96 protein-coding genes (2 of these 96 only partly in view) are annotated in these 115,343 nt (G+C 64.3%); 49 read left to right on the top strand and 47 right to left on the bottom strand.

What is annotated here, in order from left to right:
* Positions 1 to 1,129, top strand: the 3' portion of a protein-coding gene (locus ABIB90_RS03630; RefSeq protein WP_007598150.1) for a methyl-accepting chemotaxis protein. 548 nt of this gene lie to the left of the window's left edge; 1,129 of the gene's 1,677 nt are visible here — the last part of the coding sequence; its start codon lies beyond the left edge, outside the window; the stop codon is at positions 1,127 to 1,129.
* Between the two features lie 107 nt (positions 1,130 to 1,236).
* Here ABIB90_RS03630 and mutS read toward each other — a convergent pair whose 3' ends face one another.
* Positions 1,237 to 3,975 (bottom strand): DNA mismatch repair protein MutS, encoded by a 2,739-nt coding sequence (mutS, locus tag ABIB90_RS03625; RefSeq protein ID WP_354200220.1) that lies wholly within the window; start codon positions 3,973 to 3,975, stop codon positions 1,237 to 1,239.
* A 216-nt stretch (positions 3,976 to 4,191) separates the two neighbouring features.
* On the opposite strand from mutS, the gene pcaF reads away from it, so the two are divergent.
* From pcaF to ABIB90_RS03595, 6 genes are all read left to right on the top strand, one after another.
* Positions 4,192 to 5,400, top strand: coding sequence for a 3-oxoadipyl-CoA thiolase (pcaF, locus tag ABIB90_RS03620; protein ID WP_007598148.1), 1,209 nt, complete (start codon positions 4,192 to 4,194; stop codon positions 5,398 to 5,400).
* A 115-nt stretch (positions 5,401 to 5,515) separates the two neighbouring features.
* Positions 5,516 to 6,409: a dioxygenase family protein gene (locus ABIB90_RS03615; protein WP_354200219.1), complete on the top strand. Its 894-nt coding sequence runs from the start codon at positions 5,516 to 5,518 to the stop codon at positions 6,407 to 6,409.
* 91 nt (positions 6,410 to 6,500) lie between these two features.
* On the top strand, positions 6,501 to 7,202 hold the full coding sequence (gene pcaH, locus ABIB90_RS03610; protein ID WP_007598144.1) for a protocatechuate 3,4-dioxygenase subunit beta: 702 nt from the start codon (positions 6,501 to 6,503) through the stop codon (positions 7,200 to 7,202).
* Complete coding sequence (gene pcaG / locus ABIB90_RS03605) at positions 7,203 to 7,793, top strand: protocatechuate 3,4-dioxygenase subunit alpha (protein ID WP_007598143.1); 591 nt, start codon at positions 7,203 to 7,205, stop codon at positions 7,791 to 7,793. It abuts the gene before it with no gap.
* Positions 7,794 to 8,000: 207 nt separating this feature from the next.
* The gene (locus ABIB90_RS03600; RefSeq protein ID WP_354200218.1) at positions 8,001 to 9,692 is read left to right on the top strand and encodes a methyl-accepting chemotaxis protein; all 1,692 of its coding nucleotides are present in this window, start codon (positions 8,001 to 8,003) and stop codon (positions 9,690 to 9,692) included.
* A 163-nt stretch (positions 9,693 to 9,855) separates the two neighbouring features.
* Positions 9,856 to 10,830 (top strand): phosphotransferase, encoded by a 975-nt coding sequence (locus ABIB90_RS03595; protein ID WP_354200217.1) that lies wholly within the window; start codon positions 9,856 to 9,858, stop codon positions 10,828 to 10,830.
* 174 nt (positions 10,831 to 11,004) lie between these two features.
* Here ABIB90_RS03595 and ABIB90_RS03590 read toward each other — a convergent pair whose 3' ends face one another.
* From ABIB90_RS03590 to ABIB90_RS03580, 3 genes are read right to left on the bottom strand one after another with little or no spacing between them, the layout of a single operon-like run.
* Positions 11,005 to 12,561, bottom strand: a complete 1,557-nt coding sequence (locus ABIB90_RS03590; protein WP_007598138.1) for an MDR family MFS transporter — start codon at positions 12,559 to 12,561, stop codon at positions 11,005 to 11,007.
* Between the two features lie 16 nt (positions 12,562 to 12,577).
* Positions 12,578 to 13,753, bottom strand: a complete 1,176-nt coding sequence (locus ABIB90_RS03585) for an HlyD family secretion protein (protein ID WP_354200216.1) — start codon at positions 13,751 to 13,753, stop codon at positions 12,578 to 12,580.
* A complete protein-coding gene (locus tag ABIB90_RS03580) occupies positions 13,746 to 14,228 on the bottom strand; it encodes a MarR family winged helix-turn-helix transcriptional regulator (protein ID WP_354200215.1) in 483 nt (160 codons plus the stop codon). The genes ABIB90_RS03585 and ABIB90_RS03580 overlap by 8 nt, the downstream gene beginning before the upstream one ends.
* 157 nt (positions 14,229 to 14,385) lie before the next feature.
* Between ABIB90_RS03580 and ABIB90_RS03575 the strand changes: the two genes are divergently transcribed.
* The 6 genes from ABIB90_RS03575 to ABIB90_RS03550 all read left to right on the top strand — a co-directional run bounded on the left by ABIB90_RS03575 (position 14,386) and on the right by ABIB90_RS03550 (position 20,456).
* Positions 14,386 to 14,880 (top strand): Fur family transcriptional regulator, encoded by a 495-nt coding sequence (locus ABIB90_RS03575; RefSeq protein ID WP_007615963.1) that lies wholly within the window; start codon positions 14,386 to 14,388, stop codon positions 14,878 to 14,880.
* 36 nt (positions 14,881 to 14,916) lie between these two features.
* Complete coding sequence (locus tag ABIB90_RS03570; RefSeq protein ID WP_354200214.1) at positions 14,917 to 15,870, top strand: DMT family transporter; 954 nt, start codon at positions 14,917 to 14,919, stop codon at positions 15,868 to 15,870.
* A 12-nt stretch (positions 15,871 to 15,882) separates the two neighbouring features.
* The gene (ispG, locus tag ABIB90_RS03565; RefSeq protein WP_007598128.1) at positions 15,883 to 17,166 is read left to right on the top strand and encodes a flavodoxin-dependent (E)-4-hydroxy-3-methylbut-2-enyl-diphosphate synthase; all 1,284 of its coding nucleotides are present in this window, start codon (positions 15,883 to 15,885) and stop codon (positions 17,164 to 17,166) included.
* Between the two features lie 147 nt (positions 17,167 to 17,313).
* Positions 17,314 to 18,210 carry a TauD/TfdA dioxygenase family protein gene (locus ABIB90_RS03560; RefSeq protein ID WP_354200213.1) on the top strand — a complete coding sequence of 299 codons (897 nt, stop codon included), beginning with the start codon at positions 17,314 to 17,316 and terminating at the stop codon, positions 18,208 to 18,210.
* An 86-nt stretch (positions 18,211 to 18,296) separates the two neighbouring features.
* Positions 18,297 to 19,634: a Rieske 2Fe-2S domain-containing protein gene (locus tag ABIB90_RS03555; RefSeq protein WP_354200212.1), complete on the top strand. Its 1,338-nt coding sequence runs from the start codon at positions 18,297 to 18,299 to the stop codon at positions 19,632 to 19,634.
* 3 nt (positions 19,635 to 19,637) lie between these two features.
* Positions 19,638 to 20,456: an N-acetylmuramoyl-L-alanine amidase gene (locus ABIB90_RS03550; protein WP_354200211.1), complete on the top strand. Its 819-nt coding sequence runs from the start codon at positions 19,638 to 19,640 to the stop codon at positions 20,454 to 20,456.
* Positions 20,457 to 20,482: 26 nt separating this feature from the next.
* On the opposite strand, the gene ABIB90_RS03545 is transcribed toward ABIB90_RS03550, so the two are convergent.
* From ABIB90_RS03545 to ABIB90_RS03535, 3 genes are all read right to left on the bottom strand, one after another.
* Complete coding sequence (locus tag ABIB90_RS03545) at positions 20,483 to 22,090, bottom strand: Na+/H+ antiporter (protein WP_354200210.1); 1,608 nt, start codon at positions 22,088 to 22,090, stop codon at positions 20,483 to 20,485.
* 48 nt (positions 22,091 to 22,138) lie between these two features.
* Positions 22,139 to 23,008, bottom strand: a complete 870-nt coding sequence (gene bla / locus ABIB90_RS03540) for a class A beta-lactamase (protein WP_354200209.1) — start codon at positions 23,006 to 23,008, stop codon at positions 22,139 to 22,141.
* 191 nt (positions 23,009 to 23,199) lie between these two features.
* Complete coding sequence (locus tag ABIB90_RS03535; protein ID WP_007598116.1) at positions 23,200 to 23,574, bottom strand: nuclear transport factor 2 family protein; 375 nt, start codon at positions 23,572 to 23,574, stop codon at positions 23,200 to 23,202.
* A 94-nt stretch (positions 23,575 to 23,668) separates the two neighbouring features.
* Here ABIB90_RS03535 and ABIB90_RS03530 point away from each other — a divergent pair, with 94 nt between their 5' ends.
* Together ABIB90_RS03530 and ABIB90_RS03525 are read left to right on the top strand one after the other, a co-directional pair.
* On the top strand, positions 23,669 to 24,097 hold the full coding sequence (locus tag ABIB90_RS03530) for a GFA family protein (RefSeq protein WP_007598114.1): 429 nt from the start codon (positions 23,669 to 23,671) through the stop codon (positions 24,095 to 24,097).
* A gap of 180 nt (positions 24,098 to 24,277) precedes the next feature.
* Entirely contained in the window at positions 24,278 to 26,110 is a 1,833-nt protein-coding gene (locus ABIB90_RS03525; protein ID WP_354200208.1) for a caspase family protein, read from the top strand.
* A 132-nt stretch (positions 26,111 to 26,242) separates the two neighbouring features.
* Here the strand turns inward: ABIB90_RS03525 and ABIB90_RS03520 are convergent, their stop codons facing one another.
* Together ABIB90_RS03520 and ABIB90_RS03515 are read right to left on the bottom strand one after the other, a co-directional pair.
* The gene (locus ABIB90_RS03520) at positions 26,243 to 26,935 is read right to left on the bottom strand and encodes a DUF1345 domain-containing protein (protein WP_007598111.1); all 693 of its coding nucleotides are present in this window, start codon (positions 26,933 to 26,935) and stop codon (positions 26,243 to 26,245) included.
* 7 nt (positions 26,936 to 26,942) lie between these two features.
* On the bottom strand, positions 26,943 to 27,866 hold the full coding sequence (locus ABIB90_RS03515) for a polyprenyl synthetase family protein (protein ID WP_219679747.1): 924 nt from the start codon (positions 27,864 to 27,866) through the stop codon (positions 26,943 to 26,945).
* Between the two features lie 160 nt (positions 27,867 to 28,026).
* On the opposite strand from ABIB90_RS03515, the gene mtgA reads away from it, so the two are divergent.
* The 3 genes from mtgA (at position 28,027) to ABIB90_RS03500 (ending at position 29,841) form a co-directional block, all read left to right on the top strand.
* Complete coding sequence (mtgA, locus tag ABIB90_RS03510; protein ID WP_354200207.1) at positions 28,027 to 28,701, top strand: monofunctional biosynthetic peptidoglycan transglycosylase; 675 nt, start codon at positions 28,027 to 28,029, stop codon at positions 28,699 to 28,701.
* A 170-nt stretch (positions 28,702 to 28,871) separates the two neighbouring features.
* The gene (gene rpmF, locus ABIB90_RS03505) at positions 28,872 to 29,054 is read left to right on the top strand and encodes a 50S ribosomal protein L32 (RefSeq protein ID WP_007598106.1); all 183 of its coding nucleotides are present in this window, start codon (positions 28,872 to 28,874) and stop codon (positions 29,052 to 29,054) included.
* A gap of 142 nt (positions 29,055 to 29,196) precedes the next feature.
* On the top strand, positions 29,197 to 29,841 hold the full coding sequence (locus ABIB90_RS03500) for a hypothetical protein (protein WP_007598105.1): 645 nt from the start codon (positions 29,197 to 29,199) through the stop codon (positions 29,839 to 29,841).
* 1 nt (position 29,842) lies between these two features.
* On the opposite strand, the gene ABIB90_RS03495 is transcribed toward ABIB90_RS03500, so the two are convergent.
* Complete coding sequence (locus ABIB90_RS03495; RefSeq protein ID WP_219679742.1) at positions 29,843 to 30,103, bottom strand: hypothetical protein; 261 nt, start codon at positions 30,101 to 30,103, stop codon at positions 29,843 to 29,845.
* Between the two features lie 221 nt (positions 30,104 to 30,324).
* Here ABIB90_RS03495 and ABIB90_RS03490 point away from each other — a divergent pair, with 221 nt between their 5' ends.
* Positions 30,325 to 32,019, top strand: coding sequence for a bifunctional diguanylate cyclase/phosphodiesterase (locus tag ABIB90_RS03490; protein WP_219679739.1), 1,695 nt, complete (start codon positions 30,325 to 30,327; stop codon positions 32,017 to 32,019).
* 17 nt (positions 32,020 to 32,036) lie between these two features.
* On the opposite strand, the gene ABIB90_RS03485 is transcribed toward ABIB90_RS03490, so the two are convergent.
* From ABIB90_RS03485 to ABIB90_RS03470, 4 genes are all read right to left on the bottom strand, one after another.
* Positions 32,037 to 34,904, bottom strand: coding sequence for a PAS-domain containing protein (locus ABIB90_RS03485; RefSeq protein ID WP_354200206.1), 2,868 nt, complete (start codon positions 34,902 to 34,904; stop codon positions 32,037 to 32,039).
* Positions 34,905 to 35,132: 228 nt separating this feature from the next.
* A complete protein-coding gene (locus ABIB90_RS03480; RefSeq protein WP_088941075.1) occupies positions 35,133 to 36,008 on the bottom strand; it encodes a GNAT family N-acetyltransferase in 876 nt (291 codons plus the stop codon).
* Between the two features lie 37 nt (positions 36,009 to 36,045).
* Positions 36,046 to 37,026 (bottom strand): amino acid--[acyl-carrier-protein] ligase, encoded by a 981-nt coding sequence (locus ABIB90_RS03475; protein WP_354200205.1) that lies wholly within the window; start codon positions 37,024 to 37,026, stop codon positions 36,046 to 36,048.
* A gap of 64 nt (positions 37,027 to 37,090) precedes the next feature.
* Entirely contained in the window at positions 37,091 to 38,308 is a 1,218-nt protein-coding gene (locus ABIB90_RS03470) for an acyl-CoA dehydrogenase family protein (protein ID WP_354200204.1), read from the bottom strand.
* 355 nt (positions 38,309 to 38,663) lie between these two features.
* On the opposite strand from ABIB90_RS03470, the gene ABIB90_RS03465 reads away from it, so the two are divergent.
* From ABIB90_RS03465 to mtnA, 3 genes are all read left to right on the top strand, one after another.
* Positions 38,664 to 38,936 (top strand): phosphopantetheine-binding protein, encoded by a 273-nt coding sequence (locus ABIB90_RS03465; protein ID WP_007598087.1) that lies wholly within the window; start codon positions 38,664 to 38,666, stop codon positions 38,934 to 38,936.
* Positions 38,937 to 39,060: 124 nt separating this feature from the next.
* Entirely contained in the window at positions 39,061 to 39,936 is an 876-nt protein-coding gene (locus ABIB90_RS03460) for an S-methyl-5'-thioadenosine phosphorylase (protein ID WP_007598086.1), read from the top strand.
* Between the two features lie 18 nt (positions 39,937 to 39,954).
* A complete protein-coding gene (gene mtnA, locus ABIB90_RS03455) occupies positions 39,955 to 41,064 on the top strand; it encodes an S-methyl-5-thioribose-1-phosphate isomerase (RefSeq protein WP_354200203.1) in 1,110 nt (369 codons plus the stop codon).
* A gap of 108 nt (positions 41,065 to 41,172) precedes the next feature.
* Here the strand turns inward: mtnA and ABIB90_RS03450 are convergent, their stop codons facing one another.
* Entirely contained in the window at positions 41,173 to 41,808 is a 636-nt protein-coding gene (locus ABIB90_RS03450) for an HAD-IA family hydrolase (RefSeq protein WP_354200202.1), read from the bottom strand.
* Positions 41,809 to 41,919: 111 nt separating this feature from the next.
* Here ABIB90_RS03450 and ABIB90_RS03445 point away from each other — a divergent pair, with 111 nt between their 5' ends.
* A complete protein-coding gene (locus ABIB90_RS03445; protein WP_007598083.1) occupies positions 41,920 to 42,678 on the top strand; it encodes a S1 family peptidase in 759 nt (252 codons plus the stop codon).
* A gap of 125 nt (positions 42,679 to 42,803) precedes the next feature.
* Entirely contained in the window at positions 42,804 to 44,306 is a 1,503-nt protein-coding gene (locus tag ABIB90_RS03440) for a flavin-containing monooxygenase (protein WP_354200201.1), read from the top strand.
* Between the two features lie 184 nt (positions 44,307 to 44,490).
* On the opposite strand, the gene ABIB90_RS03435 is transcribed toward ABIB90_RS03440, so the two are convergent.
* Together ABIB90_RS03435 and ABIB90_RS03430 are read right to left on the bottom strand one after the other, a co-directional pair.
* Complete coding sequence (locus ABIB90_RS03435) at positions 44,491 to 45,420, bottom strand: response regulator (RefSeq protein ID WP_354200200.1); 930 nt, start codon at positions 45,418 to 45,420, stop codon at positions 44,491 to 44,493.
* Positions 45,404 to 48,775, bottom strand: a complete 3,372-nt coding sequence (locus ABIB90_RS03430; RefSeq protein WP_354200199.1) for a hybrid sensor histidine kinase/response regulator — start codon at positions 48,773 to 48,775, stop codon at positions 45,404 to 45,406. The genes ABIB90_RS03435 and ABIB90_RS03430 overlap by 17 nt, the downstream gene beginning before the upstream one ends.
* A 166-nt stretch (positions 48,776 to 48,941) precedes the next feature.
* Between ABIB90_RS03430 and urtA the strand changes: the two genes are divergently transcribed.
* From urtA to ABIB90_RS03390, 8 genes are all read left to right on the top strand, one after another.
* A complete protein-coding gene (gene urtA, locus ABIB90_RS03425) occupies positions 48,942 to 50,201 on the top strand; it encodes an urea ABC transporter substrate-binding protein (protein WP_018455941.1) in 1,260 nt (419 codons plus the stop codon).
* A gap of 148 nt (positions 50,202 to 50,349) precedes the next feature.
* Positions 50,350 to 51,276, top strand: coding sequence for an urea ABC transporter permease subunit UrtB (gene urtB, locus ABIB90_RS03420; protein ID WP_007598078.1), 927 nt, complete (start codon positions 50,350 to 50,352; stop codon positions 51,274 to 51,276).
* 17 nt (positions 51,277 to 51,293) lie between these two features.
* The gene (gene urtC / locus ABIB90_RS03415; RefSeq protein WP_354200198.1) at positions 51,294 to 52,433 is read left to right on the top strand and encodes an urea ABC transporter permease subunit UrtC; all 1,140 of its coding nucleotides are present in this window, start codon (positions 51,294 to 51,296) and stop codon (positions 52,431 to 52,433) included.
* A 10-nt stretch (positions 52,434 to 52,443) separates the two neighbouring features.
* Positions 52,444 to 53,199: an urea ABC transporter ATP-binding protein UrtD gene (urtD, locus tag ABIB90_RS03410; RefSeq protein ID WP_007598075.1), complete on the top strand. Its 756-nt coding sequence runs from the start codon at positions 52,444 to 52,446 to the stop codon at positions 53,197 to 53,199.
* 251 nt (positions 53,200 to 53,450) lie between these two features.
* On the top strand, positions 53,451 to 54,140 hold the full coding sequence (gene urtE, locus ABIB90_RS03405; RefSeq protein ID WP_354200197.1) for an urea ABC transporter ATP-binding subunit UrtE: 690 nt from the start codon (positions 53,451 to 53,453) through the stop codon (positions 54,138 to 54,140).
* A gap of 27 nt (positions 54,141 to 54,167) precedes the next feature.
* Entirely contained in the window at positions 54,168 to 55,397 is a 1,230-nt protein-coding gene (gene fmdA / locus ABIB90_RS03400) for a formamidase (RefSeq protein WP_007598072.1), read from the top strand.
* Between the two features lie 90 nt (positions 55,398 to 55,487).
* Positions 55,488 to 55,850, top strand: coding sequence for an FmdB family zinc ribbon protein (locus ABIB90_RS03395; RefSeq protein WP_354200196.1), 363 nt, complete (start codon positions 55,488 to 55,490; stop codon positions 55,848 to 55,850).
* A gap of 40 nt (positions 55,851 to 55,890) precedes the next feature.
* A complete protein-coding gene (locus ABIB90_RS03390; protein ID WP_354200195.1) occupies positions 55,891 to 56,931 on the top strand; it encodes an aliphatic amidase in 1,041 nt (346 codons plus the stop codon).
* A gap of 70 nt (positions 56,932 to 57,001) precedes the next feature.
* On the opposite strand, the gene ABIB90_RS03385 is transcribed toward ABIB90_RS03390, so the two are convergent.
* The 5 genes from ABIB90_RS03385 to ABIB90_RS03365 form a co-directional block, all read right to left on the bottom strand.
* On the bottom strand, positions 57,002 to 57,832 hold the full coding sequence (locus tag ABIB90_RS03385; RefSeq protein WP_007598064.1) for an MlaD family protein: 831 nt from the start codon (positions 57,830 to 57,832) through the stop codon (positions 57,002 to 57,004).
* 147 nt (positions 57,833 to 57,979) lie between these two features.
* Positions 57,980 to 60,199, bottom strand: coding sequence for an acetate--CoA ligase family protein (locus ABIB90_RS03380; protein ID WP_354200194.1), 2,220 nt, complete (start codon positions 60,197 to 60,199; stop codon positions 57,980 to 57,982).
* A 159-nt stretch (positions 60,200 to 60,358) separates the two neighbouring features.
* Positions 60,359 to 61,339: a glycosyltransferase family 2 protein gene (locus ABIB90_RS03375; RefSeq protein ID WP_354200193.1), complete on the bottom strand. Its 981-nt coding sequence runs from the start codon at positions 61,337 to 61,339 to the stop codon at positions 60,359 to 60,361.
* A 152-nt stretch (positions 61,340 to 61,491) separates the two neighbouring features.
* Entirely contained in the window at positions 61,492 to 62,061 is a 570-nt protein-coding gene (locus ABIB90_RS03370) for a class GN sortase (protein ID WP_219679686.1), read from the bottom strand.
* A gap of 169 nt (positions 62,062 to 62,230) precedes the next feature.
* A complete protein-coding gene (locus ABIB90_RS03365; RefSeq protein WP_354200192.1) occupies positions 62,231 to 64,492 on the bottom strand; it encodes a marine proteobacterial sortase target protein in 2,262 nt (753 codons plus the stop codon).
* A 183-nt stretch (positions 64,493 to 64,675) separates the two neighbouring features.
* On the opposite strand from ABIB90_RS03365, the gene ABIB90_RS03360 reads away from it, so the two are divergent.
* Both ABIB90_RS03360 and ABIB90_RS03355 read left to right on the top strand, forming a co-directional pair.
* On the top strand, positions 64,676 to 65,446 hold the full coding sequence (locus ABIB90_RS03360) for a helix-turn-helix transcriptional regulator (RefSeq protein WP_007598058.1): 771 nt from the start codon (positions 64,676 to 64,678) through the stop codon (positions 65,444 to 65,446).
* A gap of 48 nt (positions 65,447 to 65,494) precedes the next feature.
* A complete protein-coding gene (locus ABIB90_RS03355) occupies positions 65,495 to 67,018 on the top strand; it encodes a glycosyltransferase family 2 protein (RefSeq protein ID WP_354200191.1) in 1,524 nt (507 codons plus the stop codon).
* An 85-nt stretch (positions 67,019 to 67,103) separates the two neighbouring features.
* Here ABIB90_RS03355 and ABIB90_RS03350 read toward each other — a convergent pair whose 3' ends face one another.
* Positions 67,104 to 68,654, bottom strand: a complete 1,551-nt coding sequence (locus ABIB90_RS03350) for an acyl-CoA synthetase (protein ID WP_354200190.1) — start codon at positions 68,652 to 68,654, stop codon at positions 67,104 to 67,106.
* Between the two features lie 265 nt (positions 68,655 to 68,919).
* On the opposite strand from ABIB90_RS03350, the gene ABIB90_RS03345 reads away from it, so the two are divergent.
* The 7 genes from ABIB90_RS03345 (at position 68,920) to ABIB90_RS03315 (ending at position 77,860) form a co-directional block, all read left to right on the top strand.
* Positions 68,920 to 70,056, top strand: coding sequence for an acyl-CoA dehydrogenase family protein (locus ABIB90_RS03345; RefSeq protein WP_354200189.1), 1,137 nt, complete (start codon positions 68,920 to 68,922; stop codon positions 70,054 to 70,056).
* Positions 70,057 to 70,179: 123 nt separating this feature from the next.
* The gene (locus ABIB90_RS03340; RefSeq protein WP_354200188.1) at positions 70,180 to 71,343 is read left to right on the top strand and encodes an acyl-CoA dehydrogenase family protein; all 1,164 of its coding nucleotides are present in this window, start codon (positions 70,180 to 70,182) and stop codon (positions 71,341 to 71,343) included.
* Entirely contained in the window at positions 71,343 to 71,999 is a 657-nt protein-coding gene (locus ABIB90_RS03335; RefSeq protein ID WP_007598049.1) for a glutathione S-transferase family protein, read from the top strand. The genes ABIB90_RS03340 and ABIB90_RS03335 overlap by 1 nt, the downstream gene beginning before the upstream one ends.
* A gap of 298 nt (positions 72,000 to 72,297) precedes the next feature.
* A complete protein-coding gene (locus ABIB90_RS03330) occupies positions 72,298 to 73,098 on the top strand; it encodes a helix-turn-helix domain-containing protein (RefSeq protein ID WP_219679664.1) in 801 nt (266 codons plus the stop codon).
* Between the two features lie 192 nt (positions 73,099 to 73,290).
* A complete protein-coding gene (locus ABIB90_RS03325) occupies positions 73,291 to 74,157 on the top strand; it encodes a beta-keto acid cleavage family enzyme (protein WP_354200187.1) in 867 nt (288 codons plus the stop codon).
* 113 nt (positions 74,158 to 74,270) lie between these two features.
* A complete protein-coding gene (locus ABIB90_RS03320) occupies positions 74,271 to 75,887 on the top strand; it encodes an acyl-CoA carboxylase subunit beta (protein WP_354200186.1) in 1,617 nt (538 codons plus the stop codon).
* A complete protein-coding gene (locus ABIB90_RS03315) occupies positions 75,884 to 77,860 on the top strand; it encodes an acetyl/propionyl/methylcrotonyl-CoA carboxylase subunit alpha (protein ID WP_354200185.1) in 1,977 nt (658 codons plus the stop codon). The genes ABIB90_RS03320 and ABIB90_RS03315 overlap by 4 nt, the downstream gene beginning before the upstream one ends.
* A gap of 105 nt (positions 77,861 to 77,965) precedes the next feature.
* Here the strand turns inward: ABIB90_RS03315 and ABIB90_RS03310 are convergent, their stop codons facing one another.
* The 7 genes from ABIB90_RS03310 to ABIB90_RS03280 form a co-directional block, all read right to left on the bottom strand.
* Positions 77,966 to 78,961, bottom strand: coding sequence for an ABC transporter ATP-binding protein (locus ABIB90_RS03310; protein ID WP_354200184.1), 996 nt, complete (start codon positions 78,959 to 78,961; stop codon positions 77,966 to 77,968).
* On the bottom strand, positions 78,958 to 79,965 hold the full coding sequence (locus ABIB90_RS03305) for an ABC transporter ATP-binding protein (RefSeq protein WP_354200183.1): 1,008 nt from the start codon (positions 79,963 to 79,965) through the stop codon (positions 78,958 to 78,960). Before ABIB90_RS03305 ends, ABIB90_RS03310 begins: the two co-directional genes overlap by 4 nt.
* Positions 79,965 to 80,858: an ABC transporter permease gene (locus ABIB90_RS03300; RefSeq protein ID WP_007598041.1), complete on the bottom strand. Its 894-nt coding sequence runs from the start codon at positions 80,856 to 80,858 to the stop codon at positions 79,965 to 79,967. The genes ABIB90_RS03305 and ABIB90_RS03300 overlap by 1 nt, the downstream gene beginning before the upstream one ends.
* Before the next feature lie 9 nt (positions 80,859 to 80,867).
* Entirely contained in the window at positions 80,868 to 81,815 is a 948-nt protein-coding gene (locus ABIB90_RS03295; protein ID WP_354127061.1) for an ABC transporter permease, read from the bottom strand.
* A gap of 42 nt (positions 81,816 to 81,857) precedes the next feature.
* Positions 81,858 to 83,456: an ABC transporter substrate-binding protein gene (locus ABIB90_RS03290; RefSeq protein ID WP_354200182.1), complete on the bottom strand. Its 1,599-nt coding sequence runs from the start codon at positions 83,454 to 83,456 to the stop codon at positions 81,858 to 81,860.
* Positions 83,457 to 83,760: 304 nt separating this feature from the next.
* Entirely contained in the window at positions 83,761 to 85,311 is a 1,551-nt protein-coding gene (locus ABIB90_RS03285) for an AMP-binding protein (RefSeq protein ID WP_354200181.1), read from the bottom strand.
* Between the two features lie 18 nt (positions 85,312 to 85,329).
* On the bottom strand, positions 85,330 to 86,484 hold the full coding sequence (locus tag ABIB90_RS03280) for an iron-containing alcohol dehydrogenase (RefSeq protein ID WP_219679626.1): 1,155 nt from the start codon (positions 86,482 to 86,484) through the stop codon (positions 85,330 to 85,332).
* 481 nt (positions 86,485 to 86,965) lie between these two features.
* Between ABIB90_RS03280 and ABIB90_RS03275 the strand changes: the two genes are divergently transcribed.
* The 3 genes from ABIB90_RS03275 (at position 86,966) to ABIB90_RS03265 (ending at position 92,800) form a co-directional block, all read left to right on the top strand.
* The gene (locus tag ABIB90_RS03275; protein WP_007598036.1) at positions 86,966 to 88,171 is read left to right on the top strand and encodes an efflux RND transporter periplasmic adaptor subunit; all 1,206 of its coding nucleotides are present in this window, start codon (positions 86,966 to 86,968) and stop codon (positions 88,169 to 88,171) included.
* Entirely contained in the window at positions 88,168 to 91,332 is a 3,165-nt protein-coding gene (locus ABIB90_RS03270) for an efflux RND transporter permease subunit (protein ID WP_007598035.1), read from the top strand. The genes ABIB90_RS03275 and ABIB90_RS03270 overlap by 4 nt, the downstream gene beginning before the upstream one ends.
* A 274-nt stretch (positions 91,333 to 91,606) precedes the next feature.
* Positions 91,607 to 92,800: an ABC transporter substrate-binding protein gene (locus ABIB90_RS03265; RefSeq protein WP_219685503.1), complete on the top strand. Its 1,194-nt coding sequence runs from the start codon at positions 91,607 to 91,609 to the stop codon at positions 92,798 to 92,800.
* A 177-nt stretch (positions 92,801 to 92,977) separates the two neighbouring features.
* On the opposite strand, the gene ABIB90_RS03260 is transcribed toward ABIB90_RS03265, so the two are convergent.
* The 4 genes from ABIB90_RS03260 to ABIB90_RS03245 are packed head-to-tail and all read right to left on the bottom strand — an operon-like array spanning position 92,978 to position 97,576.
* Positions 92,978 to 93,364, bottom strand: coding sequence for an MAPEG family protein (locus tag ABIB90_RS03260; RefSeq protein ID WP_007598033.1), 387 nt, complete (start codon positions 93,362 to 93,364; stop codon positions 92,978 to 92,980).
* A gap of 27 nt (positions 93,365 to 93,391) precedes the next feature.
* Positions 93,392 to 94,474: a lipocalin-like domain-containing protein gene (locus ABIB90_RS03255; protein WP_354200180.1), complete on the bottom strand. Its 1,083-nt coding sequence runs from the start codon at positions 94,472 to 94,474 to the stop codon at positions 93,392 to 93,394.
* On the bottom strand, positions 94,464 to 96,926 hold the full coding sequence (locus ABIB90_RS03250; protein ID WP_354200179.1) for an ABC transporter permease: 2,463 nt from the start codon (positions 96,924 to 96,926) through the stop codon (positions 94,464 to 94,466). The genes ABIB90_RS03255 and ABIB90_RS03250 overlap by 11 nt, the downstream gene beginning before the upstream one ends.
* Complete coding sequence (locus tag ABIB90_RS03245) at positions 96,923 to 97,576, bottom strand: ABC transporter ATP-binding protein (RefSeq protein ID WP_354200178.1); 654 nt, start codon at positions 97,574 to 97,576, stop codon at positions 96,923 to 96,925. Before ABIB90_RS03245 ends, ABIB90_RS03250 begins: the two co-directional genes overlap by 4 nt.
* 145 nt (positions 97,577 to 97,721) lie before the next feature.
* Between ABIB90_RS03245 and ABIB90_RS03240 the strand changes: the two genes are divergently transcribed.
* Complete coding sequence (locus ABIB90_RS03240; RefSeq protein WP_007598027.1) at positions 97,722 to 99,047, top strand: MFS transporter; 1,326 nt, start codon at positions 97,722 to 97,724, stop codon at positions 99,045 to 99,047.
* Positions 99,048 to 99,136: 89 nt separating this feature from the next.
* Here the strand turns inward: ABIB90_RS03240 and ABIB90_RS03235 are convergent, their stop codons facing one another.
* From ABIB90_RS03235 to soxX, 10 genes are all read right to left on the bottom strand, one after another.
* On the bottom strand, positions 99,137 to 100,345 hold the full coding sequence (locus ABIB90_RS03235) for an MFS transporter (RefSeq protein WP_354200177.1): 1,209 nt from the start codon (positions 100,343 to 100,345) through the stop codon (positions 99,137 to 99,139).
* Positions 100,346 to 100,608: 263 nt separating this feature from the next.
* Positions 100,609 to 100,782 carry a hypothetical protein gene (locus ABIB90_RS03230; RefSeq protein WP_007598023.1) on the bottom strand — a complete coding sequence of 58 codons (174 nt, stop codon included), beginning with the start codon at positions 100,780 to 100,782 and terminating at the stop codon, positions 100,609 to 100,611.
* A gap of 75 nt (positions 100,783 to 100,857) precedes the next feature.
* Positions 100,858 to 101,895 carry an MBL fold metallo-hydrolase gene (locus ABIB90_RS03225; protein ID WP_219685507.1) on the bottom strand — a complete coding sequence of 346 codons (1,038 nt, stop codon included), beginning with the start codon at positions 101,893 to 101,895 and terminating at the stop codon, positions 100,858 to 100,860.
* A 337-nt stretch (positions 101,896 to 102,232) separates the two neighbouring features.
* The gene (locus ABIB90_RS03220; protein WP_354200385.1) at positions 102,233 to 102,667 is read right to left on the bottom strand and encodes a DsrE family protein; all 435 of its coding nucleotides are present in this window, start codon (positions 102,665 to 102,667) and stop codon (positions 102,233 to 102,235) included.
* A gap of 13 nt (positions 102,668 to 102,680) precedes the next feature.
* Positions 102,681 to 104,432 (bottom strand): thiosulfohydrolase SoxB, encoded by a 1,752-nt coding sequence (gene soxB, locus ABIB90_RS03215; protein WP_354200176.1) that lies wholly within the window; start codon positions 104,430 to 104,432, stop codon positions 102,681 to 102,683.
* 55 nt (positions 104,433 to 104,487) lie between these two features.
* On the bottom strand, positions 104,488 to 104,805 hold the full coding sequence (locus tag ABIB90_RS03210) for a hypothetical protein (protein ID WP_007598015.1): 318 nt from the start codon (positions 104,803 to 104,805) through the stop codon (positions 104,488 to 104,490).
* Positions 104,802 to 105,665: a sulfur oxidation c-type cytochrome SoxA gene (soxA, locus tag ABIB90_RS03205; protein ID WP_354200175.1), complete on the bottom strand. Its 864-nt coding sequence runs from the start codon at positions 105,663 to 105,665 to the stop codon at positions 104,802 to 104,804. Before soxA ends, ABIB90_RS03210 begins: the two co-directional genes overlap by 4 nt.
* A complete protein-coding gene (gene soxZ / locus ABIB90_RS03200; RefSeq protein WP_204513134.1) occupies positions 105,665 to 105,976 on the bottom strand; it encodes a thiosulfate oxidation carrier complex protein SoxZ in 312 nt (103 codons plus the stop codon). The genes soxA and soxZ overlap by 1 nt, the downstream gene beginning before the upstream one ends.
* A 15-nt stretch (positions 105,977 to 105,991) precedes the next feature.
* Positions 105,992 to 106,483 carry a thiosulfate oxidation carrier protein SoxY gene (gene soxY / locus ABIB90_RS03195; RefSeq protein ID WP_007598010.1) on the bottom strand — a complete coding sequence of 164 codons (492 nt, stop codon included), beginning with the start codon at positions 106,481 to 106,483 and terminating at the stop codon, positions 105,992 to 105,994.
* A gap of 38 nt (positions 106,484 to 106,521) precedes the next feature.
* Positions 106,522 to 106,875, bottom strand: a complete 354-nt coding sequence (gene soxX / locus ABIB90_RS03190) for a sulfur oxidation c-type cytochrome SoxX (RefSeq protein WP_219682792.1) — start codon at positions 106,873 to 106,875, stop codon at positions 106,522 to 106,524.
* Between the two features lie 260 nt (positions 106,876 to 107,135).
* Here soxX and ABIB90_RS03185 point away from each other — a divergent pair, with 260 nt between their 5' ends.
* Positions 107,136 to 107,807, top strand: a complete 672-nt coding sequence (locus ABIB90_RS03185; protein WP_007598007.1) for a DUF938 domain-containing protein — start codon at positions 107,136 to 107,138, stop codon at positions 107,805 to 107,807.
* A 178-nt stretch (positions 107,808 to 107,985) separates the two neighbouring features.
* Here the strand turns inward: ABIB90_RS03185 and ABIB90_RS03180 are convergent, their stop codons facing one another.
* A complete protein-coding gene (locus ABIB90_RS03180) occupies positions 107,986 to 110,055 on the bottom strand; it encodes a prolyl oligopeptidase family serine peptidase (RefSeq protein WP_354200174.1) in 2,070 nt (689 codons plus the stop codon).
* Positions 110,056 to 110,272: 217 nt separating this feature from the next.
* On the opposite strand from ABIB90_RS03180, the gene ABIB90_RS03175 reads away from it, so the two are divergent.
* On the top strand, positions 110,273 to 111,520 hold the full coding sequence (locus tag ABIB90_RS03175) for an MFS transporter (protein ID WP_354127047.1): 1,248 nt from the start codon (positions 110,273 to 110,275) through the stop codon (positions 111,518 to 111,520).
* Between the two features lie 141 nt (positions 111,521 to 111,661).
* On the top strand, positions 111,662 to 112,900 hold the full coding sequence (locus ABIB90_RS03170) for an MFS transporter (RefSeq protein ID WP_354200173.1): 1,239 nt from the start codon (positions 111,662 to 111,664) through the stop codon (positions 112,898 to 112,900).
* 127 nt (positions 112,901 to 113,027) lie between these two features.
* Here the strand turns inward: ABIB90_RS03170 and ABIB90_RS03165 are convergent, their stop codons facing one another.
* Both ABIB90_RS03165 and ABIB90_RS03160 read right to left on the bottom strand, forming a co-directional pair.
* Positions 113,028 to 113,522 carry a VOC family protein gene (locus ABIB90_RS03165; RefSeq protein ID WP_354200172.1) on the bottom strand — a complete coding sequence of 165 codons (495 nt, stop codon included), beginning with the start codon at positions 113,520 to 113,522 and terminating at the stop codon, positions 113,028 to 113,030.
* A gap of 90 nt (positions 113,523 to 113,612) precedes the next feature.
* A complete protein-coding gene (locus ABIB90_RS03160) occupies positions 113,613 to 114,158 on the bottom strand; it encodes a carboxymuconolactone decarboxylase family protein (protein ID WP_354200171.1) in 546 nt (181 codons plus the stop codon).
* A 136-nt stretch (positions 114,159 to 114,294) separates the two neighbouring features.
* Here ABIB90_RS03160 and ABIB90_RS03155 point away from each other — a divergent pair, with 136 nt between their 5' ends.
* Positions 114,295 to 115,343, top strand: the 5' portion of a protein-coding gene (locus ABIB90_RS03155) for an acyl-CoA dehydrogenase family protein (RefSeq protein ID WP_354200170.1). Its footprint extends 166 nt past the window's final position; only the first 1,049 of its 1,215 coding nucleotides appear in the window; it begins with the start codon at positions 114,295 to 114,297; the stop codon falls past the right edge of the window.

Below are 115,343 nucleotides of genomic sequence, written 5' to 3'. Positions count from 1 at the left end.
GGCCGAGCGCGACGGCGCGGCCTATCGCGAGTTCTGGGCCAAGCTAAACCGCGGCGAATACCAGGCTGGCGAGTTCAAGCGCATCGGCAAGGGCGGCCGCGAGGTTTGGATTCTAGCCTCCTACAATCCGCTACTCGATGAGAACGGCAAGCCCTTCGGCGTCGCCAAGTTCGCCACCGACGTCACCGCCGAGAAGATGAAGACCGCCGATCTCGCCGGCCAGATCGCGGCGATCGAGAAGGCGCAGGCGGTGATCGAGTTCAACATGGACGGCACGATCATCACCGCCAATGCCAATTTCCTCGGTGCCCTCGGCTATTCGCTGGCGGAGATCAAAGGCAAGCACCACAGCATGTTCGTCGAGCCCTCGGAGCGCGATGGCAATGGCTATCGCGAGTTCTGGGCCGCGCTCAACCGCGGCCAGTACCAGGCGGCCGAATACAAGCGCATCGGCAAGGGCGGCAAGGAGGTCTATATCCAGGCCTCCTACAACCCGATCATGGATCTCAACGGCAAGCCGTTCAAGGTCGTGAAATATGCGACCGACGTCACGAAGCAGGTGCTGGTCCGCATGGGCAACGAGCGCGTCCGCAGCATGATGGAATCGGTCGCCGCGGGTTCGGAGGAGCTGAACGCCTCAGTGCGGGAGATTTCCGAGGCCATGACCAAATCGCGCGAGACCGCGATGAGCGCGGTGGAGCAGGTCGCTTCCGCTGATGCCCAGGCCCAGCGCCTCACTGAAGCGGCGCTGGCGATGAGCGGGATCGTCGAGCTCATCAACAACATCACCGGGCAGATCAATCTCCTTGCACTTAACGCCACCATCGAATCCGCCCGCGCCGGCGAGGCCGGTCGGGGCTTTGCAGTGGTGGCCTCGGAGGTCAAGAGCCTCGCTAACCAAGCCAAGCAGGCCACTGACAAGATCGGCGCTGAGATCGGTAGCCTCAACGGTATCTCCGGAGACGTCGTCACCGCCCTGGCTTCGATCAAGACGGCCATCAGCAACGTCAGCGAATATGTGACGTCGACGGCCGCGGCAATCGAAGAGCAGAGCACCGTGACCAACGAGATGTCGACCAGCATGCAGCGCGCCGCAGCGGAAGCAGCGGCGATTTCGGCGAGGGCATAGCCAGCGCTCGGAACGGGGGTGGGTTAGCGGAGCGTAACCCACCTCTTTAGTTTCTGCGGTGACGGAAGTGGTGGGTTACGCCTTCGGCTAACCCACCCCACGGCACCTCATGCCTTCGGCAGCTTGGCCTTCAAAGCATACAGCGCGTCCAGTGCTTCGCGCGGCGACATCTCGTCCGGATGCAGCGCCTTCACCGCGTCCATCAGCAGTTCGGCTTCGCTCGGCGGGGCGGCTTCTGCGGCGGCGCGCGAGGGCACCGCGAACAGCGGCAGATCGTCGGCCAGCGCGCGCGCCGTCTGACCGCGGTCCTGGGCTTCCAGCTTCGCCAGCACCGATTTCGCGCGCGTGATCACGGCCGGTGGCAGGCCCGCGAGCTTGGCGACCTGAATGCCGTAGGAGCGATCGGCCGAACCCGGCAACACCTCGTGCAGGAACACGACGTTGCCCTGCCATTCCTTCACCCGCACGGTCGCGTTGAACATCCGCGGCAGTTTTGCGGAGAGCGCCGTCAGCTCGTGATAATGCGTCGCGAACAGCGTGCGGCAACGGTTACTCTCGTGCAGATGCTCGATCGCGGCCCAGGCGATCGAGAGGCCGTCGAAGGTCGCAGTGCCGCGGCCGATTTCATCAAGGATCACGAGCGCGCGCTCGCCGGCCTGATTCAGGATCGCCGCGGTCTCGACCATCTCGACCATGAAGGTGGAACGGCCGCGGGCGAGATCGTCGGCAGCGCCGACACGCGAGAACAGGCGGTCGATGATGCCGATCCGCGCGCGTGTCGCCGGCACGAAGCTGCCGATCTGGGCGAGCAACGCAATCAGCGCGTTCTGGCGCAGGAAGGTCGATTTACCGGCCATGTTCGGACCGGTCAGCAACCAGAGCTGGCCGGACTTTTGCGCAGGGCCCGGCGAGAGATCGCAGGCATTGGCGATGAACGGCTCGCCATTGCGCTTCAAGGCCTGCTCGACCACCGGATGGCGACCCGCCTCGATGGCAAAGCCGAGAGACGCGTCCACCTCGGGCCGCACATAGTTCTCGTCGATCGCCAGCTTGGCCAGCGACGTCGCGACGTCGAGCAGCGCAAAGGCGTGGGCGGCGGCGCGCAGCTCCTCGCTGATTGCCAGAGCCTTGGCGCAGAGCCGCTCGAAAATTTCGAGCTCGAGTCCGAGTGCGCGGTCGCCGGCATTGGCGATCTTGGCTTCGATCTCTCCCAGTTCCGAGGTGGTGAAGCGGACCTGGCCGGCCAGCGTCTGGCGGTGGATGAAAGTTGAGTTCAGCGGCGCCGACATCAGCTTGTCGCCGTGCTGCGCGGTGACCTCGACGAAATAGCCGAGCACGTTGTTGTGCCGGATTTTGAGACTCTTCACACCCGTGTTGTCGGCGTAGCGCGCCTGCATCGAGGCCACCACCAGGCGCGAGGCGTCGCGGAGATTCCGCGTTTCGTCCAGCGCAGGCTCATAGCCTTGGCGAACGAACCCGCCGTCGCGCTTGATCAGCGGCAGTTGATCGTCGAGCGCCCTGGCGAATTCCGCCGCGAGCTCGCGCGATGGCCTTTGCAGCGCCGCCATCACCACGGCGATCTCCTGCGGCGGCTGGTCGAGTTCGTCAAGCCGCGTCAGCACCTGGTCGGCGGCGATGATGCCGTCGCGCAGGCCGGCGAGGTCGCGCGGCCCGCCGCGGCCGACGGATATACGGGCCAGCGCCCGCGACATGTCGGGGGCGCCGCGCAGGATGCTGCGGATGTCCTCGCGCGCGGCCGAGTCGGCAACGAAGCTGCCGACGGCATCGAGCCGCCGCGCAATCGCCGCCGCATCGGTCAGCGGCGCGGCAAGCCGCTGCGCCAGCAGGCGCGAGCCGGCCGAGGTCACCGTGCAGTCGATCGCATCGAGCAGCGAGCCGCGGCGTTCTCCGGCCAAGGTCCGCGTCAGTTCGAGATTGGCACGGGTGGCGGGATCGATCGCCATGGTCGCGCCCGAGGCTTCGCGCGCGGGCGGCGACAGCGGCGGATGTTTGCCGACCTGGGTGCGGTCGACATAGGTGACGGCGGCGGCGGCGGCAGTGGCTTCCAGCCGCGTCAGCTGGGACAGTCCGTCCATGGTCGCGACGGCAAAATAGTCGCATAGCCGCTTCTCGGCGGTGGCGCCGTCGAAGACGTCGCGGGTCAGCGGCGTCACCGCCGGCAGCTCGCGCAGAGTCTGTCCGAGCTCGCGATCGTTATAGAGCGCGTCGGTGACGATCACCTCGTTCGGATTGATGCGCGCCAGAGTGGCGGCGAGTTCGCCGCCCGAACATTCCGTCACCGTGAATTCGGCGGTCGAGATGTCGATCCAGGCGAGGCCAAAGCGGTCACCGCCCGCCGATGAGCGCGCGCGCGCGAGCGCCAGCAGGTAATTGTTGGCGCGCGCGTCGAGCAGCGTGTCCTCGGTCAGCGTGCCCGGCGTGACCAGGCGCACCACGCCGCGGCGCACGACACTCTTGTTGCCGCGCGCCTTGGCGGCGGCGGGATCCTCGGTCTGCTCGCACACCGCGACCCGGTGCCCGGCGACGATCAGCCGGTGCAGATAATCCTCGGAGCGCTCGACTGGCACGCCGCACATCGGGATATCGGCGCCTTGATGCTTGCCGCGCTTGGTCAGGACGATGCCGAGTGTCCTGGAGGCGATCTCTGCGTCCTCGAAGAACAGCTCGTAAAAGTCGCCCATCCGGTAGAACAGCAAGAGGCCCTGATGCGCCGCCTTGATTTCAAGGTACTGTTCCATCATCGGCGTGACGCGCGCGGCGGCTTCCGCCTGCGGCGCGGGCGTATCGTCGGGGGGCGGTACAGGGATCGGTTGTTGCATTGTCATGGGCGGCGCAACCTACAAAATTTCGCCCCGCGCTCCTATCGCTTTGGCCGGGGAGGGGAGGTTTTCCACGTTGTCCGCACCGCGGCATGCGCAACTCGCGTGCGCACCCCCAGGAACACGCGCGTATCGGTCAATTGACCTCCCGCGGGCACCCTCCTAAAACTCCGCCGACATTGAAGAATTTAGGCCGGATCGCGGCATTCAGGGAGAACAACGATGCGTGACGTCTTTATCTGCGATGCCGTGCGGACCCCGATCGGCCGTTTTGGCGGCTCGCTCGCCAAGGTGCGTGCCGACGACCTTGCGGCGGCCCCGATCAAGGCTCTGATGGCCAAGCACCCCAATCTCGACTGGGCACAGGTTGACGAGGTCTTCTTCGGCTGTGCCAACCAGGCCGGCGAGGACAACCGCAACGTTGCACGCATGGCGCTCCTGCTTGCGGGCCTGCCGGATTCGGTTCCAGGCCAGACCCTGAACCGGCTCTGTGCCTCCGGTCTCGATGCGGTCGGTGCCGCCGGCCGCGCCATCCGCTCCGGCGAGATCGAGCTTGCGATTGCCGGCGGCGTCGAATCCATGACGCGCGCGCCCTTCGTGATGGGCAAGGCGCAGGAAGCGTTCTCGCGCTCGGCTGAGATCTTCGACACCACGATCGGCTGGCGCTTCATCAATCCGCTGCTGAAGGCGCAGTATGGCGTCGACGCGATGCCCGAGACCGGCGAGAACGTCGCCGAGGAATTCCAGGTCTCGCGCGCCGATCAGGACGCCTTCGCGATCCGCTCGCAGCAGCGCGCGGGCGCCGCGATCGCGGCCGGCTATTTCGCCGAGGAGATCATCCCGATCACCATTCCCGGCGGCAAGGCCGGCCCTGTTACAGTCGACAAGGACGAGCATCCGCGTCCCGAGACCACGCTGGAAGCCCTGACCAAGCTCAGGCCGATCGTGCGCAATCCCGGCACGGTGACCGCCGGCAACGCCTCCGGCGTCAATGACGGCGCTGCCGCGATGATCCTGGCGTCCGAGGCTGCCGTGAAGAAGCACGGCCTGACACCCCGCGCGCGCATCCTCGGCCTCGCCTCGGCCGGCGTGCCGCCGCGCATCATGGGCATCGGCCCGGTGCCGGCCACCCGCAAGCTGATGGAGCGTCTCGGCAAGAAGATCAGCGATTTCGACCTGATCGAGCTCAACGAAGCCTTCGCCTCGCAGGGCATCGCCTGCATGCGCCAGCTCGGCGTTGCCGACGATGCCGATTTCGTCAATCCGCATGGCGGCGCGATCGCACTCGGTCATCCCCTCGGCATGAGCGGCGCGCGCCTCGCGCTCACCGCCGTACACGGCATGGAGAAGCGCGGCGGCAAGCTGGCGCTCGCCACCATGTGCGTCGGCGTCGGCCAGGGCGTGGCTGTCGCGATCGAGAAGCTGAATTGACGAGACGCGCAGCGTGCCGTCATCCCGGGGCGGGGCATTTGCACCGAACCCGGGATCTCGAGATTCCGGGTTCAGCCCTCGGGCTGCCCCGGAACGACAGGGAGAAAACCGTGCCATGATCATCGCGAGCGAGCAGGACGTCACGGCCGCGGCATTGGCGGTGATGGAGCGGACGTCAGATCCGCGGCTGCGCCAGATCATAGTCTCTCTGGTCAAGCACCTGCATGCCTTCGTCCGCGACGTTCGCCTGACGGAGAAAGAGTTTCGCGACGCCACGGCTGTCATCGCCGAGCTCGGCAAGCTCTCGACCGACACGCATAACGAGGTCGTGCTGATGGCAGGCTCGCTCGGCGTCTCGCCGCTGGTGTGCCTGCTGAACAACGGCGATGAGGGCAACACGGAAACCGACCAGTCGCTGCTCGGACCGTTCTGGCGGCTGAACTCGCCGCGGGTGGAAAATGGCGGATCGATCGTCCGCTCCGAGACGCCGGGCGCGCCGCTGTTCGTCAACGGCCGCGTCGTGGACAAGGACGGCCGTCCCGTCGCCGGCGCCGAGGTCGATGTCTGGCACGCATCGCCCGTGGGTCTCTATGAAAACCAGGACCCCGAGCAGGCCGACATGAACCTGCGCGGCAAGTTTACGACCGACCACGACGGAGCCTTCTCTTTCCGCTCCGTGATGATGGTCGGCTATCCCATTCCGACCGACGGCGTGGTCGGCCGCCTTCTGGAGGCGCAAGGCCGGCATCCCTATCGTCCCGCGCACCTGCATGCGTTGATCTTCAAGCCCGGATTCAAGGTGCTGATCTCGCAGGTCTACGACCCCGCCGATCCGCATATCGACAGCGACGTGCAGTTCGGCGTGACCAAGGCGCTGATCGGCAAGTTCCTGCGCCATGACACGCCACATCCGAGCGAGCGCGACGTCGCGACGCCATGGTATTCGCTCGACCATGTCTACCGGCTCGAAGCCGGCGAGGCCGTCCTGCCGCGTCCGCCGATCAAATAGGGCTCAAAGCCGCTTCCCCCAATTAGTTATATCCTATAATGATTGGCGGAAGCGTTGACCGGTCGGAAAAAGGCCGGGGAGGAGTTCGCCAATGACATTGATCTATCCCGTCGACAGCAACACGGCGCATCCGCTGCCGCTGTCGCCCGAGTACAAGAGCTCGATCAAGCGCGCGCCGAACAAGCCCTTGATCCCGATGCGCCATACGCTGTCGGAGCTGACCGGCCCGGTCTACGGCCATGAGACCGTGCGCGAGGGCGACAGCGACCTCACCACTCAGCACACCGGCGAGCCGCTCGGCGAACGCATCATCGTGCACGGCCATGTGCGCGACGAGGACGGCCGCGGCGTGCCGAACTCGCTGGTCGAGATCTGGCAGGCCAATTCCTGCGGCCGTTACGTTCACGTCCGCGACCAGCATCCGGCGCCGCTCGATCCGAACTTTACGGGCGCGGGCCGCACTGTCAGCGATGCTGCGGGCTATTACCGCTTCGTCACCATCAAGCCCGGCGCCTATCCGTGGGGCAACCATCATAACGCCTGGCGTCCCGCCCACATCCACCTCTCGGTGTTCGGCCATTCCTTTGTCACGCGTCTCGTGACGCAGATGTACTTCCCGGCCGATCCGCTATTCCCGTTCGATCCGATCTTCAATTCGGTGCCGGACGAAAAGGCGCGGGCGCGGATGGTGTCATCGTTCGATCTCGAGAACACCCAGCCCGAATGGGCGCTGTGCTACCGCTTTGATGTCGTGCTGCGCGGCAAGAACGCCACCCCTATGGAGAACCATTAAGTGCAGGACAATGGGATCACGCCGTCGCAGACCGTCGGCCCGTTCTTCAAATACGGCCTGACGCCGACCGGCGAGTACGCCTGGAACGACGCGTTTACCAACTCGACGCTAACGCCCGACGTCACCGGCGAGCGTGTCCGGATCGAGGGCCGCGTGTTCGACGGCGATGGGGTCGCCGTGCCCGATGCCATGCTGGAGATCTGGCAGGCCGATGCGCAGGGGCGCTTCGCCGATCCGCAGGACAAACGCGCCCTGCCGAATGCGAGCTTCCGTGGCTTTGCCCGCTGCGGCACCGACAAGGACGGCAATTATTCCTTTGAAACCATCAAGCCGGGCGCGGTGCCCGATCCCGACGGCAAGCCGCAGGCACCGCATATCCTGCTTGCGGTGTTCGGCCGCGGCATGCTGCGGCATCTCTATACCCGCATCTATTTCAGCGACGAGGCCGGCAATGCCGCCGATCCCGTGCTGGCGGTGGTGCCGGCCGACCGCCGCGCCACGCTGACGGCCGTGCGCGAGGCCGGCAAGCCGGTGTACCGGCTCGACCTGCGGCTCCAGGGCGACAACGAAACGGTGTTTTTCGACGTGTGACCCCAGCGTCGTCCCGGTCAGGCCAAGCGCCGATCCGGGACGACAGCGGAGGACGGGCCTGATTTCGCTGCCCGAAACCGTTCACCTGACGCCGTTTCCCGTATTTTTTCGGAGCTCGCGCGATGCAATTTCTGCGCGAAGCAATCCCGTGTTTACCGTAATCCTCTAGGGTCCGTGGGATTCGGCGCGGCCCCATTGGATTATTCCATGAAAATTCGCCTTTCGCTTTCTTCCGCAATCATTGCTTTCGGCGTCGTTCTGGCGATCGGTTTCACCGCCGTGGTCTCCACCAGCCTTTACGCCTTGAAAGAGCTAAAGGTCGGCGGTCCGCTCTATTCCGACATCAAGCTGGGCAATGACCTCATCGCCGACATTCTGCCGCCGCCGGAATATGTGATCGAGGCCTATCTCGAGGCCACGCTCGCCATGCGCGAGCCCGACCAGCTCGCGGCCCATGGCGAACGCCTGGTCCAGCTCCGCAAGGACTACGACGAGCGCAAGGCATTCTGGGTCACCTCCAGCCTCTCGGCCGACCTGAAGACGGCCCTGGTGTCGAAATCCGACGCCGAGGTGCAGAAGTTCTGGAAGCTGTTGTCCGACCAGCTCCTCCCCGCCCTCAAGTCCAAGGACACGGCCGGCTCCGAGCGCGCCTACGCGCAGCTCAAGGATGCCTACACCGCGCACCGCGCCGTCATCGACAGCATCGTCGAGAGCGCCAACAAGCAGAATGCCGACATGGAGAAGCTGGCCGCGGACCGCGACAGCTCCATGCTTTATATCCTCCTCGGCGTCTCCGCCGCCGTCCTCGCCTTCATTGCGGCGGGCCTGCTCGGCGTCGCTCTCGGCGTGATGCGCCCGATCGTGCGCATGACCAGCACGATGCAAAAGCTCGCGACCGGCGATCTCGCCGCCGACATTCCTTTCGCGCATCGGCAGGACGAGGTCGGCTCGATGGCGGGCGCGCTCCTGGTGTTCAAGCAGGCGGCGGTCGAGAATTTCCGGCTGCGCGAGGAGCAGTTGCAGAAGGAGCATGAGGCGGCGCTCGCCAAGCGCGGGGCCCTGCACCAGATGGCCGAAACCGTCGAGCGCGAGACCGGCCGCTCGGTCGATACCGCGAGCGCGGCGACGCAAGGCGTGGAGCGTGCCGCCTCCAGTCTGTCCGAGATCGCAAGGTCGCTCTCGACACAGTCGCAGGCGGTCGCAGCCGCCTCGACCCAGGCCCTCGGCAGCTCGCAGACCGTCTCGGCCGCAGCGGAAGAACTCAGTGCTTCGATCCGCGAGATCGCAACCCAGGTCGCGCGGACCAGCACGGTTACAAAATCGGCGGTCGCCGGTCGGGAACAGGCGCGCTCGACCATCCAGACGCTGGCTGGATCGGTGAAGAAGATCGCCGAGGTCTCCGACCTCATCGGCGGCATCGCCGGCCAGACCAATCTGCTGGCACTCAACGCCACGATCGAGGCGGCGCGGGCCGGGGAGGCAGGCCGTGGCTTCGCGGTGGTCGCCGCCGAAGTGAAATCCCTGTCCGACCAGACCGCCAAATCCACCGAGGAGATCGCGCGGCTGATTGCCGAGATCCAGGCCTCGACGCAGGCCGCAGTCGATGCCGTCGAAACCATGGGAGGCCACATCGTCGAGATCGACGGCGTCGCCACCTCGGTTGCCGCCGCGATGGAAGAGCAGGACGCGGCGACGCGAGAGATCACGCGGTCGATCTCCGAATCGGCGTCCGCGGCCAAGGAGGTCTCGGCCAAGATCGGTGATGTCAGCCGCGACGCCGCCTCCGTGAACGAGCGCGCCGCGGAGGTCAGGCAGGCGATCGCCGGCATGGCGGCCAATCTCGAACAGCTCCGGTCGGTCGTGGTCCGGACGGTGCGCGACTCGACAGCGGCGGCCTGAGCCGGGCGCGACGTCGTTCGCTGGCGCCTGCGGCCGTGATCGTGCAGTATGACGCGGGACAGGGGCATCGTGGTTCATGACACCTCCACAATTGCCGGCGGTCGTTGAGCCCGCCCAACTGACAGCTGCGCTGCGTAGGAGTGGCGTACTGGACGCCGGCGCAGTGCGCGAAGTGAAGGTGCTGCATCAGCACCCGGCCATGGTGTCACAGGTCATCCGCCTTGGGCTGCGTTATGTCGGGGAATCCGCCGGGGCACCGCCCTCCGTGATCCTCAAGATGCCGCATCCGACCTACGCCAAGACGTTGGCCAATTCCGGTCGGCAGGAAGTGGCCTTCTACACTCATCTTGCACCGAATATGCCGTCGCAGATCGTACCGCGCTGCTACGATGGCCATTTCGACGAGGAGAGCCAGGACTGGCATCTGCTGCTCGAAGATCTCACCGGCAGCCATGAGATCGCGGCAGCTTGGCCGCTGCCGCCTTCGCGCGATCGGGCAACGGCGATCGTCACCGCACTCGCGCGCTGGCACGCTGCGTGGTGGGATCATGCCAGCCTTGGTGAGGCTGTCGGCTCCTGGTCAAGCGTCGACGAAAGCGTGAGGCAGATGGAGACCTTCGCCGGCCATTACGACCGCTTCGCCGATCTGCTCGGCGACCGCCTCAGCGAAGAGCGCCGAATCCTCTATCGGCGCTTCATCGACCAGTCGGGCCACCTGCTCCAGCGCTACCATTCACACCGCAACGTGACCGTCGTCCACGGTGACGCGCATTGCTGGAATTTCCTGGTGCCGCGCGCCGGCGTCGCCGATAGCGTACGCATTTTTGATTTCGACCGGTGGCGCATCGGCGTGCCTACAAGCGATCTCGCCTACATGATGGCGACCCAATGGTATCCGGAACGCCGGCAGGCACTCGAACGGGCGCTGCTCAACCGCTACTATGAGACGCTGATCGCGTACGGTGTCGCCGGCTACACACGCGGCGCGCTGGACCAAGACTATCGCTGGTCGGTGCTCTGGCACATCACGAAGCCGGTTTGGCAATGGAGCGTCAACACCCCAGAGGTCGTCTGGTGGAATAATCTGGAGCGCGTGATGATGGCGGTCGAGGATTTGGGTTGCGAGGAATTGTTGTAACTGCTCACGCGATAAACCGGTGTCATCCTGGCGAAAGCCAGGACCCATTACCCCAGGGAAAGGTTGTGGCGCGAGGCTGGTAACCACGACTTACCACCAAACTCCTCCCTGGGGTAATGGGTCCTGGATCTGCGCTGCGCTTGTCCAGGACGACGGCGGAAGTTGTGACCCACGTTACTCCATCACCGCATGTTCCGGCCCGGCCGCCTGCTTGCGCAGGGTGGCCTTGGTCGAGCCGATCAGCAGGGCGAGCGGGATGGTGCAGAGGATGAAGAACATCACCAGCTGGTAGTCGTGCGCAAAGGCGATGATCTGGGCCTGCACGCTGACCATGCGATCGGCCATGGCGCGGCCGGCGTCGGTGGAGAGATTGATCATGCCGCTGACGCTGGGCATCTGGAGCGCGTGGTTGAATGGATTGATATGCTCGGACAGGATCGCGTAGGTCCGCCGCGTGCCCTGCGTCAGCTGGGCGATGACGACGGAAATGCCCACCGAGCTCGCGACGTTGCGCATCAGGGTCAGCATCGCGGTGCCGTCGGTGCGTAGCTCATTCGACAAGGTCAGGAACGCCACCGTCGATAACGGCACGAAGACAAGGCCGAAGCCGAAGCCCTGGATGACGCTGACGGTCACGATCTCCGGCACCTGGGTCAAATCGGTCCAGCCGGTCATCTGGAACAGCGAGCCGGCGGTCAGCGTCAGGCCCGTGATGATCAGCGTACGGGCCTCGACATAACGCATCATGCGGCCGACCAGCATCATCGCGAAGAAGGTGCCGAAGCCGCGGCTCGCCAGCAGCAGGCCCGCGGTAATGATGGGATAGCCGATCACGTTCTGCATATAGGGCGAGGCCAGCGCCATGGTCGAGAACAGCACGAGGCCCATCACGACCATGAACATGCAGCCGGTGACGAAGTTGCGATCCCTGAAAAGCGCAAAACGGATGAACGGCGTCGAGGTCGTGAAGGAGTGCGCGATGAAGAAGTAGAAGGCGACGGCCGAGACGATGAACTCCGCAAGGATTTCACCTGATTCGAGCCAGCCCAGTTGCTCGCCGCGGTCGAGCGCGAGCTGAAGCGAGCCGATCGCGACCGCCAGCGCCGCGAACCCGAACCAGTCGAACTTGAGACTGAGATCCTTCCGGGTCTCGTCCATGAAGATGATGAGCCCGATCACGGTGATGGCGCCGAACGGCAGATTGACAAAGAACACCCAGTGCCAGGAATAAGTCTCGGTCAGCCAGGCGCCGAGCGATGGACCCATGATCGGCCCCATCATCACGCCCATGCCCCAGATCGACATCGCCTTGGCGCGTTCCTGGAGCGTGTAATAGTCGAGCATCACCGATTGCGACAACGGCACCAGAGCCGCGCCGAACACGCCCTGCAGCAGGCGGAACAGCACCATCTGGTTGATGTCCTGCGCAAGCCCGCACAGCACCGATGCCATGGTGAAGCCGGCCGAGCAGATGATGAAGATGCGCTTGCGGCCGAAGCGGTTGGCGATCCAGCCCACCGGTGCCGTCATGATCGCGGCGGCGACGATGTAGGAGGTCAGCACCCAGTTGATCTGGTCCTGCGAGGCCGACAGCGTACCCTGCATATAGGGCAGGGCGACGTTGGCGATGGTGGTGTCCAGCGCCTGCATGATGGTTGCCGTCATGGCGCAGATCGTCACCATGTTCCGGCGCAGGCCGGGAACCATCAAATGGGCATTGGGGCCGGACATCGGATCAGTCCTTGTCTCAGTCTTTGTCCGAATCTTTGTCTTGGCTCGCGGTCGCCGACAGGCCGAGCAGGCCGGCGAGCGAGCGCCGGTGGCCGGTGTCGATGGTGGCGTAGACGCTCATGCCGGCCTTCAGCTTGCGCACGTATTTGTCGGTCTCGTCGAAATAGATGCGGATCGGCACGCGCTGCACCACCTTGACGAAATTGCCGCTGGCGTTCTGCGGCGGCAGGATCGCGAATTGCGCGCCGGTGCCGGGCGAGAGCGAGCCGATCTTGCCCTTGAAGAGATGGTTCGGGAACGCGTCGACCTCGAGCGTGACCGGCTGTCCTTCGGTGACATAGGTGAGGTCGCTCTCCTTCGGATTGGCGTCGACCCAGGGATGGGCGACGTCGATGATGGAGAACACCGGCGTGCCGGCGGCGACGTAGCGGCCGAGCTGAATCTGTTCGACCTGGGTTGCCACGCCATCCATCGGCGCGCGCAGCACGGTGTGGTCGAGGTTGCGCTGGGCATCGTCCAGCTTGGCTTTGGCTTGCGCGTAGGCGGGGAATTGCTCCAGCGGCAACTCGGGATTGCCGAGCAATTGGGTCTTGGCATTGGAGAGTTGCTGCTTGATGTATTGCGCCTGCGCGCCGGCGGTGACCAGTGCATTCGACGCGTTGTCGAGATCGAGCTGCGAGCCGTAATTGTTCTTCACCAGCGCCTGCTTGCGCTCGACGTCGCGCTGCTTCAGGTCGACGCCCTGCTGGGCGAGGTTGAGCATGTCGCCGTAGATCTTGATGTTGGCAACGAGATTGTCATAGGTGATGCGGGCCTGGGCGAGTTGCGCTTTGGCTTCTTCCAGCGCATGACGGAACGGAGCGGGGTCGATCTCGAACAGCTCGTCGCCGTGCTTGACGATCTGGCCCTCCTTGACGACAACCTTCTGGATTTTGCCGGAGATATCGGGCGTCACCAGCACCTTCTGCGCGCCGACATAGGCGTCGTCGGTGCCGACGTAACGGCCGCCGTTGAGATAGAAAGTGAAGCCGGCAACTGCGACGACGATCGGCAGCACGACCAGAAGCAGGACGCGGCGATAACGGCGCAGGCCCGCCACCAGGCGGCGGCGCGGATTGGTGCCGGCTTTCTTGGTGGGCTTGCCGCCGTCGATTTTCTGCTCGGGCTGGAATTTGAGAACCTGATCAGCCATAGCGCTGCTCCTTACGCGCTTGTTCCGCTCCGCTGGTCTGGATCGCGGACCGCACGTTTTCCTTGATTGTTTCGAGTTGGGTGAGGAGGCGGTGGGCGTCCGCCGGAGTGATGCCGTCGAGCGCGTTGGCCGTGAGCTCGGATTTCAGCCCGCTCATCCGCCCGAGCAATTGCCGCCCGGCCTTCTTCAGGTACAGCCGCTTGACGCGGCGGTCCGAAGGATCGTTGCGTCGCTCGATCCAGTCGCTGTCACAGAGCTTGTCGATCAGGCGTGTCAGCGTGATCGGCTGCACCTCGAGAAGCTCGGCGAGTTCCGACTGCTTCATGCCTTCGCTACGCTCGACCTTGGCCAGCACCGCCCATTGCGCGCGGGTGATGCCGAAGCGCGAAGCTTCCTTGTCGGCATAGACCCGGAGCAGGCGATAGAGCTCGGCGAGCGTAAACAGGAAGTTCTGGTCCACGGGCCCTAGGCTCATGAGCTTGGTCTCCAATAAGCTTGGAATATAATAAGCAAGCTTATGATTATTTCATGGCGGGTTTGCGGGACACTGTCCCGCAGGGCGAGCATGGCTGATGGCCGCATCGCCGGTCCTGCTTTGGGTTCCCCTTTCGAAATGCTAGAACGCCGGTCGCATGACCCTCGCAAAACCGGCATTTCCCGCGCCCGACCACGATCACGGCCGCTGCACCGCGGATGCGCTGGCGCATGCCGAGGCCGTCTGCGGAGAGCGCGCGCAGAAATTCACGCCGATACGCCGCCATGTGTTGGGAGCGCTGCTCTCGAGCCACCGGCCACTCGGCGCCTATGAGGTGATCGACGAGCTGGCGAAGTCGATGCCGCGGCCGGCGCCGATCACGGTGTATCGTGCTCTCGATTTCCTGATGGCCAACGGGCTCGTGCACCGCATCGAAAGTCGCAACGCCTATCTCGCCTGCGCCGCTCACGACCACGACGCGACCTCGGCGGTGACGTTCCTGATCTGCGAGCGCTGTGGCCTGGTCGGTGAGATTCCGTCGGCTTCATTCGCCAGGGATCTCAACGCCGCCGCGCGCAGCTCAGGCTTCGCTCCCAAATTGTCCGTGGTGGAAATCACGGGCGTCTGTGCGCATTGTCAGAAAGCTGCATAGAGCAACAACGGCGCAAAGCCGGTTTTTCAGGAAGAAATGTCCCCACCTCAAGCCATACCGTCCGCTGGTCGTCCCCTCAGTGCCGGCGCCATCGCCCTGATGCTCATGCTGTGCCTGACCTGGGGATTCAACCAGATCGCGGTGAAACTGGTGCTGCCGGACATCCCGCCGATGCTTCAGGCCACGCTCCGTTCGATGGGCGCGCTGCCGGTGCTGTTCATCATCGGCAGCTTGCGCGGCGTTAAATTCTTCGAACGCGACGGCACCTGGAAGCCCGGCGTGATCGCGGGACTGATGTTCGGCATCGAGTTCGTGCTGATCTTCCAGGGCCTGCGCTTCACACCGGCATCGCGGGCAGTCGTGTTCCTCTACACCGCGCCGTTCTTTGTCGCGCTCGGCTCCTACCAGGTGCTCGGCGAGCGGCTTGGCGGGATGCAATGGCTGGGGCTCGCCATAAGCTTTGCCGGCGTCGCGCTCGCGATCGGGGTGCCGCAGCCCAACGTCGATTCGCATGTCCTGCTCGGCGACCTCATGATCGTCGGCGGCGCCGCGCTGTGGGCGGCGACCACGCTGGTTGCCAAGGGCACCCGGCTGCGCTTCGCGGCGCCCGAGAAGGCGCTGGGCTACCAGGTCGCGACGTCGATCCCGATCCTGGGGCTGGCCGCCTGGCTGTTCGGGGAGACCATCCCGCACACCCCGTCGCCGCTGTCGCTGGGCCTGATGGCCTTCCAGGCGATCTGGGTCGTGGGAACCACGTTCACGCTTTGGTTCGCGCTGGTGAAGACCTATTCGGCCAGCAAATTGTCGGCTTTTACCTTCATCACCCCTTTGTTTGGCGTGGTGGGTAGTTATTTCATCATGCACGACACGCTGAACCTGACATTCGGGGCTGCCGCCGTCCTTGTCATTGCTGGGCTTTTTCTGGTTAACCGTCCCAGTCAATCCGCTGCGGCGCCGCGCGATGCATTGCTGAACGTCACCAAAACCTGATATTTGGACGCCATGAACAAGCTCGAAAACACCATCGATTCCGACGTTGCGGGCCCTGCGCCCCGGCATAAGACCACCCAGGTCAAGGTCGGCGACGTCGCCGTCGGCGGCGGTGCGCCGATCGTCGTGCAGTCGATGACCAACACCGACACCGCCGATATCGACGGCACCATTGCCCAGGTGGCAGCGCTCGCCCGCGCCGGTTCCGAAATGGTCCGCATCACCGTGGACCGCGAGGAGGCCGCCGCCGCCGTCCCGCACATCCGCGACGGCCTGCTCAAGCGCGGCATCACCACGCCGCTGATCGGCGACTTCCACTATATCGGCCACAAGCTGCTCGCGGCCTATCCGGCCTGCGCCGAGGCGCTCGCCAAATATCGCATCAATCCCGGCAATGTCGGCTTCAAGGACAAGCGCGACACCCAGTTCGCCGACATCATCGAGATCGCCAACAAGAACAACAAGCCGGTACGCATCGGCGCCAATTGGGGCTCGCTCGACCAGGAGCTGCTGACCAAGCTGATGGACGAGAACGCCGCGTCCGCCGATCCGCGCGATGTGCGCGCGGTGACGCGCGAAGCCATGGTGCAGTCCGCGCTGCTCTCGGCCGCGCGCGCCGAAGAGCTCGGCATGCCGAAGAATCGCATCATCCTCTCGGCCAAAGTCTCGGCCGTGCAGGATCTGATCGCGGTCTACCAGGATCTCGCCAGCCGTTCCGACTACGCGATCCACCTCGGCCTGACCGAGGCCGGCATGGGCACCAAGGGCATCGTGGCGTCCTCGGCCGCGCTCGGCATCCTGTTGCAGCAGGGCATCGGCGACACCATCCGTATCTCGCTGACGCCGGAGCCCGGCGGCGACCGCACCCGTGAGGTGCAGGTCGGTCAGGAGCTCTTGCAGACCATGGGCTTCCGCACCTTCGTGCCGCTGGTTGCGGCATGCCCCGGCTGCGGCCGCACCACTTCAACTACGTTCCAGGAACTGGCCAGCTCGATCCAGGGTTTCATCCGCGACGAGATGCCGACCTGGAAGACGAAATATCCCGGCGTGGAAGAGCTCAACGTCGCGGTGATGGGCTGCATCGTCAACGGCCCTGGCGAATCCAAGCACGCCAATATCGGCATCTCGCTGCCGGGCACGGGCGAGGCGCCGGCTGCCCCGGTGTTCGTCGACGGCAAGAAATTCCGCACCCTGCGCGGCCCGACCATCTCCGCCGACTTCAAGGCGCTCGTGATCGACTATATCGAGCAGCGCTACGGCCAGGGCGCCAAGGTGCCGGTGACCGCGGCGGAGTAGTATTGCTCCAGATCAGGAATCGTAGGGCGGGTTAGCGAAAGCGTAACCCGCCTTATTTTTGCGGGCGCGAAGTGGCGGGTTACGCTTCGCTAACCCGCCCTACATTGCTACGATGCTCCCAAGCAAGAATGCATCGGGAGACACGCCATGAGCTCACTCGCCGGCAAGCAGGGTCCGCGCTATCGCCACGCTACGGACGACGGCGCGCCTTACGAGACGCTTCGGGTCGAAAAGCTCACGCCCATCATCGGCGCGGAAATCTCCGGCGTCGACATCGGCAAGCTCGTTTCCGACGATGCGCGCTCCAACCGGCAGATCGACGAGGTCCATCGCGCGCTCGCTGAAAACCTCGTGATCTTCTTCCGCGACCAGCACATCACGCCGCAACAGCATCTCGCCTTCGGCCGCAAGTTCGGCGAGCTGCATTTCCATCCCGCCGCGCCGCACGAAGATGAAGACCCCGCGCTGATGAAGATCTATGCGGATGCGAACTCGCCGCGTGCCAACGGCGAGGGCTGGCATTCCGACGTGTCCTGCGATCTCGAGCCGCCGATGGGCTCGATCCTCTACATCAAGCAGTGCCCGCCGCGCGGCGGCGACACGCTGTTCGCCAACATGTACGCCGCCTACGAGGCGCTGTCGGATCGCATGAAGGCCTATCTCGACGGGCTGACCGCGCTGCACGACGGCGAGCCGATCTATCGCGGGCTCTACGCCAATTACGGCGTCGCCGACCGACCGTCCTATCCGAGTGCCGAGCATCCCGTGGTGCGCACGCATCCGGTCACGGGCAAGAAGGCGCTCTACGTCAACCGCGGCTTCACCCGGCACATCAACGGCATCCCGCGCGACGAGAGCGACGCGATGCTGGCCTATCTCTATCAACACGCCGAGAACCCACTGTTTCAGTGCCGTTTCCGCTGGACCGAGAACGCGATCGCGTTCTGGGACAACCGCTGCACCCAGCACCGCGCGATGTGGGATTACTGGCCGCATACGCGCTCCGGCACGCGCGTGACGGTGAAGGGGGAGCGGCCGGTTTAACCCGCCTGCGCATCGCGTTCCGCGTTGACGTCTTCCCGCGTCCGCGCCAATCTTGCCGAAAACAAAGACCGTCGGGAGGATTTTCCATGCTCCGCGCCGAGGACAACAAATTCCTGACCGAGTCGGGCCCCGGAACCGGCATGGGCGAATTGTTGCGCCGGTTCTGGATTCCTGTCCTGCTGTCCGAAGAACTCCCCGAACCCGACGGCGAGCCGAAGAAGATCATCGTTCTCGGCGAGGAGCTGCTCGCCTTCCGCGACTCGCGCGGCGTCGTCGGATTAATCGATCAGTACTGCCCGCATCGCGGCGCCAATCTCTGGCTCGGGCGCAACGAGGAATGCGGCATCCGCTGCGTCTATCACGGCTGGAAGTTCGACACCGACGGGAGGTGCGTCGACATGCCGACCTCCTATCCCGATCTCAACGCCAAGGATCTCATCCGCATCAAATCCTATCCGGCGCGCGAATGGGGCGAGATGATCTGGGCCTATATGGGTCCCGCGGATGCGATGCCCGAGCTGCCCGATCTCGAAATGGCGCTGCTGCCGGCCTCGCACCGCTACGTCAGCAAGAAATGGCAGGACTGCAACTGGGTGCAGGCGCTGGAAGGCTCGATCGACACCGCACATTTCACCTTCGCCCATCTCTCCTTCGACAAGGAGGAGAACGAGATTCTGGATATCAAGAAGCATTTCGTGAATCCGATCGCGCGGATGTCGAGCGATCACATGCGCTGGATCGCGGAGGATCCGCGCCCTGTGATCAAGATCGCTCCGCACGCGGCGGGCCTCACCATCGCCGGCGGGCGGCTCACGGGCCGCGATGACATCTACTGGCGCATCGCGCAGTTCCTGATGCCGTTCCACGCCTATGCCCCGAGCGCGATGCCCGGCGAGAACATCTTTGGCCAGACCTTCGTGCCCGTTACCGACACCAATTGCTGGATCTACACCTATGCCTGGAATCCGGAGCGGCCGCTGACGCAAGCCGAGCGCGACGCCTTCGACCGCGGCAACGGCGTGATCGCGGAGGTTGGCGACAACTACGTGCCGCTGCGCCACAAGGGCAACGACTATCTGATCGATCGCAAGCTCCAGAAGACCAGGAGCTACACCGGCATCAAGGGCGTCTCCGAACAGGATGCGGCCGTGCAGGACAGCCAGCGCCCGATCGCCGACCGCACCCGCGAGCATCTCGGTCCGACCGATCTCGGTATCATGCATTTCCGGAAAGTCGTGATGGAGCTGGCGCGGGCGCTTCAGCAGGGCGAGCCGCCGCCGCAGGCCGCGCATCAGGATCGTTACGCTGTGCGCTCGGGCGCCTGCGTCACCAGCAAGACCAAGGACCTTTCCGCGGTGATGCTGGAGCGTTTCGGCGACGTCACAGGCTTTGTCGGCCGGCCGCGAACAGCAGCAGCGGAGTAGCGCTTGGGGCAGCCGCGCATCCTTGCAAGTCTCGTCTCGACGCTCGTCGCGTCGATCTTGCTATGGTCGCTGGCGCCTGCAGACAGCGGTCATGCTGCTATCGCGCGGACAATCGCGAAACCCAAGCCGCCGCACGCGCCGGTCAAGTGTGAGATGTCGAAATTCCGGATCGTCGTGGATGTCGGGCACACCCCGGACTCCTACGGCGCGTTGAGCGCACGCAACGACACCGAGTTCGGCTTCAACTTCCGGCTTGCAAGTCTGATCACGGCGAAGCTCAAGGCCGAAGGCTTTGCCGCGACCCGGCTGCTCGTCACGGACGGCAAGGCCCGGCCGAGCCTGCTCAAACGCGTCAGCACCGCGAATGGTGCCCGGGCCGATCTCTTCCTGTCGATCCATCACGATTCGGTGCCGGACAAGCTGATCGAGACCTGGGAGTTCGACGGCGCGAACAGCTATTTCAGTGACCGCTTTTCGGGCCACTCTCTGTTTGTGTCGGAGCGGAATCCGCACTTCGCCGCAAGCTTGATGCTGGCCCGGATGATCGGCAGGCAGTTGAAAGAGCAGGACCTGCATTATGCCAGCCAATACAGCCTGCCGGTGATGGGCCGCTACCGGCGCCAATTGCTCGACAAGGATGTCGGCGTCTACCGCTATGACGGGCTCGTCGTGCTCTCGCAAACCCGTAGCGCCGCAGTGCTGCTCGAAGCGGGCTCCATCATCAACCGCGACGAGGAAATGGCGATGAACTCGCCGGAGCGTCAGGAGATCATTGCGGGCGCCGTGGCGGTGGCGATGAGGGAATTTTGCGAGAGGCGGTAGTTTGCGCCGCCAGCAATGACGGGAATCTATAGCGGCCCTCCCCGGTATTCCCGGTTCGCCAAACTCGCCTCCTCCAGATCCAGATCGCGCTCGATCCGCCGGCGCGTCTCGTCGGTGATCTGGCCGTCGCGCAGCAGGTTGTGGATGAATTTGCGCTCGGCGGCGATCAGATCGCGAGTCAAGGCGGTGCCGGCGGCGGAGACGTCGTGGCGGGTGGGATCGAGCGAATCGGGAAGCTGGTTGACCCGGATCTCGTGGCGGGCGCGCAGGAGCCGCATCACCTCGTCCGAGACGTCCTTCTCCTCGGTTAGCGCATCGAGCGACGTCAGGGCGGCATCGAGGGCCTGGCGCCGTGCCGCGATCTCGGACTCGTGCTCGGCGGCATGCTCGCTGCGGCCGGCGTCCGCGACACCGAGCCAACGCACCACCGGGGGCAGTGTGAGGCCGACGCCGATCAGCGTGATGAAGATGACACCGAAGGCAACGAACAGGATCAGGTCGCGAAACGGAAAGGCCTCGCCGCCCGGCAGCGTGAACGGCAGCGCCAGTGCCGCCGCCAGCGACACCGCGCCGCGCACGCCGGTGAACGCAAGCACGAACGGCCATTGCCATGGCGGTGACGGATCGCGCGCACGCAGCGACTTGCTGAGCATTCGTGGCAGATAGGTCGCGGGATAGAGCCAGGCGAAGCGTGCGATCACGACGACCGCCAGCACCACGGCGGTCGCAATCATGATGTCGTCGAGCGGGAACGCTTTCGACTTCTCGTAGAGCGCGCGCATCTGGAATCCGGTGAGCAGGAACAGCAAGCCCTCAATCAGATAGATCACGAGGTCCCAGAAGAAGATTCCTTGCAGGCGCGTCGATGCCGAGATCAGCAGCGGGCCGTTCCAGCTCACATAGAGGCCACAGGCAACGGTGGCGATCACGCCGGAGCCTCCGAGATGTTCGGGCAGCCAATAGGACACGTAGGGCGTGATCAGCGACAGCGTCAGCTCGACCTGCGGATCCCCCGACCATTTGCGGAAACGCAGGGAGAGCCAGCCGACACCGATGCCGAAGGCGATCTCCCCGGCGACGATGAGCAGGAACTCGCCGCCTGCCAGAGGCAGCGAGAAATGCCCGACCATGATTGCGGCGAGCGCGAACCGATAGAGGATCAGCGCGGTGGCGTCATTCGCGAGCCCTTCGCCTTCGAGGATGACCGTGAGCCTGCGCGGCAAATGCAACCGGCGCGCGATCGCGAGCGGCGCCACCACGTCGGGCGGCGCGACGATGGCGCCGAGCAGGAAGCCGATCGTCCAGGGCAGGCCGATCAAATAGTGGGTGGCGGTTGCGACCAGTGCTGTGGTGAAGATCACCGCGCCGACCGCGAGCATCACAATGGGGCGAAGATTCTTTTTGAACTCGCGCCAGCTCATCGCGACGCTCGCCGAATAGATCAGCGGCGGCAGCACCATCAGCAGCACCAGTTCCGGCGGCAGTTCGACCGGTGGCATGCCCGGCACGAAGGCGAGGCCGACGCCGGAGAGCATCAGCAGAATGGCAGGCGCGATGTTGAAGCGGCGGGCGACAAGCGCGGTGCCCGCCAGCACGGCGAGTAGGATGAGAAAGGTCTGAAATTTCGCTTCCATGATGATCTGTCTTCACCCGGAAGCGGCCGCAAGGTCAATGCGTGCGGCTTACGCCAGCCGCTCGGCCACGATGTGCCCGATGCGTGCGAACACGGCTTCGATCTGTGCCGCGCTCGGCGTGCCGCCCTGGGTATAGGCCGCGATCAGGATCGGGGCATCGGGTTTCGTATCGGGCTTGGGCCAGGCCACCGCGATATCGCCGGAGGCGTCCTTGCCGTTGTTGCCGGTCTTGTCGCCGATCTTCCAGCTTGCGGGGAGCCCGCCACGCAGCCGGTTCGCGCCGGTCTTGCAACCCACCAGCCAGTCCGTGAGCTGCGCACGCGAGGTCGCCGACAGCGCCTCGCCCGTCACAAGCCGGCGCAGATTGCCTGCCATCGCCGCCGGCGTCGTGGTGTCGCGGGGATCGCCGGGCGGTGAGCGGTTGAGCTCGGGCTCGTTGTGGTCGAGCCGTGAGGTGGTGTCGCCGAGCGACCGCCAGAACGCGGTGAGTGCGGCGGGACCGCCGATCCGCGCCAGCAGCAAATTGGCGCAGGTGTTGTCGCTGAGCTCGACGATCGCCTTGCACATCTCGGTGACCGACATTGCGCCGGCGGCAATGTTTTGCTTGGCGACCGGTGCGTACTCCAGCAGGTCGGCCGTGCCGTACGGGATCATGGCCGCAAGCTGATCCTCGCCACGATCGACCCGCGCCAGTACGCAGGCCGCGAGCGAAGCCTTGAATGTCGAGCACATGACGAACCGTTCGTCGGCGCGCCATGCGAGCTTCGCGCCGGTCGCGAGGTTCTCGGCATAGACCCCGATCCGGCCGCCGCTCTCGCGCTCATAGGCTTCGAGTTCAGGTAGCGCGTCCGCGGCGAGCGCGGGAGAGGCGGCAATCCAGCACAGCGAGGCAAGCAGCGAACGGCGGTCGAGAAGCATGGGGAACCTTTTGAGCGAGGCGGGCGGGGTGGAGATGCGGCATGCACTCCATCCGCATCATCATTGCGAGCGCAGCGAAGCAATCCAGTCTGCCTCCGCGGAAAGACTCTGGATTGCTTCGCTGCGCTCGCAACGACGGAGGATGTGGGACGAGTGCGCCCGATTTCGGGCAGCGGAAGATTAGGCCCCCCTCACTCCCGCAGATCATACCGATAAGACTTCGATACGATCTGCCAGCCGTCGGCGAGCTTCATCGCCACCAGATAGTCCGTGAAAAAACGCGGCGGCAGTTGGCATCGGACCTTGATGAAGGCGGTCTTGTCGTCGGAACGGTCGATCGTGACGATGAAATCCTCGCGCGGCTTGCCTTCGGCCTTGCCGGAGGGACGCTTGCGCACGCGGTCGAGCCAGTCCGGCACGGTCAGCACCTGCAGCTCACCCTTCTCGACCCAGCGCAAATCGGCGGAGGGATGGAAGATGGCGCCGAGCTTTTCGGCATCGCCCTCGTAAAGTCCGTCGAAATAGGATTGCACGACGGCTTCGACACTCGAACGGTTCTGGCTCATGGGTCATCCCTTTGAATGATGGCTCGGGGCGAACTTAGTCGTACACGTCAAAATGCGCTATGGGAGTGCGTACCATTTGCGCGAGGACACTGTGATGACCGGATCAGAGAATTCGAACGCTCGTATCCTGGTCGGTGAATGCTATTGCCGCGCCGTGCGCTACGAGGTGGCGGACGCGTTCTCTTATGCGATGAACTGCCACTGCTCGGATTGCCGCCGCACCACCGGCGCCGCCTTCAAGCCGTTCGCCGGTATCGAGCAGGGCAAGCTCCGCATCGTCAGCGGCGAGAACCAGCGCACCATCTACGGCGACGACACCACCCATGACGCCCACTGCGCCCGCTGCGGCTCGCTGCTTTATTCCCGGGTGCGCGAGGGAAAATGGGTCCATGTCGCCATGGGAACCCTGGTCGATGCCCCCTCGATCCGACCGAGCGCCCACATTTTCGTGGGCTCGAAGGCGCCTTGGCACGAGATTACGGATAATCTGCCGCAATATCGGGGCCACGTGGGAGATGCCTGAGGGAACCTGCTGTGCACTCGTGTCTCGGCGAACCGCGGCCGGACTGGCGCGACAAACAAAAGCGGCCTTTCGGCCTGCCGCTGGCATCACCTTCGTGACCTCCGTCACAAGCGTCCGCGACGGACCCTGCTAAAGCCGTCCCAAAGGGGCTCGAACGGCCCTGAACTCGGAAGTCGTGTCATGCGCAAATTGCTCAGACTTTGCCCCCTTCTCCTCGCCGTCGCGCTGCTATTCGGCACCGGGCCCGCTTTCGCCGGAAAGCGCGTCGCGCTGGTGATCGCCAACTCCGCCTACCAGCATGCGCCGTCGCTGACGAACCCCGTCAATGACGGTTCGGTGATGGCCCGGACGCTGAAGGAGGCCGGGTTCGACATCGTCGATTCCCGGCACGACCTGACGGCGCAGGAAACCCGACGCGTGCTGCGCGAATTTGCCGACGGGACCCGCGATGCCGATATCGCCGTGGTCTATTATGCCGGCCACGGCATCGAGGTTGAAGGCTCGAACTATCTGATCCCTGTCGACGCCAAGCTGGAGCGTGACACCGACGTCTTTGACGAGGCGCTCTCCCTCGACCGCGTCCTGGTTGCGGTCGAACCGGCCAAGCAGCTTCGCCTGGTGATCCTGGATGCCTGCCGTGACAATCCGTTCGGCAAGACCATGAAGCGCACGGTCGCGTCGCGCGGCATCGGCCGCGGCCTCGCCCAGGTCGAGCCGACCAGCCCCAACACGCTGATCGCCTATTCGGCCAAGGCCGGCTTCACGGCGCAGGATGGCGACGGTGCGAACAGCCCCTTCACCGTGGCGCTGTCCAAGCATCTGACGACGCCGGGCCTCGACGTCCGCCGCGCCTTCGGCTTCGTGCGCGACGACGTGCTCAAGTCGACAGGTAACAAGCAGGAGCCGTTCGTCTATGGCTCGCTCGGCGGCGAGGACGTGCCGCTGGTGCCGGTCAAGGTGACGGCTGCGGCTCCCGCCGCGCCCGCGCCGAACCCGCAAGCCGACATCCGCCGCGATTACGAACTCGCGCTCCAGGTCGGCAACAGGCCGGCATGGGAGGCGTTCCTCGCCCAGCATTCCGACGGCTTCTATGCGAGCCTTGCCAAGCTTCAGCTCGAAAAAATCGGCGCCGAGCAGGCTCATGCGGCGGCCACCGAGAAGGCGAAGCAGGCCGAGGCCGAGCGCGATCGTCTTGCCGCACTTGGCGCGCAGAAGGATACGCAGGCCAAGGCAGTCGCCGATGCGAAGGCCGCCGAGCAGGTACAGCTTGCGGCGCAAAAGGCCAAGGAGCAGGCGCAGCAGCAGGCGGCCGCCGCCGAGCAGCAGCGCGTCAATCTCGCCGCCGCGGCGCCGAGTGCGGCGCCAGCCACCACGGCGAGCCCCACCGGCACAAACGTCGCGTCGCTGACGCCGCCCTCCGCGCCGGCCGATCTCAGCCGCTCGGTGCAGACCGAGCTCGGCCGGGTCGGTTGCTTCTCCGGCGCCGCCGACGGCAACTGGACGACGTCCGCGCAGCGCTCGTTGTCGCAGTTCAACCGTTATGCCGGCACCAAGCTCGACGTGAAGGTGGCGAGCACCGACGCGCTCGACACGCTCAAGTCGAAACAGTCGCGCGTCTGTCCGCTGGTTTGCGAGCACGGCTTCAAGGCCGACGGCGACAAGTGCACCAAGATCGTCTGCCGTGATGGCTATGCGCTCAACGACGACAACGAGTGCGAGAAGCAGCGTGCCGCCAAGCCTGCGACCGCCAAGCCTGCGACCGCAAAGCGTGACGATGGCGACGAGCGTCCCGCGCGGCAGCGTCGTCAAGCCGGCGGTGAGGCTGCCGGAGCGGCCGGCGGCTTTGGTGGCGCTGCGGGCATCGCTGCTGCCGCTGGCGCCAGCCGCCGCTCGAGCGGCGGACAGCTATTCTGCAATAGCGCCGGCTGCCGTCCGGTCAACCGCGGCTGCCATCTCGAATATCGCGGCGGCGGCGGCCCCGGCAACGATGCCAATGCCGAGGTGTGTAATTAACTCCCAATGTCGTCCTGGCGAAAGCCAGGACCCATTACCCCAGGGAGAAGTTGCGGCGCCGAGGAGCCAACCACCAGTCTTCGCAAAACCACGGCCGGTGGCAATGGGTCCTGGCTTTCGCCAGGACGACGACTACGTCGAGATCGCGCTCGCCGCGATGTTGACCGTCAGCGCCAGCAAGGCCGTATTGTAGATGAATGAGACGATGCCGTGCGCGGTCGCGGTGCGGCGGATGGTCTTGTCGGAGATGCCGACGTCGGAGACCTGCGCGGTCATGCCGATCACGAACGAGAAATAGACGAAGTCCCAATAATCCGCGTGGTCTTCCTTGTCGCCGCTGGGAAACTGAAGGCCGCCCGGCGTGGCGTGCCGGTAATAATCATGCGCGTAATGCAGGGCGAAGATCGTGTGCACGGCGGCCCACGACAACACGATGGTGGTGATTGCGATGCTCAGCTCCAGGACGCCGCGATGCGGCGTTCCAAGCTCGGAGACGATCGCGGCGATGCTGGCGAAGGCGCCGATCGCCGTCACCAGCAGGATCACGAAGCGGCCATCGTCCTGCATCGCTGCGGCGCGGCGGATGTGCTGGTGGTCGTTGCATAGCATCATCGCGTAGACCAGCACCAGATAAACGGCGATCAACGCATCCCAGCCGAACAGAAGCCGCGTGACCAGCCGGTGCGAACCCGGGATGAGCAGGCAGACGAGAATACCAACGGCAAGCGACATGAACGTCCGCGGACGCGCATAAATCAGCCGCATCGGCCGCGACATCTTGCGAAAGCGGGCGAGGGCGGGGTCTTCCTTGCTGCCGCCCGCCATCGCGCTATCAGCTCTTCCGTTCGGCCACGAACCGCGCAGCCGCTTGCAGCACGGCGGCCCGTTCGCCGAAGATCGACACGGCGCTGTCGGCGCGCGCGAGCAGGTCGCGCACGCGCTGCTTGGCGCCTTCGATGCCGAGCTGGGTGACGAAGGTGGTCTTGCCGAGCGCTGCATCGGCGCCGGCAGGCTTGCCGAGCGCGGCGGCATCGCCTTCGACGTCGAGCAGGTCGTCGGCGATCTGGAAGGCTTCGCCGAGCGCGCGGCCGTAATCGTCGAGCGCCTGATATTCCTTTTGTGAGGCCTGGCCGAGGATCGCGCCGGCGATGCAGCCGTAGCGCAGCAGCGCGCCGGTCTTCATCTGCTGAATGCGGGCGACGTCGATCGGCTCGTTGCCGCCAAAGCGGCCTTCGCCGGCGAGGTCGAGAATCTGGCCGCCGACCATGCCGCCGATGCCGGCGCAGCGCGCCAGTGCGCGCGTCAGCAGGAGCCGCACATTGGCGTCGCGATGGATCTCGTCGCGGGTGATGATGTCGAAGGCGAGCGTCAACAGGCCGTCGCCCGCGAGGATCGCGGTCGCGTCGTCGGTCTTCTTGTGCAGGGTCGGGCGGCCGCGGCGCAGGTCCGAATTGTCCATCGCCGGCAGATCGTCGTGGATCAGCGAATAGCAGTGGATGCATTCGAGCGCCGCACCGGCGAGCAGTGCGGCTTCGCGCGACACGCCGAACACGGCCGCGCTTTCGACCACCAGGAACGGCCGCAAGCGCTTGCCGCCATTGAGGCTCGAATAGCGCATTGCGTCCATCAGTCGCTTGGGACGGGCGATCTCATCGTGCAGGATGTCGTCCGACAGCAGGCGCCCGAGCAGGGCCTCGGTGTCATCAGCGGTCTTGTCCAGACGTTTGGCGAAATCGGACGGGGACGTGCCGGTCATCAAGAAGGGCTCCAGAACTAAAATTCGGCGGGACAATCCTTTATGCGCCCGCCTCAGTCAATCGTTTGGAAGGCCTAAAAAGTGCTGGAAAAGGCCCGAATTATCACAGACTTAATGCCGGGCCCGTGGCCGCGTTTCGTTCTGCGCCGGAAAGGTTGATTTGCGCGTCGTCAAAACCCTTCTCCTGGTGCTCGCGGTCGCGGCTCTCGCGCCCTATGTCATCGCGCCGTTCTACCGTGCCGGCCATCCCGTTTCGGCGCTGATGGTCTGGCGCTCGCTTCGGGGTGCGCCGATGCAGCGGGAATGGATCGATCTGGCGGCGATGTCGCCCTCGCTGCCACGCTCGGTGGTGGCAGCCGAGGACGCCCATTTCTGCAAGCATCACGGCATCGACTGGGGTGCGCTGCGTGAGGCGATCGACGATGCGAAGGAGGACGGCACCCCGTTGCGGGGCGCTTCCACCATCACCCAGCAGGTGGCGAAAAACTTGTTCCTCTGGCAGGGGCGGGACTTCGTCCGCAAGGCGCTGGAATTCCCGTTGGCGCTGTGGATCGATCTCGTCCTGCCGAAGGCACGGATCCTGGAGATTTACCTCAACATCGCCGAACTGGGACCACAGGGCCAGTTTGGGGCCGAGGCGGCCAGCGCCTATGCTTTCGGCAAGTCGGCGGCGAACCTCTCCCCCCGGGATGCGGCGCTTCTGGCCTCGATCCTGCCGAATCCGGTCAAACGCAGCGCCAGGACGCCGGGACCGGGTGTCCGGCGGCTGGCCGGGACCTATGTGGCGAGGGCGCAGGCCAGCTCGCTTTCGACCTGCTGGCGGGAGAATCGCTGATTTCGGGTCCTTTTCGGGCGCATTTTCCGGCCCCAGAGCCCTAGATTTAAGGCAGGCCTTCCTCTATAAGCCCGGCCTTGACCGGCATTCAGCTCGCCTCGGTTTGCGGGTGCTGACCCGTCCCTCCGCGGACGATGCCCTGATGACACCAATCCCTAGAGGATACTGAAATGGCCGTTCCGAGAAGAAAAACCTCGCCGTCGCGCCGTGGCATGCGCCGCTCGGCTGACGCCATCAAGAAGCCGACCTATGTGGAAGACAAGGATTCCGGCGAGCTCCGTCGTCCGCACCATCTCGACCTCAAGACCGGCATGTACAAGGGCCGTCAGGTCCTGAAGAAGAAAGAGTCCTGAGTTCGGACCTTTCTTTGGGCAGGACGATCGGGCCTGCCTGATTTCGGCCAACCCATGAGATATGACAGTGACGGCGGCGGAGCTAATGCTTCGCCGCCGCATTGTCCTGTCTGGATATCTTGATCGAGAAGGCATTTCGCCGATGGTCGGTTTCCCGCTGCTCCTGATCCCGCTCGCGGTCTACAACATCATCGCTTTCCTGATGCCGAGCGTGTCCTTTACGGACGTGCTGTTCAAGGTGCCGATGATCACGGGCGAGGCCTGGCCGGTCACGCTCGCCGACGTGATGCTCGCGCTAGGTGTCGTGCTGCTGCTGCTCGAAGTGGTCAAGGGCGCGCGGCCCGGCTCGAAATTCCTGATGGATCATTTGCTGTCGCTGATCGTGTTCGGCGCGGCTGCGGCCGAATTCGTGATGTGGCCGAAATTCGGCAACTCCACCTATTTCCTTCTGGTGCTGCTCGCGATGGCCGATTTCCTCGGCGGCATCGCCCAGCGTACCCGCCGCCGCGTGGCTTATGTCGCCGAGACCGCACCAGCGCCGCGCAAGGCCAGGCGCCAGGCCGAGACGCCGGCAGATGAAGGGACGTTCGAGCCCAAGTTCGAGCCAGTGCCCGCTCCGCAACCAGCTCCGGCGGAGCCGCCCGCGCCTACGGCACAATCGGTCGCCGAATCCGTGCTGATGGATCACCCGGCGCCGAAGCCTGTGAGTACGCCTTCGCCGGAAATTCCCTCGCCGCATTTGCAGCCGGGCAACGGCACCCAGCCGTCTCCCGACGCGCCGCGCTGATTCAAGCCACCTGCCGCGTGCGCGCGGTGACGCTCGGAAGCGGGCGCTTGCTGCCATAGGCGACCTGCGCATCCTCGGAAGACACGCGGCGGAGTCGGCTCGCCTGGGGCAGATGCTCGGCATTGGCGATGAGCTGGGCGACGAAGCTGGGATCGGGGCGCGGCAGCGGTGCCTTGTGGACCCACTGCAGAATCGGCATCAGCGGCACCAGAGCCGAGCCCGTGCTGTTGTCCGAGGCGTTCGATCGATCGGTACTCAACATCGCAATCACCGTTGACCCGGCGAAGATCGTCTCGTTTCGAGACGCTGGCGCCGGTGCGTGTCATGTACTCGCAAGGCCTATGCCGGGCGGGCCGGTTTGGTTCCTGCGCGTGAGGAAACGTGGTTTCCAAATTGTTTATCAACTTTGCCTAGGGTCAATGGCGAATCTGGCTTTATCCTGTGCCGACTCAGGACTCCCCGCTGTCCCGAAACGAGGCGATTTTGACCCCCGCATTGCCGCAAGCCTCCGACATCCTGGCTGCCCTCGGCCAGGCCGTGTTCGCCTGGGACATCGCCAGCGATGCCATCGTCTGGGGTGAGCAGGTCGGCGCCATCTTTCCCGGGATTCCCGCCGAACGGCTGGCCACCGGCGCCGAATTCGCCCGGCTGATCGAGCCCGCGCAATCGCTGCGGACCGCCGCGCTGGCGCAGACCTCAGCCGTGCATGGCGCCGACGGCACGCCCTACCGGGTCGAGTACGGCGTACGCATGAGCGCCGCCGATCCCGTGGTCTGGATCGAGGAGACCGGCCGCTGGTTCGCCGGCCCCGACGGCCGCCCGGTGCGTGCGATCGGCTCCGTCCGCATCAACAATGAACGCCATGCCCGCGACGAGGAACTGACCAAGCTGGCCCGGCTCGATCCGCTGACCGGCGAGCTCAATCGCTCGCATCTGATCGCCGCGCTGGCCGAGGCTATCGAGGAGGCGACCCGTTTCCGCTCGACCGCGGCCTTCATGCTGGTCGGCATCGATCATCTCGCGCGTGTGAACGAGGCCTTCGGCTTCGACGTTGCCGACGCCGTGATCCTCGACGTCGCCACGCGCATTCGCGCGCGCTTGCGCGGTGGCGACGTGCTCGGCCGCTTCTCCGGCAACAAGTTCGGCCTGATCCTGAAGAATTGCACCGTCGACGACATGAACGTCGCCGCCGAGCGCTTCCTCGCCGGCATCCGCGACGAGGTGGTGCCGACCAAATCCGGGCCGGTGTCGGTCACCGCCTCGATCGGTGCGGTCAGCGTGCCGCGCTATGCCCGCAACACCGATGAAGCCGTCAATCGCGCCCACGAGACCCTGGACACGGCGAAACAACGCCGCGTTGGCTCGTTCGCAACCTGGCGCCCGGATGCCGCGCGCGACGCCCAGCGCCGCGTCAACATCCGCGTCACCGACGAGATTGTCACCGCACTGAATGAGCGCCGCATCAAGCTCGCTTATGAGCCGGTGGTCGCTGCCCTCTCGCGCGAGTGCGCCTTTCACGAATGCCTGGTGCGAATGGACCAGGGCGACGGCCAGGTGCTGCTTGCGCCCGACATCGTGCCGGTCGCGGAACGGCTCGGCCTGATCCGCCTGGTCGATCACCGCGTGCTCGAGCTCGTGGTCGCCGAGCTCGCGGCCGCGCCCGACATCTGCCTCAGCCTCAACATCTCCCCGGACACCACCATGGATCCGGATTGGTGGGCCGGAATCGAATCGCTCATGCGTGCCCATCCCGGCGTCGCCGAGCGGCTGATCGTCGAGATCACCGAAACCGTCGCGATCCAGGACATCGACGACGTGCGCGGCTTCGTCACCCGGCTGAAGAATTTTGGCAGTCGCATCGCCATCGATGATTTCGGCGCCGGCTACACCTCGTTCCGCAATCTGCGCAAGCTCGGCGTCGACATCGTGAAGATCGACGGCGCGTTCGTGCAGAACATCACTCGTTCGGCCGACGACCGCGCCTTCGTGCAGACCCTGATCGACCTCGCCCGCCGCCTCGACATCAAGACGGTGGCCGAATGGGTGCAGGACGAAGAAGCTGCGAACATGCTGCGCGACTGGGGCTGCGACTACATCCAGGGCCGCCTGATCGGGCTCGCCTCAGCCGATCGCCCCTGGGGCGCGCCGCCGGACAGCGTGCTGCCCGCGGCAGGATAGGAGTCTGAGCCGGATCCCTACGCCACGCGCCGAACGGTGTTCAGGCGCTCGATGACTCGCACGACCTCCGCGGCCGGTGAGGGCTTGCCGAAATAATATCCCTGAACGGCGGTGCAGCCGCATTCGCGGACGAAGTCGAGTTGCTCAATCGTCTCGACACCCTCCGCCGTGGTCTCGACGCCGAGCACCGAGCCGAGGCTGGCGATGGTGCGGACGATCGCCATACTCTCAGGGCTTTCACTGAGCGTGCCGACGAAGGAGCGGTCGATCTTGATGCGATCGAACGGAAACTTGCGCAAATAGCTCAGCGAAGAATAGCCGATGCCGAAATCGTCCAGGCTGACGCGCACGCCCAACGCGCGCAGCTGGTGCAGGATCTCGATCGTCGCCTCGCTGTCGTCGAGCAGCGCCGTCTCGGTGACCTCGAGCTCGAGCCGATGCGGCGGCAGGCCGGCCTCCGCAAGCGCGCTCGTGACCATTGCCACCAGCCCGCGCGAGCGGAACTGAACCGGCGACAAATTCACCGCGACGGTGAGATCGGGCCAGGTCGCTGCGGTCGCGCAGGCCGTGCGCAGCACCCATTCGCCGATCGGAACGATCAGCCCGTTCTCTTCCGCGATCGGAATGAATTCGGCCGGCGAGACGAGGCCGCGCGAGGGATGTTTCCAGCGCAGCAGCGCCTCGAAGCCGGTAAGTTCGGTGGTCTCGAGCCGCACCTGCGGCTGGAATGCGAGGTGGAATTCACGGGCCTCCAGCGCGCCGCGCAGATCGTGCTCGAGCGCGTGCCGGCTGCGAGCCTCTTTCTCCATTTCGGGCTCGAACAGCTGATAGGCGCCGCGCCCCTTGGCCTTGGCCTGGTACAGCGCGAGGTCGGCGCATTTCATCAGCTCGTCGGCGTCGAGCCCATGATCGGGCGCGATTGCGATGCCGACCGAGACGCCGACATGCATCGACTGGTGCTCCAGCGGCGGCGGGTGACCGATGATCTCCACCAGGCGGCGTGCGAGCCTTTCCGCCGATTGCGGCTGCGGTCCGCGCTGGAGAACCGCGAACTCGTCGCCACCGAGCCGCGCGACGGTGTCGTGCTCGCCGACATTCTCCTGCAGCTGCGCCGCGACCCAGCGCAACAGCCGGTCGCCGGCCGCGTGGCCGAGGCGGTCGTTGACGGTCTTGAAATTGTCGAGGTCGAAGCACAGCACGGCCATCGCGCCGCCGGCGATCGCGACCTGGTTCAGCCCCTCGCCCATCTTCTCGCGGAATAGCGTGCGATTGGGCAGGTCGGTGAGCGAATCGTGCCGCGCCATGTGTGCCACGCGGGCCTGGGCCTTGTGGCGCTCGGTGACGTCCTCATAGGTAACGACCCAGCCGCCATGCTCCATTCGCTTGTGATTGAGCTTGATGATGCGGCCGTCGCCCAAATAGCGGTGCAGCGTGTGCTCGCCCTCGCGCAGCCTCTCGACATAGTCGGCATAGAGCCGCGCGGCGGTGGTCTTTGGATGGATGCCGAGCTCGCAGCTGTGCTCCATGATCTCGCGCATCGACACACCCGGCTTCACCAATTCGGGTGACAGTCCGTACATCTCGATGTAGCGCCGATTGCAGACGATGACGCGCAAGCTCGAATCGAGCATGCACAGGCCCTGGCTCATGTTGTTCAGGGCCGCGTCGAAGCGTCGATACTGTTCGCTCAACTCCTCGACTGCGTGCTCGCGTTCGGTGATGTCCTCGTAGGTGGCCACAAAACCACCTTCGGCCAGGGCGCAATAGCGCACCGAGATCGTAGTGTCGTTCGACATCCGCCGGCGTATCGGCGAGGAGTTGCGGTCTGCAATCCTTGCGCTGGCGGCTTCCAGGAGTTGTTGCGGACTATACTCGGACGAGAACGCGCCGTTTGCCATCGAGCGTTCGATCAGTTCGCCGAGATGCGTGCCTGGCTTGGCTTCCTCCGGCGACAGCCGATAGATCTTCCGGTAGGTGGTGTTGCAGACGCGCAGGCGCATGTCGCTGTCGTAGAAGGCGAGCCCGTGCGCCATGTTCTCCAGCGCCGCATCGAGCATGAAGTTCTGCTGCCTCAGCATCTCCTCGTATTGCAGCCGCTCGGTGACGTCTTCGTGCACCGTCACCCAGCCGCCGTCGGGCAGAAAACGGGAAACCACCTGCACCATCCGTCCGTCATAGCGCATCACCAGCAGGGTTTTCGTCGTCCTGGTGCGCACGTCCTCCAGCCTGGTGTCGTGGAATTCGTCGGCCGACATCCCTGGCAGGTTGCCGCGCGAAAGCCAATGATCGATGGTCGCGCCGTGCGTGACGCCCGGCTTCACGATGTCCGCGTCGAGATTGTAGAGCTTCAGGAAACGTTCGTTGCAGACGACGACACGGCTGTCGGCGTCGTACATGATCAGCCCGTGCGACATGTTGGCGAGCGCGTGCTGGCTGCGCTCAGTCTGCACGCGCAGCTCCGCCTCGACCCGGGCGAGGCGGCTGACGTCGTCGCATATCGTCATCCAGCCGCCGCCGGGAAACGGCTTCAGCTCGAGCGCCATGACGAGGCCGCTTGCAAGCGTCTGTTCAGTCCGGAACGGCTGGCCGGTTGCGATCCGCGCCATGCGCGCGGCATAAAGTGTGTCGACTTCGTCTGCGGGGATATTGCCAAGGGCCACGCTGTGGGCGAGCACGTCGCGGTAGGTCGTGCCGACCCGCACGATGTCGGCCGACATGTTGAACAGCGCAAGGTAGCGCTGATTGACCAGCACGATCCGGTTGCCGGCATCGTAGACGCAGACGCCTTGCTCCATGTGGTCGAGCGCAAGCTGGCTCAGCCCGACCAGGGCCTTCGGGCCTTGCTCGCGGCGTGCATCAAGCTCGTTGTCGCGCATCGACGTCATGGGGCGGCGGGGTCTCGGCGGGCAATAGACCTAACGCAAGGTAATTCGGTCGCCGAGGCTAGCGAAGAGGCGGGAAAATTCCCTTAAGCGCCGTAGTTTACGGAGGGTGACCAGCATCGCAGTGATGCGTGCGAATGTGGAGGGGCGTGCAGGCACGCGTCGCGCCGGTCGACCTGCGCAATTGCGCGTTAGGCCCTAATGACATCGAATGTCTGGCCCAAACGGCGCCTACGGCCCGTACAGCACGAGTTCCGTATCCGTGAGGTCGGCGAGCTGCGGCCGGTGTGGGCCTTTGAAATATTTGCGGCCGCGACGCTCGGTATAGATGCCGACGAGGCCGGGAACCGGGCCGTTGGAATCGACGGCGACCGCGATCTTGCCGAGCCGCAGCAGCAGCCGGCCGATGCGGCCCGCGCATTCGGTGTATTCGGCCGCGTTGCGGCAGTAGATCAGCTTCATCGCGGGTGGCGCAATGATGCCACGGCGGATGCGCACCGGTTGCAGGATGAAGGGGAACGCTCCTTTCGGCGTGCGGCAGACGAGGCTGAGGCAATTGTAGCGCGCATGCCGCGTCAAGAGATCGGTCTCGGCATCGGAAAGCCCGTCGATCGTCTTGGCGTGCTGCGAGATGACCTCGATCTTGCTCCAGCGTGGGACACGCGCCAGCGCAGGGACGGAAAAGAATATGCCGCGGCAATAGGCGCGAAAGCCCTGCGTCTCGATGATCGGCCAGGTCCAGGGCGCCGGGCTGATGTTGAGATAGGTGACGTCCTTGTGACGTTGCGCGATCTTGGTCAGGAGCGGGGCGTAATTGCGGTAGGCCGGGTCGACGTACCAGCTCGACAAATTGCACTGGATGGCGGTCTCGTCGCCGTCCCTTCGCGCCGTATAGATCAGCAACAGCACGCCGACCGGCGTACCATCATTGTCGAGCATGTAGCCGAAGCGCGGGTAGCCGTCCGGTACGGGTCGGAAGGCTTGCCGGCGCAGGCCCTGGATCCAGTAGCTGCGCGAGCGGCCGACGAAGCCGCGCGTCAGCAAGTCCGCGACCGCATCGACGTCGGCCTCGGTGATCTCGCGGCATCGGACCTTGGTATGGATCACGCTCGTCTTTCCCGTGGAAATGACCGGCCTCGTTCCGTTAGCGCCAGCCTTCGCCGTGGGCATCGGCCGCGATCTGCGGCTGCAGGCCCATCATCTCCCGCACCTTGGCGGGCCAGGCGGAAGGGTCGGTGCCGTGGGTGTGGAACATGGCGACAGCCAGGCGGTCCATGCCGAAGGCGACGCAGCCGGAGTGGGCCGGCTCGCCATTGGCGTCCTTGATGTCCCAGGTCGTGCCGAAATGCTCGCGGTGATAATTGAAGCTCATGCAGGCGGTCGGCTGCTCTTCCGAGCGCAGCGGGATCAGCAGTTCGAACTTGAGCTGCTGCTGCTTCTGGCTCACCGCCTTCATCTGACCGACGCGGCCGAAGAACGGATCGCTCGCGTAATCGACGCGGAAGGTGAGACCGAGATCGGTCGCAATCGCCTGCGCCCGCACCATCCAGCGCTCGCGGAAATCGGCGACGTCATCGGGGTTGCCGATGCAGACATATTCCCGCATCCGGAACGATTGCAGCCGGTCGAGATGTTTTGACGGTTCACGGCGGAAGCAGTCGGCGGCGACGTCGAAGCGCAGGCCACCCTTCGGCAACTGGCCGCGGCTCGCCGCGATCGGATAGACGGGATAGCAGGCCGCCGGCGACAGCACGAGGTCTGCCGGCGAGAGCGAGCTGGTCCAGTCGCCGCCGGCATCGAAGCGGCTGACCGCGGCGTTGATCTCGCGCTCGGTGCCGTGCAGGCCGCAGACGCAACCGAGCAGGTTCGGAAAGCTCTTGAGGTAGCCGGATCTTTCCAGCTGAGACCGGCTCATCACCGGCGGGAAGCGCATCACCTCAGTGCCGGCCTCGCGATGGCTCGTGATCAGCGCGGCGAGCTTTTCGACGATGCCTTCATAAAGCGCGGTCCGGGCATAGACGCCGTCAGAGCCCATGGGGTGGAACAGCTTCTCGGCGAGATGGTCCAGCGGATCCGCGATCTGCGGCGCGGTCTCAGGCGAGTTGGGGAGAACAGCAATGTTCATGTTCGGCTTTCTGCTATCTGAAATTATTCTTATTGAACGAAGGCACGTCGGTCTCGAAAGCTCGTCAGTCCCGAAGGCTTGTCGGCACGCCGCTCATCAGGGTCGACGTCGCGGCATTGGCCAGAATGCGGTCGTTGTTGATCATGATCGGCGACGACAGCACGTCGCGCAGGTGGCGGCCCATGGTGAACTCACCGTCGTTGCGGTAGCCGGAAAGGCCTGCGGTGCGCATCGCATGCATCACGGTCTCGACCGCGAGCTCCGAGGCCTGCACCTTCAGAAGCGTAATCGAAGACTGGAAGTCGAGCGAGCCGAGCGCGCGTTCGTCGTGCTCGGCGCGAGCAAAGGCGTCGATATTGGCTGATATCAGCGCCCGCAGCTTGGCCAGCGACATCTTGGCGGCGGTGAAATGCGCGGCTGCCGGAGGCATCTGTCCGCCTGAGCTGCGGGCGGCCTTGCGAACGAAGGTCTGCGCACGGGTGACGGCGGCTGCACCGATACCAGCCCAGGCCGAGGACCAGCACAGATGTGCGAACGGCGTCATGGTCTGGGCGTGGATCTTGTCGTAGGATTCCGGGAAGACGCGGTCGGTCGGGCAGTCGACCTTCAGCTCGAAGCCGGTCGAGCAGGTGCCGCGCATGCCGAGCGTTTCCCAGCCCAGCGTCCGCTTCAGCGAATAATCGTCCCTGGCGAGCGCCAGCAGTACCTGGTCAGACGCAGAAGCGTCTGTGGCGCGGCGGGCGATGGTCACGAGGCCGTCGGCCTCGGCGCCGTAGGAGATCACGGTGGCGTCGCGCAGCAGCGAGACAGTGTCGCCGGCGACGTCGACGGCGGCGGCGCTAGCGCGGATGTTGCCGCCGTTCTGGCCTTCGGTGGTGGAGGAGGCGAGCAGCCACTGGTCGCGCGCGACCCGGCGCATCATGGTTTCCATCCAGGGAATGCCGTGACCGTGCCTGACGACGCAGGCGACCTTTGTCGTGTGCATCGCGTAGATCATCGCCGTGGAGGCGCAGGCGCGTCCGAGCGTGTAGCAGACGTCGGTGAGGTCGTGGATCGAGGCACCGAAGCCGCCGAACTCGACCGGGATCATGACGCCGAGCAGCTTCTGCTCACGCGCAACCTCGAAAGCCTTGTGGGGGAAGCGGGCATCGCGATCGACCCCGTCTGCGTCGGCAGCCGCCACGGTGGCGGTCCGGGCGGCGCGCTCAATGAGGGAGGGACCCTGCTCGAGAAAGCTCGTCTGCGTCTCGTCGACAGTGAGGACTGCTTCACGCACGTTCATACTCGTCCGCCTCCGGTTTGCCGTTCAGGATCGCCGGCATCATTCGCGATGCCGCAAGCGATCCTCCGACCATCTTTGCTTATGAGATGAGGCTACGGATTTAATTCAAATTCGTCGATGAAATAGAGGGTAAACAAAGGCCAATTCCGAACGAACAGTTAAGTTCGGGTTGTTTGCATCGCCCGGATTTCCGCGGTCGCGTTAGGGATCTGTAAGAAGCCGGAATTCCAGACAATCTGAGTCATCGTTTACTAAGAAACGCGAAGTAATGGTGGCGTCCATTGCGGGATCGGCCCGCCGTGCCCATCGTAGCCGGCAACCGGTCCGACCTTTGTCGACAAATGGGAATTTACCGATGCAGGCTTTCGATACCGAATTGCGCAATCGCATCATCAAGCTGGTGAAGGGCATCCTCGCCCAGAACTCGCTCTCCGCTGAGGTCGCGCCGCAGGCCAAGCTCGTCGACGTCGGCCTGACCTCGATGGACATGGTCAATCTGATGCTCGGCGTCGAAGCCGAGTTCGACTTCACGATTCCGCAGTCCGAGATCACACCGGAGAACTTCCAGTCCGTCGAGACGCTGGAGCGCATGGTCGCGACCCAGCTGCAGTCGGCGGCCGCGGCATAATCAGGAGTGCTGGCGCGCATCCTCCTGACGGCACTTCCTGATCCCATCCCCCGTTCCAAAACCGATGTAAAACTGGCATAGCTTCCTCTCGGGATTGCGATGGCGCAAACGGGGTGGAGCAGGCATGGCGCAGGCGGTATTGGGCATCATCGGCGGCTCCGGCATCTACGATCTGCCGGGGCTGGAGGACGCTCGCGAAGAGGTGATCAGGAGCCCCTGGGGCGAGCCGTCGGCGCCCCTGCGGCGCGGCTCCATTGCCGGCCTGCCGATCGTGTTCCTGCCGCGCCACGACAAGGGCCACCGGCTGTCGCCCTCCGATATCAATTATCGCGCCAATATCGACATCCTCAAGCGCGCCGGCGTCACCGACCTGATCTCGCTGTCGGCCTGCGGCTCGTTCAGGGAGGAGCTGCCGCCGGGAACCTTCGTTCTCGTCGACCAGTTCGTCGATCGTACCCACAAGCGCGAGAGCTCGTTCTTCGGGAGGGGATGCGTCGCGCATGTGTCGATGGCGCACCCGGTCTCGCCGCGGCTGCGCATCCATCTTGCCACGGCGGCCGAAGCCGAGGGCATCGCGTTTGCGCGAGGCGGCACCTATGTCTGCATGGAGGGGCCGCAATTCTCGACCTATGCGGAAAGCATGACCTACAAGACGCTGGGCTATTCCGTGATCGGCATGACCAACATGCCCGAGGCGAAACTCGCGCGTGAGGCCGAGCTTTGCTACGCCACCGTTGCGATGGTGACGGATTTCGATTGCTGGCATCCCGATCACGACGCCGTCACCGTGCAGGACATCATCCGCGTTCTGAGCTCGAACGCCGACAAGGCAAAAGCGCTGGTGGCGCGGCTGGCGAAAGACTTCCCGCGCGAGCATGAGCCGTGCCCGATCGGCTCGGACCGCGCGCTCGATACCGCGCTGATCACCGCGCCCGAGGCGCGCGATCCCGAGCTCCTGAAGAAGCTCGATGCGGTGGCCGGGCGCATCCTGCGAACGTGATACGAAAGGCAGAATGCCATGAAGGTCGACGGCAAGCATTTCCGCAGCATCTGGCGTGAGCGCGACGGCTGGTCGGTCGGCGCGATCGACCAGCGCCGGCTGCCGCATGAGTTCATCGTTGCGAAGCTGACCTCATGCGAGGACGCGGCCGTCGCCATCCGCGACATGCTGGTGCGCGGTGCGCCACTGATCGGCGCGACCGCAGCTTACGGCATGGCGCTGGCGATGCGCGAGGATGCTTCCGACGCCGGGCTGAAGCGCGCCTACGACACGCTCGTGGTGGCGCGGCCGACGGCGATCAATCTTAAATGGGCCCTGGACGAGATGCGCGCGAGCCTCGCGCCGATCGATCCGCTGGAGCGCGCCGAAGCTGCCTATGCGCGCGCCGACGAGATCGCCGAGCAGGACGTCGAGATCAACCGCGGCATCGCCGGCAATGGCCTGAAACTCATCGAGGCGATCGTCGCAAAAAAGAAGTCGGGCGAGACCGTCAATGTGCTGACCCATTGCAACGCCGGCTGGCTTGCGACCGTCGACTGGGGCACGGCGACAGCGCCGATCTATCTGGCGCATGAGCGCGGCATCAAGGTCCATGTCTGGGTCGACGAGACGCGTCCGCGCAACCAGGGCGCCTCGCTCACGGCCTGGGAGCTCGGCCATCACGGCGTGGCGCATACGGTGATTCCGGACAACACCGGCGGGCATCTGATGCAGCACGGCATGGTCGATCTCGCCATCGTCGGCACCGATCGCGTTGCTGCCAATGGCGACGTCTGCAACAAGATCGGCACATATTTGAAGGCGCTCGCCGCGCACGACAATAACGTGCCGTTCTATGTCGCGCTGCCGTCGCCGACGATCGACTTCGCCGTCGATGACGGCATCCGCGACATCCCGATCGAGCAGCGCAGCGGCACGGAAGTCACCGACATGACCGGCCGCACTGCAGACGGAAGACTTGAGACGGTGCGCATCGTGCCGGAGGGCTCGCCGGTCGCGAATTATGCCTTCGACGTCACCCCGGCGAGGCTCGTCACCGGCCTCATCACCGAGCGAGGCGTGTTGAAAGCCGATCGTGCGTCACTTGCCGCGGCGTTTCCGGAGCGGATCGCAGCCACGGCGGAGTAGCTTTCGTAGGGTGGGCAAAGGCGCATCGCGCCGTGCCCACCATATTCATTCCGGGCCACGCGAGCTTTGGTGGGCACGCTTCGCTTTGCCCACCCTACGGTTCACCGCCTAGCTCAGCTTCAATCCCGTCGCGGCCTCGAGCTCGGCGATCGCCTGGGCGCCGCTGGTCACCTTGATCGTCGTCATGCCCATCTCGCGTGCCGGCTTCAGATTGACGCCGAGATCGTCGAGATAGACGCAATTCTTCGGATCGACCTTCAGCATTTCGACCATCAGCTGATAGATGCGCGGGTCAGGCTTGCGCAGGCCGATCTTGGCGGACTCGATCACATGATCAAACAGCACCATCACCTCGGCGACATAGAGTGAGCGCCCGGTCATGCTGCCGATCGCATTGGCCGGCAGATTGTTGGTAATGCAGCCGGTCTTGAATTGCGCCTTGATGCGCTTCAGCGCTTCGACCATCTCGGGGCGCAGATCCCCCTGAAGCAGCGGGAGCACATCGCGGCCGCGCACCTCTGCGCCGAGCGCCAGTGATTCCGTCGCGAACAAATGATCGAACGTGTCGATGTCGACCTCGGCGCGCTCGAACTTGGCCCATGCGTTTTCCAGATGATTGGCGGCGTTGGTGCGCCGGATGATGTCGATGGGCAGGCCACGCTCTGTCTCGAACCGCGTGAACGCCTCAAACGGCGAACTCGTCAGCACGCCGCCAAAATCAAAGATCACAGCCTCGATCGTCAAGATCCCGCCCTCGTCAATTCCTTTCCAAGAGCGCTAGCATGCGCTATCGGCAAGGGCCAGTCCGAAGCCATCCCACCGCCGTCAGCGATGCCGATACCAAAGCGTGTTCCCATGAAAAAGCTTGTAACCATCATCGCAACCGCGCTGCTGCTCGCCACGCCCGCCTATGCCATCGTTGGCGGCGGCACGCCGCAGGCCGATGGCGTCGCGCGCGCCGTCGTCACGATCGTCGGCTCGCGCGGTAATTTCTGTACCGGCACCCTGGTTGCGCCAAAGCTGGTGCTCACCGTTGCCCACTGCGTGCAGCCCGGCGCGGACTACAAGATCGTCGATCGCGGCACCGACGGGCAGCCGCAGCTGCTGAATGTCCGCACCGTCGCGATCCATCCGAATTTCAACATGCAGGCGATGCAAGCGCATCGCGCTACCGCCGACCTGGCGCTTCTGCAATTGGAAATTCCACTCAAGGGAAAATCGACGGTGCCGGTCGGTGCGCCGAATATTCCGATCCAGGTCGGCAGCCGCTTCGTCATCGCCGGTATTGGCGTCACCGTGCGTGGCGACGGCAAGAGTGGCGGCGCGACGCGTGTTGCCGGCCTCGTCGCGACGGGGCAGCCCGGCACGCTCCAGATCAGGCTGGTCGACCCCGTAACCAACGGTGTTCGCGACGGAATTGGCGCTTGCACCGGTGATTCCGGCGGTCCCGTGTTCGAGGACAAGCCGACCGGAGCCGTGCTCGTCGGCGTCATCAGTTGGTCCACGGGGCCGAACGGAGCCGCCGGCTGCGGCGGGCTGACCGGCGTCACGCCGCTCACGCTCTATCGCGACTGGATCTTGCAGACCGCGCGGATCTGGGGTGCGGCGCTGTGATTTGACCGCGCCCTGATCTATGTCATCTTGAAGCGGAAGCGCGATGGGCAACCACGTCCGTCGCGGAGGAAACGCGCCGCCCAATCAAGGGCGGGCACAAAAACAAGCAAGGCATAGAAGCAACAATGAATGTCGCTGTTCGCAGTCACGCCACGGCCAAACAAGCTTCTGAACATTTCGACGTGCTGATCGTCGGTGCCGGTATCTCGGGTATCGGTAGCGCCTATCACATGACCAAGCAGCTTCCGGGTGCGAGCTTCGTCATCCTGGAAACGCAGGCGACGTTCGGCGGCACATGGACCACGCACCGCTATCCCGGAATTCGTTCGGACAGCGACCTCCACACCTTCGGTTATAGCTTCAAGCCCTGGGTCGGGCCGCCGATCGCGACCGCCGACGAAATCCTCGCCTACATGAACGAGGTGATCGACGAAAACGATATCGCGCGGCATATCCGCTACAAGCACAAGATCAATTCGGCGAGCTGGTCGAGCGAACAGAACCTCTGGACCATCGAGGCGGTGACGACCGACACCGGCGAGCCAAAAACTTTCACGGCAAACTTCCTCTGGATGTGCCAAGGCTATTACCGCCATTCGGAAGGCTATACGCCGGAATGGAAGGGCACGGATCGCTTCAAGGGCCGCATCGTTCATCCGCAGACCTGGCCCGATGATATCGACCTCGCGAACAAGAAGGTCGTCGTGATCGGCTCCGGCGCGACGGCGGCGACGCTGGTGCCGAACATTGCCGACAAATGCGCGCATGTCACGATGCTGCAGCGGTCGCCGACCTATTTCCGTTTGGGGCGCAACGCCATCGAGATCGCAGAGGAGCTGCGCAGGCTTCAGGTCGACGAGGCCTGGATCCACGAGATCGTCCGCCGCAAGATCCTGTTCGAGCAGGACGCGTTCACCAAGCTTTGCTTGTCAAAGCCCGAGCAGGTGAAGCAAGAGCTGATCGGCCAGATCAGCGCGGTGCTCGGTCCGGAGTACGATGTCGACACACATTTCACGCCGAGCTACCGGCCCTGGCGGCAGCGCATCGCCTTCGTGCCCGATGCCGATCTGTTCAAGGGCATCGCCAGTGGCAAGGCGTCCGTCGTCACCGACGAGATCGAATGTTTCGTCGAGAACGGCATCCAGCTCAAATCCGGCAAGCTGCTGGAAGCTGACATCATCGTCACTGCAACCGGCTTCAATCTCGCGGCGCTCGGCGACATCGCCTTCGAGGTCGACGGCAAGCCGCTCGCCTTCGGCGACACCGTCACCTATCGCGGCATGATGTTCACGGGCGTGCCGAACATGGTCTGGGTGTTCGGCTATTTCCGCGCCAGCTGGACGCTGCGCGTCGACCTCGTCGCCGACTTCGTCTGCCGCCTGCTCGGTCACATGAAGGCCAAAGGCAAGAAGAAGGTCGAGGTCAAGTTGCGCGCCGAAGACCACAACATGCCGATCCTGCCCTGGATCGATCCGGAAAACTTCAACCCCGGCTACATGATGCGCAACATGGACCTGCTGCCCAAGCGCGGCGACAAACCGGAATGGCAGCACAGCCAGGATTACTGGACCGAAAAGGACGAGATCCCGAAGACGGATCTGGATGGCGGGGAGTTCGTGTACGGGTGAGGCGCGGCAGGCGACGCTACAAACTTCTCCGTCGTCCTGGCGAAAGCCAGGACCCATTACCCCAGGGAGAAGTTGCGGCGCGAGCTTGTCATCAAGAGTCTTCGCCATACGACGTACCGTGGTAATGGGTCCTGGATCGGCGCTCCGCTTCGCTGCGCTTGTCCAGGACGACGGCGGTGGGGGGTCAGGAATTCCTTCTTGTTGCATTCGTTGCAATCGCCGCAGCCGCAGTCCGGTTCTCGACCCCAAGCTTGGAGTAGATCTGCTCGAGATGCTTGTCGACCGTGCGCGGGCTCAAGCCCAAGATCTGCGCGATGTCGCGGTTGGTCTTGCCCTTGCTGAGCCAGGCCAGCACCTCGCCTTCGCGGGTGGTGAGGCCAAGCTCGCTGGTGAATTCGGGTGGCGGCGCGGTGCCGGACTCCCTGGACAGCCGCAGCAGGAACTCGTTCGGCGCGGTCTCGCCCATGTAGTACAACCGGAGTTGAGGATTGTCGGGCAGGGAAGCGGCCTGAGACTTCGAGCTGCCCTTGCCCTTGGCCTGCTCCAGCCATTGCAGCAATGATACCGGCAGGACGAGATCGTCGTCGGCCTGCGCGCCGTGGTGGTCCGCCAGCAGCTTCTGCGCCTGCGGGGTCGCCCACAATAATTTGCCCTGGCGGTTGACCGCGAACAGGAATCGGCCCGAGACGTCGAGCGCAGCGCGTGCGCTTTGCGTCAGCCGCGCATTGCCGAGATGAACGCGGATGCGCGCCAGCATCTCCTCGATCACGATCGGCTTCGTCACGTAGTCGACGCCGCCGGCCTCCAGCCCGCGCACGATGTGCTCGGTCTCGGCGAGCCCCGTCATGAAGATCACCGGGACATTGGCAAGGCCCGCATCACGCTTGAGGCGGCGGCAGGTCTCGAACCCGTCCATGCCCGGCATCACCGCGTCGAGCAGCACGATGTCAGGCGTGATCTGGTCGACGATGCGCATTGCGGCCGCGCCGTCGAGCGCCACCATTACCGTCATCCCGGCGCTGTCGAGCGCGTCGGTGAGCAGCCGCAGCGTCTCCGGGGAGTCGTCGACAACGAGCGCGACGTCGCGCTTTTTCGACTCAGTGCTCATACGCATGCAACGTCTTCAATGTGGCCATGTACTGGTCGAGATCGAAGCGGTCGATCAGCGACCGCATTTCCGCGACGAAGTCGGCATGTTCAGGGTGCTCGCTGCCGATCTCGTCCAGCTTCAACTGGATAGCCTTGACGTAGCCGATCTGACCAAGCCCGATCAGCGCCTCGATGTGTTGGACAGGCGGCCGCGAGCCGCTTTCGGGCCGCCACAGCGGCACGGCGATCTCCTCCGAGCCGTATTGCCATTCGATCTTCAGAAGCTGGCGGATGCTTTCCAAAAGCCTGGGAATGTCGATCGGCTTCATCAGATAACCGTCGTGGAAAGGCTGTGCCAGCGGTGTGCCGTGGGCCTCGAGCGCGCTGGCAGACACCATCAGGATCCGCGCCTGATGGTGGCCGCTGGCGCGTAGCGTCTCCGCGACCGTCCAGCCATCCATGCCAGGCATGGAGATGTCGAGCAGGAACAGATCGGGCCGGCAGTGCTGGGCCAGTGCCAGGCAACCAGGTCCGTCGGGCGCGCTGAGCAGGATGAAGCCGAGTGGTGTCAACACCTCGCGCAGGAGGTCGCGATGCACGGGATCGTCGTCGGTAATGAGGATGGTCTTGCGCGTGCCGTGATAGCCGGAGATCGGGGCCTCCACCGGCGCAATGCGCTGCGGATTGGTGACTTCCGAGAGCAGCATCTTGACCTTGAACGTGCTGCCGCTGCCGACCGTGCTCAAGACCTTGATGTCGCCGCCCATGACGCCGGCGAGCAGCCGGCTGATGGTCAAGCCCAGTCCGGTGCCGGTCTGTGGCTGCGAGACACCGAGCGCGCCGCGCTCGAACGGTGCGAAGATGCGTTCGAGATCGTCGCCCTGGATGCCGGGGCCGGTGTCGATCACCTCGAACTCCGCGACCGGGCTGCGATAGTGCACCACGAACTGCACACTGCCGGTCTGGGTGAATTTGATCGCGTTGGACAGCAGATTGATCAGCACCTGGCGCAGCCGCTTTTCGTCGGCATAGACCACGACCGGTAAATGCGCCGGACGCCTGAACACGAAGTCGATGCTCTTGGCGGCGGCCTGAAGGCGGAACATGCCGACGAGCTGGTCGAGGAATTCGGTCAAGCGCACCTCGTCGCGCGACAGGTACAGCCGCCCCGCCTCGATCTTGGAGATGTCCAGAATGCCGTCGATCAGGCCGGAGAGGTGATCGGCGCTGCGGCGGACGACGCGGACCTGGTCGCGCGGCTTGGTGTTGAGCGTGGTGTCCTGCTCCAGGAGTTGGGCATAGCCGCTGATCGCATTGAGCGGCGAGCGCAGCTCGTGGCTCAGGCCCACCACGTAGCGGCTCTTGGCGAGGTTGGCGGATTCGGCGATTTCCTTGGCGCGCTGGAGCTCGGCATCGGTGCGCTTGTGCGCGTCGATCTCCTGGATCAGCAGCGTGGTCTGGCGCCGGGTCTCGGCCTCGGCCGCTCGTCGGCTCTGCTGCGCCAGCACGAACAGCCAGGCCACCACGCCGATGATGATGCTGAGCGAGAAGAACACCTTCCAGAGCACGTTGGAGACGAGCATGTTCTCGCCGGGCACGCTGACCGAGGTCTGGAGGTAGATCAGCCCCAGTACCAGCGCGACGAGGCCCGCGGAGAGCACGAACACACCGATGTAATGGCCGAACTGCGAGTTGATCCGCTGATAGATCGGCTGCGGCAAGATCCTGGCGAGCGCGTCGGCGAACTGCACCTGCGCCCGCGCGTGCGGTTTGCACAAATCGTGGCAGCGCGCGTCGAGCGAGCAGCATAGCGAGCAGATCGGGCCGGCATAGGCAGGACAGGAGGTCATGTCCTCCGGCTCGAAATGGTGCTCGCAGATGCAGCACTGGATCGATTCGATGTTGGCCCAGCTCCTCTTTGGCTTGCGCGCGATGTAGTATTTGCCGTCGGTGAGCCAGGCGATGACAGGCGCGGTGACGAAGGCGACCGTCAGCGCGACGAAGGCCGCGAGCGCTTTCATGGTCGAGCCGAACAGGCCGTAGAATGCCGCGATCGAGACGATGGTCGCGATCGTCATCGCGCCGACGCCGACCGGGTTGATGTCGTAGAGATGGGCGCGCTTGAACTCCATCTGCGGTGGGCGCAGGCCGAGCGGCTTGTTGACCACGAGATCGGACACCAGCGCGCCGACCCAGGCGATCGCGACATTGGAATAGAGCGCGAGCGTCTGCTCCAAGGCCTTGTAGACGCCGATCTCCATCAGCAGCAACGCCACCATCACGTTGAACACCAGCCAGACGACCCGGCCGGGATGGCTATGTGTCAGACGCGAGAAGAAGTTCGACCAGGCGATCGAGCCTGCATAGGCGTTGGTGACGTTGATCTTGAGCTGCGACAGGATCACGAACGCGCCGGTGAGTGCCAGGGCCATGTCCGGCTGCGACAGCACGTAGCGAAACGCTTCGAGATACATGTGCGCCGGCTCGGCCGCCAACTCGCTGGAGAGACCGTGGCTCAGCGCGAAGAAGGCGAGAAACGAGCCCAGCAGCAATTTCAGCGCGCCGAAGATGATCCAGCCGGGGCCCGCGATCAGCAGGGCGGCCCACCACGACGTTCGCGAAGTGCGGCGGTCGCGCGGCAGGAACCTGAGGAAGTCGACCTGCTCGCCGATCTGGGCCACCAGCGAAAACACCACGGAAGATGCGACACCGAACAGCAGCAGATCGAAATGTCCGCTGGGGTCGCCGTGCTCGCCGGCGAATTTCCGCCACTCCGTGAATGAGTAAGGATTGGCCCAGGCGATCGCCGCGAAGGGCAGGATGTGCAGGATGATCCAGATCGGCTGCGTCCAGAGCTGGAAGCGGCTGATCAGCGTGATGCCGTAGGTGACAAGCGGGATGATTGCGACGGCGCTGATGAGATAGCCGATCGGGCGCGGAATGCCGAAGCACATCTCGAGCGCCGTGGCCAGGATCACCGCTTCGATCGCGAAGAAGATGAAGGTGAAGGAGGCGTAGATGAGCGAGGTGACGGTCGAGCCGATATAACCAAAGCCGGCGCCGCGGGTGAGCAGGTCAATGTCGATGCCGCATTTGGCGGCATAATAGGCAATCGGAACGCCGCAGCAGAAGATGATGGCGGAGACGACGAGGATCGCGGCGGTGGCGTTGGTAACACCGTAGTTCAGGGTGATGGTGCCGCCGATCGCCTCCAGAGCGAGAAAGGAGATGGCGCCCAGTGCGGTGTTGGCGACGCGGGCGGCGGACCACCGGCGCGCGCTCTTGGCGGTGAAGCGCAGCGCGTAGTCTTCCAGCGTCTGGTTGGCGACCCATTGGTTGTACTGGCGCCTGACGCGATCTATCCGCTGCCGCCCTGCCACTTAACCCCCACTCCCGAACTCCCGCATCCCTCGCAAAACCTGTACCAAAAGCCTACGTCGTCATTTTGCGGTGCAGTATACGCGATCTTGCGTATGCTTGCAGTGCACAAATTCGAGCCATCCTCACGGCACCAATCGCGTGTCCTCGAACAACAGTGGGGTGCTCATGTCAGACGAAGCGAACAAGGGCCTGTTATCGCCGCTCCGGCGCAAATTATTGATGGGAATGGCGGCCGTGCCGGCCATCACCATGCTACCGCGAGCATCTTTTGCGCAGGCCCCGGCGACCTCGGCGGTCAATACCACGGGTCTCGCGGTCACCGACACCGAGGTGACGGTCGGCATCCTGCATTCGGCGACCGGCACCATGGCGATCTCCGAGACCGGCTCGATCGAAGCCGAAAAGCTCGCCATCGAGCAGATCAATGCCATGGGCGGCGTGCTCGGGCGCAAGATCAAGTTCATCCAGGAAGACGGCGCCAGCGATTGGCCGACCTTTGCCGAAAAGGCCAAGAAATTGCTGGTCAACGACAAGGTCGCGGCGATCATGGGCTGCTGGACCTCGGCGTCCCGCAAGGCCGTGCTGCCGGTCATGGAGCAGTACAACGGCATGCTCTATTACCCGACCTTCTATGAAGGTCTCGAGCAGTCCAAGAACGTGATCTACACCGGCCAGGAAGCCACTCAGCAGATCCTCGCCGGCCTGAATTGGATCGCCAAGGAGAAGGGTGCGAAGTCGTTCTTCTTCATCGGCTCCGACTACATCTGGCCGCGCACCTCGAACAAGATCGCGCGCAAGCACGTCGAGAACGTGCTGAAGGGCAAGGTTGTCGGCGAAGAGTATTATCCGCTCGGCAATACCCAATTCAATTCGGTCATCAACAAGATCAAGCTGACCAAGCCCGACGTGATCTTCACCGACGTTGTCGGCGGCTCGAACGTCGCGTTCTACAAGCAGCTCAAGGCCGCCGGCATCGACCTCTCCAAGCAGGCGCTGCTGACGATCTCGGTGACTGAAGACGAGATCGACGGCATCGGCGGCGAGAACATTGCGGGCGCCTATGCCTGCATGAAGTACTTCCAGTCGCTCGACAATCCCAACAACAAGACCTTCGTGCCCGCGTTCAAGAAGATGTGGGGCGAGAAGACCGTGATCGGAGACGTCACCCAGGCTGCCTATCTCGGCCCGTGGCTGTGGAAGTTGACAGTGGAGAAGGCGGGCTCCTTCGACATCGACAAGATCGCGGCGGCGTCGCCAGGCATCGAGTTCAAGGGCGCTCCGGAAGGCTATGTGCGCATCCACGAAAATCATCACCTCTGGTCGAAGACCCGGGTGGGGCGCGCCAAGCTCGATGGCCAGTTCGAGCTGATCTACGAGACCGCCGATCTGGTCGAGCCGGATCCGTTCCCCAAGGGTTACCAGTAAGACCAGAGCTACCAGTCAGTCACGGCGTTCGCCGCCGTTTCCCTCTCAGGCAAACCCTCTCCCTGGCGTGGACCGCAAATCCACGCCCAAGACCCCCGCGTCGCGAACCTGCTCGCGACGCGGGACCCTTTCCCGACGGAGGACATCGATGTTCGGCGACTACTCGCTTGGTGACCTTGGCTCCATCTTCGTCATGCAGGGCTTTGCAGGACTGATCCTGTTCTCCGTCTACGTCCTGATGGCGCTCGGTCTTGCGATCATCTTCGGCCAGATGGGCGTCATCAACATGGCCCATGGCGAGTTCATGATCCTTGGGGCCTACGTCACCTGGATGACCTCGAGTTTCTTCCAATCCTATTTGCCGAGCCTGTTCAGCGGCTACTTCTTCCTCGCGATGATCCTGGCCTTTATCGCATCCGGTGCGTTGGGGATGCTGGTGGAATGGGTGCTGATACGGCATCTCTACAAGCGCCCGCTCGACACGCTGCTTGCGACCTGGGGCCTCAGCCTGATCCTGCAACAGGCCTATCGCTCCGTGTTCGGCGCGCGCGAGGTCGGCGTCGAGCTGCCGCAATGGATGCTTGGCTCGCTGCACGTGACCGACAGCATCGAAGTGCCGATCAACGGCGTCTTCGTGATGTGCCTCACTGTCCTGATCACCGTGGGCGTCGCCTACGTGATGTATAAATCGCGCTGGGGTCGGCAGGTGCGCGCCGTCGTGCAGAACCGCATCATGGCCGGTGCCGTCGGCATCAACACCGAAAAGGTGGATCGCTACACTTTCGGCCTCGGTTGCGGCATTGCCGGTGTCGCCGGGAGCGCCTTCACCATGATCGGCTCGACCGGGCCGACCTCCGGACAGCTCTACATCGTCGATACGTTCCTGGTGGTCGTGTTCGGCGGCGCGGCAAGCCTGCTCGGCACCATCGCATCGGCCTTCTCGATCTCGCAGACCCAATCCACCCTCGAGTTCTTCCTGTCGGGCTCGATGGCCAAGGTGCTGACGCTGCTTGCCGTTGTCGGAATCCTGATGCTGCGGCCGCAGGGTCTCTTCGCCCTCAAGGTCCGCAAATAACAAGAAGCAGGCAAGTCATGGTCATCAACTCACGCTTCTTCAATCGATCCGAGCTCATGGGCTTCCTCGTGCTGGCCGCTGTGCTGTTCGTGATCCTGCCGCTCTCGCTGGATGTGTTCCGTCTCAACCTTGTCGCGAAATATCTGACCTACGCCTTCGTCGCGCTCGGTCTGGTGCTTTGCTGGGGCTACGGCGGCATTCTCAGTCTGGGGCAAGGCGTGTTCTTCGGCCTCGGCGGCTATTGCATGGCGATGTTCCTCAAGCTGGAGGCCTCCAGCGTCGAGAATACCAAGATCCAGTCGACGCCAGGCATCCCGGACTTCATGGACTGGAATCAGATCACGTCACTGCCACTGTTCTGGCAGCCGTTTCACAGTCTCACCTTCACCATCCTCGCCATCATCCTGGTCCCCGGCATCTTCGCGCTGATCATCGGCACTGCGATGTTCAAGCGCCGCGTCGGCGGCACCTACTTTGCCATCATCACCCAGGCGGTGGCGGCCATCCTCACCATCCTGATCGTGGGCCAGCAGGGTTACACCGGCGGCATCAACGGCATGACCGACCTGCGCACCCTCAAGGGTTGGGACATAAGGCCCGACCACGCCAAGGTCATCCTGTACTTCGTCGAAGTGGTGCTGCTGTTCGCCTGCATCGGCATCGCGCAGTTCATACGCCTGACCAAGCTCGGCCGCATCCTGGTGGCGATGCGCGAACAGGAGGACCGCGTCCGCTTCTCCGGCTACAGCGTCGCCAACTTCAAGATCTTTGCGTTCTGCATGGCCGCGGTCTTCGCCGCGATCGGCGGGGCCATGTTCGCACTCAATGTCGGTTTCATGTCGCCGTCCTTTGTCGGCATCGTGCCGTCGATCGAGATGGTGATCTACACCGCGGTCGGCGGACGGATGTCGATCTTCGGCGCGATATGGGGAGCCATTCTGGTGAATTTCGCCAAGACCAGCCTGTCGGAGTCCTTCCCGCAACTCTGGCTGTTCGGTCTCGGCGCGCTGTTCATCGCCGTCGTGCTCGCTTTCCCGAACGGCCTGTCGGGGCTCTGGGCCGACTATGTGCAGCCGCGCATCGACCGCCTGTTCACCTCGCGCAAGAAGCCGGGCTGGAGCGACAATTCAGTTGCCGATGGCGCACCGGCAGAGTGAGGAGACCATCATGCTTGTTGGACATCAGCCGAAGGAATTCCTGCTCGCGGTCTCCGGACTGACCGTTTCCTTCGACGGCTTCAAGGCCGTCAACGATCTCTCGTTTTACGTCGAGGAGAACGAGATCCGCGTCATCATCGGCCCCAACGGGGCCGGCAAAACGACGGTGCTCGACCTGATCTGCGGCAAGACCAAAGCGACCGAAGGCTCGATCCAGTTTCGCGGCACCGAGCTGACCAAGCTCAAGGAGAACGAGATCGTCAAGGCCGGCGTCGGCCGCAAGTTCCAGACGCCGTCGGTGTTCGAAGACCTCACCGTGTTCGAGAATCTCGAGATTTCGTTTCCGCGCGGCCGCACCGTGTTCGGCTCGCTAACCTTCCAGCGCGACCAGCCGGTGAAGTCACGCGTCGCGGAGGTCGCCGAGATGATCTTTCTCAAGGACAAGCTCAACACCTATGCCTCTGAGCTCAGCCATGGCCAGAAGCAATGGCTCGAGATCGGCATGCTGCTGATCCAGGACCCGGACCTGCTGATGCTGGACGAGCCCGTCGCCGGCATGAGCGTGTCCGAGCGCGCCAAGACCGCCGAGCTGCTCAACCGCATCATCAAGAACCGCTCGGTGCTGGTGATCGAGCACGACATGAAGTTCGTCGAGGACATCGCGCACAAGGTCACCGTGCTTCACCAGGGCCAGATCCTCTCGGAAGGGACCATGGATAAGGTGAAGAACGACCCCAAGGTCATTGAAGTCTATCTGGGGCACTGAGATATGACGAATTCGGGCCAGTCTGTTGCGGCAATGACAGTGCACCTCTCCCCCTGTGGGAGAGGTCGGATCGCCCAAGCGATCCGGGTGAGGGGTATCTCTCCGCAGCTCAAACTGCCTCTCGCCTTCGCGGACGCAGACCCCTCATCCATCGCGGACTTCGCCCGCGCCACCTTCTCCCACAAGGGAGAAGGGAGAAAGTTCACGGCAGAGCGGCCTCACCAGAATTCATGCTGATTTAGGGAGCGATCATGCTGGCAATTTCCGATCTTCACGTCGCCTATGGCCAGAGCGAGGTGCTGCACGGGCTCAACGTCAAGGTCGCGCCCAACGAGATCGTGGCGATCATGGGCCGCAACGGCATGGGCAAGACCACGCTCATGAAATCGCTGATGGGCATCCTGCCGGCGAAGAGCGGCTCGGTGACCATGAACGGCGCCGAGCTCGGTGCCTTGCCGAGCTACGCGCGCGTCGCCAAGGGCCTCGCCTATGTGCCGCAGGGCCGCATGATCTTCTCAACCATGACGGTGAAGGAGAACATCGAGACCGGTCTCGTGGTCTCCGGCGGAACCGAGGTGCCCGGCGACATCTACGAACTGTTTCCGGTGCTGCTGGAGATGAAGGACCGCCGTGGCGGCAATCTCTCCGGTGGCCAGCAGCAACAACTCGCGATCGCACGCGCGCTGGCGACCAAGCCAAAAGTTCTGCTGCTGGACGAGCCGACCGAAGGCATCCAACCGTCGATCATCAAGGAGATGGCGCGCACGCTCAAGCGCATCCGCGACGAGAAGGGGCTTTCGATCGTCGTGTCCGAGCAGGTCCTGAGCTTCGCGCTCGATATCGCCGACCGTGTGCTGGTGATCGAGAACGGCGAAATCGTCCGCGACGATCCGCGCGACGCCGTCGATGCCGCGCAGGTCTCGAAATATCTGTCCGTCTAACCAACCGTGTAAAAGGGGAGCCTCTCGATGCCAGAGACACTGATCAAGGTCGATCTCACCAAGTCGGCCTATGAAAATGACATGGTGCATAACCGCTGGCACCCCGACATTCCGATCGTAGCCTGGGTCAATCCCGGCGACGACTTCATCATCGAGACTTATGACTGGACCGGCGGTTTCATCAAGAACAACGATTCCGCGGACGACGTCCGCGACATCGATCTGTCGATCGTGCACTTCCTCTCCGGCCCGATCGGCGTCAAGGGCGCCGAGCCCGGCGACCTCCTCGTCGTGGACCTGCTCGACGTCGGTCCGATGAAGGAGAGCATGTGGGGCTTCAACGGCTTCTTCTCCAAGCAGAACGGCGGCGGCTTCCTCACCGATCATTTCCCGCTGGCGCAGAAGTCGATCTGGGACATCAAGGGCCTCTACACCTCGTCGCGGCATATTCCGGGCGTCAACTTCGCCGGCCTGATCCATCCCGGCCTGATCGGCTGTCTGCCCGATCCGAAGATGCTGGACACCTGGAACAAGCGCGAGGCCGAGCTGATAGCGACCAATCCGACTCGTGTGCCCGGCCTTGCCAATCCACCGTTCGCGCCGACCGCTCATGGCGGCCGCGCCAAGGGCGAGGTCAAGGACAAGATCGGCGCGGAAGGCGCGCGCACCGTGCCGCCGCGCGAGCATGGCGGCAATTGCGACATCAAGGATCTCTCGCGCGGCTCGAAGATCTACTTCCCGGTCTATGTGCCCGGCGCCGGTCTCTCGATGGGCGATCTGCACTTCAGCCAGGGCGACGGCGAGATCACCTTCTGCGGTGCGATCGAGATGGCCGGCTGGCTGCATCTGAAGGTCGAGGTGATCAAGGACGGCATGGCGAAGTACGGTGTCAAGAATCCGATCTTCAAGCCGTCGCCGATCACGCCGAACTACAAGGACTATCTGATCTTCGAAGGCATCTCGGTCGACGAAGCCGGCAAGCAGCACTATCTCGACGTCACCATCGCCTATCGCCAGGCCTGCCTGAATGCGATCGAGTACCTGAAGAAGTTCGGCTACTCCGGCGCCCAGGCCTATTCGATCCTTGGCACCGCACCGGTTCAGGGCCACATCTCCGGCGTGGTCGACGTGCCCAACGCCTGCGCCACATTATGGCTGCCGACGGAAATTTTCGACTTCGACGTGATGCCGTCCTCGGCGGGTCCGATCAAGCACATCAAGGGCGATATCCAGATGCCGATATCGCCGGACAAGTAATCCCTGCGCGACGGGATGCGGGACGGCGTAGCTGTCGCCCCGCATCCTTCGCCGGAACTCTCTCACAGACAACAGCGTAGGGATGATGCGATGCCGGTCTATGAATATCTCTGTGACGATTGCGGTCCGTTCAAGGATCTGCGCCCGATGTCTGAATGCGACGATCCGCAGGTCTGTCCGCAATGTGAAATCATGGCGCCGCGCGTCATTCTGACCGCCCCGAACTTCTTCTGCATGCCGTCGGAGACGCGCAAGGCTCACGCCGTCAATGAGCGCAGCACGCACGCGCCGCAGACGCTGGCGCAATACAAGGCCTCGCATGGCCCCGGCTGCGGCTGCTGCTCGACGGGAAAAAACTTGTCGGACAAGAAAAAGCCGGCGCGCCTGGTGACCAAGACCAGGAGCGGCGCCAAGGGCTTCCCTACCGCGCGGCCCTGGATGATCAGCCACTGATTCGCGCGGCAATCTCAAACAGAGTAGAGGAGCAATTCAAATGCTTCACGGTGACATCTCCAGCAGCAACGACACCGTCGGCGTCGCGGTGGTCAACTACAAGATGCCGCGCCTGCACACCAAGGCCGAGGTGCTCGACAACGCCCGCAAGATCGCCGACATGGTGGTGGGCATGAAGACCGGCCTTCCCGGCATGGACCTGGTGATTTTCCCGGAATACTCCACCCAGGGCATCATGTACGACTCCAAGGAGATGTATGAGACCGCTTGCGCGGTCCCCGGTGAAGAGACCGCGATTTTTGCGGAAGCTTGCCGCAAGGCCAAGGTCTGGGGCGTGTTCTCGCTCACGGGCGAACGCCACGAGGAGCATCCGAACAAGGCGCCCTACAACACCCTGATCCTGATGAACGACAAGGGCGAGATCGTGCAGAAGTACCGCAAGATCATGCCGTGGGTGCCAATCGAGGGCTGGTATCCCGGCAACTGCACCTATGTCTCCGACGGCCCGAAGGGGATGAAGGTCAGCCTGATCGTCTGCGACGACGGCAACTTCCCGGAGATCTGGCGAGACTGCGCCATGAAGGGGGCCGAATTGATTGTACGCTGCCAGGGCTACATGTATCCGGCCAAGGAGCAGCAGATCCTGATTTCGAAGGCCATGGCGTGGGCCAACAACGTCTATGTCGCGGTCGCCAACGCCGCCGGCTTCGACGGGGTCTATTCCTACTTCGGTCACTCCGCGATCATCGGCTTCGACGGCCGCACCCTCGGCGAGTGCGGCGAGGAAGACTACGGCATTCAATATGCCCAGTTGTCGAAGCATCTGATCCGCGATGCGCGCCGCAACGGCCAATCGCAGAACCATCTCTACAAGCTCGTCCATCGCGGCTACACCGGCATGATCAATTCCGGCGAAAGCCCGCGCGGCGTAGCGGCCTGTCCCTATGATTTCTACAAGAACTGGATCGCGGATCCCGAAGGCACAAGGGACATGGTGGAAGCGATGACGCGCGCGACGCCCGGGACCGCCGAATGCCCGATCGACGGCATCCCGAATGAAGCGGGACCGAGCAACTACTGAGCCATAGCTGCATCAACCACACGGTCCTACGCCGACAAGGGCGGCGTCATGCACTCCGCGTGATGAGGGTCTACCGTTTCTGCTGCGCCGGCTTGCGTGGCGGGCGCGGAGCGGCGGCCGGTGTGGGTGTCCCGCTCATCTTGTTGGCGGCCTCGCTGACGTCGAGCAGCGAGCGGCGGATGTCCTCGAGGAAGTTTGCCGATTTCTTTCTCATGGTGTCGGCGAGCTCGTGCAATCCCTGGATCTTTTCGAACAGCTCATCCGCCTTGCCGTCGGCGAAGCCGGGCACGACGCCCTCGATCTTTGTGACCGCCTTGTCGAAGCCCGCGAAGGCGCTGTCGACCTTGGCCATGACGGAATCGATTTCTCCGCCCTTGCTCCTGAGATCGGCGGTGTAGTTCTCGAACGTGCGCAGGCCCTCCTTGATCGCCGGGGCGTTGCTGACGATCGTGCGGTCGACACTGTGCAGGGTGTCGACGATTGATTCGGCGTCGCTGAGATCGGCGGTCAGCACGGGGACGCCGTCCGAATCCAGCGGCACTGGCGGTGCGGAGGGCGCGCCGCCGATCAGCGAGACCGCGGCGACGCCGGTAAGACCGAGGAACTCGATGCCCGCGACGGTGTCCTTGCGGATCGGCGCGGAGTTGTCGAGCATCACCAGGGCCACGACCTTGCGCGGATTGTCCAGCTTGATCGACAGGATCTGGCCTGCGGGGACGCCGTCGAAATTGACCGGCCCGCCGCGGCGCAATCCGCTCGCCGAGCCGCCCTCGAACACGACGCGCAACGGGCTGCGGCTCTGGAGGGTGCGCCATTTCTGCACGCCGAGCACGCCGCCGAACGCCACGGCGATCACCGCCAGCGTCGCCGTTCCGATCACCAGATTGCTCGCGCGTGCCATGCGGGGTGATTTTACGGCCAAACGAGGGAAGTTGGAAGGAGCTGCAATGGTACGTAGGGCGGGTTAGCGAAGCGTAACCCGCCAACGCCTCGTGCGGCCCTGGACCGATTTGGCGGATTACGCTGCGCTAATCCGCCCTACGCGACATCAATGCCCGGCCGCGCCTTTTGCCGCAGCATTGTTCAGCACGATGAGGGCATCGACGGCGACGCCGGTCCTGGCATTGATCAGGAACGGATTGACGTCAATCGAGGCGATCCGGTCGCCGGCATCCGCGATTAGGTTGGAGAGGCCGACCAGGGCCTTCACCGCGGAGGCTTCGTGCAAGGCCGGCTTGCCGCGATAGCCGCGCATCTTGACGCCGGCCTTCGTGCGGCCGATCAGGAGCCGGGCCTCGGCCTCGTCCAGCGGTGCACCCGCGAGCGCGACGTCCTTCATCAGCTCGATGTCGATGCCGCCGGTGCCGAACAGCACGACCGGGCCCATCTCGGCATCGAGGGAGGCGCCGACCACGAGTTCCAGATCGGCCTTGACCTGTTGCGCGATCAGGATGCCGGCGAGCTTCGGCTTGCCCTTCAGCCTGCTCACCCGCGCGGTGATGTCGGCGAACGCCTTCTTCACTTCGGCCGGGTTGGTAAGATTCAGCACCACGCCGCCGATATCTGATTTGTGCAGGATCTCGGCGCTGACGACTTTTGCCACGACCGGGAAACCGATCTGCTTGGCGATCTTCACGGCCTCGGCTGCCGTCTGCGCGATTGCCTCCTTCGAGATCGGGATGCCATAGGCCTTCAGCAGCTTCTTCGAGGCGACCTCGTCGAGCGCGGCGCCCGTTGCCGATTTCAGCGCCTTCTCAAGCACGGCACGCGCGGCCGGCTTCGAGCTCGAGACGATATCGGGCACTTCCTTGCGCAGCTTGGCGTAGTCGAGCAGCGACTTGATCGCAGTCACCGCGCGGTCCATGCCCTGCATCACCGCAAGATGCGGCAGCGACTTGCGCAAGGTCTTGGTGAACTCGGTGAAGCCGATCGACATCGCGCTGATATAGATCACCGGCTTGCCGGCCCGGCTCGCCATCTCGTCGACGATGCGCAGATTGCGCTCGCGCAGCTCGTGCGGCGCTTTCGGCAGCTCGGCATCGATGATGACGATGTCGATTTCGGGGTCGTCGATCATCAGCCCGATCGATTTCATGTAGACGGAGGGATCGACCACCGCGGCGAAGCCAGCGTCGAGCGGGTTGCCGACGATCGAGCCCGGCCCGAGCATCTTTGCCAGCTCCGAGCGGACATGCGAGCTGAGTGGTGCAAAATTCAGGCCTTCTGCATCGAAGGCGTCGATCAGCATGCCGCGCTTGCCGCCGGATAGCGTCACTGCGGCGAGCCGGTCCCCCCTGGGCACAGCGGCATGGACGAAGCATTCGGTGGTCTCGATCAACTCGTCGAGCCCGCCGACCCTGATGACCCCTTCGCGCGTTGCAATGGCGTCGAATGTCTCGATCGAGCCCGCGAGCGCGCCGGTGTGTGCCATCGCCGCCGCGCGGCCACCCTCGGAGGCCCCGAGCTTGAGCGCGATCACCGGTTTGCTCGCGGCGCGCGCCGCCTTGCAGGCGTCCCGGAATGCCTTGGTGTTGCGTACGCCTTCGAGGTAGACCACGATCACCTTGATGCTCGGATCCTCGGCGAAATAGCGCATCAGGTCCGGCGTCTCGAGCCCGGCCTCGTTGCCGGTCGTCACCATGTAGCCGACCCCGACACCGCGATCTTCCAAAGCTTGGCGGATCGCCATGACGATGGCGCCGGATTGCCCGGCAATCGCCACCGCGCCCTGTTCCATGGTGACGATACGGTCGTCGATATTGGTGAAGAGTTTTTCGCCCGCGCTCAAATTGCCGAGGCAGTTCGGGCCGGTGACCGCCAATCCCGTCTCGCGCACGGCCGCTTGCAGTTCGGCGGCGAGCTTCTGGCTTTCCTCATCCTGCAACTCGCTGAAGCCCGAAGTGACGATGGTGGCCGAGCGCGCGCCGGCCGCGGCGGCATCGCGGATCACTTGCACGGCAAAGCGCGCCGGCACCAGCACCAGCACGTGGTCGGGTTTTTCCGGGAGGCTTGCAAAGTCCTTGTAGCAGGGGACACCCCAGATGGTGTCGCGCTTGGCATTGACCGGATAGAGCCCGCCCTCGTAGCCGTATTTGACCAAATTGTTCCAGATGCGCTCGGCATAGTTGCCGGGCTTGTCGGTCGCGCCCACCAGCACGATGTTGCGCGGATGCAGCATGGCGTGGATGCCCTTGACGATGTCGCTGGCATCGCGCGCCGGAGACCATGGGCGCGACGAAGCTGAGGCGGCAGATACGCGAGCTTCCATGGTGTGACCTCACCTGTTGTTCTTGTTGGCGGTGCGTCACTCTGTTCTATGGCGAGTTCTTCGGACTGGCAACCGCGTGGGCGGGTATGCCGTGCGGTGGAATGAGCGCGCGTCAAGCCCTGGTGATCGACATCTTCGGATCTCTGCTCGCGCCGTGGTTCAGTATCTCAGCATGCCGAGCTTGTAGGCGTAGTGATAGGCCAACTGCTTCGCCAGATAAGGAGCGATGGCGCGCCGGATCTGCATCTGTGTCGGTTCGAAGCCGAGATTGCGTCGCCGCAGGATGCCCATCTCCCTGACGCCGACCGCATAGGTGGATGCCGTCTTTTGTGCGTCATGGATTCGGAAGCAGGCGAGAAATCGCGGCAAGCGTGCGAATTTGAATCCTGCGGCTTGCGCTCGAAGGATGAAGTCCCAGTCCATCGCGTAGTGTAAACTCTCGTCGATCGGCCCGATCCTGTCCCACACGCGCTTGCGCCAGAACATCGTCTCTTGCGGAATGTAGTCGGCATATCGCAACGCCCTGCCGTCATGGGGCGGCAGGACGGCGCGGCCGACCTCGAGTCCCTCGCGATCGATGAAGACGCGATGGCCGTAGACGACGTCGACATGCGGATGTGCGATGGAGTAATTTGCGACATAGGCAAGCGTCCCGGGCAGCAGCATGTCGTCGCTGTTGAGATAGGCCATGATCTCGCTCTCGATGCCGGCGAAGCCGAGATTGATGGCGCTGGATTGCCCCTTGTCCGGCTCGCTCCTCCAGCGCAGGCTATCGCCGCGCCCCTTCAGGAGATCGAGCGTGCCGTCGATCGAGGCGCCGTCCTGCACGTGATAATACAGGTCCGGATAGTTCTGGCTGACGATGCTGTCGATCGTGGCGTCGAGATATTGCGCATGGTTGTAGCTCGGCGTGACCATCGCGATTCGGGGCGCGCCCGGATGGATCGCAGGTGCTGGCGGGAAAGCCGTCAGGTTGAGCAGGCGCGGCGGATATTGCTCGAAGGTCCACATCGGCGGGCGGCGCCAGAGGCTCCGAAGCGAGGAGCGTCTTCGCCCGGCGGCGATAAGATCCTGGTTCCTCTCCAGGAGCGCGACGCGGTTCTCGAGCTGTTCGAGACGCTGCCTGAACTCCTCATCCATCCCCGTTCTTCTCGCAAATTGCAGCGAAAATGCTCAATGGGCCATTCTGATAGGTCTCCCGTCGACGGCGCCGGTTCACGGGTTCCATCATGCGGGATTGTCCCTACAGGCCGGGCGGATTCAAGAGGGGGGTGCGGATCGATTGCGAACCGCTATTCATCGGTTCCGATCAGGGTGGCATGCAGGATGTAGCGCTCGGGGCCGGACACGACGGCGTCGAACGGCCAGCAGGTCGCGAGCACGAGTTCGGCAGCCCGTATCGCAGGATCGATGCCCGAGGCATCGAAGCGAACCACAGCGGAGGAATCCGCGCGAAAACGAAAGTGCTTGCCATCACTGCGTGTGACATCGATCAGGTCACCAATGGCGACGTTCCGCAGGAAGCGGAAATGAGTGTCGCGGTGCGCTGCATATACGGCGACACCCCGCTCGCCCGCGTCAGCCGTTTGGCGGATATGGCCGGGACCGAAAGCGAGCGCCTGGCCGCTCGCGCCTTCCAGCACGATCGCGCTGGCGCCGATCCGCCTCACCTCGATCCGCGCGACCGGCCATGTGTCGGCCCATGACCATGGCCTGACCACTTCGCCGGTCGCAACGCTCTTGTCGAACGCGCGCTCCAGCAGCACCTGCGCGAGCCACGCCTTCGCATGGATGTAGGCGCCGTCGCCGAACAGGATGATGCCGATCAAGGCAAGAACCAAGGGAGAGATGAAGCGGGGCATTGTTTCCACACTCGTCATTGCGAGCGAAGCGAAGCAATCCAGAATCTTTTCGCGGAGGCAGCCTGGATTGCTTCGCTGCGCTCGCAATGACAACAAAATGGCGCGCGCGGCCGTTGGTGTGGGACGGGCAGCCGCGCGCGCTAACAGAGGAGTTCGGGGAGCTCCTCTCTCAAGCGGCGTCAGTGAGCAAGGACTGACGCCGGTTGAACACGAACAGGATCATGGCGAGCAGGATCAGGATCACGCCTGCGGTCATCTTCAACTCGGCCGAGGTCGCGGTCTTGGGCAGGCGGATCGTATCGGTTGCCGCCGGCGTCGGCCGCCTCGTGGCCGACTGGCTGCGCGCATCGGCGTGACGCTCGCGGAGTTGCGCCGGGACCTGCTGGCGTTCGCCAAAGACCTTCGCGAAATCCCAGTCGGACGGCAGGTTGATCGGCAATTCGCTGAGCTTGAGCGGCTCACCCTCGGGACGGCTCGGCGTCTTGTCGACCGCGACGAGGCTGGTGAGTCGGGTGACGATCTGATGGTCGAGCGCCAGTGCCAGGATCGCCTTGTCGGAATCTTCGGGCGTCATCTCGCGCAGGGTGCGCGCCACTTCGGCATCGTCGATCTTGCGCTTGGCCCAAAGCTTCGACAAGCCTTTGCCTTCGGCCGCATTTTGCAGCGGCAGCGTCACCGACCATGGGCGGTCGCCGACGCGGCCCTTGATCTCGACCGAGCCCGCGAGCGTGTCGAGCTTTGCGGCCAGCACCAGCGGCTCGTCGCGATAGACGTCGGGAATGATCGTCGGTGTGACGTCGGCCTTGGCTTCGGAGAACTTTGCGCTCAGGCCGGTCACGGCCGGGTTCTCGAGCTTGGCAAACAGTCCGCGCATGCGTTCCTCGATCTGCTCGACCGAGCCGATATGGGTGAAGGCACCGCGGCCGAGCTCGGCGGCGCGCGTCATCAGATAGGTGTTGGGCGCCGACCCGATGCCGACCATGAACACGCGCGAGCGGCCGCGCATCGCCGTGATCGTTTCGAACAATTGCTGCTCGTTGCCGATCGCACCATCTGTCAGGAATACGACCTGGCGAACCATGCCGGCGTCGCCGAGCTTGTCGGTCAACGCGGCCCGCATCGCCGGCACCATCTCGGTGCCGCCACGCGCCTGCAGCGCGCTGACGAACGAGGTGGCTTCACCGACACGCTCGGCATCCGCCGCCATTGAGGCCGGAAACAGCACGTCCATGGTGTCGTCGAAACGGATGACATTGAAACGGTCGGTCGGCTGGAGACGGGAGAGCGCGTAGGTGAGGCTCGCCTTGGCCTGAACGATCGACGTGCCGCCCATCGAGCCGGAATTGTCGATCACGAATATCACCTCGCGCGGCCGTGGCTTCTGCGTCGCCTGCTCGGCGGCGGGCGGGGTGACGAAGGCGAGCAGATAATCGGTGTCGCCGACGCGCTCGCGGAATAAACCAACCGACGGCGCCTTCGCGGCGGCCGGCTTCCAGGTCAGTTCGAAATCGCGGTCGGCAGGCACGGCACCGTCGGCAAGCGTGACGATTCGCGTCGTATTGTCCGGGCTCTCGACCTTGACGTTGTGGTGGGGGCTCTTGACCTCGCCGAGCGCAAAGCCGGCGTTCAGGCGTATCGTGATGCTGGTCGGGTTGACCGGTGCATTCCTGGCGGGATCCAGCACGGGCGGCGAGATGCGGTCGCGGTCCGGCACCGGGTCCGAATTCGTCGCGCCCCAGCCGGAGCCATCGTTGCGGAAATCGACGCTCTGGACGATCGGCGCCGGATTGTAGCGCGGTCCGACCACCAGCGGCAGGCGCAGCGAATATTCGTTGCCGGATTGATGCACCGGTTCCTGATATTCGATCTGCACCAGCACGGTTTCTCCGGGACCGATATTGGCGACCGAGTTGGTGAAGATATTCGGCCGCTCCTGTTCGGTGAGCGCGGCCTTCTGGCCGGCCCGGCGCGCCTCTTCGTAGATCACGCGCGCCTGCTGCCGCTCCTTGATGTCGCCGACGATGACGCGATTGCCGACCACCATCTTCAGCGAATCGACGGCACCGCCGGCGGGGAGCGGATAGACATAGGTCGCCTCGGCCCAGTCCTTGGTCGGATTGCGGAAGATCTGGGTGACGCGGGCGCGCAATGTCGGGCCCGACACCGTGATGTCGACGTCGATGCCGAGGCGGATCGCTTCCGTGTAGGCGCCATCCTCCTTCAGAAGCAGGGTGCCGGACTTGGCGTCGCCGGGCTGAAGCAGGCTGGCCTGCTCCGTCGTCGCCGACCAGCCCGGCTCCAAGCTCACCAGCAGCGCCACGAAGGCGACCAGCATCACCGCGATGCCCTGCGCCAGAAGGAACAGTCCGACCACGATGAGTCTGCCCAGCCAAGGGTGTTCGTTGCTGTCCGTCGTGTCGTAGGTATCCATTTGGCCTGCTCCCGAGGATGTTTGCTGGCTCTGAGCATCGGCCGGGACGGCGCGGTTTCGCGAGCAGAATGATCGGCAATGTTCCGCCACGGCCGGCCCGGCCGGCCGCCTCCGAGATGGCCAAGTGCGGTTTTGTGCTGGTTTGTCCGCCCTGCTAGGATGCTGTCCTGGAGCAGGGCCACGATGCAGACGCAGGACAAATTCACCGACAAGCAGCTTTCGGACGAGCAGAGCCGCGAGATTGCGGAGACCATCCGTGAGGAGCTCGCCAGGCGCCGGATCTCCCGGCAGGCGCTGGCCGAGCAGGCCAAGCTCAGCCTGTCGACGCTGGAGAAGGTGCTCGGCGGCCGACGGCCGTTCACACTGGCGACCACAGTGCGGCTGGAGCAGGCGCTGGGCGTCTCCCTGCGCAGAAGCGCCGCCGTGGTGACGCCTCCGGCCGCAAACGATGTCGCGCCCGACAGCCTCGGCTCCTATGCGCATCGCGCGGTGACCTGGCTCGAGGACGTCTACATCACGTTGCGACCGTCGTTCGGCGACAAGGACGCGATCTTCGCCTACCGCACCGAGATCGTCTGGGAGCCGAAGGTCTCTTCACTGGTGTTCCGCGAGGGTGAGCGGACCGATGCCGCCTATGAACACACCGGCGAGGTCGCGGTGCCGCATCAGTCCGGCTTCATCTATCTCGTCATCATCAAGCACGGTCAGCATCGCGTGATCACCGTGTCGCGGCCGACGGTCGCCGGCGAGATGTACGGGATCATCTCGACGCTCCGCGCCGGCCCCGGCTCGCAGCTGACGCCGATCGCAGCGCCGATCGCCTATGTGCCACTCCGAAACTTCGCGAAGCCCTCGCTGGGTCGGGTCGCGCCCGGCGATGCCAACCATGAACTGTACCAAAAGCACCTGCGCCGAACGGTGGAAGAATCGTTCGCGCTGTTTCTGTCGGTATAGTCCGCAGGAAATTATCCGGAATGACGCGGCATGCGTCTATAAGGGGACATGCAGGACGCGCCCGCACTCGATGACGGCGAATCTCCGCTGTTCTCAATCATTATCCCGCTCGAATCTCACCGCGGGCAGTGGGAGATGTCCTGGCTCGGCTGGACGTCGCAGACTGCCGACAAATCGCTCTACGAGATCATTTTGGTCGTGCCACCGGATTTCACGGCACGCGAGCAGTTGAAGACGCTGGCCGGCAACAGGGCTCGACTCGAATTCACCGATTCCGAACACGACATCGGGCTCTGCGCATTTGGCGCGACGAAGGCGCGCGGCAGCTATCTGTTCTTCACGGAATCGCACTGCCGGCCCGAACCCGACGTGATCGAACTCTGCATTCGCGCGATCGATGCTCATCCCGACTGGGCCGGCTTTTCCTGCCGTTCGATCCCGATCTGCCATAACCGGTTATCCGTGGCAGAGGCCGCCATGTACAAGGCCGACATCGAGTTCGGTATGAAGCAGCATCCCTGGCGCAAGGTGCTGGATCAGTGTTTCGTGACGCGGCGAGACGTCTACTGGGAATGCGGCGGCCTGCGCGATGAGCTCGGTCATTTCGCCGAATGGGTGCTTGCCGCCGCCTATCACGCGAGAGGCCATTCCATCGGCTATCTCGAGGAGGCGCGCTTCCATCACTACTATGTCGGCGAGATCGACGAGCTGAAGCAATTCACGCTCGACTTCGTGCAAGGCGAGATTCGCTATCTGAGCGAGGCCCGCAACGATCCCGGCAGCGAGCTGCTCGACGTTCCGATCGAGTGGAGCTCGCGGAGTGAGGCCGGCACGTCGCTCGCCCGCAATGCACTGAACGCGCTCCTGCGCTACAGCCTCGCTGGCGGCGGCTGGGCACGGCCTGGCGAGAAATTGCTGGTGTTATGGCGTTGGGCCGTGCCGGCGCTGCTCGGCGATCTCGGCGCGCGCGCTTTCGCGCGGCTGGGGGCGTGGCACGCGCGGGCCGTGCTGGTCGTTCTGACGGCCGTCGGATCGAGCGAGGCGATCGCGCGATGGATGCGGCGATACATCGCCGCGCTGATCCGGCATCAGAGACTCGATTGCATTCATCGTCTCGGGCGAGATGCGCGGTCTGTCGGCGGCCTTCTTGGTGGCCACGTTATCGCGCAGATCGGATTCCATGCCGAGGAGTTCTCCGCCGGTCACACCTTCCGCTGGAGCGAACCGGAGGCTGCCGTGCGCATCAAGGGGATGCCTGGCCGCACCATCCTTCGCGTTCGAAGCCCGGCGCTTCGCGCGCCGCTGGATACGATCGACACGCGATTCTATGTCGACGGCACGCCCGTCGCTCCCGAGGCGGTCGCGACCGGTTATGACGGCTACACGCTGAGACTCGATCTGCCGCCGTCAGGTATCGCCACCCTCGCCTGGGCATGCCCTGTGTTCAGGGGCGTCGGCGATTCTCGTCGTCTCGGTCTGGCCGTCGCGGGCATCGACGTCGGCCACGACATGATCGAGGTCGAAAGCGCGGGACCCCCCGCGCTCGCCGAAGAGAATAGCGGCCCTTCATGAAAATTCGTTAAAATTCCTTGGGGTTTCTTCTGGGGTGGAGCAGGCACGTCACAAAAGAAAAGCGCCCGCGAGAGGAGCGCTTTGATCAGGCGTTGGCGGCTTTCTTGTCGGCTTCGGAAGTGACCGAGAATTCCTTGCGCAAGGTCGGCTTGTGGATCTTGCCGGTGGCGTTGCGAGGTAACGCGTCGACGAAGCGGACCTGGCGTGGACATTTGAACCGCGCGAGATTCGCCGCGCAGTGTGCGAAGACATCGGCCTCGGTCAACCGCTGGCCGGGCTTGGCCGCGACGATGGCGAGGCCGACCTCGCCCCATTGCACATCGGGAATGCCGATCACGGCGGCTTCCGCGATGGCGTTGAGTTGGTGCAGGACGTTCTCCACTTCGGCCGGATAGACGTTCTCGCCCCCGGAGATGTACATGTCCTTCCAGCGGTCGACGATGTAGTAAAAGCCTTCCTCGTCGACGCGTGTCGCGTCTCCCGTGTGCAGCCAACCGTCGGTGAACGACGTTTTGTTCGCCTCCGGCCTGTTCCAGTAGCCGGGCGTGATGTTCGGTCCCTTGACCCAGAGTTCGCCGAGCTCGCCGACATCGGCGTCGCTGCCATCAGGACGTACGATGCGCACTTCCGTGTGCAGCACCGGCTTGCCGGCGGAGCCGGCTTTCCGTGCCGCATCCTCGCGGTCGAGCACCAGCACGGCCGGCGAGGTCTCGGTCATGCCGTAGCCCTGCTGGAGCGCGACGCCGCGCGCCTCCCACACCTTGAGCAGCGGCACCGGCATTGGTGCACCGCCGACACCGCCGACGATGAGCCTGCCGAGGTCGGTGGTCGCGAAGGCCGGATGCTGGGCCATAAACTGGTAGATCGCGGGCACGCCGAAGAACACGTTGATGCCCTGCGCGGGATCGTTGATCAGACCGAGCGCCGCGCCGGGATCGAAGGCGCGCATGATCATCACGGTGCCACCGGCATGCAGCACCGGGTTGGTGTAGCAGTTCAGTCCGCCGGTGTGGAACAGCGGCAGCACGGTGAGCAGCACCGAGGACGGCCCGATGCAGGCGGGGCCGCCGAGATTGACGCAATTCCAGAAGGTCATGCCATGGGTGATGGTGGCGCCCTTGGGATGACCCGTCGTGCCGGAGGTGTACATGATGGTCGAGACGTCATCGAGGGTCACCTCCTCGATTTTCTCGAGTGGCTTTGCGGCGGCGATGCCGGCCTCGTAAGTCCCGCCGGGGCCAAGCAGCAGGCTCGTCTCAATGCCGCAGAGCCTTGCCACGGCAAGCGCCGTTTCGGCGAGATCGGTGTCGTGGATCATCACCTTCGGGGCGCAATCTGCGGTGATGAACTGGAGTTCGGGAACGGTGAGCCGGGTGTTCAGCGGCACGAAGATCGCGCCCAGCCGGCCGCAGGCGAATTGCACCTCCAGCGTATCGGTCGCGTTCAGCGCCAGCACGGCGACCCGCTCGCCGCGCGAGACATTCAGCGTATGGCGCAGAAATGAAGCGAGACGAGAGATACGCGCATCGAGCTGCGCATAGCTGAAGCGGCGCCCGCTCGCGAGGTCGATCACCGCGATCTTGTTCGGCGTGCGGCGGCCATAATGGGCGATCCAGTCATAGTAACGAACGGCCAAGAATTCCTCCCTCGGCGGTTTGGTGCCGCCCGCGTCCCTATTGCCATGCACCATGCCCGGCATGGCCCTGGGGCCAGCCGGAGTTTGTGCACCACGCCTTTTTTTGATCCGGAGTTGGCGCGCGAGCGGTGAAAATCGTCTTGCGTTGAGTTGCTAGAGCGGGCGCTGCTCGGAAGCGGCCGCCGGCCAGCCACTCCGCGCAAGTGAGCCGCCAAGGTTCCGGCCATGGTGGACGAGACGAATCCGCCAGCGAGGCGAGAGTGCGATGATGAGCCCGTTCTATACCGTCGAGCATGACGCCTTTCGCGAGGTGATGCGTCGCTTTGTCGACAAGGAGATTGCGCCCTTCGCCCACGAGTGGGACGAGGCCGGCGAATTCCCGCGCGCGCTCTATCGCAAGGCGGCCGAGATCGGGCTCTTGGGACTCGGTTTCCCCGAGGAATATGGTGGGATCGCCGCCGACCAGTTCATGAAGATCCTCGCCAGCCAGGAGCTGGCGCGGGCTGGCGCCGGCGGCATCAGCGCCAGCTTGATGAGCCATACCATCGGTTCGCCGCCGGTCGCGCGGGCCGCGCGCCCCGAGGTCAAGGCGCGCGTGCTGCCTCAGGTGCTCGCGGGTGAGAAAATCTCAGCGCTCGCGATCACCGAGCCGGGCGGCGGCTCCGACGTCGCCGGGCTTCGGACTAAGGCGCGGCGCGACGGCGATCACTACGTCGTGAGCGGCGAGAAGACCTTCATCACCTCGGGTATGCGTGCCGACTATCTGACCGTTGCGGTGCGCACCGGCGGCGAGGGCGCCGGCGGCGTCAGCCTGCTCCTGATCGAGGGGGATACGCCCGGCCTGTCGCGGACAAAGCTGAAGAAGATGGGTTGGTGGGCCTCTGACACCGCGACGCTGCATTTCGACGAGTGCCGCGTACCGGCGGAAAACCTGATCGGCGAGGAAGGCCATGGCTTCAAGATCATCATGCGGAATTTCAACAGCGAGCGCATGGGCATGGCGGCGGGCTGCACCGCGTTCGCGCGCGTCTGCCTCGACGAGGCGATCGCCTACGCCAAGGAGCGCAAGACCTTTGGCAAGCCGCTCGCGCAGCACCAGGTGATCCGCCACAAGATCGTCGACATGGCGCAGAAGGTCGCCGCTTCGCAAGCGATGCTTGAGATGCTGGCCTGGCGGCTGGAGCAGGGCGACAGCCCGGTCGCCGAAATCTGCATGATGAAAAACCAGGCGACCCAGACCATGGCATTCTGCGCCTCGGAGGCCGTGCAGATTTTTGGCGGCGCAGGCTTCATGCGCGGCATCAAGGCGGAGCGCATCTATCGTGAGGTCAAGGTCAACGCGATCGGCGGCGGCACCGAAGAGATCATGAAGGATCTGGCGTCGCGGCAGATGGGGTTGTGAAGGACGCCGTCTTTCCGGGGCGGCGCGTAGCGTCGAACCCGGAATCCATCGAGCCGCAGATGTCGCAGAAGAATGGATTCCGGGTTCGCGCTTCGCGCGCCCCGGAATGACAAAGGGAAAGCAATGCTGTTCACCGCCGACCACGACGAGATCCGCCGTTCCTTGCAAAAATTCATCGCCAACGAGATCAATCCGCATGTCGATGAATGGGAAAAAGCCGACATCTTCCCGGCGCACGAGCTGTTCAGGAAGATGGGCAGCCTCGGCTTTCTCGGGCTGAACAAGCCGGTCGAATTCGGCGGCTCCGGCCTCGATTACTCCTACGCGCTGATGATGGCGGAGGAACTCGGCGCCATCAATTGCGGCGGTGTGCCGATGGCGATCGGGGTGCAGACCGACATGGCGACGCCGGCGCTGGCGCGGTTCGGCTCGGACGAGGTGCGGCGGGAGTTTCTGGCGCCCTCGATCTCGGGCGATTACGTTGCCTGTATCGGCGTCTCCGAGCCCGGCGCAGGCTCCGATGTCGCATCGATCAAGACCAATGCGCGCGGGGACGGCGACGATTATGTCATCGATGGCGGCAAGATGTGGATTACCAACGGCACCCAGGCCGACTGGATCTGCCTGCTCGCCAATACCGGCGACGGACCCGTTCACCGCAACAAGTCGCTGATCTGCGTGCCCATGAAGACCAAGGGCGTCACCGTCGCGCGCAAGCTCGACAAGTTGGGCATGCGCTCCTCCGACACTGCGCAGATCTTCTTCGACAACGTCCGCGTGCCCAAGCGCAACCGGATCGGCGAGGAGGGCAAGGGCTTTACCTACCAGATGATCCAATTCCAGGAGGAGCGGCTCTGGGGTGCGGCGGCCTGCCTGAAGGCGCACGAATACATCATCAACGAGACCATCGAATACACCCGCAATCGCAAGGCCTTCGGGAAGTCGATCCTCGACAACCAGGTGGTCCACTTCAAGCTCGCGGAGATGCAGACCGAGGTCGAGCTGCTGCGCGCGCTGATCTATCGCGCCGCCGAGCAGCTGGTCGCCGGCGAGGATGTCACGAAACTGGCGACCATGGCCAAGCTGAAGGCCGGCCGGCTCGGGCGCGAGCTCACCGACGCCTGCTTGCAATATTGGGGCGGAATGGGCTTTACCAACGAGACGCCGGTCAGTCGCGCCTATCGCGATAGTCGCCTGACATCGATTGGCGGTGGCGCCGACGAGGTCATGCTGATGGTCCTGTGCAAGATGATGGGCACGCTGCCCGGCAGCAAAGGAAGTTCCTGATGATCACGCTCTATCATTGCGACGCCGCGCGCTCGTTCCGTCCGCTCTGGATGCTGGAGGAGATGGGGCTGCCCTATGAATTGAAGATGCTGCCATTCCCGCCGCGGGTCTTCGCCAAGGAATACCTCGCGCTCAATCCGCTGGGCACGATTCCCTTCATGGTCGATGGCGAGACGAAAATGACCGAGTCCTCCGGCATCTGCCACTATCTCGGCACCAGGCATGGACCGACGCCACTGATGGTCGGACCCGAAGATCCCGCCTATGGCGCGTTCCTGAACTGGATGTATTTCAGCGACGCCACGTTAACCTTCCCGCAGACGCTGGTGCTCCGATACACCCAGCTCGAGCCGGAAGAGCGCCGCAATCCGCAGGTCGCCGGCGACTATGCCAAGTGGTTCTTGGGCCGCCTGCGCGCGGTCGAGGCAGCCACCGCAAATACCGAGGCCTTGTGCGCGGGCCGCTTCACTGCCGCCGACATCGTGATCGGCTACGCGCTCCGCCTCGCGGACAATATCGGGCTCGCCAAGGATTTTGGGCCAAATGTCGCAGCCTATTGGGCGCGCTTGCAGCAACGCGATGGCTTCAAGCGCGCGGTTGCTGCGGAGCAACAAGCCGGCGTCGAGCAGAACGTGGCAGCAAGAGTGAGGGCGTAATTATCGTCCTGGCGAAAGCCAGGACCCATTACCCCAAGGATTTGTTTGGCGACGAGTCGCGGTTGTCGCCCTGGCGCTGCAACTTCCCACTGGAGTAATGGGTCCTGGATCGGCGCTCCGGTCCGCTGCGCTTGTCCAGGACGACGATGTTGGCACGAGTTCCGGGTCGTCCACCACGCTCCCGGACTGCCGCTGTTTTGCGCTTCATGATAGCGCTATCCCGCCGTGACAGCGCCCAGATTTCCGCTAAGGTGACCTCCGTCCGCAGCGGCCAAAGAGCCGCGCGAGGAGGATCCCAATGGAAGATACCGGTCGCGAATCCGACCATTTGATGCTGATCACGCCGGAGCGGGTGTTCTATGCCGGCCTGCTCGGCCGCCCCCGCAAGCGAACGCCCGGCTGCTGTCATGTCTATGTCGCGGTCAAGGGCAGCCTGCATCTGACGATCGACGATGCCCTCGCCACCGGCGAGCTGTTCGTTACCTTGCCGAACCAGCGGCATTCCATTGCCAGCGACTACCGCACCGCGATCAGCGTGACGCTGGAGCCGGAGAGCATGCCCGATGGCGTGATCGAGATCCTGGCCGAGCGGCTCACCGGACCCGACAGGGCCGTCTATGCCCGCAAGATCCTCGCCGCCTACGCGCTGCTGCGCCAGCGTCGCTACGGCGACATCACCACCGCCGAATTCGACGAGATGTGTTTTGGCGAAGCGCTGCCGCGCCGCGTGCTCGATCCCCGTGTGACGCGCGCGGTCGCCCGGATCGGCCGCTTCACGGGTGAACCTGTGACGGCGGACACTTGTGCGGCGGACGCCGGACTCTCCGCTTCGCGTTTCCTGCATCTGTTCAAGGAAGAGACGGGTATCTCGTTCCGCTCCTTCCGCGCCTGGAAGCGTGCGCGTCACCTGCTGCACTTCGCCAACCAGGACCTCAACCTCGCCCATCTCGCGCAGGACATCGGCTATCCCGATTCCACCCATTTCAGCCACTCGATCCGCCGCTTCTACGGCCTGAAGCCGCGCGCGATCTTCGTCGGCTCGCGGGATCTTGCGATTTATCGCAGCACCGAGACGGTGAGGCTGGCGGAGGCGAGTTGATCGCTTCGTATGGTGGATTAGCCGAAGGCGTAATCCACCAATTCTGCCTCCGAGGAAGCTTAAGAGGTGGGTTACGCCTTCGGCTAACCACCCTACGGCATCTCGTTTTCCAGCTTCTCCGCGCAAGAAGCCGCATGCCGCCCATCACATGATCGCAAACGTTGAATTATCAACGTGCGAGACATTCAAGGCATGAGCGACAAGGCTGTCATCACCTGCGCGCTGAACGGCGTGCTCACCGACCCGAAGCAGCACAACGTGCCTGTGACGCCCGAGCAGATGGCGCGCGAGGCCAAGGCTGCGTTCGATGCCGGCGCGTCCATCATGCACATCCATCTGCGCCAGCAGGCACCGGACAAGGGGCATCTGCCGTCCTGGGAGGTCAGCGTCAGCAAGGAGATCCAGCAGGCGATCCGCGAAGCCTGCCCCGGCGTGATCATCAACCACACCTCGGGCGTCTCCGGGCCGAACTACAGCGGTGCCCTGGATTGCATCCGCGAGACCAGGCCGGAGATCGCCGCCTGCAATGCCGGGTCGCTGAACTATCTGAAGGTGAAGGCCGACAACAGCTGGGCCTGGCCGCCGATGATGTTCGACAATGCGGTCGAGAAGGTGAAGGATTACCTCGACGTCATGAACGCGATCGGCACCATCCCCGAATTCGAATGTTTTGACGTCGGTATCGTCCGCTGCGTCGGCATGTACCGCCAGGTCGGCATGTACAAGGGCCCGCTCGAATATAATTTCGTGATGGGCGTCGCCTCCGGCATGCCGTCGGATCCCGATCTGTTGCCGATCCTGATCAAGCTGAAGCGTCCCGAAGGGCATTTTCAGGTCACCGCGATCGGCCGCGAAGAGATCTGGCCGCTGCACCAGCGCTGCGCCGAACTCGGCGGTCATCTGCGTACCGGTCTCGAAGATGCCTTCTATCTCGCCGACGGCAAGAAGGTGACGTCGAACGGCCAGCTGATCGAGGCCATCGCCGCCTGCGCCCGCCGTGCCGGCCGCGAGATCGCGAGCCCGGCGGAAGCGCGGAAGATTTTTGGGACGAATCGCTGAATGTAGCCCCAGCCGTCATTGCGAGCAAAGCGAAGCAATCCAGAATCTTTCTGTTGAGGCAGTCTGGATTGCTTCGTCGCTTCGCTCCTCGCAATGACGGGTAGGAAATAATCATGTCCATTCTCGAAAACACCATTTCCCCCGGCAGTGCCGCCTATCGCGCCAACCGCGACGGCATGCTCGGCCTGATCGACCGCATGCGCGCGCTGGAAGAGCGCACGCGTGCGGCGTCGGCGGCGGCGAAGGATCGCTTCCACAAGCGCGGCCAGCTGTTGCCGCGCGAGCGCGTCGCGCTGGTGCTCGATCCCGGCGCGCCCTTCATCGAGCTGTCCACGCTCGCCGGCTACATGTTCGACGTCTCAGATCCGGACAAAAGCGTGCCCGGCGGCGGCGTCATCGCCGGCATCGGCTTCGTCTCGGGCATCCGCTGCATGGTCAGCGCCAACGATTCCGGCATCGATGCCGGCGCGCTTCAACCTTACGGCCTGGACAAGACGCTGCGGGTGCAGGAGCTCGCGCTGGAGAACAAGCTGCCCTACGTCCAGCTGGTTGAGAGCGCAGGCGCCAATCTCCTGCGCTACCGCGTCGAAGACTTTGTCCGTGGCGGCAACATCTTTCGCAACCTCGCGCGGCTTTCGGCGGCCGGGCTGCCCGTCGTCACCGTGACGCATGGCTCTTCGACCGCCGGCGGCGCCTATCAGACCGGCCTGTCGGATTACATCGTCATGGTCCGTGGCCGCACCCGCGCCTTCCTCGCCGGGCCGCCGCTGCTAAAGGCCGCCACCGGCGAGATTGCAACCGAGGAGGAGCTTGGCGGCGCCGAGATGCACACGCAGGTTTCCGGTCTCGGCGATTATCTTGCCGAGGACGACCGCGACGCCCTGCGCATCGCGCGCGAGATCATGGCGGCGCTGGAATGGGAGCGGCCGGACAAGGGAGCCGCGCAATACAAGCCGCCGCGCTACGACCCGGACGAGCTGCTCGGCATCATGCCGATGGACCACAAGCGCTCCGTGGACATGAAGCAGGTCATCGCGCGCATCGTGGATGATTCCGACTTTACCGAGATGGCGCCGAACTACGGCGCGGCCACCGTCTGCGGCCATGCCCGCATCGAGGGCCAGGCGATCGGCATCGTCACCAACAACGGCCCGCTCGATCCGGCGGGTGCCAACAAGGCGACGCATTTCATCCAGGCCTGCTGCCAGACCCGCACGCCACTCCTCTATCTGAACAACACCACCGGCTACATGGTCGGCAAATCCTACGAAGAAGCCGGCATGATCAAGCACGGCTCCAAGATGATCCAGGCGGTGACGTCGGCGACGGTGCCGCAGATCACCATCTATTGCGGGGCTTCGTTCGGCGCCGGCAATTACGGCATGTGCGGGCGCGGCTTCCATCCGCGCTTCTGCTTCTCCTGGCCCAACGCCAAGACCGCCGTGATGGGCGGTGAGCAGGCCGCCGAGACCATGGCGATCGTCACCGAAGCCGCCGCAGCCCGCCGCGGCAAGCCGGTCGAAAAAGAAAAGCTCGATGCGATGAAGGCGCAGATCATCGGCGTGTTCGACGGCCAGATGGACGTGTTCTCGACCAGCGCGCGCGTGCTCGACGACGGCGTGATCGATCCGCGCGACACCCGCGCGGTGCTGTCGGAAGTGCTCGCCATCTGCCGCGAGGGCGACGCGCGCACACCCCAACGCATGCAGTTTTCGGTGGCTCGCCCATGAGGAACGGTTCAACGCAGCACCGGCCGTTCTTCAAGGTCCTGATCGCCAATCGCGGCGAGATCGCGTTGCGGGTGATGTGCAGTGCGCGGAAGCTCGGGCTCGGTGTCGTCGCGATCTATTCGGATGCGGATAGCAATGCGCTTCATGTGCAACAGGCCGATCAGGCCGTACGCATTGGCGAGCCGCTGCCGGCGCAGTCCTATCTCAACATTCCCGCGATCGTTGCGGCCGCAAAGGCCAGCGGCGCGGATGCCGTTCATCCCGGCTATGGCTTCCTCGCCGAGAACGAGGAGTTTGCGCAGGCCTGCAAGGATGCCGGCCTCGTCTTCATCGGCCCCTCGCCGCAGGCGATCGAGGCGATGGGTAACAAGGCCGGTGCCAAGGAGATCATGAAAAAGGCCGGCGTCCCCGTCGTGCCCGGCTATCAGGGCGCAGACCAGGGCGACGAGGTGATGCTCGTGGAGGCCAAGAAGATCGGCTTCCCCGTGATGATCAAGGCGGTCGCCGGCGGCGGCGGGCGCGGGATGCGGCTCGTGGCGGATGCCAATTCGTTCCCCGACGCACTGCGGAGCGCGCGGTCCGAGGCGAAGGCGGCGTTTGGCGATCCGACGGTGATCCTCGAACGCGCCATCCAGAATCCCCGTCACATCGAAATTCAGGTGTTCGGCGACAGCCATGGCAATGCCATCCATCTTGGCGAGCGCGACTGCTCGGTGCAGCGGCGGCACCAGAAGCTGATCGAGGAGGCACCGTCGCCCGCCGTGACGCCGGAACTGCGCGGAAAGATGGGCGAGGTCGCGGTCGCCGCGGTGAAGGCGCTACGCTACGAGGGCGCCGGCACGCTGGAGTTTCTGCTCGACGCGAGCGGCGAATTCTACTTCATGGAAATGAACACACGCCTCCAGGTCGAGCATCCCGTGACCGAGGCCATCACCGGGCTCGACCTCGTCGAGCTGCAGCTGCGGGTCGCGCGCGGCGAGCCGTTGTCGGTCAAGCAGCAAGACATTCACTTCACAGGCCACGCCATCGAGGTGCGGCTGTGCTCCGAGGATGCCGCGCATGATTTCATGCCGCAGTCCGGGCGCATGGCGCGCTGGCAGGTGCCTGACGGCATTCGCGTCGAGCACGCGCTGCAATCGGGCTCCGAGATTCCGCCGTTCTACGATTCCATGATCGCCAAGGTCATCGGCCATGGCGCGACACGCGAGGAGGCGAGGGCGCGCCTGATCGTCGGCCTGGAGCAGCTCACCGCTTTCGGCGTCACCACCAATCAGGCCTTCCTGATGGCATGCCTGCGTCATTCCGGCTTCGCCAAAGGCGCGGCGACCACGGCGTTCATTGGCGCGCACCGCGACGAGTTGCTGGCGCCGCGCGCGGACGCCGCATTCGATATCGCTTTGGCCGGCCTGCTGCTCTACGTCACGAACCCGCAGGCACCGGCGTGGCGCCGCGGACGGAGCCTCGCGGCAACGTTCCCGCTACCGGCGAAGATCGAGATCGCAGGCCATGGGTATGAGCTCGAACTCTGGCGCGAACGCGATGGCAGCTACATTGTTGGCAGCGACGGCCGGCAGGACAAGTTCGAGATCGACCAGCTCGATTTCGACGTGATCCGCTTCCGCCATGACGGCGTGACGGACAGCGCGAAATTCCTGCGCGACGGCGACCGGCTGTACGTCCAGCGCCGCGGGATCCCGGTCGCTGCCGCCGATCTCACGCTCGCCGCGCCAAAGGCGGCCGCAAGCAACGGCGGCGACGGCAAGGTCCGTGCCGCCATGAACGGCCGCGTCGTTGCCGTCCTGGTCAAGCCGGGCGATCGCGTCACCGCCGGTCAGCCGGTGCTGACGTTGGAAGCGATGAAGATGGAGCACGTCCACAAGGCCGGCATCGATGGCGTCGTCGCCGCGATCGACGTCGCCGAGGGCGAGCAGGTGACGACGGGGAAGATTGTCGCCGAGATCGGGGCTGGGTAGAGCGGCAAGTGTAGCTATCGTACGGTGGGCAAAGGCGCGCAGCGCCGTGCCCACCATCGTGCGGCGATTGCGATTGAATGGTGGGCACGCTTCGCTTTGCCCACCCTACGGCATCGCATTTGGTCGCCCCGTCCCTTCGTTGAGCAAGCACGCCACCCGGTGCCCGTCACCGGCATCCACCAACACCGGCCGCTCTATCCTGCATCGCTCCATCGCAAACCGGCAGCGGGTGTGAAACGCGCATCCCGGCGGCGGATTGACCGGGCTTGGCACGTCGCCGTCGACCAGCGGCACGAGCTTTTTGGCGAGCGGGTTGGCGACCGGCACCGAGGCGAGCAGGGCCTGTGTGTAGGGATGCCGCGGATTGCGGAATAGCTCGTCTTTGTCTGCAATCTCGACGATGCGACCGAGATACATCACGGCGACGCGGTGGCTGATATGGGCGACCACGGCGAGGTCGTGCGCGATGAAAAGATAGGAGAAACCGTGCTGCCGTTGCAGATCGATCAGGAGGTTGATCACCTGCGCCTGGATCGAGACGTCGAGCGCGGAGACCGGCTCGTCGCAGACGATCAGGCGGGGCCCGAGCGCCAGCGCGCGAGCGATGCAGATGCGCTGGCGCTGGCCGCCGGAGAATTGGTGCGGGAAGTTGCGCATCTGGTCGGGCCGCAAGCCAACCTGCTCGAACAGGTTTGCGGTACGCGCCTCCAGCGCTTTCCCGGTCGCGAGCCCGTGCACGAACAGCGGCTCGCCGACGATGTCGCCTGCGGTCATGCGCGGGTTGAGCGAGGCGAACGGATCCTGGAATACGATCTGCATCGAACGGCGGTGCGGCCGCAGCGCGGACTTGGAGAGATGGGTGATGTCTTCGCCCTCGAGCCGGATCTGGCCTGAGGTCGGTTCGACCAGCCGCAGCACGCTGCGCGCCACCGTCGACTTGCCGCAGCCGGATTCGCCGACGAGGCCCAGCGTCTCGCCCACCTCAACCGAAAACGAGACGCCGTCGACTGCATGCACTGTGCCGATTTGTCGGCGCAACACGCCGGCGCGCACCGGATAGTGCTTCTTGAGATCGGTGACTTCGAGCAGCACCTCGGTCATGCGACCTCCGCAATCTCGGCCGCGCGCCAGCAGGCGGCGAGATGGCCGCCGCCCCAATCGATGAGCGGCGGATATTCGGCTTCACAGCGCTTGATCGCGAGCTTGCAGCGCGGCGCGAAGGCGCAACCCTTTGGCAGCCGCACCAGCGACGGGACCGTGCCGGGAATTTCGTTCAGCCGCGCCGGCGCGGCGACGCCCGGCGCTGGCACCGTCGGGATCGATGCCATCAATCCGCGCGTGTAGGGATGCTTTGGCGCGGCGAACAGTGCCTCGACGCTCGCTTCCTCGACCTTCCGTCCCGCATACATCACGATGACGCGCTGCGCGGTCTGCGCGACGACACCGAGATCATGGGTGATCAGCACGAGGCCGGTGCCGAGTTCTTTCTGAAGGTCCAGGATCAGCGCCAGGATCTGCGCCTGGATGGTGACGTCGAGTGCGGTCGTCGGCTCGTCCGCGATCAGCAGTGCCGGCCGGCAGGCCAGCGCCATCGCGATCATCGCGCGCTGGCGCATGCCGCCGGAGAGCTGGTGCGGATATTCGCGCGCGCGCCGCGCCGGCTCGGGGATCCGCACCAGGCGCAGCATCTCGACTGCGACATCCTGAGCCTCTCGCTTCGACATCTTCCGGTGCAGCCGCACGGCCTCGACGATCTGGTCGCCGATTCGCATCACCGGATTGAGCGAGGTCATCGGCTCCTGGAAGATCATCGAGATGCGGTTGCCTCTGACGGCGCGCATCTCCGTTTCGTCCAGCGCCAGAAGATCAGTGCCTTCAAGCATGACGGAGCCGCCGACAATGCGGCCGGGCGGATCCGGCACCAGCCGCATCAGCGATAGTGCAGTGACGCTCTTGCCACAGCCGGATTCCCCGACGATCGCCAGGGTTTCGCCGCGCATCACCGTGAAGGAGACATCGTCAACGGCCTGGAAGAGACCGGAGTTGGTGAAGAACACCGTCTTCAGGTTCTTCACCTCGAGCACGAGATCGGATTTATCAGCCATCAGCCGCGCTGCCGGGGATCGAGGATGTCGCGCAAGGCGTCGCCGAACAGATTGGCGCCGAACACCGCGAGGCTGATGGCGATGCCCGGGAAGATCACCAGCCAGGGCGCCGTGCGGACATATTCGGCGGCGGATTCCGAGAGCATGCGGCCCCACGACGGGTAAGGCTCGGGAATGCCGAGGCCGAGGAAAGAGAGCGAGGCTTCGGTGAGGATGGTCGAGCCGAGCTGGGCGGTCGCAAGCACGATCAGCGGCGCCAGCGTGTTCGGCAGCACGTGACGAAGCGCGATGCGTACCTCGCTCATGCCGATCGACTTGGCGGCCTCGATGAATGGCAGCTCGCGCAGCGCCAGCGTGTTGGCACGGATGACGCGCGAGACGGTCGGGATCAGCGGAATGGCGATCGCAATGATGACGTTCGGCAAGGACGGCCCAAGCGCGGCGGTCATGATCAGGGCGAGCACCAGAAGCGGCAGCGCCTGGAGAACGTCGGACACACGCTGGAATACGAGATCGACCCAGCCGGAGAGATAGCCGGAGGTCAATCCGACGATCACTCCGATGCTGCCGCCGAGCGCCGTCGAGCCGATGCCGACGGCGAGCGAGATCCGCGCGCCATGAATGATGCGGCTGAAGACATCGCGGCCGAATGCGTCCGTGCCCATCCAGTGGGCCGGGCTTGGACGCGCCAATGCCCTGGCGGCGTCGATCGTCAGCGGATCGTAACGCGCGATGAAGTCGGCGAATATCGCGGTGAACACGAACAGGGTCATGATGACGAGCCCGGCTGCACCCAGCACATGCCGCTGCGCCAAAAACAGCACGCGGCGCCAGCCGACGGTCGCGTGCGCCCCGGCGCGCCTCAGTTCAACGTCATAGTCGATCGCAGCCAACAATCTCTCCTAATCCGTGTACCGGATACGCGGGTCGAACACGGCGTAGAGCATGTCGACGATGAAATTCGCGCTCACCACGACGATGGCAATCAGCATCACCAGGTTCTGCACGATCGGATAATCGCGCCAGCGTATAGCCTCGACCAGGAAGCGGGCGACGCCGGGGATGTTAAACACGGTCTCCGTCACGATAAGGCCACCGATCAGGAACGCCGCCTCGATGCCGATCACGGTGATGACGGGCAAAATCGCGTTCTTGAGCGCATGCTGATAGTTCACGGCGGCATCCGATGCGCCCTTGGCACGCGCGGTGCGGATATAGTCCTGCCGCAGCACCTCCAGCATCGAGGATCGCGTGATCCGCATGGTCAGTGCCGCGCTACGGAAGCCGACGGCGGCGGCGGGCACGGCATAGGTTGCGAAGGCTTCCAGCCATGTCGCCGGATTCGGGTTGAAGATCGGCATCTGGTTGAACATCGCCACCGAGGCGGTGAGGATGAGCAGGCCGAGCCAGAACGAAGGCAGCGACAATCCGCTCAGGCTCACCACACGCAACGCGTAATCGAGCCTCGTTCCCTGTTTCACCGCGCTAATCACGCCCAGGGGAATGCCGATCGACGCCGAGAACAACAGCGCCAGGCCAGCGAGCCGTGCGGTGATCGGAATTCGTGGCAGGATTTCCTGAAGCGCCGGCTTCTCCGAGACATAGGAGTAGCCGAAATCGCCGCGCAGAAAACCGCTGATCCAGTGCCAATATTGCACCACCAGTGGCTGGTCGATGCCGAGCTCTTTTTCCAGATTGGCCTTGTCGGCGGGATCGACATAGCCGGCCGCGGCAAACAGGATGTCGACGATATTCCCGGGAACGATACGCAGCAGGAAGAAGATGACGACCGAGATCCCGAACAGGGTCACGAGCATCAGAAACAGGCGCCGCACCAGATAGGCAAACATCCCGCGCCCTCCTGTCGAGCCGCTAGTCGTCAGTCTTGCGCGCTACTTGTCGAGCCAGACGTCCTCGTAGCGAAAGCCGTTATAGGAGCTGTTCGACATGATCGTCACGCCCTTGACATAAGGCTGCCAGCAGGTGCCGGCCCGCGCATGGAAGATGATCGGGCGGGCGACATCCTCCTGCAGCTTCTTGTCGATGTCCCAGACCAGTTGCTTGCGCTTGCCGACGTCGATCTCCTGCGATTGCAGGTCGAACAGCATCTCGATCTCCTTGTTGCAATAATTGGTGTAGTTCCGCTCCGAGCCGCAGGAATAGTTTTCGTAGAAAGACTGGTCAGGATCGTCGACGGAATTGCCGGTCAAGTTGAGGCCGAGCATGTAATCCTTGCGTGCAACCTTCGGGAACCAGTTCGCGGTTTCCACGACGTCGAGCTCGCCGTCGATATAGATGCTCTTGAGCTGGTCGATCAGGATCACCGCGGGATCGCGATATTCCGCGAGATTGCGCGTCGAGACCTTCACCGCCAAGTGCTTGTCGGGACCGTAGCCCGCCTTCTGCATCAGCTTCCTGGCCTCATCCCGGCTCGCATTCACGTTCGGGCCATAGCCTGGAATGGTCTCCAGCTTGTCCTTGGGCATGCCCCAGATGCCCTGCGGCGGCGGCAGCATAGTGCCACCGATATCGGCCTGGCCTTCGAACAGGATGTCGACGAAGGCCTTGCGGTCGAGCGCCATCGCCATGGCCCGGCGGATCTCGATGTTGTCGAACGGCGGGGACGCCGAATTGACGATGATGTTGGTCGAAACGTTGGTCGGCTCGACGACGCACAGGGCGTTCGGCGCCTGCGACTTGATGTCCTTGAGGAGCGGGATCGTGATGTGCGTCGGGAAGGTCATGTCGAACTTGCCGGCGACGAAGGCGAGGATCGCGGTGGAGCGGTTCGTGATGATCGTGTACTCGATGCCGTCGAGATAGGGCAGGCCCTTCTTCCAATAGTCCGGGTTTCGCGTCAGCTTGATCGATTCATTGGCCTTGAACTCGACGAATCTGAACGGGCCGGTTCCCACCGGATGGGTGCGCATCTCCGCCGGCGAGACGTGACAGGGATAGATCGGCGTATAGCCGGATGCGAGCATCGCCAGCAGCGAAGGCTGCGGCCGCTTCAGATCGAAGGAGACCTCGAAATCACCGTTCGGCGTGACATCGTTAACCTCGCTGTACCAGGCTTTGCGCGGATTCTGCCGCAGCTTTTGTTGCGATTTGCCCATCAGGAGATCGAAGGTGCATTTGACGTCGGCCGACGTGAACGGCTTGCCGTCATGCCACTTGACGCCCTGGCGCAGTTTGAAGGTCAGCCTCTTGTTGTCGCCGCTCCAGGACCAGCTCTCGGCCAGCTCTGGCCTCAGGGTATCAGGGCTATTCTGCGCAATGTGCTGGTCGTAGATGACGAGATTGTTGAACACTCCCATGAAGGGCACGTTGATCGAATATGTCGCGCCCTCCAGGATGGACGCATTGGCCGGGCTGTCGCGGTGATACATCCGCAGGATCCCGCCCTGCTTTGGTTCGCCGGCCGATGCGATCGTCGAAAACGCCAGCAAAGACAGCGCCGCCGTCGCGGCGAGCGCCCGTACGCTCCGCATCCTCGTCCTCCCTGGACTTAGTCTTTTCGGCCTTTTGGCCTGTTTGTCAGGACGATAGCGACGCAGGCGCGGTGAGGCAACCGGCAAGGACGGAGGGCCTCTCGGCAATTCGGATGACGGCGGGCGCACGAGCGGTTCTCTCACAAATTGTGAGAAGTGCCTCCGGCGTCGTCCTGGCGAACGCCAGGACCCATTACCCCAGGGAGGTGTTTGGCGAAGATTGGTCGCTCCGGATTGCTACCTTCTTCAGTTGTGAGATCACGCGGTATGGGTCCTGGCTTTCGCCAGGACGACAGCTGCGACTTCACACAATCCGCGACGCCTTGTTCCCCCAATACCGGTCCCGCAGCAGCCGCTTGTACAGCTTCCCCGTCGGCAGCCGCGGCAACTCCTTCTCGAAATCGACCGTGCGCGGCACCTTCTGCCGTGACAGCGAGGCCCCGCAGAATGCGATCAGCTCTTCCGCGAGCGCCTCGCCCGGCACGACGCCGGGCATCGGCTGCACCACGGCCTTCACCTCTTCGCCGAGATCGGGATTGGGCACGCCGAACACGGCGGCGTCGGCGACCTTCGGATGGGTGATCAGCAGATTTTCGCATTCCTGCGGATAGATGTTCACGCCGCCGGAGATGATCATGAAAGTCGCGCGGTCGGTGAGGTACAGGAACCGATCGGCATCGACATAGCCGACGTCGCCAACCGTGCTCATGCTGCCGTCGGCCGAGCGCGCTTCCTTGGTCTTCTCCGGGTCGTTGAAATATTCGAACGGTGAGGCCGTCTTGAACCAGACCTGACCCGGCGTGCCTGTCGGGCATGGCTTCATGTTTTCGTCGAGAATATGGAGGTCGCCGAGCAGCACCTTGCCGACGGTGCCGCGATGGGCCAGCCATTCCGCGCTGTCGCAGGCGGTGAAGCCAAGGCCTTCGGTCGCACCGTAATATTCGTGGATGATCGGTCCCCACCATTTGATCATGTCGTCCTTCACCAGCGCCGGGCAGGGCGCGGCGGCATGGATCGCGATCTCGAGCGAGGAGAGGTCGTAGCGCGTGCGCACCTCCTCCGGCAGCTTCAGCATGCGCGAGAACATCGTCGGCACCAGCTGCGTGTGAGTGATACCCCATTGCTCGACGAGCTGGAGGTAACGCTCGGGATCGTAATTCTCCATGATGATCGCGGTGCCGCCCATCCGGATTGTCAGGTTGACCGCGGCCTGCGGCGCGGAGTGATAGAGCGGCGCCGGCGACAGATAGACCATGCCCTCGCGATAGTGCCAAAGCTTGGTCAGGAAATCGAACAGCGGCAGATTGTGCTTCGGTGGCTCCTCCGGCAGCGGCCGCAAAATGCCTTTCGGCCGTCCCGTTGTGCCCGATGAATAGAGCATCGCGGTACCCAGACATTCATCTGCAATCGGCGTCGTCGGCAGATCGGCCGTGACCTCGGCGAGGCCGACGATACGGTCACTCTCGCCGGGGCCGTCGGCGACGACGCAGAGCTTGATATCGGGGCAGGCCTTGATCGCCTCCCGTGCGATGTCGAGCTTCGCCATCGACGTGATCAGGATCTTCGACTGGCTGTTGACGAGGAGATAGGCGAGCTCGCCCGGCGTCAGGAAGGAGTTGATGCAGGTGTAGTACAGCCCGGAGCGCTCGCCGGCGCCGCAGGCTTCGAGATAGCGCGAATTGTTCTCCATGAAGATCGAGTAGTGGTCGAGCCGCTTCAAGCCGTGCCTGCGGAACAGATGCGCCAGACGATTGCTGCGCGCCTCCAACTCGCGATAGGTGACGGCCTCGCCGCTCGCCGCCATGATGAAGGCGGGCTGGAGCGGACGCAGGCGGGCATGCTGACCTGGATACATCGGTCCTCCGGCTTTAGATCATGCGGCAAGAAGCAGGATTTCGCGCACCTGCGCGGGACCGTCGATCTTGCGCGGGTTGCGCGGCACCCAGGGTGTGCGCATCGCCTGTTCGGCGATGGCGTCGAAATGCTCCGGCGTGACGCGTACATCGGCGAGGCTGCGCGGCATGCCGAGCGAGCGGATGAAGGCATCGAGCACGTCGGCCGCCTTGTGACCCGGAAAGCCCATTGCGGCCGCGACGATCATCTGGCGCTCGGCATTGTCGGGCGCATTCCAGCGCATCACGGCCGGCAGCATGATGCAGGAGGTGTAGCCATGCGGCACGTCGAAGGCCGCGCCCAGCACGTAGCCGATGCCGTGGCTTGCGCCCATCGGCACGCCGGCGGCGAGGGCGCCCATCGACAGCCAGGTGCCGATCTGCGCATCCATGCGCGCATCGAGGTCAGCAGGGTCAGCCTTCACCCGTGGCAGCGCGTCGGCGAGCATCGCGAGGCCCTTGACCGACTGCGCGTCGGCATAGGGATGCGTCTCCGGCGAGCAGATCGCCTCGACGCAATGATCGATGGCGCGGATGCCGGTCGAGAGGAACAGCCATTCCGGCGTGTGCACGGTGATGGCGGGGTCGAGAATGGTCGCGCGCGGCACCGTCAGCGGATGGCGCAGCATCTGCTTCACGTGCGTGCTGCGGTCGGTGACGCCAGCGATCGCGCTGAACTCGCCGCCGGCGATCGTGGTCGGCACGCTGATCTGGCGCACGACAGGCGCCGTCATTTCCGGCGCGACGCCCTTGTGCACGCGGATGCGCTCGATGCCGTCGACATCGTCGATGCCGTTGGCGAGGCAGAGCTGCACCGCCTTGGCGCCGTCGGTGATCGAGCCGCCGCCCACGGTGACGATCAGGTCGGCGCCGGCCTCGCGCGCCGCATTGGTGGCGGCGATCACCGCCTCCCGCGGGGTGTGCGCCGGCATGGCATCGAAGACGCCCGCGCAACGTGCGCCCAGGGCTTGTGTGATCTTCGCGATTTCGTCGGTCTGCCGGTTCAGCGTGCCCGACACCATCAGGAAGGCACGGCGCGTCCCCAGCCGGTCCATCTGGGCGACCACGGCCTCGGCCGCGGGGTGGCCGAACACGACTTCCTCGATCGCGCCGTAAACGACACGTCCCTGATGCACGTCTGTCCTCCCCGGACAATTCGTCTTGTTTTTGTGGGGGTAGTCTAACCGCGCTGGCGGCATTCGTCATGCGCGAAGACGCTGTCGCTCTCTCCTCTCCCTCTCCCGCTTGCGGGGGAGGGCTGGGGTGGGGGTGTCTCCGCGTCGGGATTGTCGAGAATTGCGGAGGATGTCCCTGCGTGGTGAGAGCCCTCACCCGCCGCGCGCGGGACGATGCTGCGCATCGCCCGGGGCGCGTCGGCCCCTCCCGCAAGCGGGAGAGGGGAGCAAGCCCGCGCTCCTCGTGAAATCCATATGCGATTGCCTTGCGGTTTACCGGGAGAGGCAAACAAGCCCTGTCAACCCGTCATCCGGCCAGGGCATTCCTCCGAGCATTGCCCGCGCTTTGGTCTTGAAGAGTTCATGATTGAAACCCATCTTGTGGCGCCCGCGGGTACAAGCGTACCCTGCTTTTTCCGCGGCTTTGATGCGAGGACCTGGGATGACTGGACCGGACGGAAGCGAGCAATTTGTCAAAACGCACGATTTCGTTTCGCCTCGGCCTTACGCCATCGTCGGCCTTCTCGCCGCGGCCTTTGCGCTCACCGGTTGCGGCCAGCCGGCCTCGCAAGCGAGTGCTCCCCCGCCGGCGCCGGTGACCGTCGCCCAGCCGGTCAAGCGCACCGTCACCGATTGGGACGAGTTCACCGGCCGCTTCGAGGCGGTCGAGGAGGTGCAGGTCCGCCCGCGCGTCGGCGGCTTCGTCAACTCCGTCGAATTCCAGGACGGCGCCATCGTCCATCAGGGCGATCTGCTCTACGTCATCGACCCGCGTCCATTCGAGGCGGTGGCCGAGCAGGCAGACGGCCAGCTCTCCGATGCGCGCGCCAAGGTGGAGCTTGCCAAGCGCGAGCTCGACCGCGGCCTCAATTTGGTGCAGACCAGCGCGGTCTCCGAGCAGGCCGTCGACCAGCGACGCCAGGCCTTACAGGCCGCGCACGCCGCGGAGACGCAGGCCGCTGGCGCGCTGAAGGCCGCGCGGCTCAACATCGAATTCACCCATGTGACCGCGCCGCTCACCGGCCGCGTCAGCCGCCATCTCGTCAGCCCCGGCAATCTGGTGCAAGGCAGCGATACCGGCTCCTCGACGCTGCTCACCTCGATCGTCGCGCTCGATCCGATCTACGTCTATTTCGACATGGATGAGGCAACCTTCATCAAATACAGCAAGCTGTGGTTCGAAGGTAAGCGCCCGAGCTCGCGCGACACGGCGAACCCGGTGCAGGTGACGCTGGCCGGCGAGAGCAAGCCGTCGCATGAGGGTACCATCAACTTCCTCGACAACCGCCTCGACGTTTCCACCGGCACGCTACGCAGCCGCGCCGTGGTCAAGAACACCGATCTTTCGATCCTGCCCGGTCAGTTCGGGCGCATCAGACTGATCGGCAGCGCGCCCTATGAGGCGCTGCTGATCCCCGACGTCGCGGTCGCAACCGACCAGTCCCGCAAGATCGTGTTCGTGGTCAAGCCGGACGACACCGTCGAGGCGCGTCCCGTGACGCTCGGGCCGCTCGACGAGGGCCTGCGCGTGATCCGCGAGGGATTGAAGGCGGACGACCGCGTCATCGTCAACGGCATCCAGCGCGCCCGCGTCGGTGCCAAGGTCGCTCCGCAGACGGCACCAGCGCCCGCCGGTGGCAAATCATGAATCTTGGCCGTCTCTCCATCAACCAGCCCATCCTGGCCATGGTGCTGTCGATCGTGCTGCTGATCGTCGGCGCCCTCGCCTACACCACGCTGCCGGTCTCCGAATATCCGCAAGTGGTGCCGCCGACCGTCGTGGTCACTACGCAATATCCCGGCGCCTCCGCGCAGACCGTGTCCGACACCGTTGCCGCTCCGATCGAGCAGCAGATCAACGGCGTCGAGGACATGCTGTATCTCTACAGCCAGGCGACCTCGAACGGCCAGCTCACCATCACCGTCACTTTCAAGCTCGGCACCGACCTCGACAAGGCCCAGGTGCTGGTGCAGAACCGCGTCGCGATCGCGCAGCCGCAACTGCCGGACGAAGTGCAGCGCAACGGCGTCGTCACCCGCAAGAACTCGCCCGACATCCTGATGGTCGTGTTCATGCTGTCGCCCGACGACACGTTCGACCAGCTCTACATTTCCAACTATGCGCTGCTCCAGGTCCGCGACCAGCTGCTGCGGATCGACGGTGTCGGCGACATCCAGATTTTCGGCGCGCGCGATTATTCGATGCGGCTTTGGCTCGACCCTGACCGGATCGCCAATCTCGGCCTGACTTCGGCCGAAGTGCTCGCCGCGATCCGCGCGCAGAACGTGCAGATCGCGGGCGGCCAAATCGCCGAACCGCCGATCGCCGACCGCGCCTTCCAGCCGAACCTCACCTTCACAGGGCGTTTGAAAGACCAGAAGCAGTTCGAGGACATCCTGATCAAGGCCGGCTCCGACGGCCGCACGGTACGCCTGCGCGACGTCGCCCGTATCGAGCTCGGTGCTCTCGCGTACTCCACCAACAGCTTCCTGCTGCGCAAATCGGCGGTCGCGATGCTGGTGACGCAGCGGCCGGGATCGAATGCGCTCGCGACCGCGAAGAACATTTCGGACACGATGGCGAAGCTGAAGGAGACCTTCCCGAAAGGCCTCGACTTCAATATCGGCTACAACCCGACCGAGTTCATCGCGCAGTCCGTCCATGAGCTGATCAAGACCATCTACGAGGCCATGTTGCTCGTGGTCATCGTGGTTCTGGTGTTCCTGCAAGGATGGCGGCCCGCGATCATCCCGATCATCGCGATCCCGGTGTCGCTGGTCGGCACCTTCGCGGTGATGGCGGCGCTCGGCTTCTCCATCAATAATCTCACGCTGTTCGGTCTCGTTCTCGCCGTCGGTATCGTGGTCGACGACGCCATCGTGGTGGTCGAGAATGTGGAGCGGCATCTCGAGCACGGCATGAGCCGGCGCGACGCCGCGCTGAAGACCATGGAGGAGGTCGGCGGCGCATTGGTGTCGATCGCGCTGGTGCTCTGCGCGGTGTTCGTCCCGACGGCGTTTCTGGGCGGAATTTCCGGTCAGTTCTTCCAGCAATTCGCCGTCACCATTGCGGTCGCAACCGCAATCTCCTGCTTCTGCTCATTGACGCTGTCGCCGGCGCTGGCCTCGCTTCTTCTCGTTCCGCACGAGGAGAAGCGGCCGCCGGCGCGCTGGAATTTTCTCGCACGCGGCTGGAACGCTTTCACGGGCGTGTTTAACCGCGTGTTCGACCGTCTCGCGCATGGCTACGCCGGCCTCGCCAATTTCGTGATCCGGCATTCGGCGGTGATGATCCTGATCTACGTCGTGCTGATCGGCAGCGCCGGCTGGCTGATCGGGACCACGTCGCAAGGCTTTATTCCGGCACAGGACCGCGGCTACGTCATCATCTCCGTGCAATTGCCGGGCGCGGCGTCGCTGGCACGCACCACCGAGGTCGTGCGCGAGATCGAGCGGATCTCGCTGGATACGCCGGGTATCATCCGCGTTGCCGCTTTCGCCGGCTTCTCCGGCGCGACGCGCACGCAGGCAGGCAATGCAGCGGCGCTGTTCCCTGTTTTCGACGAGCCAGAGGCGCGGATCAAGAAGGGGCTGACTGCGAACGCCATCACGGCCGAGCTGCGCAAGCGGCTCGCTGCAATCCAGGGCGCGTTCATCATTGTCATTCCGCCGCCGGCCGTGCCCGGCATCGGCACCGGCGGCGGCTTCACCATCCGCATCCAGGACCGCCAGGGACGCGGGCCGGAGCTGCTCGCCGCGGCCACCGACGAGCTGGTCGCCGCGGCGCGCAAATCGCCGTCGCTGCTCGCTCCCACGGTGTTCTCGCCGTTCTCGGCCAACACGCCGCAGCTCTTCGTCGACATCGACCGCACCAAAGCGCAGAAGCTCGGCGTTCCCATCGCCAACATCAACGACACGATCCAGACCTATTTCGGATCGACCTATGTCAACGACTTCAACCTGTTCGGCCGCACCTACCACGTCACCGCACAGGCCGACTTCCCGTTCCGGAAAGAGCCGAGCGATCTTGCGCGGCTGCGGACGCGCAACGCCTCCGGGGACATGGTCATGCTCGGCAGCGTGGTCGACTTCAAGGATGTTTCCGGCCCTGACCGCGTCGCGCGCTACAATCTCTATGCAGCATCCGAGCTCCAGGGCGAGCCAGCCCCGGGTACCAGCTCGACCACTGCGCTCAACGCGATAAAGAAGCTCGCCGACGACACCTTGCCGAGCGGCTTTACCTTCGAATGGACCGATCTGTCCTATCAGCAGATCACCGGCGGCAATGCGGGACTGCTGGTGTTCCCGATCTGCGTGCTGTTCGTCTATCTCGTGCTCGCCGCGCAATATGGCAGCTGGACCTTGCCGTTCGCGGTGATCCTGATCGTGCCGATGTGCCTGCTGGCCGCCACCATCGGCGTGCGCATCATGGGGCAGGACGTCAACATCCTCACCCAGATCGGCTTTGTCGTGCTGGTGGGCTTGGCGGCGAAGAACGCGATCCTGATCGTGGAGTTCGCCCGCGACATCGAGAATGAAGGCAAGCCGCGGCTGGAGGCCGTGATCGACGCCTGCCGCCTGCGCTTGCGGCCGATCCTGATGACGTCCTTCGCTTTCATCCTCGGCGTGCTGCCGCTGGTGATCTCGTCCGGCTCCGGCTCGGAGATGCGGCAGGCCGTCGGCGTCGCCGTGTTCTTCGGCATGATCGGCGTCACCTTGTTCGGGCTGTTGTTCACGCCGATCTTCTACGTCGTGGTGCGGAACCTGGCCGAGGGGAAGAACGAGGGCAAGCCGAAGGCGGTGGGCTGATTCCTCTCCATGTCGTCCTGGCGAAAGCCAGGACCCATTACCCCCAGGGAGTGGTTGCTGTGCGAGCTGCTCACTCCGAGACTTCGCCAAACTGCTCCCTGGGGTAATGGGTCCTGGATCAGCGCTCGCTCCGCTCGCTTGTCCAGGACGACGGCAATTCATCAAAAATGGCCGCGCCCATACTAACGGCCTAGGCCGAAATGGATGGGCAGGCGCGGGGTTCTTCACTAGTATCCGCGCGATTTCAAAACAGAAAACTGCTGGGAGCTAACACATGAAATCAGCCCTTTTGGCCGTTGTCGCAATTTCGGCTTTGCTGCTGACCGCGCCGGCCTCTGCGCAAGGCGTCAAGATCGGTATCCTCAACGACCAGTCCGGCGTCTACGCCGATTACGGCGGCAAATGGTCGGTCGAAGCCGCCAGGATGGCGATCGAGGATTTCGGCGGCGAGGTGCTCGGCCAGAAGATCGAACTCGTCACCGCCGACCACCAGAACAAGCCGGATCTCGCGACCTCGATCGCGCGGCGCTGGTACGATGTCGAGAACGTCGACATGATCACGGAGCTGACGACCTCATCGGTCGCGCTCGCGATCCACGAGCTCTCCAAGGAAAAGAAGAAGATCGACATCGTCGTCGGCGCTGCGACCTCGCGTCTCACCGGCGATGCCTGCCAGCCCTACGGTTTCCACTGGGCCTATGATACCCGCGCGCTCGGTGTCGGCACCGGCGGCTCGCTGACCAAGGCCGGCGGCGACACCTGGTTCTTCCTCACCGCGGATTACGCCTTCGGCTACGCGCTGGAAAAGGACACCAGCGAGATCGTCGCTGCCAATGGCGGCAAGGTGCTCGGTTCGGTGCGCGTGCCGCTCAACTCCTCGGACTTCTCCTCCTTCCTGCTCCAGGCGCAGAGCTCGAAGGCGAAGATCGTCGGCCTTGCCAATGCCGGCCTCGACACCACCAACTCGATCAAGCAGGCGTCCGAGTTCGGCATCGTCTCCGGTGGCCAGAAGCTCGCGGGCCTCTTGATGACGCTCGCCGAAGTGAACGGCCTCGGTTTGCAGGCCGCGCAAGGCCTGGTGCTGACCGAGGGCTATTACTGGGATATCAATGACCGTACCCGCCATCTCGGCGAACGCTTTCTCAAGCGCACCGGCCGGATGCCGAACATGATCCAGGCCGGGACCTATTCGGCGACGCTGAGCTATCTCAAGGCGGTCAAGGCCGCCGGCACCAAGGATCCGGATGCAGTCGCCAAGAAGCTGAAGGAGCTGCCGGTCGACGACGATTTCGCGCAAGGTGGCAAGGTGCTCGAGAACGGCCGCATGGTCCACGACATGTATCTGTTCGAGGTCAAGAAGCCCTCCGAATCGAAGAAGCCCTGGGACTATTACAAGCAGCTCGCGGTCGTTCCCGGCGAGAAGGCGTTCTTCACGGCCAAGGAGAGCGGCTGTCCGCTGACGAAGTAGGATGACGGCGGCTTAAAAAGCGCGATGTCGTCCTGGCGAAAGCCAGGACCCATTACCCCGATAGCGACTTGTTGAAACAAGCTGTCGCCACCATCGTGCCCATAGCGGCGCCCTGCGGCTATGGGTCCTGGCCTTCGCCAGGACGACGGCGGGGCAAGTGGACGCATGTCGGCTACCTCACACCAGCCGCAGCACCGCCGCTCCCAGCGCCCCGGCCCACAGCGCAATGGCCGCGATACCCTGAATGAAAAATCCCGGGCCGCGTTTTGCTGCGGCCTTCGAATAGCCGATGAAGTAGACGATGCGGCCGACGATCCAGAGCGCGCCGATCGCCGCCGCGCCGGAATCGCTGATGTAGATCGCGAACAGCCAGAGCGACGGCAGGAAGATCGGCATCCATTCCAGCGTGTTCATCTGGATCCGGAACGCGCGCTCGAAATCCGGATGGCCCGCCATCGCCGGCGCCTTGACGCCGGTTTTGGTGCGCGAGCGCGACACGTTGATGGTGATGAAGAAGTAGAACAGGATCGTCAGCAGCGTGACGAGGGCAGTGAGGTGATACATAACGGATTCCTTGGAGGACGCTGCGCTTCAATACCCGGTCAGCTCGAGATAGCCAACGCCGTCATGCGTGCCGGTAAAGCTGATCGGCCCTTCCCAATAGGAAAAACCGGTCCCCATCCACGCCTTTGGATTGAGCGGCTTGCACTGGATCGAGAACGACCGCGAGGGGATCGCGATCTGCCACTCCACCGGCAGCTTGCGCCCGGCCACCTCAGCCGTCGCTTTCGGAATCATCCGGATATCGGCACCCACGATCATCTGCGTGTCGCCTGTGGCGCTGATCCAGTTGCCGAATGGATAGTCCATGCCGTCCTTCTGCCGCAGCCGGTATAGCATCAGCTTGTCGCCGGACGCGAGATGCAGCGACAGCCAGTCCCAGCCGGTCTGGTCGGTGTCGAGCGGCTGGCTGCTCCATTCGCGGTCCATCCAGGCCTGGCCGGAAACATCGACCGGCCTATCATCGATGGTGAGCGTGCCGCGGGCGCGATAGAACGGCTGGCTGTAATAGTAGGAGGCCTGTCCGCGCTCCGACTTGCGGCTGTAGCCGCGATCGCCCTGCAGCACCACGGGACGATCGGCCTCGAGCGTCAGCGCGTAACTGAAGTCGGCGCCCGAGGCCTTCAGCGTCAGCGGCGCCAAAGCGCGATCTTCGGTGCGCTCGGATCCGTTCATCGCCCAATCGTCGATCCAGGCTGAGAACGGTTTCGCCGTGACGCCGGCCTGTCCCACGCCGCCGCGTGAAAACAGCTCGCTGAAGCGGTGGGTGTCGGCCCGCGTCACCGCCGCATGCGCCATCCACACCTGCTGGTTGGCCCAGCCCTCGCCCTGCGGTCCCGGCTGCGTCGCCTGGCGAAACAGCGTCCATTGCAGGCCGCAAGCCGCGCCGCTGCTGTCGACGAGATTCGCCGTGAGATACCACCACTCGATGCGAAACTCCGGATGCGGGCCGTGATCGGCGGGGAAGGAGAACGTCTTTCCCGGCTCGACCTTCGCAAAGCCGTCGGCGGTTTCACCGAGGCCGGCATAGCCTTGCGCATGTGTCCGTCGCGCGAGAGCGAGGGCGGCAATGCCGCCGGCGAAGGTGCGCCGCGAGATCCTGTCAGCGTTCATTGGCAAACACCTTGACGAGGCTCGCCGGCTGCATCCGCGCCAGCCGTATCATTGGCAGCAGCGCGGCAAGCAACGAGGCGAACAGCGCGACCGCGACCAGCTCGACCAATTGCAACGGAAACACATGGAACGGCAGCCGCCAGCCGAACGCTTTTACATTGACGATCGCGATCAGGCACCACGCCACCAGCAGCCCGAGCGGCACGGCCAGGAGTGACGTGAACAGCGCGACCGACAGCGTCTTGGTCAGTTCGATCGCGGCAAGGCGGGGCCGCGTGATGCCGATTGCCCAGAGCGGCGCAAGCTGCGGCAGGCGCGAATTCGCCAGCGTGAGAAGGCTGGTCAGCAGCGCGATCCCGGCGACGCCGAGCGTGAACGCGTTCAGCGCCGACGTCACCGCGAAGGTGCGGTTGAAGATCCGGATCGATTCCGCCTTCACCGTCGCCTGATCGGCGACGCTGCGATCGTCGAGCGCAAACTGCTTCTGCAGCGCGGCGATCAGGCCGGGGATATTCTCCTTCGCGACGATGAGACCAATGCGCGTCTGCGGCGTCTGCGGAAACTGCCGGATCAGCGCCGCGACATTCACCGCGAGCTGTCCCTTGGGGTTGCCGTAGTCGGCATAGATGCCGACGATGTCGAGCTCCCAGGTCCCGCCCGGCGCCGGGACGTCAACGACGTCACCGACGCGGACGTTGAGGCGGCGGCTCAGCTGCTCGCTGATGAAGGCGGCGTTGCCAGGTATGAGCCGGGTCCAGGCGCGCGGCGCGGCTTCGAGCATCGGCCAGCGCTCGCGATAGAGTGCATGATCGGGCAGGCCAAGCAGTTCCACCGGCTGCCCCTGCACCTGCGCCTCGGCGCGTCCGCCCGAGAGAATGGCCTGGACATCGCTGCGCTCCTTCAGCCAATTGCGGATCGCGACGCCTTTCGCATTGTCGGAGGCGCTGATGTAGACGTCGGCTGCGAGCCGCCCGTCGAGCCAGCCGACAAAAGTGCGGCTGAACGTTTCCACCATGGTGGATACCCCGACATTGACGGCGAGCGCGAGCAGCAGCGCCATCAGCGCCAGCGACAATCCCGAGAGCTGCTGCCGGCTATCCGCCCAGAACCACAGGGCGAGCGGCTGTCGCGCGAAACGCTGCCCGGTCCGCAGGATGATGTCGAGGAAGGCCGGCAGGATCAACGCGGCGCCCAGCATCAGCGCTGCCAGCACGCCAAAGCCCGCGATCAACGATTGCCCGTACTGGAGCAGCAACAGCGCGACCGCGAACACGGCGCAGGCAGCCCCGCTTTGCAGGATCAGCCAACGGCGCTGCCGCTGTTGCCAGGCGCGCGGCTGCGCGGTCGCCAGCACCGGCATCCTGACAGCCTTGATCAGGCTGGTCGCCGCGGCCACCAGCGCGCCGGCAATGCTGATGCCGATCCCGGCGAGCCACCATTCGGGTCGCAAGCTGAGCTGCCCCGGGATTTGCGCGCCATAGAGTCCCCGCAGGGACGCCGCGACGTCGGGCAAGAGCGCAGCCGCAATGAAATAGCCGCAGGCAAGCCCGATCAGGCCTGCGACCAGCGACAACGCCACGAGTTCGACCACCAGCACGGTGTTGACCAGTCGCGCCGAGGCACCGCAGGCCCGCAGCGTGCGCAGCATCGGCAGCCGCTGCTCGAAGGCGAGACCGACGGCAGAATTGACGATGAAAAGACCGACGAAGAACGACAGCAGGCCAAACGCAGTGAGATTGAGGTGAAAGCTGTCGGTGAGGCGCTCCAGCTCGGTCTCCGCATTGGGCTCGACCCGCTGCAAGCGGTCGCCGACGACGCTCGCCAATGGCGCGGGCTTGCCCCTGGGCTTGCCGATCAGAAGTCGCGAGATTTGCTCCGGCTTGTTCAGCAGCCGCTGCGCCACGCCGATATCGACCACCAGCACGTCGGGCACAAGCTGCGGCAGCACGCGCAGTGGCGGCAGTTTTGCGCCGCTGCTGATCGCTGGTGCCGCGCCCTCCTGCTCCTGCAAATCGTTCAGCGTCTCCCGTGCCACCAGCGTCTGGCCCGGCGGCGCGATGAAGTTGCTCAGATCGGCGGCGCCTACGCGCGGTGCATTGCCGACATCGACCGGCAGCGTCACCGGCTCGATGCCGAGCAGCCGGACCGAGCGCCCGTTGACCTGGATGCGTCCCTCCAGCATCGGCGAGACCGGCCAGCCGGCGCGACGGAGCTTGACGAACAGCTCCTGCGGAAAGGTCGCGGCATCAGGCGCGACCAGCATCGGCGTGCGCGCGCCGCCGAAGGTTGCCGCGGCGCGGTCATAGGCGTTGCGGGCCTGCTGGTTGATCGCCTGCACGCCGCTCCACAGCGCGGTCGCCGCGATCAGCCCGATCAGGAGCGTCGCGAACTGCATCTTGTGGCGCCGCCAATGGCTGAGCAGCACGGCGAGGACCCAGAGCGCGCGCCTCATGCGATCCGCCCGGCATGCAGATTGACGTGGCGATCGAGTGCCGCGGCCAGATGCAGGCTGTGCGTCACCATCAGAAAGCCGCAGCCGGTGCGCGTGACGAGGTCGCGCGTCAGGGCCAGCACGTCCTCGGCGGTGGCCTCGTCGAGATTGCCGGTCGGCTCGTCCGCCAGCAGCAACGACGGCTTCGTCGCCAGGGCCCGGCCGATCGCGACCCGTTGCTGCTGTCCGCCCGATAATTGTTCTGGATAACGCTTGAGCAGGCCGCCAAGCCCGAGACGCTCGATCAGCTCCTTATACCAAGCTGCATCGTACCGGCCGGCGATCCGCGCCTGAAACACCAGATTATCCCCGACCGACAGGCTCGGGATCAGATTGTACTGTTGAAACACCAGGCCGATCCGGTCGCGGCGCAGGCCCGCGCGTCCCGCATCGGACAATTTGGTGACCTCGGTGTCTTCCAGTTGGATCGTGCCGCCATCGGCGGCATCGAGCCCTGCGATCAGGTGCAGCAGCGTGCTCTTGCCGCTGCCGGATTCGCCGGTCAGTGCGACGCGTTCGCCGGCCTTGAGGTCGAGATCGACGCCGCGCAGCACATGGACCGGCTCACCGGCCGAAGAGAACGTCTTGGAGAGGTTTCGGATGCTCAGCACGATGAATGGCGCCGGACGGAATTACTGGAATTGCTGCGTAGCACACCTGCTGCGGAAATGCCGGGTTGCGTTGGTCTTGAAGCCGTTGTTAGCTCCTAAGAGGACTACATCAAAAAAGTGCCAAAAACGGACGACGGGGAGAATGATGAGCGCTCAGGGAACGCCCGAGGTGGCGGGCAAGACGACTGGAACGCCTAAGGGCGCCTGGACCGTTACATTTCTGCTGTTTCTTTTCATGCTGGTGAACTTCGCCGACAAGATCGTCGTCGGTCTCGCCGGCGTGCCGATCATGACTGAGCTGAAGCTCGAGCCCGAGCAGTTCGGTCTGCTCGGCTCGTCGTTCTTCTTCCTGTTCTCGATCTCTGCGATCGTGGTCGGCTTCATCGTCAACAAGGTGCCAACGCGCTGGGTGCTGCTCGCGCTCGCGGTGGTCTGGGCGCTCGCGCAGTTTCCGATGGTCGGCACCGTCTCCTTCACCACGCTCCTGATCTGCCGCATCGTGCTCGGCGCCGGCGAAGGCCCGGCCTTCTCGGTCGCTGCGCATGCGATCTACAAATGGTTTCCCGACGAGAAGCGGACGCTGCCGACCGCGATCCTGTCGCAGGGCTCGGCCTTCGGCGTCATCCTCGCTGTGCCGGCGCTGAACTGGATCATCGTCAATCATTCCTGGCACTATGCGTTCGGCGCGCTCGGCGTCGTCGGCCTGATCTGGGTTTGCGCCTGGCTCGCATTCGGCAAGGAAGGCCCGCTGGAGGACACACAGGCTCAGGCTGCGGCCGAGACGAAGATTCCCTACCTTCAGCTGCTCACCTCGCGCACCTTCCTCGGCTGCGTCGCGGCGACCTTCGGTGCTTACTGGGCGCTGTCGCTCGGGCTGACCTGGTTCACGCCGTTCATCATCAAGGGCCTCGGCTTCTCGCAGAGCCAGGCCGGCTGGATCTCGACCCTGCCCTGGGTGTTCGGCGCCACCATTGTGATCCTGACCGGCTGGATCTCGCAACTGATGATGGCCCGCGGCTCGACCACCCGCGTCGCACGCGGCGTGCTCGGCTCCGTGCCGCTGGTCATCGGTGGCCTGATCCTGGCCGCGATGCCGCATGTCCAGGGCGCGGGCTTTCAGCTCACCTTGCTTGTGGTTGGAACGGGCTTGTGCGGAGCGATCTACGTGGTCTGCCCGCCGATGCTCGGCGAGTTCACGCCGACGTCGCAGCGCGGCGCGATCCTCGCGATCTACGGCGCGCTCTATACGCTCTCGGGCATCATCGCGCCCGCCGTGATGGGCACCGTGATCCAGCGCGCCGGCAGCATGCTGGACGGCTACATGACCGGCTTCACCATCAACGCCGCGATCATGGTCGGCTCCGGTGTGCTCGGGCTGCTCCTGCTCTGGCCGAACACGGAAAAGGCCAGGCTGACCGGCACCGCCGCGCCGCAGGCCAGCGCGCTGAAGGGCGCGGTATCGCCGACGTAAGGGGCCACTTCAGTCAACCCAATCACAACGTCATCCCCGCCCCTGTGCGCAATTGCGCGCAAGGCCGGGGCGACAATTGAGCTTGTTGCTCAAGCAGCGATTGGCCGCTTCCGCTCCGTGAACGGCGACAGCACCACGGTCGCGACCATGAAGATCACCGACGCCCCGAACACCCAATGCGGCGCGCTCTGGTCCATGATCCAGCCGAACAGCAGCGGGCTGACGATACCGCCCAGATTGAAGCCGGTGGAGACGATGCCGAAGGCGCGCCCCGCAGCACCGGGAGGGGCGGCATTGCGCACCAGCATGTCGCGCGAGGGCGCGATCACGCCGGAGAGGAAACCCGCTGCCGCCATCGTGGCGGTCAGCGCCCAGCCCGGCAGCGTGACCAGCGCGATCAGCAGCACGATCGCCGCGTTCGCGGCAAAGCAGGCGGCGGCGACATAGCCGTGGCGCTCGGTATGGTCGGCGAGAAAGCCGCCCGCGAGCACGCCGGCGGCGCTTGCACCGAGGAACGCGGTGAGCGCGACATTGGCCGCGGAATAGGTCACGCCATAGCCACTCATCAGCGCCACCACGCCGAAATTGTTGATGCCGGCGACCGACAGGCTGAGCAGCATGAACAGCGCCGTCAGCGTGATCAGCGCCGGCGTGATCACGGCTTGTTTTGGTGCGTTCTCGGTGCCCGGCTTCGTCTTGTGCGCGCCGGCATCGGGAATGTTCATCGTCACCAGCAACAGCGCGACCAGAACACTGATCGCGCCGGATGCGATCAGCGCACCGGCACCGCTAGATACGGTGACCATCGCGGCGACGATCGCCGGCGCCACCGCGCCGCCAAAATAGCCGGCAAAGGTATGGATCGAGAAAGCGCGGCCCATCCGCGCTTCGTCCATGTGCTCGGCGAGGATGGCGTAATCGGCGGGATGGTAGACGCTGTTGGCGAGCCCGAGCAGCACGGCGCAGGCGATCAGCGAGGCATAGCTGAGGTGCAGGCCGAGCAGGATCAGCGCGAGGCCGCCAAGCGTGAGGCCGCCCAGCAGGATTCTTCGCGCACCAAAATGGTCGACGAGATAGCCGGTCGGCGCCTGCGTCAGCCCCGAGACCACGGCCGACACGGTCAGTGCAAAGCCGAGCTCGACATAGCCGACGCCGAGTTGATTCTTGAGGAACGGAAACAGCATCGGCAGGACCAGCAGATGGAAATGGCTGACCCAATGCGCGATCGAGATTCCCGTCAGCGTGCGTAGCGCGCTGTCCGCCTTGCCTTGTTGCGGTGCGGCGAGAACGTCGACCATTGCAGTTCCGTTTCACGTCCCTTGGAGACGCGCAAACTATCGGGCAGAGCGGTTATTTGTCCATGAACGCAGGCGCATGGCAGTAGCGCGGGCGGGAGATTCCCCGCCGTCGTCCTGGCGAAAGCCAGGACCCATTACCCCAGGAAGCAGTTTGGCGAAAACTCGTGGTCCGGTACTGCGACCATCCACGATCGAGAGATCACGCGGTATGGGTCCTGGCTTTCGCCAGGACGACAGTTGAGAGCGAGGCAAGAGCCGAGCCCTCAAAACGGCTCGTCATCCGGCCCGTAGCGGTCTCGCTTTGGTGTCGCGATGTCGCCGTCTTCGTAATCATCGTCTTCGGTGTCGCGCGGAGGCGGAGGCTTCTTCGCCTTGTCTTTTGCTGGCGTGTCGTCCGCAATTTTGGGCGGCGCGCTCGGCTTGCCGATCTTGGCCATGGCTGGTCCCGGATGGTGATGCTGCGGCCGATCCTATCCGGAAGATATGTGCGGTTCCTGACTTATCTCAAGTCGTCAGTGCACCACCGGCCCGCCGGCCTTCTTCCAGGCGTCGATGCCGCCGGCGATGTGGGCGGTGTTGGTGAGCCCCGCCTCCTTGGCGGCGGCGACAGCCATCGCCGAGCGTTCGCCGAAGGCGCAGAAGAACACGACGCGGCGGCCGGTGGCGGCCGCGACCTCGCGCAGCATGCCGCCGGGCTTGAGGCTGTCTTCAACGGATGGATAGGGCGTATGCAGCGCGCCTTCGAGCATGCCGTGCTTCATCCGCTCATTGGTCTCGCGCAAATCGACCAGCAGGATATCGGGGCGGCCGAGGCTGCGGATCGCCTCGACGGCACGGAGCGCGCGGCCCTCTTTCTCCAGCTCCTCCTGGTGCAGGCCGACATGCATGTTGGCGGGCACCGCGACGTCCATCATCTTCGGGTTGGGCAGCTTCAGATTGGCCATCAGCTCGATATAGTCGTCGACCGAGCGAACCTGGAGCCGCGGATTGTAGCGCTTCTCCTCGCCGATGGTGGAGACGGTGTCGCCCTTGTAGTCATGCGCCGGGAACACCATGGTCTCGTCGGGCAGCTTCAGCAGCCGATTGAAAATAGACTCATACTGCGCGCGCGAAGAACCGTTCTGGAAATCGGTGCGGCCGGTGCCGCGGATCAGCAGCGTGTCGCCGGTGAAGACGCGGTCGCCCATCAAGTAGGAATAGGAATCGTCGGTGTGGCCGGGCGTGTACATCACCTCGAGCGCCAGGCCCTCGATCGTCACCTTGTCGCCGTCGGCAACCCGCATCGCCACCACGTCGGCCTTGGTCTGGTCCCCCATCACGGTCATGCAATGGGTGCGGTCGCGTAGCTCGCCGAGGCCGGTGACATGATCGGCATGGAGATGGGTGTCCACGGCCTTGACCAGCTTGAGATCGAGCTCGCGCAGCAGCTGGCAGTAGCGGTCGACCTTCTCCAGGACGGGATCGAGGATCAGCGCCTCGCCGCCGGGGCGGCTCGCCAGGAGATAGCTGTAGGTACCCGAAACACTGTCGAAGAGCTGACGGAAGATCATGGCAAGACCCGGCGTGAATTACCCGGAGATTCTACTACATTTCGGGCTCACAAGAGAAGCAATTCACTGTGCAAGCAAGAAAATTTGGAAGATTTTTATTCCTGTGACCGGCGAGTGGGCGTCACCTGGCCACCGCTGTCATTCCCCGCGACCCGGCTACGCCAAGGCTTCGCCGAGGTTGAGGTCCAGGGCGCCGAAGCTTTAGCGAAGGCGGCAGGCGGGGAATCCAGTACGCCGCGCCCCCTTCCGTACCCCTCGCCGTCTCGGAGTACTGGATCGCCCGCCTTCGCGGGCGATGACACCGACTGTGCCGCGACGCTTTGCCCCGACAAAAGGCTCAGGGCCGCACCAATGTGTACCCGCTCTCGCTGAGAAACAGGATCTGCCCGACCCCGACCTGCACCGGGGTGGCGCCGGAGATGAACTCCGGCCGCTTGCCCGTCTCCCGCTCGATCGTGTCGACGGTGTTGAGACAGATGTCGAAGCGGACGCCTTGCGCGATCAGGCTCTCGACCTGCTTGCGGCGCTCGCTGCCTGATAACAGGAGATCGATGCCGGGACCAAAGGCCACCACCTCGATTGCGACCTTGTCGGGGTCGTAGGCCTTCAGCAAATTGTTGGCGACGCTGAGCACCAGAGCTTGCTTCCTGACATCGCCATCAGAGAGCTGCAGCACGATCTTGTGCTCGGCGAACGGCTTGTCCTGGAGCGGCACCTGTTGCGCAAAAGCCGGCGGCATCACCGCCGCCCAGGCGAGCAGCGCCAGCAGCATCGCTGCGACCGCATCATCCCTGTCCTGCAATGCCCGGATTACCCTCGACGCCCTTTAGCGTGACGCCGGAGCCGAGCCGCTCCTGAAACATCCGGCCGGACCGCAGATATTTCGCCACCACATCCCACACCGGCGCGCCTTGCTGGCCGTTGACCGAGGCCCAGCCCGCGACCTTGTAGCGGTGGCTGGCACTGAGCGCCTTGCCGCCATTGAGCTTCAGCTCCGAGATGCGGCCGCCGATCGCCGCCGTCGGCATGCAGGTGTAGCTGAGCCCGCCGGCGCGCACCATGTCGCCGCCCTGCTGGTAATAGGGATCGGTATTGAAGAGGTTGTCGCAGACGTCTTCCAGCACGTCCTTGATCTGGGCCCCGGTCATCTCCTGCACATAGGTCTCGGGATAGCTGATCGCGGTTTCCGCGAGCAAATCCTCCATCGTCAGCGCCTGGCCGGACAGCCCGGTGACGCCCCAGCGGAAGCCCGGCGACAGCGCGATCTCGGCGTTGAGCTCGGTGCGCAGCGCGCTGCAGATCAGCTCGTCGACAGGGCCGGCGAAATTGTCGCGGCGATACAGCAGGCGATCGGGCGTCGCGATCTTTTCCGACCAGTCGTTAGCGAAGGGCGCCCGCAACCGGCCGATCAGTTCGGCCATCCCAGGATCGGGTTTCAACAGCTCGGAATAAACCGGCAGCAGATGATATTTGACGTCGCCGACCTTGCCTTTTTCGAGCGCGAGATCGAGCACGGCAAGAAATTTTCCGTTGGAGCCGGCATTGGTGACGAGCGTCGTGCCGCTGGCATTCTTCACGGCGATGGGCTGCGGGATCGCATCATGGGTATGTCCGCCGAGGATGACGTCGATGCCGGTGACGCGGCTTGCAAGCTTGAGATCGACGTCCATGCCGTTGTGCGACAGCAGAATGACTGCATCGACCTTGTCGGTGCCGCGCAAGCGGTCGACATGCTTCTGGAGTTCCTCCTCGCGGATGCCGAAGGACCAGTCCGGCGTGAACCGTTTGGGATGCGCGATCGGCACGTAAGGGAAGGCTTGGCCGACGATCGCGACGCGATGGCCGCCGAGCTCCTTGATCAGGGAGGGCTTGAACACGCGCCCCGTCGCCTTGTCGAAGGCGGGGGCGTCGTTGAATGCGGCTTCCTCCGTGAGAAAGACGTTCTGCGCCAGAAACTCGCCCTTGAAGCGCGCGAGATTGTCGCGCAGCGCCTGCTCGCCGTAGGTGAATTCCCAATGCCCGGTCATCGCCTCGATGCCGAGCAGGTTTGCGGCCTCGACCATGTCGCGGCCCTGCATGATGTTGGCGAGTCCCGTGCCTTGCCAGAGATCGCCGCCGTCAACGAGCATGGAGTGTTTTTCGCCGGCATCGCCGCGCAAGCGGTCGATCAGCGTCTTCAGATGGGCGAAGCCGCCGAGCTTGCCGAAACGGCCTGCGGACTTCTCGAACTCGAAGCAGCTGAAGGCATAGGCGTCCGCGCTGTCGGGCCTGATGCCGAAACGGTCGAGGAAGGCGCGGCCGACCAGATGCGGCGGCCGTCCCGCCATCTCGCCGATCCCGATATTGACGCTGGGCTCGCGAAAATAGACCGGATTGAGTTGCGCATGCGTATCGGTGAGGTGAAGGATGCGCGCATTGCCGAACCGTTCGATGTCGTAAATGCTCGCGGCCTCAGCACCGCGCGCAAGCCGTGGCAGGCTAAGCGATGCGGCAGCAAGGCCTGCATTCTTCAGGAAATCGCGGCGGCGGATCGCCATCCAGAAATTCTCCGCGCCCTCTCATGGCCGCAAGGCTGTTGCACAAGCGAACAGTCTAGCGGATTTCCATCGCCTTCCAGGCTTCTTTTTCGGAAATCGCCTGGAAGATCGACGCTTTCGCCAGCGCCTCGGCCTCCCTGGCTGCGGCCACGGCGCGGTCGTAATCGCCGCCATCGGCCGCCTTCTTCGCGGCGGCCAGCGTCGAGACGGTCACGGTCCACTGGTTGCGCATGCCGGCGGCCTCCTTGGAGGAGGCCTCGGCGGCGGCATAGGCCGCCTTGTAATCCGCCTCGTTTGCCGCACGCGCCGCCGGCGCGAGGCTCAGAGCGAGCGGCAAGGCAAGCACCACGGCGAGAGCAAGCGACCGCTTCATGGCCGCGCTCCCGGTCCCGATATCGGCAGGCCGTTGGCGACGTAGGACAGGAAATATTCGACGTCGCGATATTCATCCGCCTGCGGCTCCAGCGGAACCGCGCGGGTCTGGCTGTTACAGGTGACGAAGCGGCGACTGGTCGTGCCCATGCCGCTCCATTCGGAGCGGTAGATCGGCATCGCGTTCAGAATGCCGAGCGCCGGCGCCAGGATCTCGGCGCGGATGCGCTCGCCCGGGCTCTGCACATGGCAGCTCGCGCAGGAGAAATTCAATTGGCCGCGGCGGGTGTAGAAATAGCGCTTGCCGTTCTCGAAGGCCGCGAGCGCGCGAGGATCGTCGGGGATCCTGATGTCCATCGGCTTGCCGCGCGAGGTGAAGGCCATGTAGGCGGTGAGCGAGGCCATCTCGTCCTTGACGTAGGAATAGGGCGCCTCGCCATTGGCCTCGCGGCAGCGGTTGAGCGCCAGCTCCAGCGTGACGACCTTGCCTTCCTTCTCGTCGAAATAAGGATAGTTCTGGCGGATGCCGATGCCGCCGTTCGGGAAGCAGTCGGCATAGGTCTTGCCGTTCTTGAACGGGGTGGCGAACATTTCCTTGCCGGCGTCGAGCGCGAACTCGTAGGGCGGGAATTCCTCCTTCTCCTGCCACTGCCGCTTCATATCCTCGTTCATGGAATAAGGACCGTTGACGAAATCTTCGTGCTTCACGGTCGGAAACTTCTGGAAGAAGAAGTTCTGGAACGCCTTGGCATCGGCGACGGGATCGACCTTGTCGGCCGCCACCACGCGCGGAGAGGTGAGGGCCAACGCGACGAGCGCGGCGCTCAACGAACCAAGCAGGATGGAGGTGCGGGCCTTCATCACGAAATCTTCGCGGTGGTCGTGTCCGACGCACCCTTGTTATCCGTCCAGGAGACCTTGAGATCGTCGCCCTTCTTGGCCCCCTTGAAGCTGAACTTGACATAGGGGTCCTTCGAGACCGCGGTGCCCCAATCGGCAACGAAGACGTCCTTGCCGTTACATTCGAATTTCAGCTGCTGGATGTAATGCGCCGGGATCAGCTCGCCCTTGGCGTCCTTGACGAAGCCGGTATCCATGGGGTGCTGAATCAGCGCCTGCACCTCGGTGATGTCGCCGTTGGCGGTGGCGCGGACGCGAATGCTGGATGCCATCTCGATCTTCCTCGCTTAGCCGCCGCAGCCGCCGACGGTGACCTTGACCTCTTTGGTCGCGCTGTAGAGCTTGCCGTCGGCCTCCACGATCGCAACGACGTTGGTGGTCTTGGCCATCTTCAGCCGGTTGGCGACAGCAGGGATCGTGCCTTCGGGAATCCTGTAGGACGCGGCCAGCGCGCTGGGATTCTCGGCCACGAAGAACGAGATCGAGGTGACCTTGTCGAGCGTCGTCGCCACCGAGATTGGCACCACGCCGCCGTTCTCGGCGATCTCGGGGGCGTCCAGCTTGACCTTGTCGGACGGCTCGGCGGTTTTGCCGTACAGCGCCTTGATGGCGTCCGCCTCGCTCTTCTGCTTGAAGGCCTCTTCGGGATATTTGTCGTTGGCCGCAGCGCGCGCGGGCGCGGCGCCGAACGGCAGATTGCCGAGGCCGAGCAGCGCGACCGAGGCTGCGCCCTGAAGGATCAGGCGCCGCGTCGCGCTTGGGCCGGTGAGTGTGGTCATCTCGGGTCTCCCAACCAAATCTCGTGGCGTGCCTGAAGTCACAGGGTCTGCAGGAAATCAACGATCGCGCTGATCTCCTGTTCGGTCAAAATCCGGTTCCGGCCGAACGGCGGCATCATGGTCTGCGGATTGCGCTTGGTCTCGTCGAAGATGATCGCGGCCAGCTCGTTGCGATCGGGGTACTTGGCCTTGAGGTCCTTCAGTTCCGGCCCGATCGTTCCCGGCAGGTCGCCACCCTTGATCACGTGGCAGGTCAGGCAATTGCCCTTGCCGCGGTCGAAAGCGAGTTTCTGGCCGTCGGCCACAGCGGACTGCGCCCACGCCGGGCTGGCGAGGCCGGCGGCAATGGCCAGCAAGATGAACAGAACGGGTGTCCGGGAAAAGGCGGTCACGGCGTTATTCCGAGGCGTTATATCGATGGTCTCGATCGCGAAATAGAAGCGTTTCCAAAGCACAAAGGGCACCGCCTGACAATCAAGACTATGCACGCGACAAAATGAAGTTAATATCTTCCCCATTGCAACTAATGAGATTATTTGTTCAGCCGATTTGGCCCGAGAGTTAAGGGCTGTGGCGCGGGCCGGCTGTTTCCCGAGCGTTTGGGCGCTCAACCTGTTTTCATCGCGTTCTCGTTTTTTCAAGGGGACCTCACTTGGCTGAATATGTCGTCGAATTCGGCAGGGATGGCGGTCGGGTCGAGTCGGATGGTCGGCTCGATGCACCGGCATTTCATCGCAATCACGAGCCGCTCTGGGCGGCGCTGGAGAAGCATCTCGCCGGCTGCACCGGCAACGTGGTCGAGCTCGGCAGCGGAACCGGCCAGCACGTGGTCTACTTCGCCCGTCACACGCCTGGCCTGATCTGGTGGCCCAGCGATCTCAACCAGCGCCACCTCAAGAGCATCGAGGCCTGGCGTGTTCATTCAGGCCTGAAAAACATCCGCTCGCCGCTGCGGATCGATCTCACCGATCCGGACTGGTGTCCGGAGATGAAAAGCGGGCAGGCACCGTCGAGTCTTGCCGCATTGTTCTGCGCCAATGTCATCCACATCGCGCCATGGAGCGTCGCCGAGGGCCTGTTCGCCGGCGCCGGCCGCTATTTGCGGGCCGACGGCAAGCTGTTCCTCTACGGCCCGTTCAAGCGCGGCGGCAAGCACATCGCGCTCAGCAACGCCGTGTTCGACACCTCCTTGCGTGAAGGCAATCCCGACTGGGGCGTGCGTGACATCGCCGATGTCGAGGCGCTCGCGCGCGGCGCAGGTCTTCGCCTTGTCGATACCATTGACATGCCAGCGAACAATCTCACGCTGGTGTTTTCGCGCTAAGCCCAGACGGCGCTGCGCTCCCTCCCTCGCCTGCGGGGGAGGGTTGGGGAGAGGGTGTCTCCGCAATGGGGTATCCCCTAGAGGATAGAACCCTCACCCGGCGCTTCGCGCCGACCTCTCCCGCAAGCGGGCGAGGTGCACCGCCTGCTGCGCTCCCACTGATTCAATCAAGAGGTCGTCAGCCCTCGCCGTCCTTCCACCCGATCTTGTCCTTCAAGAACCGAAAGCCAATCACCTCGAACCCGGCGCGCTCCTTGTTGTCCTTGCCGTAGCCGTGGCCGCCCGCTTCAGGCTCGTAGAACCAGGCCTCGTAGCCCATGGCCTGGAGCTTTGCCGCCATCTTGCGCGCATGCCCGGGATGGACACGGTCGTCGCGCCGCGTGGTGGCGATCAGGATCGGCGGATAGGGCTGGCCGGCTTTGACGTTGTGATAGGCGGAGTAGGTCTTCAGCCAGTCCCATTCCTCGGGCTTGTCGGGATCGCCATATTCCGCGATCCAGCTCGCGCCGGCGAGCAGCTTCGTGTAGCGGCGCATGTCGATCAGCGGGATGGTGCAGAACAGCGCGCCGAAACGTTCGGGGTATCGCACCAGCATGTTGGTGATGAGGATGCCGCCGTTGGATCCGCCCTGCGCGGCGATGCGCTTTGCCGTCGTCACGCCGCGGCGGACGAGATCGGCGGCAACGGCGGCGAAATCATCGTGCGACAGCTTCTTGCCGGCGTATCGCCCCGCATCGTGCCAGCGCGTACCGAATTCGCCGCCGCCGCGCAAATTCGCCTGCACCGTGGTGCCGCCGCGCTCCAGCCACAGCTTGCCGAGCGACGAATTGTAGTACGGCTTCACGGCGAGGCCGAAGCCGCCATAGGCGCTCATATAGACCGGTGCATCGCCGGTCTCGCGAGCGGGGCCGGTCTGCACATAGGGAATGCGCTCGCCGTCGATCGAGATCGCCTCGTGCTGGGTGACCACGAGGCCGTCGGCGTTGAATGTTTTCGGCGCCTGCTTCAGCACGATCGGGCTCGCGACGCCGCGCTCGATGAGCAGCAGCGACGGCGGCGTCAGCGGATCCTGCACATTGGCAAGCAGGTCGCCGTTGCTCTCGGAGGGATGGCGATCCAGCGGCCAGATGTCGACCACGCCGATCTGCGGCAGGCCGCCAAGTGATTCGCGGCTCCAGCTTGTGGCGGACGGCGTGCAGATCTCGAATTGCGGCTGGAGCTCGTCGAGGATCGACAGCACCAGCCTGCCCCCGGCCCAGAACAGGCCTTGCAGGGCACGGCGAGGTTCGGGCGCGAACAGCACCGCGAAATCGCGGCTGCCGGCGAGGAAGGCCGGGAGCGAGATGCCGAGCACGGTGTCGGCGGCATAGGTTCTGCCCTCGATCGACCAGGCCTCGCGCAGCTTCATCGCGAACCAGTCGCCATGCGCCTGCAACCAGATGCCGGTCGGCAGATCGAGCTTCGTCGTCGTGCCGTCGGCGTCGCGCAGCCAGAGCGCATGATTGAAGAAGTCGATCTGGTCGACGATCCAGCTGCGCGGGGCCGCAGCGGTGTCGTCGACGATGCCGGAGATCGCCATATGATCGGCCGTGGTCTCGATGATCATTTGCGCCTGATCGACAGGCTGGCCGCGCCGCCACAGGCGAACCGTTCGCGAATATCCCGAGCTCGTCGCCATGCCTTCGCCATGGGCGCTCGACAGCAGCAGCGTGTCGGCATCGAGCCAATCGGCGCCGCCCTTGGCTTCCGGCAGCGCAAATCCGTCCGCCACGAAACTCTTGGTGCCGAGGTCGAATTCCCGCAAGGTGACGGCGTCGCTGCCGCCGCGCGACAGACTCAAAATGGCGCGCGCGCTTCCCGGCTGAGTGGTGATGCCGCTCAGCAGCCAGTCCTCGCCTTCGCGTGCCGCGAGCTGGTCGACGTCCAGCAGGATTTCCCACGCGGGATGCGATTTGCGAAACTCGGCGAGCGAAGTCTTCCGCCACAAGCCGCGCGGGTTGGTGGCGTCCTTCCAGAGATTGTGCAGTTCGTCGCCGCGCCGGCTGACATAGGGAATGTTGTCGGGACGATCGTAGATCGCCGCGAGCATGTCGCGGTCGCGCGCGAAGGCGGTCCCGCCGAACGCGTCGAGCGTCAGGCTGTTCTGCCGCGTGACGAAATCGAGCGCCTGCTTGCCTTCGATCTCCTCCAGCCAGAGCCAGGGATCGTCGTCGGGAGCGCTGAGCGTAGGCCTGTCGTCGACGGACATGAACGAAACTCCGGAAGGTCGCGGCGGATAGGATTTGATCGAGCGCAAGCCGTCAAGTGCGCGGCCCATTATCATCGGCCCGATTGCGTCAGAGGCATGGCCTGCGCCCGTTTGCGCCGGTTGCCCGCCCTCTCGCGTCCCGCCATAGTGACGGGAATCAAGCGAGCCTTTGAAAGCCTTTGAAGCCCCTCGAAAGCCCGTTGGGGCGGAAATGCCGATGCTGGATGTGACTGCAGCCAATGAGATCGCCGCCGACGCCCGCGTGCGTGCCAATGTGGTGCGCCTTGCCGCCGCGCAGGCGCTGACCGGCGCCAACTCGGCGGTGATCTTCGCAACCGGCGCGATCGTCGGCGCGACGCTCGCGCCCGACGTCTCGTTCGCAACCGTGCCGATCTCGATGTATGTGCTCGGCCTCGCCGCCGGCACGCTGCCGACCGGCGCGATCTCGCGCCGCTTCGGCCGCCGCGTCGCTTTCATCGTCGGCACCGGTGTGGGCGCGCTGACCGGTCTGCTCGGCTGCTTCGCGATCCTGCACGCTTCGTTTCCGTTGTTCTGTCTGGCGACTTTTCTCGGCGGCCTCTACGGCGCGGTGGCGCAGTCCTACCGCTTCGCTGCCGCCGACGGCGCCAGCGCGGCGTACCGGCCCAAGGCGGTGTCCTGGGTGATGGCGGGCGGCGTGTTCGCCGGCGTGCTCGGTCCACAGCTCGTGCAATGGACCATGGATGTCTGGCAGCCCTATCTGTTCGCCTTCAGCTTCCTGGTCCAGGCGGCTGTCGCGCTCATCGCGATGGGCATCGTCGCCGGGGTCGACATGCCGAAGCCGGCACCGGCCGATCTTCACGGCGGGCGGCCGCTGCTCGAGATCGTGACCCAGCCGCGCTTCATCGCGGCGGCGCTGTGCGGCGTCATCTCCTACCCCATGATGAATCTGGTGATGACCTCGGCGCCGCTCGCCATGAAGCTGTGCGGCTTGAGCGTTTCCGATTCCAATTTCGGCATTCAATGGCACATCGTCGCCATGTACGGGCCGAGCTTCTTCACGGGTGCGCTGATCGCCCGCTTCGGCGCGCGGAAGGTTGTTGCCGCCGGCCTGCTGCTGGAGGCCGGCGCGGCCGGCATCGGCCTGTCCGGCATCACCGCGATGCATTTCTGGGCCACGCTGATCATGCTCGGCATCGGTTGGAATTTCTCCTTCATCGGCGCCTCCGCGCTGGTGCTGGAGACGCACCGGCCGCAGGAGCGCAACAAGGTGCAGGCCTTCAACGATTTCCTGGTGTTCGGCATGATGGCGATCGGTTCGTTCTCGTCCGGCCAGTTGCTCGCCAGTTACGGCTGGTCCGCGGTGAACATGGTGGTGTTCCCGCCGGTGCTGCTCGGGCTCGCCGTGCTCTCGCTGGCGTCCTGGACCCGCCGCCGCAAGGCGCGGCTGGACGCGGCCATGGGCGAGTTTCCGGACGCGATCTGAGATGGCGGGAGGCTGTCAGCAGCGTTGATAGTTCGATCCAGGCCGAAGTGATTTTCGGGGCTTGGGTTGTTACATGATGCTCGTCATGAACAGGCGGGCGTGAAGCAAGGCGCTCGCGGGGGAAACGAAGGACAAGCGCAAATGCTCGATAATCCCCGGCACGACGTATCCATCGACGAATCCTCCCTCCGCTACGAAGGCTGGCGCATCGTTGCGGTCTGCTTCCTGCTCGCGACCTTCGGCTGGGGGCTCGGCTTCTACGGCCAGAGCGTCTATGTCGCCGAGCTCCAGCGCGCGCACGGCTGGTCGGCCTCGCTGATCTCGTCCGGCACGACGTTCTTCTATCTGTTCGGCGCGCTGCTCGTCGTCTTCGTCGGCGAGGCCGTCAACACATACGGCCCGCGCCTCGGCCTGATCGCGGGGACGCTGGCGATGTCCGCCGCGGCGGTCGCGATCGGCGCGGTGCGTGAGCCGTGGCAGCTTTATCTCGCGAACGCCGTGCTCGCCTTCGGCTGGGCCGGCACGAGTCTGGCCATGATCACCAACACGATCAGCCTGTGGTTCGACCACAAGCGCGGCATGGCCATCAGTCTCGCGCTGAACGGCGCAAGCTTCGGCGGCATTGTCGGTGTGCCGTTGCTGGTGACCCTGATCGGTCACGTCGGCTTCGCCAGCGCGATGTTTATCGTGGCCGGCGCCATGCTGGCGTTGCTCGTGCCGGTGATCCTGATTGTCGTCGGCCGCCCGCCCGATCTCCATGGCCGGCGCGCCGCGACGAAAACGAAACCGCAATCGTCGGCGCAGATTCGCAGCCAGGCGTTGCGCGATGTCGGCTTCCTCACGGTGACAATTGCCTTTGCTTTGGTGCTGTTCGCGCAGGTCGGCTTTATCGTCCACCTGATCTCGTTCCTGGATCCCGTGATCGGGCGCGAGCGCGCGGCCGTCGCGGTTGCGGTGCTGACCGCGATGGCGGTGATCGGCCGGGTGCTGTTCTCGCTGGTGATCGACCGCCTCAATCAGCGGCTCGCCTCGGCGCTGTCGTTCCTGAGCCAGGCCGTGGCGCTGTGTGTCGTCATCAATCTGCACAATGACTATTTGCTGATCGCCGCCTGCGCGTTGTTCGGCTTCTCGGTCGGCAATCTCATCACGCTGCCGTCGCTGATCGTGCAGCAGGAATTCGATTCCGCCTCGTTCGGCGTGCTGATCAGCCTCAACACCGCGATCAACCAGGTGACTTATGCATTCGGCCCCGGCGTGGTCGGTTTTCTGCGCGATTTCTCCGGTGGCTATGAGCTGCCGTTCTATTTGTGTATTGCGCTGGAGCTGGTAGCGGCGGCGCTGATCATGGTGCGGGGGAAGCCGCATGCGACGACTGCGTAGAGGCGCGGCGTCGCTTCAACATCCTCCGTCATTGCGAGCGCAGCGAAGCAATACAGACTGCTACTGCGGAAAGATTCTGGATTGCTTCGTCGCTTCGCTCCTCGCAATGACGAGGAGAGAGTTGAGTTTAAGCCTCCCGCTGCTTCAGCAGCCCGTCCACATCCAGCCGCTTCGTAAACATCGACAGCTTGCCATCCGGCCCGAACGGCCATTGCTCCCGCGGCTTGTCCCAATACAGCTCCACACCGTTCTGGTCGGGATCGCGCAAATACAGCGCCTCGCTGACGCCATGGTCGCTCGCCCCGTCGAGCGCAATGCCGGCCGAGAGCACGCGGTGCAGCGCATCCGCCAGCGCGGGCCGCGTGGGGTAGAGGATCGCTGTGTGATAGAGCCCGGTCGTGCCTGGCGGTGGCGGCGAGCCGACCTTGCTCTCCCAGGTGTTGAGCCCGATGTGGTGGTGATAGCCGCCGGCCGAGATGAAGGCCGCGCCGGAGCCCATGCGCTGCATCAGCTCGAAACCGAGCACGCCGCAATAGAAGCCCAGCGCGCGATCGAGATCGGCGACCTTGAGATGGACGTGGCCGATCCTGGTGCCGGCGGCGACGGCTTGGTTCTGCGACATGCGGCTGCTCCGTTGATGGACTCCACATAAGCCCGGGCCCGGAACAGTGCTACTGACCTATCCCGAAACCCATCGTTTCCTTACGCGAAACTATGAGAGCTCCCGCACCTCGCCCTCCGGCAGCTCGAACTCAAACGTGTTCAGCGTCATCGACACCAGCGTGTAATAGCCGCAGAGACCAATCACCTCGACCACGCCGCGCTCGCCGAGCAGCTTCACCGCCTCGGCATAGAGACCCTTCTCGACGCCATGGCCCTCATGCAGCGACTTCGCGACGTCGTAGATCATCTTGCCCTTGGGATCGTCGAAGACAGGCGTGCGGCGGTCGCGGATCGCGTCGATGATGTCAGGGTTCATGCCGCCGGCAAGCGCCAGGCGCTTGTGCGCGTACCATTCGTAATGCGCGGTCCAGTGCCGCGCCGTCACCAGGATCGCGATCTCCGAAAGTTTTGCGGGGAAGATCGTATCGTAACGCAGGACCTCGCCGAGCCGCGTGGCGTGACGGGCCATGTCGGGGCTGTTCAGCCAGGCCATCATCGGGGCCGGCGGCTTGCCGCGCTTGCCGGCAATCGACTCGTCATAGGTCTGCCGCTGGCTCTCGTTCATTTCGCCAGGCGAAAGAAGCTTCAGGCGCATTGTTGTTTCCTCTTTGTTTTCAAGCTCGCCGTGGCCGCGACTATAGCGGATGCGTGACACGGAAGTGGTTGAATTCCGCGGGAGCTTGGCCCAGAGTCGTGCCCAACAAGCCGATTTTGAATGATGGAAACGACCCATGACTGACTCCAGGGCCAGCGAGACTGAGACCGCCGATCTCGAAACATTCCGCAGCGAAACGCGCGCCTGGTTGGAAGCCAATTGCCCGCCGGAGATGCGCAAGCCCGCAACGTCCGACGCCGACGTGTTCTGGGGCGGACGTAACGCAAAATTCTCGTCCGAGCCGCAGCGCATCTGGTTCGAGCGCATGCGCGACAAGGGCTGGACCGTACCCGATTGGCCGAAGGAGTACGGCGGCGGCGGCCTGAGCGCCGCCGAGCACAAGGTGCTGCGTGCGGAGATGGGACGAATCGGCGCGCGCCCGCCGCTGTCGAGTTTTGGCATCTGGATGCTCGGGCCGGCGCTGCTGAAATACGGCAACGACGCGCAGAAGAAAGAGCACCTGCCGAAAATCGCAGGGGGCCTGATCCGCTGGTGCCAGGGCTATTCCGAGCCGAACGCCGGCTCCGATCTTGCCTCGCTGCAGACCCGCGCCGAGAGCGACGGCGACGATTTCGTGATCACTGGGTCGAAGATCTGGACGTCCTATGCCAATTACGCCGACTGGATCTTCTGCCTCGTCCGCACCGATCCCGCCGCGAAGAAGCATGACGGCATCAGCTTCATCCTGTTCGACATGGCCTCGAAGGGCGTCTCGACCAAGCCGATCCTGCTGATCTCCGGCTACTCGCCGTTCTGCGAGACGTTCTTCGACAATGTCCGCGTGCCGAAATCGCATGTGGTCGGCACCGTCAATCGCGGCTGGGACGTCGCGAAATATCTGCTCCAGCATGAGCGCGCGATGATATCAGGCATGGGCGAGCGCGGCGTCGGCCGTCCGCTAGGCCAGATCGCGGCCGATTCCGTCGGCGCCGATGCGCTGGGACGGCTCGACGATTCCATGCTGCGCGGCCGGATCGCCAGCTTCGACGTCGATGAAGCCGCCCTTGCAGCCTGCGCCGAGCGCGCGGTCGATCTCGCCAAGGCGGGGCAGGCGCATCCGGCGTTCTCGTCGGCAATGAAATATTACGGCACCGAGCTCAACAAGCGCCGTTACGAGATCCTGAT

The sequence above is a fragment of the Bradyrhizobium sp. JR4.1 genome (genome assembly GCF_040548605.1).
In the GTDB taxonomy this organism is placed as follows: domain Bacteria; phylum Pseudomonadota; class Alphaproteobacteria; order Rhizobiales; family Xanthobacteraceae; genus Bradyrhizobium; species Bradyrhizobium canariense.
This window is presented reverse-complemented; position numbering and strand designations above follow the sequence as displayed.

What these genes read in the sequence shown, in the direction of transcription:
- ABIB90_RS03260 (WP_007598033.1), bottom strand. Translation starts at nt 93,364, where the DNA reads ATGTATCACCTCACTGCCCTCGTCACGCTGCTGACGATCCTGTTCTAC.
- bla (WP_354200209.1), bottom strand. Translation starts at nt 23,008, where the DNA reads ATGCTTCTCGACCGCCGTTCGCTGCTTGCCTCGCTGTGCTGGATTGCC.
- ABIB90_RS03485 (WP_354200206.1), bottom strand. Translation starts at nt 34,904, where the DNA reads ATGACGTCGATGCGCGACAACGAGCTTGATGCACGCCGCGAGCAAGGC.
- ABIB90_RS03460 (WP_007598086.1), top strand. Translation starts at nt 39,061, where the DNA reads ATGGCGCAGGCGGTATTGGGCATCATCGGCGGCTCCGGCATCTACGAT.
- ABIB90_RS03230 (WP_007598023.1), bottom strand. Translation starts at nt 100,782, where the DNA reads ATGGCCAAGATCGGCAAGCCGAGCGCGCCGCCCAAAATTGCGGACGAC.
- urtD (WP_007598075.1), top strand. Translation starts at nt 52,444, where the DNA reads ATGCTTGTTGGACATCAGCCGAAGGAATTCCTGCTCGCGGTCTCCGGA.
- urtC (WP_354200198.1), top strand. Translation starts at nt 51,294, where the DNA reads ATGGTCATCAACTCACGCTTCTTCAATCGATCCGAGCTCATGGGCTTC.
- ABIB90_RS03165 (WP_354200172.1), bottom strand. Translation starts at nt 113,522, where the DNA reads ATGTCGCAGAACCAAGCCGTCGCCGCCGGCACCAGGATCGGCCACGTC.
- ispG (WP_007598128.1), top strand. Translation starts at nt 15,883, where the DNA reads ATGAACAAGCTCGAAAACACCATCGATTCCGACGTTGCGGGCCCTGCG.
- ABIB90_RS03515 (WP_219679747.1), bottom strand. Translation starts at nt 27,866, where the DNA reads ATGACCGGCACGTCCCCGTCCGATTTCGCCAAACGTCTGGACAAGACC.
- ABIB90_RS03575 (WP_007615963.1), top strand. Translation starts at nt 14,386, where the DNA reads ATGACCCTCGCAAAACCGGCATTTCCCGCGCCCGACCACGATCACGGC.
- ABIB90_RS03305 (WP_354200183.1), bottom strand. Translation starts at nt 79,965, where the DNA reads ATGGCTGATAAATCCGATCTCGTGCTCGAGGTGAAGAACCTGAAGACG.
- ABIB90_RS03370 (WP_219679686.1), bottom strand. Translation starts at nt 62,061, where the DNA reads ATGCCCCGCTTCATCTCTCCCTTGGTTCTTGCCTTGATCGGCATCATC.
- ABIB90_RS03585 (WP_354200216.1), bottom strand. Translation starts at nt 13,753, where the DNA reads ATGGCTGATCAGGTTCTCAAATTCCAGCCCGAGCAGAAAATCGACGGC.
- ABIB90_RS03160 (WP_354200171.1), bottom strand. Translation starts at nt 114,158, where the DNA reads ATGCGCCTGAAGCTTCTTTCGCCTGGCGAAATGAACGAGAGCCAGCGG.
- ABIB90_RS03315 (WP_354200185.1), top strand. Translation starts at nt 75,884, where the DNA reads ATGAGGAACGGTTCAACGCAGCACCGGCCGTTCTTCAAGGTCCTGATC.
- ABIB90_RS03375 (WP_354200193.1), bottom strand. Translation starts at nt 61,339, where the DNA reads ATGGATGAGGAGTTCAGGCAGCGTCTCGAACAGCTCGAGAACCGCGTC.
- ABIB90_RS03220 (WP_354200385.1), bottom strand. Translation starts at nt 102,667, where the DNA reads ATGCTGCTGGCGCTGCTCGCCTGGGCGGCGGTGATGCCGCCGGCTTTT.
- ABIB90_RS03590 (WP_007598138.1), bottom strand. Translation starts at nt 12,561, where the DNA reads ATGTCCGGCCCCAATGCCCATTTGATGGTTCCCGGCCTGCGCCGGAAC.
- ABIB90_RS03435 (WP_354200200.1), bottom strand. Translation starts at nt 45,420, where the DNA reads ATGCGTATGAGCACTGAGTCGAAAAAGCGCGACGTCGCGCTCGTTGTC.
- ABIB90_RS03345 (WP_354200189.1), top strand. Translation starts at nt 68,920, where the DNA reads ATGATGAGCCCGTTCTATACCGTCGAGCATGACGCCTTTCGCGAGGTG.
- ABIB90_RS03360 (WP_007598058.1), top strand. Translation starts at nt 64,676, where the DNA reads ATGCAGACGCAGGACAAATTCACCGACAAGCAGCTTTCGGACGAGCAG.
- ABIB90_RS03175 (WP_354127047.1), top strand. Translation starts at nt 110,273, where the DNA reads ATGCTGGATGTGACTGCAGCCAATGAGATCGCCGCCGACGCCCGCGTG.
- mutS (WP_354200220.1), bottom strand. Translation starts at nt 3,975, where the DNA reads ATGACAATGCAACAACCGATCCCTGTACCGCCCCCCGACGATACGCCC.
- fmdA (WP_007598072.1), top strand. Translation starts at nt 54,168, where the DNA reads ATGCCAGAGACACTGATCAAGGTCGATCTCACCAAGTCGGCCTATGAA.
- soxA (WP_354200175.1), bottom strand. Translation starts at nt 105,665, where the DNA reads ATGAAGGCCCGCACCTCCATCCTGCTTGGTTCGTTGAGCGCCGCGCTC.
- soxY (WP_007598010.1), bottom strand. Translation starts at nt 106,483, where the DNA reads ATGACCACACTCACCGGCCCAAGCGCGACGCGGCGCCTGATCCTTCAG.
- ABIB90_RS03395 (WP_354200196.1), top strand. Translation starts at nt 55,488, where the DNA reads ATGCCGGTCTATGAATATCTCTGTGACGATTGCGGTCCGTTCAAGGAT.
- ABIB90_RS03580 (WP_354200215.1), bottom strand. Translation starts at nt 14,228, where the DNA reads ATGAGCCTAGGGCCCGTGGACCAGAACTTCCTGTTTACGCTCGCCGAG.
- ABIB90_RS03555 (WP_354200212.1), top strand. Translation starts at nt 18,297, where the DNA reads ATGCTCCGCGCCGAGGACAACAAATTCCTGACCGAGTCGGGCCCCGGA.
- ABIB90_RS03275 (WP_007598036.1), top strand. Translation starts at nt 86,966, where the DNA reads ATGACTGGACCGGACGGAAGCGAGCAATTTGTCAAAACGCACGATTTC.
- ABIB90_RS03235 (WP_354200177.1), bottom strand. Translation starts at nt 100,345, where the DNA reads ATGGTCGACGTTCTCGCCGCACCGCAACAAGGCAAGGCGGACAGCGCG.
- ABIB90_RS03495 (WP_219679742.1), bottom strand. Translation starts at nt 30,103, where the DNA reads ATGTTGAGTACCGATCGATCGAACGCCTCGGACAACAGCACGGGCTCG.
- ABIB90_RS03270 (WP_007598035.1), top strand. Translation starts at nt 88,168, where the DNA reads ATGAATCTTGGCCGTCTCTCCATCAACCAGCCCATCCTGGCCATGGTG.
- ABIB90_RS03520 (WP_007598111.1), bottom strand. Translation starts at nt 26,935, where the DNA reads ATGGCGGGCGGCAGCAAGGAAGACCCCGCCCTCGCCCGCTTTCGCAAG.
- ABIB90_RS03500 (WP_007598105.1), top strand. Translation starts at nt 29,197, where the DNA reads ATGGTCGGTTTCCCGCTGCTCCTGATCCCGCTCGCGGTCTACAACATC.
- ABIB90_RS03355 (WP_354200191.1), top strand. Translation starts at nt 65,495, where the DNA reads ATGCAGGACGCGCCCGCACTCGATGACGGCGAATCTCCGCTGTTCTCA.
- ABIB90_RS03445 (WP_007598083.1), top strand. Translation starts at nt 41,920, where the DNA reads ATGAAAAAGCTTGTAACCATCATCGCAACCGCGCTGCTGCTCGCCACG.
- urtE (WP_354200197.1), top strand. Translation starts at nt 53,451, where the DNA reads ATGCTGGCAATTTCCGATCTTCACGTCGCCTATGGCCAGAGCGAGGTG.
- ABIB90_RS03265 (WP_219685503.1), top strand. Translation starts at nt 91,607, where the DNA reads ATGAAATCAGCCCTTTTGGCCGTTGTCGCAATTTCGGCTTTGCTGCTG.
- ABIB90_RS03310 (WP_354200184.1), bottom strand. Translation starts at nt 78,961, where the DNA reads ATGACCGAGGTGCTGCTCGAAGTCACCGATCTCAAGAAGCACTATCCG.
- ABIB90_RS03530 (WP_007598114.1), top strand. Translation starts at nt 23,669, where the DNA reads ATGACCGGATCAGAGAATTCGAACGCTCGTATCCTGGTCGGTGAATGC.
- ABIB90_RS03240 (WP_007598027.1), top strand. Translation starts at nt 97,722, where the DNA reads ATGAGCGCTCAGGGAACGCCCGAGGTGGCGGGCAAGACGACTGGAACG.
- ABIB90_RS03285 (WP_354200181.1), bottom strand. Translation starts at nt 85,311, where the DNA reads ATGTATCCAGGTCAGCATGCCCGCCTGCGTCCGCTCCAGCCCGCCTTC.
- ABIB90_RS03535 (WP_007598116.1), bottom strand. Translation starts at nt 23,574, where the DNA reads ATGAGCCAGAACCGTTCGAGTGTCGAAGCCGTCGTGCAATCCTATTTC.
- ABIB90_RS03180 (WP_354200174.1), bottom strand. Translation starts at nt 110,055, where the DNA reads ATGTCCGTCGACGACAGGCCTACGCTCAGCGCTCCCGACGACGATCCC.
- ABIB90_RS03390 (WP_354200195.1), top strand. Translation starts at nt 55,891, where the DNA reads ATGCTTCACGGTGACATCTCCAGCAGCAACGACACCGTCGGCGTCGCG.
- soxZ (WP_204513134.1), bottom strand. Translation starts at nt 105,976, where the DNA reads ATGGCATCCAGCATTCGCGTCCGCGCCACCGCCAACGGCGACATCACC.
- ABIB90_RS03290 (WP_354200182.1), bottom strand. Translation starts at nt 83,456, where the DNA reads ATGCGGAGCGTACGGGCGCTCGCCGCGACGGCGGCGCTGTCTTTGCTG.
- mtnA (WP_354200203.1), top strand. Translation starts at nt 39,955, where the DNA reads ATGAAGGTCGACGGCAAGCATTTCCGCAGCATCTGGCGTGAGCGCGAC.
- ABIB90_RS03325 (WP_354200187.1), top strand. Translation starts at nt 73,291, where the DNA reads ATGAGCGACAAGGCTGTCATCACCTGCGCGCTGAACGGCGTGCTCACC.
- ABIB90_RS03440 (WP_354200201.1), top strand. Translation starts at nt 42,804, where the DNA reads ATGAATGTCGCTGTTCGCAGTCACGCCACGGCCAAACAAGCTTCTGAA.
- ABIB90_RS03600 (WP_354200218.1), top strand. Translation starts at nt 8,001, where the DNA reads ATGAAAATTCGCCTTTCGCTTTCTTCCGCAATCATTGCTTTCGGCGTC.
- ABIB90_RS03365 (WP_354200192.1), bottom strand. Translation starts at nt 64,492, where the DNA reads ATGGATACCTACGACACGACGGACAGCAACGAACACCCTTGGCTGGGC.
- ABIB90_RS03380 (WP_354200194.1), bottom strand. Translation starts at nt 60,199, where the DNA reads ATGGAAGCTCGCGTATCTGCCGCCTCAGCTTCGTCGCGCCCATGGTCT.
- ABIB90_RS03295 (WP_354127061.1), bottom strand. Translation starts at nt 81,815, where the DNA reads ATGTTTGCCTATCTGGTGCGGCGCCTGTTTCTGATGCTCGTGACCCTG.
- urtA (WP_018455941.1), top strand. Translation starts at nt 48,942, where the DNA reads ATGTCAGACGAAGCGAACAAGGGCCTGTTATCGCCGCTCCGGCGCAAA.
- ABIB90_RS03525 (WP_354200208.1), top strand. Translation starts at nt 24,278, where the DNA reads ATGCGCAAATTGCTCAGACTTTGCCCCCTTCTCCTCGCCGTCGCGCTG.
- pcaF (WP_007598148.1), top strand. Translation starts at nt 4,192, where the DNA reads ATGCGTGACGTCTTTATCTGCGATGCCGTGCGGACCCCGATCGGCCGT.
- soxB (WP_354200176.1), bottom strand. Translation starts at nt 104,432, where the DNA reads ATGGCGATCCGCCGCCGCGATTTCCTGAAGAATGCAGGCCTTGCTGCC.
- ABIB90_RS03470 (WP_354200204.1), bottom strand. Translation starts at nt 38,308, where the DNA reads ATGAACGTGCGTGAAGCAGTCCTCACTGTCGACGAGACGCAGACGAGC.
- ABIB90_RS03210 (WP_007598015.1), bottom strand. Translation starts at nt 104,805, where the DNA reads ATGAAGCGGTCGCTTGCTCTCGCCGTGGTGCTTGCCTTGCCGCTCGCT.
- ABIB90_RS03560 (WP_354200213.1), top strand. Translation starts at nt 17,314, where the DNA reads ATGAGCTCACTCGCCGGCAAGCAGGGTCCGCGCTATCGCCACGCTACG.
- rpmF (WP_007598106.1), top strand. Translation starts at nt 28,872, where the DNA reads ATGGCCGTTCCGAGAAGAAAAACCTCGCCGTCGCGCCGTGGCATGCGC.
- ABIB90_RS03475 (WP_354200205.1), bottom strand. Translation starts at nt 37,026, where the DNA reads ATGAACATTGCTGTTCTCCCCAACTCGCCTGAGACCGCGCCGCAGATC.
- pcaH (WP_007598144.1), top strand. Translation starts at nt 6,501, where the DNA reads ATGACATTGATCTATCCCGTCGACAGCAACACGGCGCATCCGCTGCCG.
- ABIB90_RS03465 (WP_007598087.1), top strand. Translation starts at nt 38,664, where the DNA reads ATGCAGGCTTTCGATACCGAATTGCGCAATCGCATCATCAAGCTGGTG.
- ABIB90_RS03320 (WP_354200186.1), top strand. Translation starts at nt 74,271, where the DNA reads ATGTCCATTCTCGAAAACACCATTTCCCCCGGCAGTGCCGCCTATCGC.
- ABIB90_RS03385 (WP_007598064.1), bottom strand. Translation starts at nt 57,832, where the DNA reads ATGGCACGCGCGAGCAATCTGGTGATCGGAACGGCGACGCTGGCGGTG.
- ABIB90_RS03545 (WP_354200210.1), bottom strand. Translation starts at nt 22,090, where the DNA reads ATGGAAGCGAAATTTCAGACCTTTCTCATCCTACTCGCCGTGCTGGCG.
- ABIB90_RS03335 (WP_007598049.1), top strand. Translation starts at nt 71,343, where the DNA reads ATGATCACGCTCTATCATTGCGACGCCGCGCGCTCGTTCCGTCCGCTC.
- ABIB90_RS03340 (WP_354200188.1), top strand. Translation starts at nt 70,180, where the DNA reads ATGCTGTTCACCGCCGACCACGACGAGATCCGCCGTTCCTTGCAAAAA.
- ABIB90_RS03330 (WP_219679664.1), top strand. Translation starts at nt 72,298, where the DNA reads ATGGAAGATACCGGTCGCGAATCCGACCATTTGATGCTGATCACGCCG.
- ABIB90_RS03255 (WP_354200180.1), bottom strand. Translation starts at nt 94,474, where the DNA reads ATGAACGCTGACAGGATCTCGCGGCGCACCTTCGCCGGCGGCATTGCC.
- urtB (WP_007598078.1), top strand. Translation starts at nt 50,350, where the DNA reads ATGTTCGGCGACTACTCGCTTGGTGACCTTGGCTCCATCTTCGTCATG.
- ABIB90_RS03170 (WP_354200173.1), top strand. Translation starts at nt 111,662, where the DNA reads ATGCTCGATAATCCCCGGCACGACGTATCCATCGACGAATCCTCCCTC.
- ABIB90_RS03570 (WP_354200214.1), top strand. Translation starts at nt 14,917, where the DNA reads ATGTCCCCACCTCAAGCCATACCGTCCGCTGGTCGTCCCCTCAGTGCC.
- ABIB90_RS03225 (WP_219685507.1), bottom strand. Translation starts at nt 101,895, where the DNA reads ATGATCTTCCGTCAGCTCTTCGACAGTGTTTCGGGTACCTACAGCTAT.
- ABIB90_RS03615 (WP_354200219.1), top strand. Translation starts at nt 5,516, where the DNA reads ATGATCATCGCGAGCGAGCAGGACGTCACGGCCGCGGCATTGGCGGTG.
- ABIB90_RS03250 (WP_354200179.1), bottom strand. Translation starts at nt 96,926, where the DNA reads ATGAGGCGCGCGCTCTGGGTCCTCGCCGTGCTGCTCAGCCATTGGCGG.